Raw genomic sequence first — 115,343 nt, 5'->3', positions numbered from 1 at the left:
CAGCAGGTCCTGCTGGGGCTCCGATGGAGTTCTGACGCTTTTCGTTTGCAATTCCGCCTGCACTTTTTGCAAAACGGACTCCATCTCATCTATGGACATTTTTAACTTGAGAATATAATCGGAAACGCCGAACCGGATCGCCTTATGGACCACATCGAATTCTTCATAAGCGGTCAGGATGATAATCTTAGTCTGCGCATCGTTCTCCCTGATGCGGGAGATCAGCTCCATGCCGTCCATATTCGGCATTCTGATATCGGTTAGAATGAGATCGGGTTTTTCTTGTTGATAGAAATCCCACGCAAGCTGCCCATTCGAGAAATCCGCTATAACTTCCATCCCTAATTTTGCCCAATCGATCGAGTTTTTCAGGCCAATTCGCACCAACATCTCATCTTCTACGATGATGACCTTAATCATGACTCACACCTCATTATTCAAATTCAAATTCAAATTCCTTCGTTTTCATAAGCCTTTGACTTATTATAACGGTTTTCATGAGATGCAATTGAATGTAAATAGAAAGAGCCAAATCGAATAAAGGATCGGCTCTTTCTTTATAGATATTAGATTTAAGCCTCGTTGAAGTCTGCTCTTACAAGATCTGACCAATACGCGGCTGGAATTGCGGGTCCTGCGGATCGTAGAACACCATTTCACGTTCGAAATCCGAGCCGAAATGATTCAGCTTCGTAATGTCCAGATCGATGCCGAAGCCGGGGCGGTCGGGAACCGCGATTTTCCCATCGTTGAACACCAGCTCATCGCGTAGCAAATCGCCTTTCATGAACTTCAGATGGGTATCGTTCGCAAACGGGAAGTTCCGCGAAGAAGCGATCATGTGTACGTTGCCCAAAGTGCCGATTCCGGTTTCGGCCCAGCTTCCGGTGACGCACCAAATACCTGCATGATTGGCCAAATCTACAATCTGCTTGGCTTTCAAGATGCCGCCCGCTTCGGATGGATAGACGAGAAAACAGGCGCAAGCTCTCTTGTCGATCAGACGCAGCGCATCCTCGTAGGTCGCACAGCCTTCGTCAGCGATAATCGGTACATCCACCGCGCGGGCAACGGCAGCCATTCCGTCCACGTCGTCGTAACGCGTTGGCTGCTCTACCATTTGCAGGTCGTATTTCTCCATTTGGCGGATCGCTTTAATCGCTGTCGGAACGCTCCAGTTCTGGTTGGCGTCAATGCGGATCTTCATCGCCGGTCCGACTGCCTCGCGAACGGCTTTGACCCGCTTCGTATCCAGATCGATGTCCCGCCCGACTTTCAGCTTCAATTCCGTATATCCGGCGGCGGCGAACTTGCGCGCTTCTTCGGCGTTAACCTCCGGTTTGTCGATGAAGATGTAGCCGGCGAACGCCACCTCCTGCTTCACCTTTCCGCCGAGCAGGTTGTAGGCGGGGGTGTTCAGGATTTTGCCGCGCAAGTCGAGTAGCGCCATCTCGATGCCAGCCATGCCGTAATAGCCGATCTGTTTCCAGTTCACGCAATATTCTTCGAGCCGGTGGAGGATCGACTCCATCTCCATGGGATCGCGACCGACGACGAACGGAGCGAATTCCTTGTCCACCACCGTCTGAATAACCGGAATCGTCGGGCCGACGGATTCGCCGACGCCGATCAAGCCTTCGTCCGTCTCGATTTGGATGATGAGCGAAGGCGCGCTGTACCTAGTGCCTCCCGACCATTTTTCGCCCTTATGAAAAGGGATCTTGATTGCTTTTGTGCGGACTGCTGTAATTTTCATCGTGATTCCTCCCGAGGTTCGTCGTTGTTGACGATAATCTTGACCGCTTCGCCTGAGGAGTCCCTCGCGAACGCGATCGCTTGGTCCAACTGGTCAAACCGATAACGCTGCGTAATAAGCGGCTGCACTTGCACTCTGCCTGATGCCATCATGTCGAGGACCCGCGGCCATACATGCGGCGCGTTCGTCGAGCCAAGCAAACGTAATTCTTTCAGCACCGCCGTCTGCACGTCGACCTTGATCCGTTCGCCCGGCAGCCCGAACAAAAGAAGCTCCCCGCCTCTCTTCAGCAGCTCGATGCCGAGCTGGATCGACGCTTCGTTGCCCGCCGCGTCGATAACGATGTCTTGCGTTTCCGCCTCCGGCAATCGGTCGCCGGCTTCGGCTTGGCGGAGGTTGACCGCGGCGTCCGCTCCCAACCGGCGACCCAGCGCCAGACGGCTGTCCTGCATGCCGATCAGAGTGACCCGACTTACGCCTGCTGCCTTCAACAGTTGAACGTAATAGAGGCCGGTCGGACCATCTCCCAGCACTACGGCATGCTGCCCCAAGCGGATGTCCAGCTTATCGATGCCGCCTAAGCAGCAGTGCAGCGTCTCCGCCTGCGTCGCCTCATCGAAGCCGATCGAATCGGGCAGGCGGTACAAGTTCGCGGCCGGTACGACGAGATACTCCTGCCAGCCTCCGGGGAACTGAAGTCCGATTTCTCCGGCTGCAGAGCAGCGATGCTTGTTGCCTGCGCGGCATTCCGCGCATGTCCCGCAACCGATCAGCGGATCGATGCAGACGCGGTCTCCGATCTGCCAGCCGCTCACTCCCGCTCCGAGCCGTTCCACGACGCCGGAGAGTTCGTGGCCAAGCGGCAGCGGCGGTTCGCCGAAGCCTGCATGGCCGCTCATGATATGAAGATCTGTGCCGCAGATGCCGATGGATCGAATGCGAATCTCGACCTGTCCCGCACCCGGCGCCTCGCGCTCAGCCTCTCGGGAGGCGATCGTGTCGATGCCAGTCCACTCCCAAATCCTCTTCATGACTGATCAGCTCCCGTCTCGATTCCTGCTTCTTTCATGTATGCGTCCAACGCGTCTCTCGTGGACAGATCCAGCAAGGGTTCGTGGGCCATGCTGTAGTTCAGCTTCATCTCTTACGCGCCTCCTTTACCGTGCTATCCGACCGTTCCGGGTACACCCTTCTCGCGACGGCCTGCGTCGTCTGGATCGCTTCCGGCAGCTTTTTCTTGTCCATGACTCCCACTCCCTCTTACATCAGCTTGACTTTCAGCAGACGGTCACCGTGCGTGTACCAGCCTTTGGCCTCGCCGACCTTCGCGCCGTTGCCTTGTCGAACTGCCCGGCCAGACGAGTCCAGTTCGACCGGCTCGTTCTCGGCCAGTTCCGCATCCGGATGAGCGCTTATGAACACGATTCCGCGATCCTGCACGATCCCGTAGTCGCCGGGTGGAATCGCGTCCATCGCCGTCCCGTATAGCAGGTCTCCGGGAGTCCACCTCTTCACGCCGTCCCCGTCCTGCGACACCAGGCTCCCTTTGCCGATGTCCGCCTTACCGTTATTTCGAACGAACCGATGGATCGAAGGATCGCTGATGGACCACTTTCCCTCGCAAAGCTCATCGAATGCGGTGGGAATCGACGTATAGCCCAAATCCGATGTCGTAACGGCTTCGACGTAATCGATCGAATTGCCCCGCAGTTCAAAGGAAAAGCTGGATTGGACATACGACCTTAGCCGCTGAACGGCCACACCTTTGATATAGAGATAACGAAGGAATTCCGCCCGGCAGCCCTCGACGATCACGGTATCATTGCCGTAGGTGATCAGTTCGCCAATTACGATGAACGGACTGATGCAGTTGTAAAGCTCGAACCGGCAGCCTTCGCCGGCGTAACTGTCGAAGCCGTTATGCATCCAAAGCATGCCGTTGGAATGGACGCCTCTGGCGACGACCCGTTGGTCTTGCCGCAGCCCGCAAGCGAGGCCGTTCCGATAATTGCCCATATCCGGCGTGTTTTCGTTGATCAGCGTGCAGTCGACGAGCTCGATCGTGCCCTGCAGGTACTCGTCGTCGATGTGCACGGGAGCCTTCAAGTTATAGCTGACGATCGTCAAGTTCCGGAGCGCCGCGTATTCGATCCGTTGTCCGTAATAGGCCGTGTCGAACACGTTCTTCGCGTCGCTGTAGTCATCGTCCCGTTTCACGATCCGCACGCCGCCCCGGGATTGTCCGACGAGCTCCACGTAATTTTTTAAGCCCAAATACAGGTTTCCGTCATTAGAGACATCGTAGGTACCGTTCAGAATCCGCAGCACGTACCGCTTCTGGGCAGAGTTGTCCGTGATGTCGTCGAGCGCAGTCTTTAAATCCGTATAATCGCAGTCCTCGCCGACGATGCCGCCGGCTTTCACGACTTTCTCCACGAAAATGCCCATGCTGGATAAGTTCTCCTTCCGCGCGCAATTAGGGAAGCAGCTTGAAGTTCGGCATATAGCCGTGAATTCGGAACGCCCGGAATCCTTCGGCATACTCGCATCCGGCCTGCAAGCCTCTGAACTTGTCGTTGATCTCCATAATATTGAGCAAGTTGTGCGATTGATAGACGTCCATCCAGTTGAACTGGCTTGTGTGCTTGGCGAGGGCTTCCTTCTTCAACGGAAACACGTCCGTGGTGTCGACGTATACGTCCGGCAGAAACCCGACTCCGGCGGCCGACGTGTAATAGAAAAGCGAAGGGTTCTTGGAAATAGGCGGCTCGTCTGCCGGGATCAGCTTGCCCGGAATCGAAAGCATGACCTCGCTGACGATTCGACCCGTAACCGCGTGGTCCGTGCTCGGATCCTCGGGATAATGGGCCAGAATAACGTCCGGATTCGCCCAGCGGATCGCGTTGATGACGGCCCGCCGAGTCTCTGGCGTGTCTTGCAAGCCTTGATCGTCAAAGCGGAGGAAGCGAACTTCCGCGCCCAATACTTTTGCCGCTTCCAACTGCTCCTGCTCCCGCTGCGCGGCGATCGCCTCTCTGTTCTCGTACTCGTTCGATCCGATATTGCCGCTCGTCGTGAGTGCGATAAAAATGTTGTGGCCCTGTTGTTTGTACTTGAGCAAAGTTCCTGCGCAGTACACCTCGATGTCGTCCGGATGCGCGCCGATGGCCAATACGTTCATTGAGATCTTCTCGCTTTCGATGGGTTAAATTTTTGTCAAGCGAATCACGTTCCAGGAAAGCTTCGGCAGTCTCGCTCGCAAGCAGCCGTCCCGAAGCTCGGAATCGCCCCCGGCATGCGGCGTTACGTTCAATGGCTGAGTCGCCGTATTCTTTGCTTTCGGATCCGGATTTTCCAACACCAGATGTTCGACGATCCGATAACCGGCGAAATGCCGCAGATCCGATTCGACCACCAAATCCGCCGCCAAGTCCCGATTGACCGCGAAAATCGTGAGCAGCTCCGACGCTTCGTCATAGACGACGGCCGACTCCAAACAAGGAACGTCCGTAAACTCCTTGCAGTCGTACTTAGGGCTACGGATGATCGGCTTCAGCGAAACGCCTCTTCCGTACAACGATGCGTGCAGGTACGGGTAAAAAATCGTCTGCCGCCATGCGATTCCGTTGTTCGCGGTCATGATGGGGCCAATCACGTTCACCAACTGGGCGATGCAAGCAACCCGGACGCGATCCGCGTGTTTCAACAGGGTGATGATCATGCAACCTACAACGATCGCGTCTTCCAGCGTATAAATATCCTCGATCTGCGGAGGCGCGATCGTCCATCGCTCAAGCTGCCGATCGGCGGCCGCGCTGTGATACCAGACATTCCATTCGTCGAAGGAAAGCATCATCTGCTTTTTGCTTCGTTTCTTGGCTTTGACGAAATCGCAGACGGCGATGACGGAATGGATGTAATCGTCCATCTCGAGCGACTTCGCCACGAAACTCGCCGTATCGTCTTTGCGGTTCCCGTAGTACGTATGAAGCGACAAGTAGTCGACGTGGTCGTACGTATGGTCCAGTACGGTCGCTTCCCAAGAACCGAACGTCGGCATATCGCGCATGGAACTGCCGCAGACGACCAGTTCGATCGAAGGGTCGACCCATTTCATGAGTTTGGCTGTTTCAAGCGCCGTGCGCCCGTATTCGTCGGCCGTCTTGTGCCCGATCTGCCAAGGACCGTCCATTTCGTTGCCCAAACACCAAGTCTTGAACTTGTGAGGCGCTTCGTACCCGTGAGATCTGCGCAGATCGCTCCAGTATGTGCCGCCGGGATGGTTGCAGTATTCGATCAAATTCCGCGCATCCGCCGGTCCGCGCGTGCCTAGGTTAACGGCCATCATGACCTCCGCGCCGACTTTTCGCGCCCATTCCGCGAATTCGTTCGTCCCGACTTCATTCGTCTCGAGAGCCGCCCACGCCAAATCGAGTCTTCGCTTACGCCCGTCTACGGGGCCAACTCCGTCCTCCCACTCGTAACCGGACACGAAATTGCCGCCGGGATACCGGACGATCGGAACGCCCAACTCTCTGACCATTGCCATTACGTCTTTGCGGAAGCCTTGTTCGTCGGCCTCCGGATGTCCCGGCTCATAGATGCCTCCGTAGACGGCCCGGCCGACGTGCTCGATAAACGAGCCGTACAGCCTAGAATCTACGGAACCGATGACGAACGCTTTGTCTACGACCAATTCGGCTTTATTCATAGGCGACGGATTCTCCATGTCGATACATGTTCCAGCCCATGTATTTGCCGAGCGCTTCCTCGATCGAATCGGCAACCCGCGACATGTTGGAAGAAACGTGATGCTCGAAGCCGTTCTCGCAAATATAGCGAAGCAGCTTCTGGAACTTCGGCACCTGCACGACGCCGTAGCCTCCGAACGTCAGGAGCGGATCGCGGGTGAAAATCCCTTCGCCCGTATAAGCCGCGATGCCGCCGTTCAAGTCGTCCGTCGCGATGCCGCAGTAGGTGAATTGGCTCGCCTTAATTCTACCTTGGATCGTGCCGAGCGTATTTTCCCGTCCGACCGTACCCGACAGAATCTCGTGGTAGTCCATACGAATCTCTTCGAAAACTTCCTTCGGCAAGTTGCTGCAGTGGAAAACAACGCCCTTGTCCGGATCGTCACCGTAATTGTTGTTCCAGTCCAGCAGCGCGCTAGGCCTGCCCGAAGCTTCCTGAAGCGCGTACATGCCTACGAGTCCCGTAATATCGACTTCGCAGGCGCTCGGAATGAGACTGCTGCTCAGCATGCTCATAATCGTGCAAGGAACGATGCCGAAGTACTCTTCCATCGACGTCCAACATTGCAGCGCCGCGCCCGCAAGATCGTTGTCGTCCATCCATTGCTCGACGACGACGCCGAGAGACGCCATGCGGACCAGATTATCCCGCGGGAATCCCTTCACGTCGACGTAAGCCGCGATCTCTTCCAGCTTGCGCATAACTTCCGGATCGTTCTCTTTGCGCTTGTTCGCGCGTCCGAACACTTCGGACAGATCCAGCGTCTCGATCGTAATCCCCGATCGTTCCAGCAGCTTCTCGCTGTAGCGCACCGTATTGAAGGAAGCCGGGCGAGCGCCTATCGAACCGAGACGGGCGCCCCGCAGCGATTTGACGACGCGGCAAGTGGCCGCGAAACGCTGCAGGTCCGCGCGGAAGCTTGCGCTGTCGGGCTTCACCGTATGCAGCGTCGTTAAGGTGAACGGGATCCCGTATTGCTTAAGGTTGTTGCAGACGGACATCTTGCCGCAGAAGCTGTCTCGCCTGTCCTGAATGCCCATCGCGGTAAGATCGTCGGCGAAAGCATGCACGAGCACGGGCACGTCCAGGCCGGAGTACCGAATCGTATTCGCGATAGCCTTCTCGTCGCCGAAATTAGGCAGCGTGATCAGAATGCCGTCGATCCGGTCGCGGTTCGCCTTGAACAGATTGCCGCAAAGCTTTGCCTCGTCCAGCGTCATGACCGCGCCGTACTTGGTCGCGCCGACGTCCAGAAGGATGGCGTCTATGCCTTCCTCCTCCAGAACTCTGACGATTTCAGCGCGTCCCGATTCGCTCAGATGACCCGGGAAAAAGCCGCGATTCCCGACAATGACGCCCAGCGTCGTTCGTCCTCTTATTTTTCGTGCCATTCGTTTGTCTCCCCCTTATTCGCACTCGCGATCGCGTCGGCCGGTCCGGCCCATATTTCCTCTCGTTCCAGCCAGCGCCAATGTTGGAGCGGCCTGTTCATCGGGAGCCGAGCCCACCCCGATTCGATTCTGGCTTGCACCGTTTCCCAAGACCGGATTCCGCCCGTCGCGCTGAGATGCTCAACGCTGAACGCTCCGACCGCCACCGCTCCGGTCATCGTTTCCTCGGGTCCGAGCTCCAGCAGGAAGCCCTTTAAGAACCCGGCGATCGTGCAGTCGCCCGCTCCGGTCGTTCCCTCGACGCGGGTGCGGAAGCAAGATGACCACAATTCCCGGTTCCGCCACTCTTCCCCGCGTCTTGCGAACCGTTCCGAACTGCGCATATAAAGCCCTGAAGCTCCGAGCTTCAACACGACCATGCCGCAACCCATCGAGAGAAGCTGCTCGGCGAGTTCCCGGATCGTCTCCTCGGAGAGAGTCTCGCAAAGGCTATCTCCGTGGCTGTCGAGCTGCGCGTACCGATCTCGCCCGATCATCATCAGTATCTCTTCCAAGCTGGGCATGAAGATATCGACGTAGGGAAGCGACCGGCTCAAAATCCCGACCCAATCGGCCGAATACGCGGCCGTTCCTTTGCCGGGCATCGCCATGTCCAGCGAAACGCTCATTCCTTGTTGCTGCGCAGTTCGCAAAATGCCGGACAGCTGCTCGCCGCCGTCGGTATACATCCCTTTCATCAGCGGCGGATAGCCGAAGTGGAAGTGACGCGTGCCGGCGCTCCTCTCCCAATCGATATCCCCCTCGGAGAACGTGTCGTTCGTCCCGGGGCAATGAAGGAAAATGCGGTCCGTTCCCGGAGGATTAACGACGATCGTGTAGGAGCTTGTTTCTCCCTCTGCCTGGGCGATACCCTCCGCGAGCGTAGGGTGAACGTCTCTCAGCAACCGTAGCGTTAAGCTGCCGAAAAAGTCGTCGCTCACTTTTCCGACGAGACGCACCTTCGCCCCGAGCCGGTGTAGCGCGATGCCGGTGTTCGACACGGAGCCGCCGGTGCAGAACTCCGCCGCGTCCGTCTCGATCAAGCTGCCTGGCGCCAACGGAATGCCCCCGGGTTCTTCCGAACGGAATCTCGGTATGACGTCGACGGAAATATGCCCGCATACCATCACATCATCCGCCGCCGCTTCCTTGCCGGTTGGCGTCATGTGCACAGTCCCCTTCCCCAATGACCTCTTATTGCTTCACGTATTGCCGCCAATAATCGACCGATTCCCGATGGTCCGGAATGATGCTGAACTCCGACGACCACGCCTCGCGGTGGTAGATTTCGAAGATCAGCTCCGCCTCGGTCGCGCCGGAAGCCTCGAGGGCTTCGATGACTTTGTCCGCATGAATGATGCCGATGTCGTTGTACGGCTTCGTGAACGGCCAGTGCCGGCTATGTCCGGCTTCCGTCTGCTGAAGATGGATGATCGGCGATTCGCTGCCCAGTTCGCGAATCCAGCGGTAAGGATCGCGATCGTTCGGATGCGGGGCATGGCCCGGGTCCAAACACAGCTTAAAGGGAATGCCCGATCCGTCGTTTAATCTGGCGAGCAGTTCTCTCGTTTCCTCGACCGTGTTGGCGTATTCCCGGGGAATGGACATCGGCTCGAAAATCATGCAGGTCATACCGAGATCCCGGCAGAACCAACTGAGCTCCTGCCAATACCGAATGCCATCGGCCGTCCTTTCTTCCCGGCGGACCGGATCGTCGTAGTCTGCGAAGGTCAGAATACCGGGATGGCCTCCGGTCATCTTGGCCCCCATCCTCGAAGAGACGACCGCGAACTTCTTGAACCAATTCAACCAAGCTTTCCGCTGTTTCTCGTCCGGATGCATAAAGTGATTGACCCGGGTATATGAGCTGAGGAAGCTGCTCGTGATCGACAGTTTATATTGATCCGCGTATTTGATAATTTCCTCCGTCTGCTCCTCGACGATGTCGTCGGGCAGATAGACGTTCAGCAGGTCCGCGACGAACTGCACGTACTTAAGCCCCATCTCTTCCGCGACGATGCGGGTCCAGACTTTGGGCTCGGGATATTTGTTATTCGCGAACCCCATGTTAATGCCAAGCTTCAGATTCGGCGCCATGGCACGATTTCCCCTCGATTCGATGTTTTTTCTTAATGATCGATACCATAACGCCCGCGACGATCAGCGCGCCGCCCGCGAGTTGCGCGAGCCGGATCGGATCGCCGAGGACGACATGCGCGACTAGAATCGCGACGAACGGCGGAATGTTCATGTACATTGCGCTCGTCGAGGCGCCGACCTTGGAAATGCCGTTATTCCACCATAGGCCGGCCATTCCCTGAGCGAACAACGCCATGACGATCAGAAGCAACCAAGGAAGCGGATGGCCGCTGAAGTGCAGATGGCCTTGTAACTGTTCAACTCCGACCGCGGGAGCCATCAGTAAGGTGCCGATGATCGTGGAATAGATCGTGACGTCCCGTGACTTCAGAGTCATCGTCGCTTTGCGGATCATCAGGACGCTCGTCGCCAACGTCAGCATGGCCAGCAGGATGAAAAAGTCTCCGCTCGACACGCCCGACACTTTGCCGCCGTTCAATACGATAATCGCGACGCCGACCAGCGCAGCCAACGCGCCGATCAGCTTGTATCCCGTCATTCTTTCCTTAAGGACCGCGCGCGCCAGGAAAGCCGTGGCGATGGGAGACAGCGCGATAATGAGCGCCGCATTGCCCGCGCTCGTGTTCTCCAGCCCGACGAAGTAGAAAATTTGGTACATAAGCGAACTGGTAATGCCGATCAGAAAAAGCAGAACCCATTCTTGCCGGGTGGGCTTAGCAATCTTCTTGCTCATGAAGCCCACCCCGATCAGCAGAAGACAAGTGATCACTAACCTAGAGAAAGCCAGAAGAATTGGCGAGAACTCCGTCAGCAAATAAGCGCTGGCCACGTAATTGCCGCCCCATAACAAAGTAACGCCAAGCAACTGGAAAATAACCGTTCTGTCCGACATGACGCTCCGCTAGACCGACAACTCGAATCGATACGTTCCCGATCCCGCTTCGATTTTCCAATAGTCGGGTTCGTCCGCGATCGAGAAGATGCCCTCCGCCAGCTCGGCCGGTCGTTCGCTCTCCCTTAAAGAGCCGCTTCCGGCCTTCGGAACGTAGATCGTTGCGTTCGTGTTCGCCGGAATGGCAACCGTGTGGGTAAAGCCGTCTTCCGTCTTCTCCCATGCCGATCCGATTAGGCCCCGGACGGTGTCGATCGTTCCGCTGACGTGGGTCAGGTCGCCCAGAATATACGGCTTGATGACGCTCGTTCGGTACCCGTTCGTCCCTGTCTTGATTCCCGCCAAATGCTTATAGAACCAATCGTCGATCGTGCCTAGAAAATAGTGGGCGTAGGATCGTGTTTCCGCTTCCCACGCTTCCCAGAAAGTCGTGCCGCCGACGGCCAAGCAATAGCCCCAGCTCGGGTATGTCGTCTGGTTCGCGATCTGATAGGCGATTTCGCCTTGCCCGTGCTCCGTCAACACCGGCGCCAAAAACTTCGTACCGAAGCAGCCCGTGTCCAAGTGCCCGTTCGTCCGCGTCTGAATGTCCTGCGTCAAATTCTCGATGATGCGAGGGATGTTGGCTGCGGGCACGGCGCCGAACGCAACCGGGAGCACGTTGGAAGTCTGGCGGTACCCGGCTTCGATTGACGTGTGATAGACATCGTTCTCGGCATCATAAAACTTCTCGTTTAACGCCGCTTTCAGCCGCTCTTCCGCTATCAAGAACTCCTCGCGATCCGCTTCCTCTCCCAGCACTTCGGCGATTCTTGCCATCAAGTTGCAGGAATGGAGTACGTATGCGGTCGCCAGCAAATCCCCGCCTTCCGGACCGATAAAAGGACCCGGCACCGCCCAGTCCGCATAGCTCTCATCCGTACTCGTACCGTCGACCAGCCGATCCAGTTCATATTGCAAATACCGCTTCATGCCCGCGTAATGCTTGCGCATCGTCTCCCGATCCCCGTAATATTCGTACAAGGTCCACGGGATGATGACGAATGCCGACATCCACGCCGGCGTAGGCGTCATGTAAAGGAACGGACCCGGCGCCGTATGGCAGACTGCTCCATGCTCATCCTGCGAATCCGCGATATCCTGAAGCCATTTGCTGAAAAACGCCGTCAGATCGAAATTCATCGCCGCACACTCGGCAATCGCTTGCGCATCGCCCAACCAGCCACGCTTCTCGTGGAAAGGCGTATCGGTCGGAATGCTGTGAAAATTAATCCGCATCGTATCCACCATCGCCCGATGAATGCGGTCGAATAAAGCGTTCGAGCTTGCGAAGCTGCCAATTGCCCCTACGTCATTGTGGAAGACCTTTGCTTCCAACCGAACATCGCTTATCTCGCAAGCGCTCTCGATCTGGATATAACGAAAGCCTTTATAGCTGAATTTCGGCTCCCAGCTTTCCTCGCCGCCGCCCTTGCAGACATAAACATCCTCTTGCGCATTCTCCCAGAATTGATGGTCATAGCCCGCCTTCCATGTATCCAACCGGCCATCCGCTCGTGGCATTTCTCCGTAAATCAGCTTCACGCTGACCCCTGGTCGAGCAGTTAGCGTCAATCTCGCCCAGCCGGTCGTCACCTTACCGCAATCGAACACGTAAACATTCGGTTTCGGGTTCGCGACGAGGGCGAACGGGATCGTTTCGACAACGCGGATCGGCGGGACGAAAACAGCTTCAATCGCGCCTTCGGCCGGCGTCATAACATTTACGGGAACCCACTCTTTGCTCTGAAATCCGGCCTTGTTCCAGTCGTTCTGCTCAAAGCGCGCATCATACTTATCGCCATACCAGATGTTATCGTCCCGGGTTGGACCGTCCGCCGTTAACCACGAGCGATCGCTGACTACCGTACTGCTCGTTCCATCCGTATAATCTATCTGTAATTGCAGCATGAATTTCGGTTCAATCGTTCCTGTGCTTGGCTCGGGCTTGCTTAAATTGTCGCCGATCCAGTCTTTACCGTACGCGTAATGCCCGCGCCCCAATTCAACGCCGATACAGTTATTGCCGATTTCCAAAAGCTGCTCGCCTTCGAATGTCAGATAATACACGCGTTTAGGAAACTGCGTATAATCAGGCTGCAGCAACCCGTCGCCCAGCCGCTGTCCGTTTAAGCTGAGTTCAAAATAACCGAGGCAGCACATATACAGCCTGGCTCGTTTAGCCTTCTTCTCGACCGTGAACTCCTTGCGGATCAGCGGAGCCGGACCTCTTCGTTTGATCCGTCCCCACGGCTGATCGCCGAACTCCGCGATCGCCTTCGCATGCTGCCAACCGCTAGCCGCATAATCGGCAAGCTTCCAGCCATCTCCGTCCGCAATAGAGGTAACCCATGTGGAATCGGTCGAGATCCTTTCGATGGAGCCATCCTCATAATGCAACTCGAAGCTGGCAATAAAACCCGCATGGACCGAGTCCGTGTTCACGACCTCGCATACGAGGCTGTTATCCCCTTCGATCAGCTTGGCGGTGAAATCGATATAATAGAAGGGCGAGGACCAATCCTGCTTCCATCTCTTATTCTGCTTAGCGATCGTGCTTCCGTTGACGAATAAAGTGAACAGACTCCCGCAAGTACCGTGGAAGATCGCTTGCCGTAACGCTTTATGCGAAGGCAATCGAATGATTTTGCGGAATACAACTCTAGCTTCATCTTCTGCCTCCGCCAGAGGATTTAACGTATGCCAGATCCACCGGCAGCCGTCCAACGGATTGTAGCTCGAATTGCCGCCGATCCACTCTCCTCGCCACTCCCCGGAATGCAACAAACCCGTTTCGAACCAGGCGGTGAAGCTCCATTCCGAAGCGGCGCCTTCTCCGTCCCACACCATGACCTTCCAATAGTAACGTTGGCCGGATAACAGCCGACTTCCCGCATATCGAATTTGCAGCGTCTCATCCGAAGCCACTTTACCGCTATCCCAGGTTCCCCCGATCGAACGATCCACTTGCGTCTCGTCCGTATCGACGATAATACGGTAGCCCGTTTGCCGCTGAGCCCGCTTGGAAGCACCCAGCTTCCAACTGAACAAGGGCAGCATCGTGCTGATCCCCAGGGGATTGACGGTATTCTCCGTTTTCAATTCGAAAGCGGATACTGCAGCATGATTACTTATATTTGCGCTCATCTTTGCTCAAGCCCCCCGTGCCGAATCATCAACGTCGCTTGCCCGGAAAGTCCGGAAGGCTGCGGCGACTGAACACGTTTCCTTTCGTTATGGGCGTTCAGTCGCTTGTCGCGAATTTGTTTTATTTTCTCCGTAAAATACGGCCAATTGTTCGACACGGGACTTTCCGGCTGCGGTTCGTGCAAATCCGGAGACAGCATATGATTAATCCACAAGTTCACGACTTTAATGGACAGCTCGTTCTCTCCTTCAGTTAACCAATCCGTCAGATCAAGACGTCTTGGCGCTTTCCAGAGTACTCCCGCGCTGCTGCCGTTCACGAATACTTCAGCCACTTCGTGAACGCCTTCCAGATTCAGCCAAACGCTCTCCCCCGGATGGATTGCAGATATCGTCACTTTTTTGTCGTAGAACGCACTTCCGCAGTAATATTTCACATCCGCGAACTGCTCCCAGGTTTGCAATTTCTCCAGCTTGCGCTCAAAGTTCGCTTCAGGAATGCGCAGCGTCCAGCTATCCGTAATGTCTATTGAGCGGTCAACCCGTGGCACTGCCGGCAGTGTCCCGTCTTCCCCAACTTCCGCCGCTTCCGCGAGCTGGTCATCGAAGACAACGACGAAAGACTGAAACGGCTCGAATGCAAATTCAATGCTAGCTTCGTCGCTGCCCGGAGGAAGCTGGACGTGCCGAACAGTCTGGCGGGTCATCGGATCAAGCACGGCCGCTGTCCGACTACCGTATTTAAACCGCATGCGCGCTTTCCGTTCTTCACCGCACACGTTCGCCACAAAGTAAATATGACCGCCCTCATGAATCCGATGCACGTAACCGATCGACTGCGCTGCTACGTTCGAGCCTGCCGCCTCATCTATCGATTCGATCGCCACATCGGGAGCCTCCGACTCTTTTAACCGCGCGATCAACTGAACTTCATCCTCGACAAGGATCGTTTTGCCTTTTCCGACTGTCTTCCAACTGCCAGCTTCGCTATCCATCAATTGTTCCATGATCTGATCGAGACGTCGATTGTTTGCCTCTCTGTCGATATATCCGGGCACGGTGCACGGTCGATCCGATACGGCAATGAGAATGCCCCCCGCTCGCACGTATTCCAACAGTTGGTTGGCCGTATTCAGAGGCAGTCGGGTCACCTTCGGCAAAATTATCGTTTTGTATCGATTGGCGCCGATTTCCAATCCGGAGTCTGTCAGACGAGACAAATCGGTAATGGCTTCATCATTCAGAAAATCGAAATAATAGCCCGACTTGTGCACCAGATTGACCAAGCTTTTGCCCATATGCTCCTCTAGTTTCATCCCCAGATGCAGTTCGGCTATCGGCATCGTGGACCAAATATCGGACTGCGGCAAATAGATCGCAACTTCCGCGTAGCTGTCACCCGTTTGCAAGAATGCAGAAACCGTATGAATATAGGAAGAAAGGATCGGGTAGTACTCCCACCATGTATTGTTATGAGAAATAAAGGATGAGGCATAGAAAGCCCATCCCGGCTTGCCTGCCGATTCCGGCGAGTAGGAATAGCCGTGATTGACGATTTGATTAATACCGTCCAGGAACACCGCATCGACCGCCGCTTTCATCATTTCCAGCGTTTCCATAAAACGCGGCACGCGCAGCCAAGTGAAAGTCTCGTTCGAAATGACCTTGCGCCCGTATACGTGACCGGCCGAGGTAGCCAATCTGCGATGTACCGTGTTCACCTCGTACTTGTCATTCGGACCAAAAGTTTCGCCTTCCGGATAATCAGCCGCCGCATAGGCCTGTAGGATATCGCCCCAGGTCCCATGCGCCTGTATTCTGGTTTTTACTCCCTTAGAGTGGCTCCATGCGGTAAAATTGCGGAAAAAGTTCTCGATCGTTAACTCCGAAAACGTTTTGTAGAAGTCATAGCGGATATCCGCCGTAATGTCGCCGACGTCCGCCCATAGGGCCGGCATAAACGGCGTCAACTCATATCCTCTGCGAGCGAGAAATTGCTCCGGCATAATCTGCGTCCAGTTGTTGCCACCCAGCTCGATTGAATCGCAGAAGAAAGCGCGGATGCGACCTTGCCCCAGCTTCTCCACCAGCGGGTCGCCAAATTGCGCGAAGTAAAAGTCGGACACATCCTTCCGGCAATGGTCGATCGCGTAACCTTCCATTCCCGGCGCTGGTATGCCCACCTGCTGCTTATACAGGCTTGTGATAAAGATGTAAATTTTCCAATGGCCTTCCGGGATGCTGATCTTGTTCAGGCAATGTCCCCATTCCCAACCGTGCAGCCAAGTAACGTCCAAATGATCCGAGATATCCACTAACGTATCCGCAAGGATGACGCCATTCTCGAATTTACCCATCACGGCCCTGCAAGGCGTGCCTGGCAGCATCGTCGTAAAATCCCGCTCAAATTCAGTTGGACCTATAAGATCAATTTGGTAGGGAATCAAGATTTCCGGCGCCATGTCGTAAGGGACAAACGGGCCTCCGAACGGCCAGCCGGAGCCGAGCGTCAAATCCACGAACATTCCCATTTCCTCGGCTACCGTCAGCGTATAGTCCATAATCTCGATAAATTCCGGCGAGTGATACATCCGATTTTTAATGCCTTGCGCCTCGGTGTCCTCCTGAAGCGGGTAAGTGACTTGAATTTCAACCCCGGCCAGACCAGCTTCTTTCATATAGGCAAGCTCCCGGCGAACTTCCTCTTTCGTTACGGCCGCTCCATACCACCACCAACGCGTAAAACTTCTCGCTTCTTCCGACGGATTTTGCAATAATTTCTGATAGTCTATATGGGATCTGCTCATCTCGATACCTGCCGTTCTTCAAGTTTTATGAGAATTAAGCGCTTTCCAAAGCCGATTGCAAATCCTCCATTAAATCAACCGGATCTTCAAGTCCGACGGAAATCCGGATCAGATGCTCCATCCGAGGATCATATTCCGTCCCCGTAAATTGTTCGTTCTCCCCGCTCATGCCCGGAGAATAAACCAGGCTTTCGAAGCCTCCCCAGCTCACGCCGATCTTGAAATATTTCAATCGGTTGATTACCCGCGCTGCGGCAGCTCTACCGCCATGAAGCTCGAAGCTTAACAATCCCGAAGGCTCGTCGAATTGCTTCTTGGCTAACGCATACTGCTCGTGGCTAGGCAGGAAAGGAAAATTCACTCTCGCCACTTTGCCGTTCTCCTCTAGCATCTTAGCGATCTGCAAAGCCGAGTCGGCATGCTGCTTCATCCTTAATCCGAACGTTTTTAATCCGCGTGTAACAAGCCAAGCCTCGAAGGGACCCAACGCGCCGCCAAATAATACATACTCGGTCTGTTCGATGCTCTCAATTATCGCTTTGGACGAGATCACTGCTCCGGCAATTACATCGCTGTGTCCTCCCAAATACTTGGACGCGGAGTGGATGACGACATCGATCCCCCACTCGATCGGGCGAAAATTCGCAGGGGAAGCGCACGTATTGTCGATAACGGTACGCAGTCCATGTTCCTTGGCGATGCTTACGATGGCTGCGACATCAAAGACTTCCATAAAAAACGTCGAGTACGATTCGCAGACGATTAATTTGGTATTCGGTTTAATCGCGGCGCGTACGCGTTCCGTTTCCCGAAAATCGATAAAATCAACCGATATACCGAACTTTTTCATATAGGGACCTAGAATCGCAAAGGTTCCGCCATAGGCCGGCATACTGCAAATCACATGGTCGCCTTGCTGCAAGAAGTTAAACAAAACAGTGGAAATTGCGGCCATTCCGGAGGCGAACACTTTAGCGGCTTCACCGCCTTCTAGTGCGGACAGCTTCTTCTCAAGCACTTCCAATGTCGGATTGCTGTGCCTGGAGTAGTAATAGCCTTTCCCCGCTTGGAATGCTTCGTAAGAATCATGGACAAACGTAGAGTTTAGAAAAATAGGCGGAATAACCGCACCATGGATATTCTCTTCGCCATAGTGGGCCAGCATCGTCTGCAGACCTGTCTTCATGATTGGAACAACCTTTCGTCGATGGTGTAAATGTCGTTTCTTAGGATTTCGAAATGTTTGCGCATAATTCGTTTTGCGGTTTTCACATCCGACGCTTTCATCGCGTCTAGAATTTGCCGATGTAGCGGTTCCGTTCCTCTGCCGAATACCGGGACGTTAACGGAATCAAGGACGCGGTCCGCCCACATACTTTCGAGATCCTCGATCGACTGAAATAAATTCATCAGCAATCGATTGTTAGCACCTTCATACAAGGTTTTGTGGAACAAAAAGTCTTCCTGCCGAGGAATTTCGCCTTTGCTTCGTTTCCGCTCGTATTCCTCGATAATTGTCTCCAATTGCGTCAGACAAGCGCTTTGGCCTTGATTGACAATCTGCTCGATGGCATACTGCTCCATCATTTCCCGAAGATCCAATATTTCCAGCAACGACCTTTTCTCCAGCGAAATGCGCAGCTTCAAATCCGTGACTTCCCCAAGAATGGTTTTCTCGGCCCGAAGATACATTCCGCTCCCCGGTCTGATTTCAATCATTCCATAGCCTTCGAGTTTCTTCATCGCTTCCCGGAAAGAAGCTCTGCTGATTTGAAAATGTTCGCAGAAAAACCGTTCGGGTGGTAGGCGATCCCCCTGGCTAAGTCCTTTATCAACAATAAAGTTAAGCACTTCCTCGGAGATCGACTCATGCAGCTTTTGCCTTTTTAACGATTTAAGCATTTGAATAATCACAACCTTTTCAACAAATAGGTAAGTTGTCTGACCAATTTATTGATAATATAAGTGATTTCAAATGCGGCGTCAACATCTTCGAAGGAGTTTCATGTTAACTCCGTTCCTCCGCTTCCGTGCGTAAGCTCAGTAAAATTTTGGCAACCTTTCCCGGATCCTCGATCAACTTGTCGAAGCACGAAGCGCCTTGGGACAGAGGAGCCGTCTCCGTCCACTCCATCATCCGGACTCGCCCTTCTGAGAGCCACTGAAGCGCGGTCTCGAAGTCGTCTTGCGAATATGCGAACGCTCCCTTGACCGAGATCTCGCTGCGAATCATGAGGTTCACGGGCAAATTGCTGTCTGCTTCATGCAGTCCCGTGAAGACAACCCTCCCGTTCGACCGCACGGCTTCTACGCATCCGGTTCGAGTCGATTGTGCTCCCACCGCGTCGATTGCGGCATCGAAGCCTACATCCGCGCTGTCCAGCCCTTTGGCGGCTTTACCGCCCAATGCTTCTGCGATTTCCAACCGATGATCGTTCCGATCAATTACGACCACGTCCCGAATTCCGAAAGCCTGTGCCGCTTGCAATGCGAATAATCCAATCGGCCCCGCCCCATAGATGAGCAGCCGATCGATCGGCTTTAATTCAAGCAACCTGCATACGTGAACAGCACAGGCAAACGGTTCCGCGAACGCCCCTTGTTCGAATGTGACGTGTTCGGGAAGCAAATACGCGTTCCTCTCCGGTACCGCGACGTATTCCGCAAATGCCCCGGGAAGATGCGCGCCTAGCAAAGCCCGCTCGGCGCACAGCTGCGAAAGGCCGTTGCGGCAATAGAAACAGGATCCGCAGGTCACGAGCGGATTGACGGTCACCCGGTCACCCTGCCTAAATCGCAACGTGTTTGAGCCTGTGCGTTCGATTACGCCGGTGAATTCGTGCCCCATGATGAGCGGCGGTTTCCTCAAGGAATTGTGCCCCAGGTAACCTCCAAGCTCCGACCCGCATATTCCCGCATGCTCAACTCGTATCAACACTTCGTTTGGGCCCGGCTCCGGGATCGGAACCTGTCGAATGTTCATGGTGCGCGGCCCTTCATAGACCAAAGCATTCATCATGATTTTTCGCTCCCCTTATCCGACTCGATATCGGTTCAATACCGTTTCATTGATTTCAATGCCCAAACCCGGACGACTTAGCGGAACGTTAACGTATCCGTCTTTGAATTCTACTTCCCGGCTGACCAAATCCCTCGCGAGCGGCGAAGTCGATACGGTGTGTTCGATCATAAAGCCGTTCGGAATCGCGGCGGCGAAGTGCGTGCTGGCCGCAACCAGAATTCCCGTCTTGAATGCGTGAGGCACGATTTTTTTGTGCCTGTCGTACGCGAGATATGCGATTCGTTTCCCTTCCGTTAATCCTCCGACTCTGGCCAAATCCGGTTGGATAATATCCAAGCCCCCTTCATCCAGAAGTCGCTGGAACGCAAGCCTGCCGCTTTCTTGTTCACCGCCGGCAATAGAAATGCTCGTGCGCCTCGAAAGCTCGTGATAACCCTTAATATCATTGGAATGAACGGGCTCTTCCAGCCAGTAGACTTTATACTTCTCGTACACTTCCGCCATCCGCAAGGCTCCCTTTAAGTCCCACGCAAGACCGGCATCGATCATGATGTCGATCTCATCTCCAACCGCGTTGCGAATCGCTTTGATTTGTTCCTCGTCGAACTTCGGATCCTTACCGATCGGGCCCCAACCGAATTTCATCGCGCGATACCCTAGTTTGGCGTATCGCTCAGCCATATGAGCCGCTTCGTCGACCGTATCCGGCATTAACGCGCTCGCATAGGCTTTCAATTTGGAATTGAATACGCCTCCCATCATCTCGCAGACAGGACGATTCATTGCTTTGCCGAAAATATCCCAAAGGGCAATATCCACGCCGCTCATCGCATGCAAGGCTGGGCCGGACCTTCCGAAATAGATCGTACCGCGATACATTTTGTCCCAAAGGCGTTCGATTTCGATGGGATTCTCCCCGATCAATAAGCTGCGCAGCCCGACTGCGATCGAGTGGGATGCCGGCGCATCCACTACTGCTTTGGCTACGAGTGGGGAAGAATCCACCTCCCCCACGCCTGTTATCCCCTCATCGGTATGAATCCGAATGACCAAGGTGTCTTGTGTCCCATCGCATTGAGCAGCGTCAAGATCCGGGATTCGCAAATAGATCGCTTCGACTTCAGTAATTTTCATGCGTTCATCTCCCTGTTTGATAATCGGCAATCGACTCCAATAAATCTTCGCGCAACGGTGTAAATGTCTCTAATAAGAGAGAGTCTTCCAGTGCAATAATTGAGTGCGGGGTATTACTCGGAACCCATATTTGATCCCCTGTGACAGCCACGAGTACTTGCTCGTTTAAGGTCAATTGTATTTTACCTGTTACGATATAACTGAGTTGTTCGTGCGGATGAGCATGTTCGGGACCGATTCCACCCTGTTCAAACTCGACCAGCATACTCATTAATTGTTTGCCGGGCGGCAATACTTTTCGTTTCACAAGCTCCGACACTTGCTTCCATTCTCCTACCGACATTCTTTCTGCATTCCTTTCAATCAGGGAAGTAATGAACCTACAATATTCCGAGGATAGGCTTTGGCTCTAATGAATCCTTCCGCATAACGAACCCCGCATTGAATCCCTCGGAACCGGGAAGTGACCTCGATCATTTCCATTGCATTCGAGCCATATTGATCTTGCAGCCAGTCGCCGATTTGGCTCTTATGTTGGGCAAGCATCTCTCTTTTCAATTCGAACGTTTCCGTAATGTCAACGTACTCCTCCGGTTGAAAACCCAGACCTGCAACGCTCTCCATAAAATAAACGATCGGAATTTTATCCAGAGGCGGGCTGGCGGTCTTAATGTTGGGAACGGTTGTCATGATCGCAACGTCGTTGGCAATTCTGCCGGTAATCGTATGATCCGGATTGTAGAGATCATCGGGCCAATGTGTCAGCACGACGTCAGAATGGCTTGAACGCATTGCCTCGATAAAAGTAAGCCTCGTGTTTTCCGAATCGAATAAAAACTCGTCGGGGTAACCCATCCAAATGACTTCCGCACCGATCACCTGAGCCGCCGCGAAGGTCTCTTTTTTGCGAATATCCGCGATTTCCTCTTTTGTATGCGTAGCAGAGCCGACTTCCCCGTTGGTTGCAATCGCTATGGTTACCTTATCCCCGCGCATTGCGTATTTCGCCAACGTACCGCCGCACCAGATCTCAGCGTCATCAGGATGAGCGCAAATCGCCAATACGTTCATTGTGATCCTCCTTTTTACCGGTTTAATGTTATCATAATTACGGCTTTGTAAATTGTCAACAATCGATCATGAACAATCAATTGATTGCTTCTTTCTTTTTCTTTATAATGTCTATAGGTGGTTGAAAAAGAGGAGTTTGATGATGGAACCTTTTCAATTTAAAAGCCAAGAGAACCTTTCCCTACGGCAAAGAGTGATCAATGACATAAAAAACGCCATTCTCCACGGACATCTTAAGCCGGGAGATAAATTAAAAGAATTAGAAATCTCGCAACAGATGTCCGTCAGCAGAGGACCTATTCGCGAGGCGCTTCGCGATCTGGAAGCGATGGGACTTATCGTAAGTTCCCCCTATCGGGAAACGATGGTCGCCGATGTAAGAAAAGATGAGGTTGTCGATTTATTGATCCCCGTTCGTTTGCAACTGGAAATGTTCGCAATCAAACAAAACCAGCTCAAAATGGATGATACTTTCTTCGACAAAATGAAAATAATCGTAGATCACATGAAGATCGCAGCCGATCAAGGCGACCTATACGAACTTGTTGAAGATGATATCCGGTTTCACGAACACGTACTTGCGCTTGAAAACTCATCTTACACGACGCAAATTTGGTCTGGGATCGTAAACAGGCTCCGGTTGCATTTTATTAAGAACACAAGCCGATTAACGGATTTGCAAAAAGTGGTTAACGACCATATTGCATTGATGGAAGTTCTTCGCACAGGAACGATTGATCGAATCGAAACGATTTGGGCAACGCATATCCAAGATGAAGACTGTTTACTCTGTTTTGAATAACAAAATGCCGCATCGATGATCGTATTCGGATCAAGGATGCGGCATTTATTTATGGATCAGACTCCACTTCGAGGCCTTATCTCTTCTCGATCAACATCGCGATACCTTGTCCTCCGCCGATACAGAGACCGGCAATGCCTGTCCGTCCGTTCCTTCGTTCCAGCTCATGCAGAAGCGTAACCAAAATTCGTGCTCCGCTGGCGCCGATCGGGTGTCCGAGCGCGATCGCCCCTCCGTTAACGTTCAGCCGTTCTTCATCGAGCCCGAGCTGTCTCGCGACGGCGATCGCCTGCGCGGCGAACGCCTCGTTCAACTCGAAGAGGTCGATTTCTTCCGACGAAGCGATGCCAACCGCGGAAAATAGTCGGCTCATGGCCGCATATGCGCCCATCCCCATGATCGAAGGGTCGATGGCACTGCTCGCGTAACCGCGAATGGCTGCGAGCGGCCGAATCCCGAGTTCGTTCGCTTTATCGGCGGACATCAGGACGAGCGCCGCGGCACCGTCGTTGATGCCGGACGCGTTTCCGGGAGTCACGGTTCCGTCCTTCTGAAAAGCAGGACGCAGCTTGCTGAGCGTCTCGTTCGTCGTGCCGAAGCGCGGATATTCGTCCTTATCGAATACGAGCGGCTCGCCCTTCTTCTGTGGAACGCGAACCGGCACGATTTCCCGTTGGTACGCTCCTGCCGCGAAAGCCCGTTCTGCCTTCCGCTGGCTCATCGCCGCGAATACATCCTGTTCCTCGCGCGAGATGCGATAGCGTGCGGCTACATTTTCCGCCGTAATGCCCATATGCACGTCGCTCATCGCGCACCATAGGCCGTCACGGATCATCGAATCGACTAGGGCGGCATCACCCATTCGAAGACCCGAACGCGCCTCGTTCAGCAAATACGGCGCCCGGCTCATGTTCTCCATTCCGCCGGCGACGACAATATCCGCATCGCCCGTCCGGATCGCCTGCGCTCCGAGCACGACCGCCTTTAAGCCGGATCCGCACACTTTATTGATCGTCATGGCCGGAACTTCGTTCGAGAATCCGGCTTGCAGCCATGCTTGCCTTGCCGGATTCTGTCCGAGTCCCGCCTGAAGCACGTTACCCATGATGACTTCGTCGACCTGCTCGTCGCGCAATCCGGCGCGCACGAGCGCTTCCTGAATGACGATTGCTCCCAATTCAGTCGCGGGCACGGAAGCAAGGCTGCCTTGAAAACTTCCGATCGCCGTGCGAACGCCGCTGACGATAACGACTTCTCTCATGACCTCCCCTCCTTTTCGGTCCCGAGAAGACCTGTGCTTACCTGATAATAAGCCTCAGTCTTCTCCCGAACCTCTTCCAGCGTTGCATCGGGCTGCAGCTCGACGAGCGTCATCTCCCCGCCATGGAAATCGAACACCGCAAGCTCGGTGATGAGCCGATGCACGACCCGCTGACCTGTCAACGGAAGCTCGCAGAATCGCTTCACCTTCGACTCTCCTTGCTTGTTGACATGTTCCATAATGACGACGATCCGTTTCGCGCCATGGACCAAATCCATCGCTCCGCCCATTCCCTTAACCATCTTGCCCGGAATCATCCAGTTGGCCAAGTCTCCGTTCTCCGCGACTTCCATGCCTCCTAGAATCGCAAGGTCGACATGCCCGCCCCGGATCATCGCGAACGACTCCGCGCTGTCGAAACAAGAAGCGCCGGACACGGCGGTTACCGTCTCCTTGCCCGCGTTGATGAGATCGGCGTCCTCGAGCCCATCCTCGGGATAGGGGCCGATCCCGAGCAGGCCGTTCTCGGACTGCAGCATCACGCCGCGTTCGGCGGGAATTTCATTCGCGATCAAGGTCGGCATCCCGATTCCGAGGTTGATATACATGCCCGACTTGATCTCCTCAAGCGCTCGCGACACGATTTTCGAACGGCTGCTTTTCATTCGTTCTCCCCCTTCGGACTCCGCGTAGTTCGGCGCTCGACCCGTTTCTCGTAATGCCGGCCAAGCACGACGTGCTGCACGAAGATACCCGGCGTATGAATCTCGTCCGGATCCAGTGCGCCGATGTCAACGATCTCCTCCGCTTCCGCGATTGTCACCTTGCCTGCGGCCGCGGCGAGCGGGTTAAAGTTGCGGGAAGTGCGGCGATAGACGAGATTGCCGCAAGTGTCCGCCTTCCAAGCCTTCACCAACGCGTAGTCGGTCTTGATCCCTCGTTCCAGCAAATAAGCGCGGTCGTCGAACGTTCTCGTCTCCTTACCTTCCGCCACCGGCGTGCCTACCCCTGCCGGGGTATAAAAACCCGGAATACCGGCGCCGCCGGCGCGCAGCCGTTCGGCCAGCGTCCCTTGCGGGACGAGTTCAACTTCCAGTTCACCGTTCAGGAATTGCTGCTCGAACGTCTTGTTCTCTCCGACATACGAAGAGACCATCTTCTTGATCTGCCGATTCGCCAGCAGCAGTCCGAGGCCCCAATCGTCCACGCCGCAATTATTGCTAACGATCGTTAATCCGCTTGTTCCCCGATCCCGCAGCGCCGCGATCAAATTTTCCGGAATTCCGCACAAGCCGAATCCGCCGACCGCGATCGTCGCTCCATCCGGAATGTTCCGAATTGCCTCTTCGGCCGAACGCGCTAATTTGTCCATGATGCCGATCCCTCCTATTGAGCCGTGTAACCGCCGTCGATCATAAGCGTTGCTCCGGTAACCCCTCGCAGCTTGTCGCTAGCGACCATGACCGCGTAATCCGCGATCTCTTCCACGTCCAGCAGCCTTTGCTGGGGAACCAGAGGGTAAATGACTTCTTCCAGAACGTTGTTTAACGGCACGCCGCGCTCGAGCGCCAGATCTCCGAGTTGCCCTCTTACCAGCGGCGTATCCACATAACCTGGACAGAGCGCGTTGACGGTGATGCCGTGCTCGGCTCCTTCAAGCGCCGCGACTTTCGTTAAGCCGATCAAGCCGTGTTTCGCGCTGTTGTAAGCCGCCTTGCCGGCGAAACCGATCACTCCGTTGATCGAAGCCATATTGAGGATGCGGCCCCAGCGTTGCTGCTTCATGATCGGGAAAGCGTGTTTGATGCCGATGAAGGCGCCGGTGACCATCACCTTGAGCATGTATTCGAATTGTTCCGTCGGAAAATGTTCGATCGGCGACACATACTGCAAGCCTGCGTTATTCACCAAAATGTCCAACCGTCCGTACTTCCGTTCCACGCATGCAATTGCATCCGCGAACTGCGATTCGTGCGTCACGTCCAACTCAAGTCCCAACGCCAACGCGCCGCTTTCTTCCAGACTGCGCGCAGCGGTGATCGCGGCTTCGCCTCTTCGGTCGGCGATGGCGACGATCGCCCCTTCGTCCGCGAACTTCCGCGCGATCGCCAGACCGATTCCGCTCGCAGCTCCCGTAATCAACGCGACTTTCTTTTCCAATAACATCGAGAATAGCCTCCTAACCGAATATCGGAACTTTCAAACCGGATGCTATCCAGAGTTTACAAACACTCTATCAATAAGTGAAATACATATGTAGAATAAGATTAATTCCGAATTGGAATATATGAGAAAGCGGGGATTGTATGGAGGTCCGTCATCTTGTTTATTTCCTGGAGATCGCGAAGTTCGCTAACTTCACGAGAGCCAGCGAAAGCTTGCACGTCTCTCAACCGAATTTGAGCAAAGCGATCAAGCTCCTAGAGAACGAACTAGGCGTTACGCTGTTCAACCGGACGACCCGGACCGCGCGGCTCACCGAAGCCGGCGAGCTGCTGCGTTTGCATGCGCAAGGGGTCGCGAATTCGCTGTCCGGACTTCAATCCGCAATCTCTGACTTGACGGAGCTGCGAAGAGGCAGCATCAAGATCGGCATTCCGCCGCTAATCGGCGCCCGACTGTTCCCTGGATTGATCGCGAAATTCATCGAGCGGCACCCTGCCATCTCCCTTTCGTTCATGGAGCACGGGAGCAAAGTTCTGGAGCAATCGGTTCAGGAAGGCACGCTCGAGATGGCCGTCGTCATGCTGCCCGTAGACGAGAGCAAATTTCATATCGAGCCGATCATTAACCGCGTCATTACGCTCGGCGTACACCCTAGCCATCCTCTTGCCCGCCGCGAGGAAGTTCGAATCCGGGATTTACGAAATGAGAAATTCATCCTGTTCGGCAATACTTTCAAAGTAAACATCAGCGTCCGGGAAGCTTGCATTCGGGAAGGCTTCGAGCCGAATATCATTTTCGAGAGCTCGCATTGGGATTTCATTTTCGAGATGGTTGCGGCGAATCTGGGCATCACACTGATGCCGGAAGTCATCTTCGACCGGATCGAGCCGGATCGAATTCGGGTCATTCGCAGTCTGAACCCGCCAATCCCCTGGAACGTCGCGATCATCTGGCGCAAGGATGATTACTTGTCGCATGCTGCGCGCAGCTTCATCGATTTCGCGAGGCAAGCTTTTCACCCGTGAGATTGCTTCACCTTTCTATTGTCCGGTCTAATGCCAAAGCGATAACCCCATATAGAAAGCCAGACCCCAAATCATGATCGCCGAAACCTTATTTAATTTGGATATGAACTTACCTCTGGAATCGAGTTTCACTACCTGGCGACCCACGAATGCCAATCCAAAAAACCAAATCCAGGAAACCAGAATAATGCTGAGCGTGAATATCCATTTCTCTGAACCGCTATAATTCAAAGAGTTAATCCCAATGACCCCGATCGTATCCATAATAGCGTGAGGATTTAATAAGGACACGGAAGCAGCAATAAGAATTTGTTGTTTCGGTTCACTTTTTCGTTGCGATGCACCCCCGTGTGGTTCACTCTTCCAGATTACCCACCCCATATACATCAAAAAGAGAAATCCGAACCCATAGAGGGCTGTCTGCAGCCAAGAGAAAGATAAGACGACGAAGGACACGCCTATAACCGCCGTGAAGATAAGTATCGTATCGCAAATGGATGCCGTGAGGATTGCAGGCAGTGCTCTAATAAAAGAAGGTTGATTTGCACCTTGATTAAATACGAACAAATTTTGTACCCCTAAAGGCAGAATAAGCCCGAAACCCAAAAGTAGTCCGTGTAATACTATTTCCAGCATGATCATATTCTCCTATCCTCGTAACGAATACTCTCTAGTATAGGTCGATCCTGCGATTCGTCTCCATCCAAATGGATGACTTGGGTACCAACCAAATGTTATACTGCAGGCATTAAGGAGAGGATTTTCATATGGACTGGAAACCGGACTTCTCATCCGAAACTCCTTTGTATATTCAGATTAAAGAGGTTATTAAAAATAAAATAGCGCTTGGCGAGTGGGTTGTGGGGACCAAAATCCCTTCGCAGCGTGCGCTGGCCGAGCATTTTAACGTGAATCGAAGTACGGTTGTAAGCGCGCTGAGCGATTTAATGGCGGAGGGGTTACTTGAGGGTAACACCAAAGGCGGAACTAAAGTCGTCAATAACACATGGAATTTACTCGCGGCATCTCCTCCTCCGGACTGGAGTTCTTATGTGCAATCAGGCAATCATTATCCGAATCAGCCTGCCATCCAGCACATTAACCGCGCAGAATTTCAAGAAGGAATTATCCGGCTTGGGACTGGCGAGCTTTCTCCAGACTTGCTTCCCTCCGCTCAGATGAAGAAAATATTTGATAAATTTTCTGCGAATTCATTTACATTGGGCTATGAAGAACCAAAGGGGAACCGGTATTTGCGGGAACAAGTCGTGGAATACTTACGCGGACTCGGAATCCAGTCTTCCCCTTCCAATATACTGATCGTATCCGGCGCGCTCCAAGGTTTACAACTCATCTCTATGGGATTGCTTCAAAGGGGTTCATCCATTCTTTTGGAGAAGCCTTCTTACCTCTATTCCGTTCACGTCTTTCAATCAAACGCGATTAAATTGATCGGTCTACCACTGGACGCAGAGGGCATCCAAACCAATCAGATAAGTCGTTACATGAAGGGCTATAACGCTTCGCTGCTGTATACCATCCCTTCTTTCCACAATCCAACAGGTTGCATGATGTCCGAGTCTAGACGTCAAGAACTGATGAAGGTATGTGCGGACGAGGGACTCCCGATTATTGAAGATGATGTATACAGGGAGCTTTGGTTCGATGAACCTCCTCCTTTGCCTCTCAAGGCAAGGGATCCGAATGCATTGGTTCTATACTTGGGAAGCTTGTCCAAATCTTTAAGCCCGGGACTAAGAATTGGTTGGGTTGTCGCACCGGAAGCCGTTATCGATCGGTTAGCTGATATCAAAATGCAGTTTGATTACGGTTCAAGCTCGATCTCCCAGTGGGCCGCTGCTGAATGGATAGGAAGTGGCTTATACCAAGAACATGCGGCCCATATTAGAGATCATTTGAAGAGAAGACGAGATCTGACGCTTCAATTGTTGGAAACTCATTTCTTGGGGATTGCAACGTGGTCGGTACCTTCAGGTGGATTTTACATTTGGATACGATTCACGGTCGATGTACCGATGCAGATGCTGTTTGATCACGCATTGAAAGCAGGGATATTGTTAAATCCGGGATCCATCTATGATAGGAGTGCGGGAAACTTCTTGCGCATTTCTTACGCCTACGCCAAGCCGAATGAACTGGAGCGGGGATTATCCAAATTGGCTGATCTGGTCAAGGAAATCAGCAAACCTTCTGTTTAGTCATTCGATTTGGCGGCATTAAATCGTCGATATTCATTGATGATTCGGCACAACCCGATAAACGTTTTTCTTCCCAATATTTTGCAGAATACGGGTTGGCACACATGACATTTTCAACACATCCGTTATCCCTTTTGCATTCTTTGTTAGGGTTAACCTCAAGATTGTTCCTCGCAGTCTAGCGGTATGCCGTGGAAGTTCGGTGGATACGAAATTTCCTAGAGAAGACGCCATTACTCGATTTCTAATGAATCCATCTTTGTCCTTCGACTTATACATTTTTATCGGATGCAACACGTGGGGATGCGCTCCCAACACTACATTCACGCCATTATTAAACAACAGCCGAATGAGCCGAATTTGGTTACGGTCGGGATAAGTACGAAATTCTTTCCCGAAATGCAGGCAGGCGATGATAAAATCTGTTCTGCTCTTCAAGCTAAGTACGTCCGCGATTATTTTTTCCCGGTTTATCCGGTTGACTAACCGCGGCTCCGGCACGGGGATCCCGTTCGTTCCTTTCGTATAAGCCAATATTCCGATTTTTATTCCCTTTACGTCAACAATCAGTTTCCGGCGGGCTTCCCGGGCGGAGCGATACGTGCCCGTATGTCGCAGACCGTGTCGATCGAGGACGTTTAATGTCCGCTTCAAACCGGATAGTTTCCCGTCCATACAATGGTTATTGGCCGTGCCTAATACATCGAAGCCCAAGTTCCGGAGCGTAGCAGCAAATTTGTCCGGGGAACTGAACAACAATTTGCCGGACTCTTCGCGAAAATTGTTGCCGGAGAAGGTCGTCTCCAGATTGCCTATCGTTAAATCGGATTTCCGCAAATAGGGTTTCACTTTGGAAAAAATAGGGTCGAACCGGCCTTCCCGCGTGGCCGAGACGATCATCCGCTTTTTCATCAACAAATCCCCGACTGCAGCGATTGTGATTGTCGTCAATCCACCCACTCCTTTCCTGCTTACACCTTATGCGTTAGAAAATTAAAATGCTTGCAAGTTGGGCCCTTAGTTAGCTTATATAGTAGATTCTTTCACCTGATCCATATGTGGCGTATCGAAAATACCCTGACTGATCCGTTGATCTATAACAGAAAGCGAGCCTCCTATTTAGAAGAAGGCTCGCTAATAGTAAATGCGACTTAGGATCGCTCCATCAAACTTTTGATCACTGAAGGACAAGACCGGGCAACGTATTGACAAGCGAACTATCGAATTCGATCTTAGACGATTTGCGCATCCCATCTGCGGAAACGGCGTAAATCCGGCCCGTCTTGTTGGCTTGCATCGGGATGTAATAACGGCCGTTGCCGTCCGAAGTCACCGTAACCGTGCGAACAACCGAATCCCCATTCGTGAATTCAACGGTGACGCTAGCTCCTACTTCCGTCCTCCCGTCTTTCGAGTTGACGATTCCGCTTATCGACTTATCACCGAAAATGGTTGTAAACGTATGCTCGCCGAGCCCAGGCTCGTACACGAAGGTATAATAGGCCGGGCTGGATTTAATCGTACTCATGAAATTAATGCCATTTATCGGATAGAAATTGACGCTCAAAGCCTTCCACGTATACGTATTCCCTTCCATCATTCCGCCAGCGGCAACATATCCGTCAAAGAGAAGGTCGGTTTGGCCGGCATTGCTGCCATTTGCGTCTTGCAGCAAAGAAAATCCGTTCAGCGGATTGCCTTCCCCGTCTACAATCCTGGCGATCATCTGGATGCGATTCATCTTGAGGTTTCCCAAATCAAGCGATGTCCCGTCGTACGTAATTACCTTTGATAAAGACATCAAGTTGCCGATGGCTGGTTTTTCGAAGACAGTTTTCCCTGAAGCATGGCTAGCCCGCCGTGGAGCTTTTACTTCAAGCATGTACGATTGGCCGGGGATAAGCCCCCTAATTGCGAATCTTCCATCCGTTTTCGTATAGACGTCGGGAACCACCGATGTTCCGGAATCCGGAGAGATTTTCACGGTGAACCCGCCGAGTGGATTGCCTGTCTCGTCCGTCAGCTGTCCCGATACTTGCACAGGCGACAATTTAAGTTGCGACATCATGAATTGATGCCTAATTACATCTCCGTCATGATAAGTAAAGGTGTACGGCTCGGGAGGAGTGTATCGTTCGGACCAATCCAAAGGATTATTGACTGTGACCGTGTACGTATGCCCGTCCTGCAATTGATCGGCTACATACTCAAGCACCGGACGATCTAAGAGGTCGATCACACTACCGTTTTCGGCAATGGATAGAGGCTTCAACTGATTGAATAACGGAATGCCGTCCGGCGACAGGATTTGAAAGGAAGCCTGATGAGCAGGAGCCGTCGTCAGCCGCGCACAGTTGCCATATGCGCGAAACTGGAACCAGCATGTTCCGATATCCGCATCATCTGGCCATTTTCCTTGGACGAAGTAATCGGTGCCAGCCGCCAGGTTTTCGAAGTGAAATTCGCCGTTCCTGGAGGTCTGCACTTCTCCGGCACGAACCAATTCTTCGCCGTCCATCTTGAATAGACGCACATGCTTGCCGCTTCCGACCGTGCTGCCGTCAATATTGAAAACCTGACCTTTCAAAGTGTTTCCAGCTCGAATATCGATCCGCCGGGCTGCCGCGTCCCACTTGACGACGTTGCCTGTCGCTTCACCGACAAACCGTAGCGGCACGTAAATCGATCCATTTTTGATTTCGGCCGGCGTCTGCAAAGCCATATCGATCCCGTTCACCTTGGCAGATCCACTTCCGACAGAAAGCTTAATCCGGGTCCAACTATTCAAGCCTTCAACGGTCTGCGTCGACTTGTCCCAGGCGACGGTTAAGCGCAGCGCGTCAAAAATCGCCCTAAACGGCACCATCGTCACACCCTTGTCTATATAAGGCTTCGCCGGCATCGTCACAGCCGAGCCGTTAATATAAACGGAGATGTTTTGCGCAGCCCCGTCCGCCTGCGCAACCGGTGCGGCGGCAAGCGCCAGCATGACGACTCCTAACAGGTTTGCAATTAATTTAAGACGCATAATGATACATGGTGCCCCTTTGTGAATAATATCGTTCTGCTAGCATTCCATATTCTATTATCTACCATTTCCTATAAGTGATCAACCATTCCGCAAATTGTAATTCGCATTAACAATTTCATTTGCTTGATCGATTGTGCGTTCGACTATTGTAGCCGCTGATTGGCTACTGGCTAACCTAAGACCTTGACCCGCCCAGAGTGACATATATTCGGGGTTATTCGCTTTTGCAGCTGCTTGACGAATATCTCTCGTCATGGCGTTCTGAATCGGGTAGGCCGGGATATTTCCGGGATACTGATGCATGTCATTCATAAATTTCGTTCGAATGCCTCTTGCCGGTTTTCCCGAGTATGCGCGTGTCAATTCAGTGGAGTCCTCATTGGCTGAAAGGATCTTCTGCTTATACGATTCATGGGCGCCGCTCTCGATGCATGCCAGAAAAGCAGTACCCATCTGTACAGCAGAGGCCCCTAACGCTAGGCTTGCTAAAAAACCACGGCCATCCATGATCCCGCCCGATGCGATGATCGGTATCGATACATGATCTGCAATTTGCGGAACTAGAGCCATGGTGCCTATTAATGGGTTGGAGACATTTTTCAAAAATGTGCCTCGATGCCCTCCTGCTTCGCTTCCCTGGGCCACAATAGCATTTACGCCAGCAGCCTCCAAATATTTAGCTTCTTCAACTGTTGTTGCAGTGCCAATTACAACTGTCCCCTGCTGCTTCATGGCTTGGATAATGTTATGAGGTGCTACACCAAAAGTGAAACTAAATACCGGAATTTTCTCATCAAGCAATACTTGTACTTGCTCTTCAAACGATTCCGAAGACTTCAGAATGGATGGGTTTACTTCAATTCCGAGTTCGACGCGATAATTATTGAGGTAATCATTCATTAGACTAACTTCTACTTCTGATTCTTCTTGTTTCTCAGGTACAAACAAATTGACTCCAAAAGGTTGGTCAGTTAATTGTCGGATCTTGTGAATCGCGTTACGGATTTGATCCGGCGCTAAATATCCGGCCCCCAGATTTCCCAAACCACCGGCGTTTGAAACGGCTGCTATCAGTTCGGGCGTCGTTGGTCCACCTGCCATCGGTGCCTGGAAGATCGGGTATTGAATGTTAAGGGTACGTGTTAACTCAGTTTCAAACATTGTAAGAATGCCTCCTGTTATTGTTTTATGGAATAAGGAACCTTATAAGTCCCGTTGAAATGTTGCAAAGTAGCAATTGAATCCGCAGTTGATAAGGTCTTCTCTTAAATTATTGTAACTCTATTATACCGACTCTATTCATCCGACGGAAAGATACATGCACGAGGGGGATAAAAAGAAAAACCCGCGATTTACGCGGATTCGAATCGGACTATATATTTAAAACGTATTATATACATTTTCACATTCTTCCCCAGTCGGTTCATAAAAACAGTGCTTCTTCCATCGTCCTGCAAGCGGCTGATTATACCAGGTTGGCGGACATGGTCCTGGATTTTCGAACGATCCCGGACGGAAGTACCATAAGGAGAATTTGCCTGGCCAATTCCGCTCCCCATTTACTGACCGTTGCGCCAGACGGCGTTCCCTATCTCTTGCGCTTTGATAGTACAAACCATGTTGCAACGCTTCGAACGCATGCGGCTGGTTGATCATTTGGGGAATTGTCCGGAGTCCTTTAAAATCGGAGCAATTCGCTCTTATTCGGTTAATGCCCACATTTCCAACAAGGAGCATGCCCATTTCGCCTTCGGTCTCAGCTTCAGCTCGAAGCAATCTTGCCAACATATCAATATCCTGTTGCCTAGCCTTTACGACTGCCATCGGCTCACCTCTTTAGATTTCTAGACTCATCATATTGCAGGCGAAGCGGATGTGTTACTCTGACAAAATAGAGAGTAATAAGACAACGGCAACCGATCAGGAGATCGGCTGCCGTTGTGTCTTTTGCGTTACTGCGAGGAAATCTCGAACTTCGAGCCGGCATCTCCGGCGAAAACAATGGATCCTCCCGCGGGCAGTTCGACCTGATCCTTGCCTCCGATGACACTGAAATAGTCGCACGTTCCCTCCGCATTATAAACGGCGAACGAGGCGTTCGAGGACATGCTCACCTTAACGATCTTACCCCCGTCTTTATCGCTTATCGTATACCATTGGGCGTATCCGCTCGACGGAATCTTAACGATTGACTTCTTAGCGACTTTGATGGGCTTCACGTCGACCTCGTTCACTAAGATGCTTTCGCCAATTTTCAGGTACTCAACGCCGTCCTGTTTAAAGAACGTATAACTGGAGAGATCCCTCCCGCTCATTCCCGGAATTTGCAATTCGGAGACGGCCGTATTCGGGCCCGTTATTCGTTTATCCAATACATACCCCGGCAATTGTTTCGACACATTCAATAGGACTGGCGGCATCGCCAAATACACGATCGACGTGTACTTCTCGCTCAGCAGATAAAACTTCTTGCCGTCACGCTGCATCCATGCTTTTTTTGTCTTTGTCGGTAGATCTTGAGGCTGGAGCTTCTCGACGTTGTACACGGACATAGCCATCTGCCCAAGACCCGGCAATGAAGCGTATTGACGTATCCATAAGTAGGTGCTTCCGTTCTCCTTCGTCACGAAGCTGATCATCACATTCCCATCTTCGCTCCTGAACGTACCGTCCGTCGAATACTTGTAGATCTGGGTAGGGTTTTCCGGCGACTGCTCCGAAGTGATGGACATGACGCCGCCTTCGGTTATATCGATATTTACCGTTGTACCGGATGCGCCATAGATTCCCGAATTCTGCAATACGGACTTCGGCATTTCAGCTTTTACCGGCGCACCGTACGACTTCTCAGGCTTGAAATCGGCAATGGCCCCTTTCTCTTTCAGCGCCTGAAGCAGGATTTCGTTCGCCAGAAGCTGATCGGTTGTGCTGGTCCCACCGGAAGTGACGACAGCTGCCGCCAGGTCCAGCTCGGGAAGCACGACGAGCGATGCATGATAGAGAACCGTGTCCCCGCCTTTGGTCAGCGCCTTTATTCCATACTCTTTGAAAGGATACAGATTGACGCTGTCCCAACCAAGACCGTATTCGATCGAGTTGTCCGCGTCGTCAGGCCAAAGAGGCGTCTTGTACTCTTCTTGCGCCATAGCCTTAGCCGATATGCCGGACAAGACTCCTTCCTCTTCGCCCGTGAAAATTTGCGAGAATCGAGCCAAATCTTCCGCCGTGGAATAAATGCCGCCTGCACCGATCACGTTGACCGACTCGTTGGGAAGTTGTCCATTATAGCTAGGATAATAGACTTCCGCCATCTTCGCTTCGTTCGGAGAATCGAGCGGCGTCTCCGTATTGGCCATACCCAGAGGTTCCGTTATATTTCGATGAATATAAGAAGTAAAGTCCATGCCGCTGACTCGCTCGATCAGAATCTCGGCCAGTGTGAATCCGTCGTTGCAGTAAACCGAGTAAGCACCCGGGTCCGCCTTCAAGGTCTGTCCGGCCAGTTGCTTCAGCAGCGTGTCGTGGGCGTAAGTATCGTTGTCTTCGAATAAAGCGGCATTCGTCATAGACGATCCATTTAGACCGGAAGAATGATTCAACAGCATGCGCGGCGTTATCTGCTTGAAGCGGTCATCCTTCATCGTAAACTCGGGGATATATTGAACGACCGGCGTATCGAGATCGATTTTCCCTTGGTCGACCAACTGCATGACGGCAACGGCGGTAAACATTTTGCTCGTCGAGCCGATCCCGTACATCGTGTCTTTCGTGAGTGACTTCAGTCCCTGCTCATCATTCTTGCTTGATTGGCCGGATACAACGATGTGGCCATGATCGATAAGTGCGTACTGTACGCTGTTCGTATCGTAAGTTGTCGTGAGGAGATCTGCACTCGCCTTTGCAGCTTTCTGGGTTACTTCGTAGGTGATCAAAGCCTCGTTCGAAGGTGAGTCCACTGCCGCCGATGGCACGGTTATCGGAACGGCGCTTGGCTCGATCACCTGGGATGTATTCAACGTCACTGCAAGGTTCTGCGTCTCTGCCGGTGTTTTGTTGTCGTCGCAGGAGGTTAATAGCAGACACGAAGAGAGCACGGCTCCCATGAACCATCGACTCTTCATCTTTTTAACTCTCCCTTCCGGAGATTGATTATCTAAAGTAGGTAAACACGAGAAAGGCGGTCACCAGAACAGCAATCGTTGCAGCGGCTATAATCTTGCCGACCGGATTAGCCAAATTGATCGTCCATCCGAATCCGTATCGATCCGGAACGAACAACGCCGGGTCTTCGGGATTCGCGTAAATGCTGCCGAGCCACTTCCAGTGCCTCTCCTCCTGCGACGGAACGTCCCCTTGCTGGTCAAGACCTCTGATTCGCTGATACAGCATGACGCCGATAAGCACCAAGAAGAACGCTGCCTGGAACGCGATGCCATAGCGGAACAGCAGATTAAACTTCCAACCGTGAAGCGTTACGGCTTGCGTCAACCCTAAGTTTGCAACCCTCAGCAGCGAAAGGCCCCAAGCCGTAATCGAATGGATTTTTTTGAGCTTCAATTGTTTTTGCAACGAACCTTCCGGGTTCTTGGGATCCAGCGATATTCTGGCGTGGCCGATCATCAGATTGAAGCCGGCGAATAACGAGATCATCAGGACTTGCACAATGTTCAGCATGAACACGGTACGTACGGATTTGTAGGTGTAATGATCCGCAAAGCCGTTCGGCCCCATATGCGTACCGAACCATTGCGGAATTTCATCCCACCTCGCAATAGCAAAGAAGATGCATAGCAACATCACGGCAACATGCGCCGAAAACCACCAAGTGCTCAGCACCGAGCTATGCTTACGGTCGATCGCGAGGCTTGCTGCACGCCTCGTCTGCACGACGACCTGCCAGCCTCTTGCCGCCTTCAAACGTTGCGCGGACATCCGGCTGATCCGAATGGCGATGACAGACACAATCATTAAAAGCAAGATGGCTGTCGTCCAGTACTGGACATTCTGCCCCGCCGTTTGATGACGCGTCAAGAAAAAGCAAACTCCTCCGACGACGACCGCAAAACCGCCGATGAGTAAGACATATTTCCGTCGAATGCCTCGGACGGCCGCATCTTGAAGCGCCTCCGCCGGCAACGTGATGCCGAACATCAGCGTTCGCAAGCCCATATAGACCAGCAAGCTGAGCATCGACGCGATAATCAAATAAAAACTGGACATCATGATCATCGTTTCCTGTGCCATTAACGTTGTTCCCCTCCGCGATTCGTAATGGTATCCCGGTACAACGACGTGCTCATCTGTGTGAATGCCGCTTCCGTCATGCCTCGAACAGCAGCTTCCGCAGCAAGAGACCGCAGCTGTCGCCGGAGCTTCTCCTCGAATGCGTCAGTGACGCCGGGCATTCCATCGGGCTGAACGATAACGCCCTTTTTCCGGTGTACTTGAAGAAAGCCCTCTTGCTTGAGCAAATTGTAGGACTTGTTGACGGTATGGAGATTGATCCCCAAGTCCTCCCCTAAGCTCCGGACCGACGGAAGCGGATCCCCCGGCTGCAAGGCACCGGAGGCAATCCCTTCTACGATTTGGTCAACCAGTTGTGCGTAAATCGGGGTTTCCGATTGCAGATCGAGTTCTATGAACATATATGTCTCTCCTTAAGGAAGCTGCGGAAAATCGTACCACCTGCCCCGTTTTTTATTTGTTATATTACATATATAACACATATAAAAATAACACGCAAGCCGTTCAAATAGGATAATAAGGAAACATCCAGTATGAACGGTTAAGAAAAAACCCAAATTCGACTTGAAGTCGAATTTGGGTTTATTAGTGATTTATTTATTGATATCGTCAAGGACTTGGTTCAACTCAGTGACGGATTTCGTAAGAGTATCCTTGTCCAGCGGCTCGATTTCAGATCCTGCTTCAATGACGTGCAGCGGAGTTTCCGCTTTTTCGTACAGATCTTTGGACTTCTCTTTGACGTCGTCCTCGAACTTAGCCCATGCGTTCTCCAGGTTAGCGGCTTCGGCTTTTGCCTTTGCAGCATCGCCCGAGTCTACCGCCGATTGGACTTCCGTTAATACGGCCTTCATGCTGGATACGCCGTCGGAAATTTTGTTGCCGCCTTTATTTCCGCATGCCGATAATACGATCGCAGCCGAAAGTATCATTACGATTCCCAACTTCATTTTCAATCTCGACATAGATGAATCCCCTTTATTATGCTTTTTCTATTTTGAGTTGCTTTTGTAAACGTAGATCCTTAATTCGATTCCAGATGATGATTCCTGTGGCAGCGATAATGAGAAACAGCTGCGGCACGATTCCTTCCCAAGTCGGGTATACGGCGAGGAAGTCGATCGTCGTTAGACCTGTTACTTCCGTTGCGGGAAGCAGACCGGAGAGCTGCAGGCCATGTACGCCCATGCCCGCGAACTTAAAGCAAAGATAAAATACCAGTAAGCTTGAGATGAGGAAAAATGGCCTGATCGGGATTTTCACTCCGAACTTCAACATTACGTAAGCGACGGCAAGCAAGATAAATACCGCGATTCCGATGCCCACGAGCAGATTGAGGAGCGAGATCGACGATGCCATACCGATCAAGAACAATACCGTCTCGGTGCCTTCGCGAAACACCGCCAAGAACGCTAGTATCGCGAGTGACCACAAGCTTCCCTTGGCTAATGCGCTAGAGCTCTTTGACTTGATGTAATGATTCCAATAAGAGATGTTGGCGTTACTATGCAGCCAATACGTCATGTAAAGCAGCATGACAGCGGCGAATAGGCCGGTAAACCCTGCGATCATAAAATTATTCGAGCCGAACACGCCCGAGGAAAATAGCACTTGTACGACGATACCGAGGGCTAGACTTAAACCGATGCCTGTACCGACGCCGGACCAAATCCATTTACGTTTATCCTCGTGTCCCGATTTCTTCAAGTACGCGAGCAGCGCGACAATGACGAGAAGCGCTTCAAGCCCTTCGCGCAGCAGGATCGTGACGGCGTCTAGCATGTTGTAGGCGGTTTTAGCAGCGAGCGGTTGCAAATACCCGACCATTTCTTCTATCGAGTGCTTGGCTTCTTCCGTCTTCGGAGGATCGTTCGTTAGATACGCATAGGTAAGTACCATATCCCTTTCGGCATTGCCGTACGCGGACGCGGATTGGGATAAGACGATTCCTTCTATATCGAGCCATGATTCGCGAAATTGTGCGATTACGTCCTTGGCTTTAGCGACGTTACCTTGATCTAATGCTTGCTTGGCTTCATTAAGCAGGCCGATCAAGGATGCGAGGGTCCCCTTCGTTTTCGACGTTGCCGGAACGTCTACGGGGAAATCGCCAGCAATAAAACGCTTATTAACTTCGGATAGTTCGTTCAAAGCGTTGACCGCATTAGCCGTTTGGACGGGATCTTGCAGGAATGCGAATTCGATTTTGCCCATGGCATCCTCGACGGCTTTATAAGTCGAACGGGATTTCTCCTTCACGCCATCTTCGATATCGAACCATTGGGTTTTAAACTCTTTGAATGTGTTCTTCGCGCCGTCAACGTCTTGAGCGTTCGCAAGCGTGATTGCCTGTTCCACCATCGCGTTCGCTTGTTTCACGTTCTCTTCGGCAGACTTCGCTTCACCGAATACGGGAGTTACGTTGAATCCTAGAAACAACGCAAACGCGAGTATTAACCCTCTTCCTAATTTCACTATTGCTACACCTCTAGTTTGTAATCGTTCTAATGTGCTGAGAATGATTATCACAAGCAATTCAAACGAATTATAAAGGGTGCGAATGGCGTTGTCAATGACAAACCGTAGTGTATTGGCGGATTCATGAAGGATCTGTACAAGTGCACTGACGGTATTCTTAAACACACATATGCTAACAGTGTGACGAGCAATCACAATACACATTCGGTGGTGAATTCTTATGCAAGCTGCTGCATTCGTATTAGTTCTCTTCATTTTATTGGTAATCATTCTGCGTGCGGGCATTAGCTGTTAATCTCGTTTCTTCAATCTTTCTCTAAATAGGATCAGTTAGACGGAGGTGAACATATGGAAGTTGCGAAAAATAAAAATCAGAAGAAAGTCCATACGAGCGCGAGAAAACTTAAAACCGCGAAACCACTACGTACAAAAGCCTTTTTCCCGTTTGGTTTCGATCGTTTTGATCGTTTTGAACGTTTCGAGCCATTTGAACGTTTTGAGGAACCCTTTTTCCCATTTTTCTTCTTCTAACAGACACGCAAATATCACAATCCCCGCCCAGCCTCACGGCAAAGCGGGGATTTTTCACATTATTAAATCAACACATCATAAACAGCCGCGTAAAAGGATATATTTTCGAATGATGTAAGTTGACAGTTACAAGGAGGCGTTTCTTTTTAAAAATAAATTAAATGGGTTCGATGAAATACAGAGTGAACTAGTATTCATTCCTTCATTTATGAAGAAGTTCACAGTCTTTAAATCCTTTATGGAAATGTTAAACGCCGGGGGATTTGAAGTCAGCTGTCAGGAAGACTTTCAAAACATCCCCGCAGACTTGTTTGACGAACACATAGCAAATCATACTTTCTTCGACGATTGGCAAGAGATGTTGGACACGGCCAAGCTGGAGTATGTCGCCCGGACATTTAATTTCTAATTATTTAGTTGCTGTCATCCTATTGATTAACTTTATGAGCAACAAGACGAATTGGAATTATTTTGTCCTCCAACACTACATACGCCCGTTTCCGGCAAATCTAACTCTACCTTGGCTGCTGACTCCCAATCTCCAGTCAGCGCGGCTACAACGGAGCGTACCTGCTCATAACCTGTTGCCATCAGGAAGGTCGGAGCCCTGCCATAGCTTTTAGCGCCTACGATATATAGATTGTGCTCGGGTTGACGTAACTCTCTCTCCCCATGTGGCCGAACAGTTCCGCAGCTGTGAACGTTGGGATCTATTAACGGCGCAAGCGCGTCTACGCTTTCGATGCTTGAATCCATCATCGTTCTTACTTCACGAAGTAACGCCATGTTAGGACGGGATCCCGTATTGCTGATGACTTCTTCGATTCCCGTAATGTGAACGAGCACGCCGTCCTGGTAACCAGTAACTGTGATTGCATCATGTTCTTCGCTAAAACGTTTCAGATTAAACGAAGTATACACTTTCGCATGTCCCTTCTCGACGAGCTGTTGGAGACGAATACCCAGAGCTCCGCGCTCCTGCAGACTATCGTTCTCTTGTCCTCCGTATACTTCGACTAAACTCGATTTACGTATTACCCAGACGATCTCCGTAGATGGCTCTTCCGCTTTTAATTTATCCAATTCAAGCAAGGCATTGATCGCGGAATGACCACTGCCGACGACAAGAACCTTTTTGCCCTTATACTGGTCCCGTAGGCTTCCCAGAACATCTGGAATACCATAGACAATGCGCTGTCCAAGGGATGTTTCGTCACCTGTCCACACGCCTTCGGAATTAGCGGGATTGGGATTAGACCAAGTTCCCGAAGCGTCGATTACGGCTTTCGCTTCGAATGTTTGATGACCTCCATCTGTTTCAACATGAATAACAAATGGCAACTTCTCTCGTCCAGCGGTTTTGATTTTGCTTAGTCCCTTCCGACTAATCGCATCGACTCTGGCACCCAAATGGATATGGGGTTGAATGCTGGGGAGTTGAGTTAGCGGCTTCAAATATTTTTCCACGAGTTCTCCACCGGTCGGCAACTCTTCATCTTTAGGGGCAACCCATCCGCTATCCTCGAGCAATTTCTTTGCCGCTTTGTTGATGTTATATTGCCAAGGTGAGAACAAACGGACATGACTCCATTTTTCGATATTGCCGGCAATATGTTTCGCAGCTTCGAATAGAATAAAGCTTTCTCCGCGTTCAACCAAATGAGCGGCTGCGGCTAATCCAATCGGGCCTCCGCCGATAATGGCCACCGGCAACTTCAAATTGTTTGCTGATGTCACATTAACTTTCTTGAAGCTCTTATTCATGGCAATCTTTTCTGCATTTATGGAACAACATTCACTCATACTAAAAACCTCCTGGGTTTTATAAATCAAATTATTTTGATTTATACTTCATGAAAAGCCAATGTCCTCACATTCTTATTTGCGGAACAGGCAACATAACTGAGGCGACAAAAGGTTGTTCACTTCTTCATGGTTCAGTTCATAATAACTCCAAGTCCCTCTTGTCTCACGAAGAATGAGCCCCGCATCCAGCAAGATCTTCAAATGGTAAGAAAGCTTAGACTGCTGCATCCCCAGAATATCCTCTAGATCGCAAACGCATGTATTTCCTCTTTGCGTGAGTTCAAACATGATTTGCAGCCTTTTTTGATCGGCTAGTGCCTTGAATTTCTGCTCGTAGGGTGCGAAATCAGTACGTTCCGGAATAGACTGGATAATCGGTGGTTGTTTAATCACATATTTCACTCCTTAAAATTCAACTTACTCTTTAGAGTCCCTCCATTAATCAAAAATACTTGATGTAGTAATCTTAGCATATAAATCTAAGTGGTTTCAATATTTAATCAAAATAATTTGATTAATCTTCTATACGGAAAGGTACACTAATCATTGACTTAATTTGAGCAAAAGAATAATATATGAGCAAGTATTCATTTGTATTAGGAGGATGACCATATTGACCGAATATCGAGTTAAAGGACTCTCCTGCGGGAATTGCGCTCGAGTGTTAGAGCATGAAATTCGTCAATTAGAACACGGGGAATCAGCTACTCTTAGCTACAATAGCGGAAAGTTAATTCTTGATGAGCGTGTTCCATTAGATAAAGTGAAGAGTATTCTCAAGTCAGATCGAGCTTATATTGAGCAACCAGTGCAAGATTCCCATGAAGGTCATGATCATAATAGCGGAGCTTATGATCATGAGCATAGTCAAGGGAATAAAAAAATAATTGGAACGCTCGTAGCTTCAACTGTCATTTATTTAGCTGCAATATTCATGGACGGTCATTCGGCAACATCCACTGTAATTTTGCTGTACCTTACTGCGACTGCATTAAGCGGATACTCCACTTTCTTAAAGGGACTAAAGAACCTCGTTCGTCTTCGATTTAACATTGATACTTTAATGACAATCGCCCTTGTAGGAGCGGTCTCGATTGGCCAATGGAAAGAAGCGACTTTGGTCGCCATCCTATTCGGGATAAACGAGTTGCTCGAAGGGCTTGGAATGGAAAAGGCTCGACGTTCAATGGAAACATTGCTTAAAGTCGCACCTAAAGAAGCGACTAAATTAGAGAACGGTACAGAAACGGTTGTACCTATTGGAACGTTAATCGCTGGCGATCTCGTACTTGTGAAGCCGGGAGAAAAGATTCCATCCGATGGAACTGTAATTTCAGGCAAAAGCTCTGTCAATGAAGCGGCGATTACGGGTGAATCTCTACCTGTTGAAAAGGCTGAGGGTGAACTTGTATTCGGCGGAAGCATTAATAATGAAGGTGTTCTGCAAATTCGGATTGAAAAAGCTTATCAGGATTCTTCCTTAGCCAAGATCCTTCATTTAGTGGAAGAAGCGCAAGAAACCAAGACGCCTACAGAGTTATTCATCAACAGGTTCGCAAAGTATTACACACCGCTAATCATGATCATAGCTGGTCTAGTCATCGTAATCCCTCCTCTTCTATTTGGAGGAGATTGGTCGGACTGGTTATATCAAGGTCTCGCCGTCCTTATAGTTGGATGCCCTTGCGCATTAATCTTATCTTCGCCGATTGCGATCGTAGCCGGCATTACGCGTAACGCACGTAATGGAATATTGGTCAAAGGCGGCGTATTCCTCGAACAATTAGGAAAACTCGATACTTTAGCTTTTGATAAAACCGGCACCTTAACGAAAGGCGCACCGTACGTTGAGAAATCTGTTATCTACGATGAATCGATGTTTTTGGCTGTAGCCGGAGCGATTGAAAAATCTTCAACTCACCCTCTTGCTAAAGCGATTATGAAACATATAGCAACTTCAGGTACTAGTTTAAAGGATGCTGACGAAATTGAAGCTATTTCAGGTCGAGGGATCATAGCCACTTACGAGGGGAATAAATATTGGCTCGGTAACGAAAAAAGCATGGAGCACCTTACGATCCCGAGAAGTGTTCAAGACACCATTGATCAGTTAAAGGAAAGCGGCCTTACGTTGGTTTTAGTGGCTGATGAGGAAAAAGTTCTAGGAATGTTTGGAATCTCGGACGAGATTCGCGAAGAAAGCAAATCAGTTATCGCAACCTTGCATAAGAACGGAATCCGCCATACTGTTATGCTTACGGGCGACCACCAAAAAACGGCGGAGAAAGTGGCTAACGCCGTTGGGGTTACTGAATATTTCGGCAATCTACTCCCTGAAGAAAAAGTTGAAAAAGTTAAGGAATTAGCAACTAAAGGTGTTGTGGGGATGATCGGCGATGGTATTAATGATGCCCCTGCTCTAGCCTCCGCTCAAATTGGCATTGCTATGGGAAAGGGAACGGATAGCGCAATTGAAACTGCGGATGTCGTACTCATGCAAGATCATTTAGGCAAGTTACCAGATGCGATAAAAGTAGCCCGTAGAGTAAACCGTATCATTCGTTTTAATATCGGCGTATCCATGGGATTAAAGCTTATTGCATTACTTCTCACCATTCCCGGCTGGCTGACATTATGGGTAGCTATCCTGTCAGACATGGGAGCAACTATCTTTGTTACCCTGGTTAGTCTTACGATCTTAATTCAAAAGCGGTCGGAATCGTCCCCGACCGCTTAATATCCAATTTTTTATTTTGTCCAATTGTCTCTTATAAACTGATCGCGACCGGACTTCTCACGATCTTCCTTATAATATTTAGGATTCTTTTTATGATAGTCTTGATGATAATCTTCGGCCGTATAGAAGGTTGTAGCCGGTAATATTTTCGTTACGATAGGTTTTTCAAACCGACCGCTTAATTCCAATGCTTGTTTAGATTGAAGTGCCGACTCTAATTGCTGTTCGTTGTGGTAGAATATCGCGGTTGAATATTGTGTTCCTCGATCATGGAATTGCCCAAACTCATCCGTCGGGTCAATTTGTTGCCAATAAAGTTCTAATAACCTTTCATAGGGGAAAAGTTCCGGATCAAACCTTATTTGTACGACTTCAACATGACCCGTATTTCCGGATTTAACCTCTTCATACGTAGGGTTTTCCTTCGAACCGCCGGTGTAACCTGATACGATATCTATAATCCCCGGGAGTTCTTCGAACGGTGTAACCATACACCAGAAACACCCGCCGGCAAAGGTTGCTTTTTGCATTTACATAATCCTCCTAGATGGATGCGGAATTAATGCCATTAACTTTCTTCATTAGCTCAGCTAGTTGTTTTGAGTTATCGTCACCCCGAAGCTCTAGTGCCCTAATGACGTTATTTTTGGTTTCTAGGCTGTAATCCTGATGAAGCTTCCAAGCTGCCTCCCAATGCGTTACTCGGATTCTGAATCCGACAATACGTTTCAGAAGTTGATTGATGTACTCCTCACTGACTTCGTTCATCTTCCACGCATTTGAAGATTCCGCTTCGTAATTGTTTATCGTTCTATTAAGAATATCCAATATCTCGTCAGTGTCTGGGACCAGTTGAAATTCCCCATATAGATGCGCGGTTACGTAATCCCACGTCGGTACCTCTTTTTCAGCATACCAAGTCGGAGTTATGTAACTTTGAGGTCCGTTAAAGATGATGAGCGCTTCACCGCTCAATTCTTTCCACTGCGGGTTCGCTTTTGCCATGTGACTGTAAAGATAAATTTCGTTTCCATTCGTCTTGACCAGAAAAGGAAGATGGGTCGCCGTTAACGTATTTGAATTCGAGATCAGAATACCGAAGCTGTTTTGTTCAATAAATTCCAGGATCATTTCCCAATCTTTCATTTGGTAAGCTTTCGGGACGTACATGATTACCGCCTCTTTCCCGGAAAAATGGTTGACCCGCGTTGCTCCGGATCTATATCCCGCCAACTCGGATGTTCAAGATCGCCCGAAAAGCATAGGGTAATCCTGCATGTTTTGTCAAGGATGTAACCCGACAAAAAGAAAAACCCGCGATTTACGCGGGTTCAAAAATAACGGAGTATCACTTCGTTCATTGGGCTTTATCGTCGGCAGAGGGTCCGTATAAGCCCGGCACCGGAATATCGAGAAGCCGCAAATATACGCCAAGCTGTGCTCTGTGGTGGACCATATGGCTTAATCCGAAGGTACGTAGCGCGATCGCACGCGGCTGGCGGAGGATGATATGGTCGCCATTGCGCAGCGTCCATTCCTCGCCGAGTGTGTTCTCGTCGCATTCGGCGAGCAGCTTTTCAAACTTGCCGACGTTCGCGTCGAACTCCTCCAGGACGTCTGCGCGTTTGTCCAGAGCCTCCCGCCGTTGCGGCACGGTCGAAAGATCGAACTCCGAGTATTGAAAAATCGCGATTTGCCAATTCAGCAGGTTGATCAAATGCGTGGCTAGTCCACCGAGCGTCATCGATTTCTCGTGCGGTTTCCATGTTAAATGCTCCTCGGGCAAGCGTTCCAGAATTCGGCGTGTATTGGCCAGTTCATGCAGTGCGTCGCCGACGATCAGTTGTTTAACCATAGATCCATCTCCTTTCGGTTCATCCGTTTAATTGCTTAAATATAATGATAACCATCTTTTTTATCAAATCAAGCATAGGCAACTCTTCACTCCCCCTCCGGCTTGAACCAACCTATATAAGACCGCTGGATGGTGTAAGATTGATCGATGAGGACACAAGCCATGAGACAGTAATTCGCTCTTTCCAGGTAACGAAGATCCAACCATCTGATTTTGATTCCGTCGGGATGGGTTATTTTCTGAACCGCCAAATACGGGCTGAAATTCTTCAATAGCTTTACGGCATCTGTTTGCTCCGAGCATTTGACGTAGCGGTCGCCGGCTTCTCCTAAGTTGATCGGAGACTGCCAAATGATGTTCCCGTAACGCCATACTCCTGCTTGAACGGCATCATGTCCAACAAGTACAATCGACCAATTGAATAGGGAAAATGTCGGAAAAATCAGTACCTGACTCGACGAATGCTTCGATTCCAACTGTTTCTTGATCTTTGTCCTGTAATAAAACCGAATCCCAATGTAAGCTACGCTTCCTGCATAAAGCAACGTAAAAGGAAACCCGGTTCCCAACCCTTGCTGTAACCAAATTACTGCAAACACGGCATGAGCCGACCACAGAACGAGATCGAACAACGGTAACACATGATATCCCTTCCTATCCGTTCGAAAAGGGTAAGCGATCTGTGTACCATAACTATTCAACAGGTCAAGCACGATGTGTAATAAATAGCCCGCGGATACCGAAAACCATAATAAGAGAAAGGGGATATTTAACCAACACGCACTAAGTAAACCGGCTACGAGCAGACTCCAAAAAGGAAAAAGAAAAAACGAATGGCTTGCTCCTCTATGGTAGCGCAAATAAAGTTCCGGCTTAAGTCTTGATATCACATCCAAATCCGGCGCCAGAGATCCGATGATGCATGATATCATAATAGGCAACATGAATTCATGATGATTTGAAATTACCGGTATAGCGGTTAAAAGCCCGGCTAATGTGCTTCCTATCGTCAAATGACTGATGCTGTCCAATTCTCCACCTCTGGCCATATGATTTTGATTTCGTACATCATATTAGCGAAGTGTTCTTGGTGTATGGACAATTTAAGCATTATTATGTGCAGTTCTGTTATGCTAATAGGATAAAGTAAACGACAACAACCCCCAGAATGGAGTAGCACGAATGGCTGAAACGAAAACGAATGCGATGCGGATGCTGGACAAGTCAAACATTCCGTATAATATCATGATCTATGATAATGAAGACGGTAAAATTCACGGAGTTGCCGTAGCGGAGAAAATCGGCAAACCGCCGGAAATCGTATTCAAGACGCTCGTCGCCCATCAGGGGGCGAATTTGTTTGTCTTCCTTATCCCTGTAGCGGAAGAGCTAGATCTGAAGCTTGCGGCCAAAGCAGCGGGAGCGAAAAAAATCGAGATGCTCCCTGTCAAGGAGCTGCAACAAAGGACCGGGTATATACGCGGAGGCTGTTCGCCTGTAGGGATGAAGAAACTGTATCCGACTTTCATCGATACGAGCGCCAAAGACTTGCCAACGATGCTTGTCAGCGCGGGCAGGATTGGCCTGCAAATGGAGATCGAACCCGCACGTCTTGCCGAACAAGTATCGGCACGCTTTGTGGCGATCACACTCTAGTAAAACTACGCAAAGTAGGGACATCCACTATGGATGTCCCTACTTTTATTTCACATTGTTAGGTTAAGGAACACGACATTCCATATACAAATACGACAACCAAAGCGGCTGCAATCAATGTGATCACTAAGGCAGGTATCGCTTGTCCGACAGGATGCTTGACTCTAAGATGCGAAAGGAATGCTACCAGCATCGTGATGCCAATCCAAATGCCTGCCCATGCGGCTACTGCCGGATACCAGTATCCGACGACAAGTCCGGCTGCCCCGGTAAGTTGAACGAACCCCGTAACGACTCGAAACCATTGCGGCAGTTTAAGCGAATCGAACATCTCAACGAAGTTTTTCGAGCCAGTAAGCTTGGTTACGCCGCCAAAGGTCATGGAGACGATCAGAAAACTTTGTAAAATAACAAAAATGATAGTCATGAGGTTCTCCTTCCTCTTAAAGAGGATTAGATGGATTACTTCAAGTATTTTCCCGTGATCGATTGCTCAGTATCGATAATCTGCGAAGGCGTGCCCTCGAACACCACCTGACCGCCTTTGCTGCCTCCGTCCGGTCCCATGTCGATGATCCAGTCCGCTTGACTGATCACTTCGAGGTTGTGCTCGATGACGATTACCGTATTACCGGTATCGACGAGGCGGTTCATGATTTCCACAAGGTGGCCGATATCCGACATATGCAGCCCGGTAGTCGGCTCGTCCATTACGTAGATACTGCCCTTCTTATGCAGTTCGCTTGCCAGCTTGATGCGTTGGCATTCCCCGCCTGACAACGTGCTGAGCGGCTGGCCAAGCGTAATATAGTTCAGTCCCACGTCGCTCATCGACTGAAGCTTGCGAACGACTTCCTTGAGTTGGAAAAAATCCAATGCCTGTTCCACGGTCATCTCCAGCACATCCGCGATGGATTTGTCGTTCAGCTTGTAGGCGAGCACCTCTTCCTTGAACCGTCTGCCTCCGCAGACTTCGCACGGTAACTCCACGCTGTCTAAGAAGGAAAGGTCGATAGAGATAACGCCTTGCCCTTGGCAGTTCTCGCAAGCTCCTTTGGAGTTGAAGCTGAACAAGCCTTGGTTGACCTTGTTCGCGGAAGCGAACGCCTTGCGCACGTCGTCCATAATGCCCGTGTAGGTCGCGGGATTCGAACGCGTGGACACGCCGATCGCCGATTGGTCGATGACGATCGCATCCGGATGTTGCCCGAGGAATACGTCGTTAATCAGCGTACTCTTGCCCGAGCCGGCAACACCCGTCACGACCGTAAGTACGCCGGTTGGAACATCTACGCTCACGTTCCGGAGGTTATGGAGCGAGGCATCCTGGATGGATAACTTGCCGGTTGGCTTCCTGAAATCGTGCTTCAGCTGGAGCGGCCGCTTCATATGGTTTCCTGTCAGCGTACCTGACTCCAGCAAACCCTGGAAACTTCCTTCGTATACGATTGTGCCGCCGTGACTACCGGCGTGAGGCCCGACGTCAACGATATGATCCGCCAACTTGATCACGTCAGGATCATGCTCAACGACGATCACGGTATTCCCCTTATCGCACAGCTTCCGAAGCAGTTCATTCAACCGGTGTACATCGCGGGGATGCAAGCCGATGCTGGGCTCATCGAAGATGTACGTGACATCTACCAGACTGCCGCTCAGGTGCTTCACCATTTTGACGCGCTGCGACTCGCCGCCGGATAAAGTATCCGTCTCGCGGTCAAGCGTCAGGTAGTCCAGTCCGATGTCCACCAAATGCTGCAACCGCTCCGTCAGTGATTTGACGACCGGGGCAGCGACGGGATCGTCGATCTCCCGAACGACGCGAATGAGCTGTCCGACCTCCATGGAAGAGAGCTCCGCGATGTTGCGTCCGTTGATCTTGCAGCCCAGCGCGGCTTGACTGAGTCTTGCGCCGCGGCAACTGGTACAGGGACCCTCGGTCATGTAAGGCGCAACGGTTTGTTGCGTGCGGTCGGATTTCGCCTTCACATCTTGTTTGATGTACTTGTTGGTGAACTTCTCGATGACGCCTTCCACCGTAATATTCATGGCCTTCCCGGCGAAATCCATTTCGACTTTCCTCGCCTTGGCGTACAATAACTGCTCGATTTCCTCGTTCGAATAATCGCTCAGCTTCTTATCAAGATCGAAGGAACCCGACTGCACGACCATATTCCACTCCCAGCCGTTCGGCGTATAACCGGGCAGTAAAATAGCCCCTTCGTTTAGGGACTTCGACATGTCCACCGCCTTGCCCATATCGACGCCTAGCCTGCGGCCGAGTCCGTTACACTCGGGACACATGCCTTGCGGATCGTTGAACGAGAATAGGTTCACCGGTCCGACATGGGGATGACCTACTCTGGAAAAAAGAAGCCGGAGAATCGGAGAAATATCGGTAATCGTACCCATCGTGGAATGGGAACCGCCGCCCAGACGTTTCTGATCCACGATAACGGCCATGCTCAGGTTCTCGATCGCGTCCGCAGCCGGCTGCGGAATGCGAGGCAAGAAATTGCGCACGAACATGCTGAAGTTCTCATTCAACAATCGCGTCGACTCCGCGGCGATCGTATCGAAGACGATCGAGGATTTGCCGGACCCGGATACCCCGGTAAAAATGGTGATTTTGCGCTTGGGAATGCGCAAGGATACATCTTTAAGGTTATTTTCCCGGGCGCCGCGGATTTCTATATATTCCTGGGTCATTAGATACCTTCCTTTACATGTATTAAGATCCTCATCGGTAATCAGATAAAGCCGACTTTCGTGTAAAAACAGATCACTAGATGGACAATAAATGCCATTAAGTAATCTGTTTAATGATGTTGGGCTTTTCCAATATCGTGCCGAATGCGGTTACTGATCCAATACCTTATTCAACTGGCCGCACATATTTGTCCAGCCATATTTAGCGCCGCCAAGAGCCTGCGGATTCGTGATTCCGGCTTGCTCGAGATGAAGATTAACCTTGCCGTCCCCTTGATCCTGCAGCGTCCAAGTGACCGTATTATTCTCCCCTAAGCTGCCCCAAGTATAGGACAACTTGTTTGGTTCATCCACGATTAGCACTTCGCAGTCAATAACTCCGCTCCACCCTTCGGTCGGCTGCATACGAAACTGAAAACGGTGCCCAACGACGGGCTTAAAATCATTTTCCATGGTCCACTTGGCAAGCTTGCTTGGATCGGTTAATGCGGACCAAAGCTTCTCGATCGAAGTCGTGTACTGAAAATCCAAAGTTAATGTTGAACTCATTCATCTTCCTCCTCTAATAGTTGGTTTAAGCGCAACATGTTCGTACCCCAAAACTTGCTGTAGAAAGCCACCCAATCTTGAATTTCTCTAAGTGGAGAGGCGTTTAGGCTATATCGTGTTTCTCTTCCGACTTTTCGGTCAAGTACCAATCCTGCTTCTTTCAGGATCGTCAAATGCTTGGATACCGCCGTACGGCCCATTTGAAACTGCGACGTCAACTCATGAAGCGGTATCTCCTCCGCCTCTGCTAACAGTCGAATCAGCCGGCGTCTAGTTGGATCTGCAATCGCGTCATATACATCTCGCAACTGGTTGTTCTCGCTCACAACACCCTCTCCTAATTAGGATTAGGACACCATTTAGTGACGCTTTGATTATAGGCCACCATTTGGTGTCGTGTCAACGCCTAATTCTGGCTTCGCTGCTTCTCCTGTATCTCCAAATAATCGCGCATCCGGCGCATATTTTCGGGTGCGTCCATGGGATCCGCGGCGATCATTTCAATGATACAGAGTCTATTTACACGTTCCTTCTCAGCTTGGGATATCGCCTGATCAAGTTCTCCATAAGTCCGAACAGTTACAGCAAACGCGTCGCCCCCAAAAGCTTCGGCCAGCTTGGCGTATGACCAGCGCGGTATTTTGTTATATTGCTGATCCTCTGTTTTGACATTTAAATATTTCTCGATCGTATACCCATCATTGTTCAAAATGAAGATAATGGGCTTGCATCCATAATAGAGCATGGAACTGATTTCTTGGGCCGTGAGCTGCAAAGAGCCGTCCCCCGTAAATAAGAGCACCCGCCGATCCGGCGCGGCGATACACGCACCGAATGCAGAAGGCGTGGCATAGCCGATGGCCTCCCAGCCGCCCTGCGCAATATAAGTTACATTCAGCGGCATTCTCACCTGTGCCATCCCGTTGTAGAACGTACCGGTCTCGGCGATGACGATATCCCCCTCCTTCAGCATCTGCTGAAAACGAGGATAGTAAATGGTCGCAGTTAACGGTTTTTCGGTACTGCCGGTTATTTGGTCGTACGGAAATGTCGCTTTTTCCGCCAAGCCTTGGCCTTTGTATCCAACCTTCTGCACCGCAAGCAGCATGTCTGCTGCGAACACATTCGGATAATCCGCTTCCGCGACCTTGACCATCTCCGGTTGAATATCGATTGTCACTAGCGGATTCAACTTCGCGGTGAAGTTGCCGGTGTTATTATCCGCCCATATCATGCCGACAGCAATGACGCAGTCTGCATTTCCTACTAGGGTTTGGACTTTAGAACTTCCGAAAGAACCCTCGTACATCCCGATATAATTCGGATGGGTTTCGTCGAATGCACCCTTACCGAACATCATTGTCGCGACTGGTACGTTCAGAGCATCGGCCAACTGCCGAACAGCTGCCTCGAGGCCGAAGCGCATCGTTTTGACATCAACTAGAATGACCGGCCGGTGGGCACGCTCTAATAACTTTCGGACATGATCCGTCGCTGCTTGCAGGGTTTTCAGATTGGACGATGGACGCTGCGGTACCGGCTCAATCCGAGAAAGGATCGGCTTAATCACTAAGTCATCGGCCACAACCAGATATACCGGCTTTTTCTTTTCCTTTGCCATGCGAATTGCCGTTGGAATTTCAATCTTGGCGTTTTCCGGCGTAAGCACGGCTGTATAAGCCGTAATCAGCTTATATACTTCGTGAAAGACTTCGAAATTTCCATTCATCAGAGTGTGATGCATCAATTTATGATTCTTTTGATCCATCTCGGGAGGCGCACCTACAATGTGGATCAGCGGCACATGCTCGCTGTTAGCACCTGCTATCGCATTACAAGCGCTGAGCTCCCCAACCCCGAAAGTCGTAATAAGAGCAGACATTTTTCTGATTCTTGCGTAGCCATCGGCCGCATATCCCGAATTCAATTCGTTCCGTCCACTGATAAACCGGACGCCATTATACCGCTCCAACGTATCCAGCAGCGTGAAATTATAGTCTCCGGCAACGCCGAAAATCTCGGTAATGCCTTCTAACTTCAGGCAATCGAACAAGAACTGACCAAGCGTTTTTTGAGTTACTCCTGCTTGCGGGTTAGAATTGTCCTCCGCCGTCATAATTCCCATCGCTCACTCACTCCATATCCACTCTCAGTTTTTTCAGTATGATAATACCCTTTTAGTGGACAGGATACTCGGAATGGGATAAGCAAACAATCGGGCAGCAAAAATCCCGGCAAGGATATCCTGCCGGGATTTATTAATCAATCATTTGTTAGCTTCGTTAATGACATTAAGCGAATCGTTCAAGACAGATTGGCATTTGCTCGCATTCGGACTTTTTGCGCGAGTTGCCGCTAATACGTCGTCGATCGTTCCATCGATTTGGGTCCATGTTTTTGAATCGATTTTTCTAAACTTTGGCGCTGTTACGTCCCAATTATGCTCCAATTGGTCAGCGCTAGTTTTCAACGAAGTAAAGTCCTTTGAGTTTACGGCATTCAACATATCGGTTTCAATCTGAATAAAATCCGTTAACTGTCCGCTCAATGTCGTTTGCGAAGAATCGATTTGCGGAACGATATTATGATTACAATATTGATACCCGCCTATCCCGACGGCTAAGAAAATGCACAGCGCAGCAATGGTTTGAATCAAAACGTTCTTCCGGCTCCCGTTCGTTTGATTCGGCGATATCTCTTCATTTTTCGGAAGGATATCGAATCGGGTTACGACAAGGAAAACGATGACCGCCAATATCGCGATAAGAAAAATGATACTCGTTACGGTTGCTCCCAATGCTAAACCGCCGTTTATTTTGGACTGGGACAGGTAATCCCCTAGCGATGCTCCAAGCGGGCGAGTGAGAATATAGACAATCCAAAACGCCAATATCTCATTGAGCTTCAATTTCCATGCCGCAAATACGACAGCAATAATAATAACGACAGTAATTCCGGTCTTCAGATACCCAAGCCCGAGCTGTTCGGAAAACAAATCGCCGACGGCAGTGCCAAGCGCGAACGTGAACAGTATCGTTAGCCAATAGTAAGCTTCTCTCCTTCTGGTGAATATCGAGTGTATGGAGAGCGTTTTTTCACTCAAATACCAGAAAAGAAAAGTTAAACCTAATAATGCGCTGAAGACGATCGTGCTGGTCTCAAGTGGAACACCGAGTCCGTCCGTCAAATTATCCGTTACGAGCGTTCCGAATACGCTGATGAGCACGACGGTTAGCCAATAAAGGCCCGGAAAGTATTTCGTTGCTCTGAATTGAAGAAACAAAACGATAATAAATACGATTCCCATAATAACCGTAGTGAGAGATAAACCTAATCCAAGGTTGACGTTCAAGAAATCCGAAAAGGTTTCTCCTACCGTGGTGCATAAAACCTTGATGATCCAGAAGAAAATCGTAACTTCCGGAACTTTGCTAAGCAAAATTTTTAATTTGTTTGGATTTGCCGACATCGTTGACATAGCCATTCCCCTCTCCTACTGTTACTTCTTTTCTACTACGGAATTTTGTATTTTTGCGGGCACGAATAGAATATTAAACTACAAATATAAAATATTTCTTAACCCGCTTCCGGAATCGGATCAAATTTTTGACATCGACAAATGATAAGATCATCATCAACAAAAAAAGCCCGCGATATACGCGGACTTCATTAACCCGAATGTGAACCGAAAAGATCAGCCTTTTACGCTGCCTGCGGTTAAACCTTCGATAATTTGTTTTTGCAAAACGCCGTAAATAATCATGACCGGAACGATGCTGTATACGATCCCCGCCGACATTTGCGCATAATTCGTATTATAGATATCGCGGAAACCGACCATTCCGACAGGCAGAGTCCTTAATTCATCCGTGGAGATGAAGTAATTCGCCATCAGAAACTCGTTCCAGTTCCCGATGAAGTTAACAATAAAGACGGTAACCAATGCCGGAACCGTAATAGGTAAAATAATTTTGGCGAAAATCCCCTCCGCGCTCAAACCATCCATGACGGATGCTTCTTCAAGCTCGCCTGGAATTGAACGCATAAACGCCGACAATATAATAACCGTAAATGGAATGGCCCCGGCCGTATAAGGGATAATTAGCGCAAGATGGGTGCCTAGAATAGAGGTGTCTTTCAGCAATATGTAAATCGGCAGCAGTAAGGCATTTCCCGGAATGAGCATGCCGATCAATATAAATTGGAACATTCCTTTGCTTAATTTCCAATAACGCATCCGCGTAATCGCAAATGCCGCCAGGGACGCAATGAGGATGGTAGCGATCGAGCAAAGGGTTGCGATATACAAACTATTAAAAAAGTACACGCTTATTTTCGCATTTACCCATGCTTCGCGATAATTTTCAAAATGAAACGAGGACGGCAGACCGAAAGGATTGCTCGCAATCTCCTGATTATCCGACTTAATTGACGAAAAGAGAACGAACAGGAACGGGTAAAGGATCGCGATCAAGTAGACAAGTAAAATAATGTGACTGACACTTTTTTTCATCGATCTTATCGTCATTAGTATTCGACCCTTTCGCTTCTTCTAGCAATCAATAACTGATACAACGCCGTAAGAATGAGAGTGAACACGAAAATTAACACGGCGATCGCGTTGCCGTATCCATATTTCACGTTCGTGATCCCGTATTTGATCATATAGGTTGCCATAACGTCCGTTGCTCCACCCGGACCGCCCTTGGTCATGACGATAACGATATCGGCCGCCTTCATTGCGCCAGCGATAGAGAGCATGATTACTACGGAAATAATGGGCATGATGAGAGGCATCGTAATTCGGATGGCTCGTTGAAAGCCGTTAGCTCCATCGATTACGGCAGCTTCATCGATTTCCCGCGGAATCGATAAGATCGCGGCCAGAACCATGACAATGTAGAACCCCGTCCACTGCCAAGCATTCGTAATCAAGATTGAAATCATGGCCGATTTGGGTTCGGATAACCACATAACCGGATTAAGTCCGATTTTCGTCAAAATTACATTAAATAAGCCGATATCTGGCTCGTAGATGAAACTCCACAAAATACCGACTACCGCGGTCGACATGACAGAGGGGATAAATACGGCCGTTTTGTATAGTCCCTTAAGTTTTTTTACATTGCTGATCAATAAGGAGAGAAATACGATGATCGGAACTTGCACGAAAACCGAGAATAAGATGAAATAACAGTTGTTTTTGACGGAATGCCAAAAATTATCGTCCGAAAGCGCTTTATCGAAGTTTTTCAACCCATTAAACGTAGGCGTTCCGATGCCGTTCCATTTCGTAAAACCTTTGGCGAAAGCATCGATCATCGGATAAATGAAAAACAAGACATAGAGCACGAGGACGGGCAACATAAAGAACGCATAAGTCATAGGGTTTCTTAAGGCTTTATTCATTGTTACCTCCGTGAAGTCTGACTTGTACTCTTCTTATCGTTCTTATAAAAAGTACCACCCCCTCTTAGGCGGGTGGTACTCTTCAACTCTTCTTGCCGTTCGTTAATTACTCGTCGTTATCGTTAGCTTCTTGTTGCACTTTTTGAACGGCGTCCAACATCTTCTTAGCCGTGGTTTGACCGCCGATTAACTTTTGAATGCCTTCGCTGATCGCCGTGTTCACGTCTGCTTGAACCATGGAATCGAACGCCGGGAATGCACCGCTCGCTTTGTTGCCTACGGCAATAATATCTTTCACGAGGTCGGAAACTTTTGCTTTGGCAAGCTTTCCGCTGTCCACTTTCATTGAAGGCAATACGCCGTCTGCTTCAAGTCCGCGAATTTGCATTTCGTCGTTATACATGTTTTTGATGAAGGATTTAACGGCTGCTAATTGTTTCGCATCCTTCTTCACTTTGGCCGAGAAACCATAACCGTTAGAGAAGCCGCCGTTTACTGCCGTTTGGCTGCCTTTCCCGTTGGATGCTTTAGGCATTGCGAAGTATCCTACTTGGTTGGTCATTTTACCGGCTTGTTTAGGATCCGCGAAAACGCTTGAAGCCCAAGATCCGTCGTACATCATGATTGCTTCGCCGCGAATGAGTTGGTTGCGTTGTTCGGCGTATTCTAAACCAAGTTCGCCTTTTTTGAAGTAACCTTTATTCACCCAATCCTGGTACTTCGTGAACGCCGCGACCATCTCCGGGCTATTCCATTTGGTTTTGCCGGTCGCAAATCCCGAGGTGATATCCGGGCCCGCATAACGGGACCACAATGTATTCGCTGTCATTAGCGGTACCCAAGCTTGTTTGGAGGCTTGCGCAAAAGGAGTTTTTCCACTCTTCTTAATGACGTCGGCCAATTTTTCAAGTTCGTCTAAGGTTTGAGGAACTTTAAGCTTTTTTTGTTCGAAGTAAGGCTTGTTGTAGAAATAACCTTCTTGGTAACCGCCGATTGGAAGGCCGTACACTTTACCGCCTACCGTAAACTCGCCTAATGATATGAATTTATCTTGCAAGCCAAGCTCTTTAAGAATCGGCGTCAAATCCAGTAGCTTTCCTTCGGAAGCATACAGCTGCGTATCGGCTCCGCCGAATAGATCGAAAATGGCAGGAGCGGAATTGGTGGCCATTTCCGAGCGCAGCTTCTCTTTGCGGTTTACGTCGGAATCTACGCCGTCAAGCTTGAAATTAACTCCGGAGACATCCTTTGAAACCCTTTTCAAAACATCGTTTAGAATGTTGAGACGTTGTTGTTTCGCCTCGCCCAATTGCGTATGTCTGACAACCAAGGTTACACTTTTGTCTGCCGCGCCAACCGAACTAATGGCTGTCGTCGCTACAAGGACCATACTGAGCGGGATGAGCAGATAACTTTTCTTCATGAATAGTGGACCTCCTAGAGTGGTTGAGTCATAACAACTAAAGTATATAATGATAGTAAATAATGGTAAGAGGAATTTCCAATCATAGAGGGATAATTTTGTCTCATGACTAAGGTCACAAATCTCTCGAATTGCTTGCTTTGGAGTCGTTAAATCCCGATTTTCTCAGTCCGATCGTCCCTTGTAATTCCATAATTTGCTGCGTATTTAAGAACTATCCCAAATAACAGATGAACATACTAGGAGGTGGAGTCATTAGGAACGGATAAGATGAAGGTGGAGAGAATAAAGTGGCGAAGGCGAATAAAATGATTGATTTTATCAAATATAAAGGGGAAGTATGGAAAATCCCCTTAGCTTCGGCATTGTCCTGGGAACTTGCGGAGCTCGCGGGGTCCAAACATCCATATTTGGCTCCTCTGACGGCCATTTTGAGTATCCAAGCTACCGTCGACAAATCCATACAGTTTGCCTGGCAGCGTGTTTTGGCTACCCTTGCCGGCGTTCTATTCACCGTATTCCTAGCACCGTACGTCGGCACTAATGGTTGGAGTATCGGTCTTCTCCTTCTCGTTGGGATGCTGATCGTAACGTGGATGAAGTTGGATCGCGCCATAATGGTACAAGCTGCTCTCAGCATCTTGTTGGTCATGTACTTTCAAAGCAAGATGCCAAGTTATCCTCTTGATCGGATACGCGATACGTTTATCGGTGCAGTTATTGCCATCGCGATCCATATCATGATTTTCCCTCCCGATACCGTTAGCAAAACCCGAAAAAAGATGACGCATTTCGCGGATCATCTTTCCAACCATTTTATAAGCACTGCATTTTGGGTTATTGAGGGCTGCCCCTCAAGTAAAACTCAAATCTTGCAATCAAAATTGCAAACGTTATTCCAGGAGCTTCATCAAGCGACAACCGAGTTGGACAATGCAGAGCAAAGTTTGCGTTACAATCCGTTTGGTACCCAAAAGCGTGCAAGCTTGCAGGAACTAACCCGGCAAATGAAATATCTTCGTTCCGGATATGCCAATCTGTCCGACATGATACGAGTTTTAGTAAAATGGTCGGAACGCGGTCAATTTGCAAAAGAAAATCAACGAATATGGGCCGATCATTTAAACCTGTTAGCGACCCTTATTAAGGAATGGGAAAAAGCTTTAGATGATTCGAAAGCAGTTAGTCCAGTCTCCAATGTATCAGCTCTCCAAATTAAGGCGCCTGCAGATCTAGAGAAATACCAATACCCGCTTGCGTTATATATGAATGCAGAACAAGTTGTCCAAGATTTCCAAAGCCTGAATTTTTCCAATAAACTCGTGTAATCTTCAGGCATACGGAAGGTGTGGAGCCCCATCATTTTTCCAGCGAAAAAACGTCTTTCACTGCATTGCGTATTTCTTCATATGACGTACACCTGCAAATGTTGGATTCCAACCATACCCTGATGGTTTCTTTATCTGCATGCGGGAGCTTATTCCGTAAACCTTCACAGTTCACGATAAAGCCAGGAGTACAGTAACCGCATTGGAACGCCTGATTTTTAACAAAGGCATTTTGTACCGGTGAGTTTCTCAAACCCTCGATCGTAGTCATTTGCTTTCCGTCGACTTCCACGGTGAGCATTAGGCACGATTTTATGGGGAAGCCTTCTACCAATATCGTACACGCACCGCAGTCCCCATTATCGCAACCGGACTTACTCCCCGTCAGCCCGAGATTGTCTCTTAGCGTGTATAAGAGTATATCCGCAGCCCTTACTCGAATCGTCTGCTTCTCGCCGTTTACTTCGAACTCAACCGGATACTTAGCGGAATCGAGTGATGACATGCTTCACCTGCTTTCCAATGTATGTACCGCGTCAGCCATCGTTTGCTTAAGCACAAATTTCCTATAAGGCGCGGAGCCTTCCGCATTATTTAATAAGGGAGCGGGTAAATAGTCGATCGCCTGTACGATTCTGTCACTCAACGGTATCGAGGAGTCATTCAATTCCCGGTCGATTTGGGCGGATCGAAACGGGAACGAGCAGACGCCGCTATACGCGGTATGAATTTGACTATCTTTCTTGAAAGCAGCTACGGTTACGAGCGGATAGCCTACGTTGCCGATCTGCCGTTTTTTGTAATGAACGAACGGGAGTGAAAGATAACTTCGGTCCGTTATTGTCTTCACAAGAAATTCTCCGTTTCCCAATCTCAAATGACGTAAGAAAATATCGCGAATCGAAGCTTCTCTTATCCCATTCATTCCTGCTATAACTATTCGACTATTTGCTAATAGAAGCGGGAGCACAGACTCGCGATAATAAATATTGCCGCAAATGTTTCCCCCAAGCGTGATTTGATTCCGGGCGGTTTGGTCGGCGATTCCCTGCGCCGTTTCACTTAGCAGCGGGAACGAATTCGCCGCGGATAATGCCGATAACGTGACGCAAGCTCCGATAATCAGCTTATCGTTTCGCATTTCCATTGCATTGCACTCCGGAATGGATTTCAAATCAACAACAGCACCTGGATGAATGGAATTTTGTCGTGCCCATGTGATGATTTCCGTCCCTCCGGCGAAATACAGCGGATTCTTTCCTTTCTTTTGCAGAAAATGAAACCATTTCACGGCCAGCTGAACGGAAGTCGGTTTGTAATATTCGAAGTCAAACGGAATCATGGATCGTCCTCCAGATCATTTCGGGCGTCAAAGGCAAATGATTCAACTCTACCCCGGCGGCGAGGGTCAGGCTATTCGCCAGTGCTGCAGGCATGCCAATCAAGCCATGCTCTCCGATTCCGCGCAATCCGTAAGGCGCTTCCAAATGGGGCGTCTCGACGAAATCGACGAAGTACTGTGGCTGCTCTCCATAACGAATTAATTTGTAGGTTCGAAATTGCGGATTTATGATGGCGCCTTGATCATTGAATAAAAAAGCTTCCCGGCTAGCCAAGCTTAAGCCCATGCTCATACCGCCCGTAACTTGACTGCGGGCAAACTCCGGATTAATCACCTTTCCGGCATCGATAACCGTTGCCGCCTTAACGATTTTGTACGTGTATTCTTTCGTATTCAATTCCACTTCTACCGCTTGAGCGCCTACGGTCCATTCCGGACCGGGATTCCCTTTACCTGTTTCAGGGTCTAACGAAGTTAAATTCCGCATCGCATAGCTCCCGCGTCCGATAACTTGACCGCCGATCGTATTCCCGTTCGGGAATTTGTAGCCGTTAGCGATCTTATCGATCGAAATCCCCTTAGCGGGACGATCTTTAAAGAAAACTTTGCCCGCTCCGACATCCAAGTCTGTCGGTAAGCATTGCATAACGATAGCGGCTATGCTTTTTAATTGCACGATGGCATCGTCGGCCGCATTCAGAATCGCATTGCCGACTAAAAAGGTACTGCGGCTCGCTACCGTTTTCCAATGTTGGGGATCGGTTTCGGTGTTCACTCCCGTGGAGATATGTATCATCTGGTCATCCATACGCAACTTTTCGGCCAACAGTTGAGTCAGCGCCGTCCTCGTGCCTTGACCGATTTCTACGGCTCCGCACAGCAAATTAATGCTTCCGTCGGGATTAAATACGATAACGGCTCCCGCTCCGGCATCCGTCGGCGTATCCGAAGTTTTCCAAAAACAGCACACCCCTCTCGCCTTGATGAGATGGCCATCGATTTTGCGATGAGGAAGGTCGTCCCAATCGATTAATGATTTCAACTTTGCAATGCACATGGGCAAATCGCCCAGATTACTTCTATCCAGCAAAGTTTGCGTCGGGGTCGTATCCCCCGGTCCAATCGCATTATTAAAACGAAATTCCAAAGGGTCCATGTTCACTAGATTCGCTAATAAATCCACTGCTCTTTCCATCGCGAACGTCAGTTCCGGATGACCGAAACCTCGATAGGAGGTGGAATAAGGGTGATTGGTATACATGCATAAAGAATCGCAATGAACGTTGTCGATGCGATAAGGCCCCGTGCAATCAATGGCCCCGGATCGGCTCATGACCGCTCCCCGATCGGAATAGGCTCCGCCATCATACAAATGCAATATTTCGGTAGCCATCAATTTCCCTTCACGGGTGCAGCCAAGCTTGACTGTGGCATCCAATCCGATATGGACCGGAGAAGAGATCATGTCCACCTCCCGGGAATTAACCAATTTTACAGCTCTCCCTCCAACCGCACGGGATGCCATATAAGCAAGAAATTCCATCTGAATCGCGGATTTTCCGCCGAAACTGCCTCCGACCAAAGGCGTGTGAACGATCACTTTATGTATCGGAATATGAAACGATTGGCTGATTGCTCTTCGGATAACAAAAGGCGATTGCGACGCGGAGTGGAAAATCACTTTGCCGTCCGGCATAATCTCCGCCGTACAACATCGCATTTCCATTGCAGCGTGATCCGATTGCGGTAAAGTGACCTCGACTTCGACGGTATGGTGGCTTTTTCTCCACCCTTCCTCCATATTCCCTTTGCGAATTTTCGTCCGGTTCGCGACATTGGTTCCCGGCTCCGGGTAAACCTCCTCATGCTGCTTGTATTCGGCTAGACGTTCATGTACTAGCGGAGCATTTTTCTGCAAAGCTTCCCTTGGAGATAGGACGGCAGGTAAAAGCTCGTAAACTACTTTGATGCGGTTTGCCGCCATCTCTGCAATATAATCCTGATCCGCGACAACAAGAGCGACGGGCTCGCCATAATATCTCACTTTATCTATTGCGATTGGCGGTCGGTCTGCCAATGGCGACCCGGTCAGAATCGGGAAGTCTCGCCCTGTTATCACTTCCTTAACACCCGGGATTTTCATCGCTTCGGACGAATCGATCGTTATTATTTTAGCGTGAGCATGCGGGCTGATCGCTATTTTGACATGGAATAACCCCGGTGTCGAAATATCATTTACATATCGGGTTATGCCTGTTACTTTCTCCCATGTTTCCTTTCTGGGAATGCTTTTCCCAAGCGAGCTACTGATTTTGACCCCTCCTTTTTCATCATAGCCTAGCAACGTTCAACTTCTTGTTAGCCTATGTATATACAAATTTTGTTGTCCGTATTATTTAAAAATCCCGGCGGGAAAGTTCCCGCCGGGATTTACTTTGAAAGGTTATTACGTGATTTCCAAATAATCAAGATAAGCATCCCATGTCCCGTTATCGGTTGTTACAACGAGCTGAATCTCTTGATTTCCGGTTCCATGGCTGACATTGTTTAGGGTGTAGACCGCAGGACTGCTTCCGCCGAAGTAGAAGGACCCCTTCGTCACTCCGCCGATTTTCAAGTCGACTCTGGCCATGTTGGAGTTATTCGAAGCACCTCGGAGCGAAAAATTATGGGTGCCGCTCGTGAAATTCTGAGTGAACTTCACCAAATCATTGTTCGCGTATAAAGCGACTCCGTTGAACGGCGAGCTGATATTCCCGGTATACTGACCGCCTTTGGTCATATTCTCGGCTTCCACTCTCGTAGACGTGCCTGGAGGAGTCGTACCCCCGCCACCGCTTCCTCCGTCAGGAGCAACCGCCCGGCCGGTGCTCGTCGAGATCATGCCGGAGCAAAGGCCGCGGTTCTTAAGGTTCTGCGCGATCTGCGGGATCGCTTGAAGCGTTGTCTGGTACTGGTCATGCATCAGGATCACGTCGCCGTTCTGCATCGTGCCCGCGGCGGCTACGATCTGAGCCGTACTAGCGCCGTTCCAGTCCTGGGAGTCAACGTTCCATATGACTTCGGTGAGACCGTTCTGGGACTCGATGGACTTTAAGGTAGAATTCGTCTCGCCGTAAGGCGGACGGAACAGCTTCGGTGCGGTTCCTGTAGCCGACTGGATCGCCTGCTGTGTCCGCGTGATTTCCGACGACATCTGCGAACTGCTCAAAGTCGTCATGTGCGGATGAGTATAGGAATGGTTCCCGACCCACATGCCCGCGCTCACTTGAGCCTGCACCAGAGACGGGTTATTTTGCGCGTTCTGGCCGATGTTGAACATCGTTGCGCGTAAGCCAGCCTGCTTCAGCGCATTGAGCAGATTGGTCGTGTTACTGGGATTCGGACCATCGTCGTACGTCAGGCCTACGTAACCGTTCGGGCAGTTAGCGTCGGCAGCGCTGGCCATAGGCATCATAGGAATGGATATTAACGTACATAAGAGCGCCATAACCGTGGCCCCTTTTACTAGTTTTGCTTTGAACATAGTCGTATCTCCTCCGCTTCGGTTTTTTTTTACGAAATCTCCAAATAATCAAGGTAAGCATCCCATGTCCCGTTATCGGTTGTTACGACGAGCTGAATCTCTTGATTTCCGGTTCCATGGCTGACATTGTTTAGGGTGTAGACCGCAGGACTGCTTCCGCCGAAGTAGAAGGATCCCTTCGTCACTCCGCCGATTTTCAAGTCGACTCTGGCCATGTTGGAGTTATTCGAAGCGCCGCGGAGCGCAAAATTATGGGTTCCGCTCGTAAAATTCTGCGTGAATTTCACCAAATCGTTGTTCGCGTATAAAGCGACTCCGTTAAACGGCGAGCTGATATTCCCGGTATACTGACCGCCTTTGGTCATACTCTCGGCTTCCACTCTCGTAGTCCCGCCACCTGGGGGCGGAGTAGGAGTTGGCGAAGGTGTTGGGGTTGGGGTTGGATTCGATCCGCCGCCGATTGTAAGAACATTAGTAGTCACATCGGCATTTCCGCTACTTTGATAGCCCTCTACCGTAAGGGCTACTTCATACAGCTTACCCATTGGCATTCCTAAGCTTTCCCACTTTTTGAAGTGTTCGCTAACCGATATGGTTCCGCTCGAGCGTTTGGACTGCCGAACGCTCCAATACTGCTTAAAGGTTGCAGTTCCTTCAATGGAAGGTTGGTTGGTACGAGTGGTCTCATAGATGTCATACGTACCCCCGTCAACGGTAAGGGTGCCTTTTTGCGTCCCGGTCGGACGATAAGTGCCCCAGTTATCGACGATGTAAAATTCTACTAGCGGGCTCTTCGTCCACCCATATACAGTCAAATAGGAATTCCCTCCAGGATTAAAGGTTGCACTGTAGTTAATCGAGATGTTTCCTACCTGCTGGTGTGTTTGGGTCGCGTTGAATTTCTTGCCTTTACGGAACAACGCATTATTGATGTTACTCCACGTGGCACTGAACGCGCCTCCGCTATTGAGAGTCATGCTTGTGGTCCCGGAATCCTTCCAGAGTTCATAGTCGTAGCCGTCTTGAGTGCCCGTTTGATTGGAAGTGATCGTAGTTGCCGCATGTGCGATTACTGTAGGTAAAGTTAGCGCAAAACAAATTAACACCGCTAGAAATAACCTCATTCTTGTTTGTTTCATTTCGCATTCCTCCAATTTGATTGAAATGCATGACACTCTACTATGATTCTGTGCAACCCTTAACAGGCAGCGGCTCCCACTCCCTTCCACTTTTTAACTTTGTAAGCGATTACAACATGTATTTTATCAAAGCAATCCTTAAAATTTCACCAGAAGGAATTTAGTATATACTGTAAAAAGCATAGATATTTGGAGTTGGAACTGTAAGTAGCTAGTGCCAAGCTAAGTTGCGAACGTAAAAAAGGTCCGCCATATTGACGGACCTTCCTTTTGTGTATTTGGTGATTCTAGAACAGGCGATAGACCTAATTACCTTCTTGAAGGTTCCCAGAGTAGCCATCTCTAGGTCATCCGCCCCCTGGCATGCCACCTTCAGGCATTCCGCCTCCAGGCATTCCACCTCTAGGCATTCCACCTCCAGGCATTCCTCCTCCAGGCATTCCACCTCCAGGCATTCCGCCTCCAGGCATTCCACCTCCTGGGAAGCCACCTCCAGGCATTCCTCCTCCTGGGAAGCCACCTCCAGGCATTCCTCCTCCTGGGAAGCCACCTCCAGGCATTCCTCCTCCAGGCATTCCTCCTCCTGGGAAGCCGCCTCCAGGCATTCCTCCTCCAGGCATTCCTCCTCCTGGGAACCCTCCTCCAGGCATTTCGCCACCTGGGAAACCTCCTCCAGGAAAGCCGCCACCTGGGAAACCTCCCCCTGGGAAGCCGCCACCTGGGAAACCTCCCCCTGGGAAGCCGCCACCTGGGAAACCTCCCCCTGGGAAACCTCCCCCTGGGAAGCCGCCACCTGGGAAACCTCCCCCTGGGAAGCCGCCACCTGGGAAGCCGCCACCTGGGAAAGCTCCTCCTGGGAAACCTCCTCCTGGGAAGCCGCCACCTGGGAAGCCACCCCCAGGCATTCCTCCTCCTGGGAAGCCACCCCCAGGCATTCCTCCTCCTGGGAAGCCACCCCCAGGCATTCCTCCTCCTGGGAAGCCACCCCCAGGCATTCCTCCTCCTGGGAAGCCGCCTCCAGGCATTCCGCCACCAGGCATGCCCACTCCCGGTATCCCCAATCCAGGGAAGGCGCGTTGCTGTTCAAGTTGTTGATATGAATTAAAATACATGAATTTTCTCCTCCAATAGCAGCATTTACATCGAGATATCCTATGCCCGCCTAACAAACCGCGACACTGGCCTATTCAAATTAATAATGAAATGAGATGAATTTTTACCGATTTTCTCTGTATTACCATCAAGAAAAAACCGCTACCGATCAAATGATTGATCAATAGCGGTTATTCTGCTTCTTATTCCTGTATGGCTTCAGTTGATCATTTTACTTGGTACAGGTATATTTTCCAGGCGGAATCAGGGTTGTCGAAGCTTTTCAAGAATAGGAGTCCGTCTTCATCGGCATTTAAGATCGGCACGGACGATATTAGATAACGGCCTCCCATCGCCTTAAAAGCATCTATATTCAGCTCTAGATGGTGGATCTGCTTAGCAGAGTTCTTTTTAAACCCGTAATTCTCTCCTAGTTCGCTTACAAATAGATAACAACGGCCTCCCCATTGATCAAAATAGGTTTTCAGGTCAGGGCTTTTGTCCAATTCCTTAGCAATGATTTTTCTAAATTCGTGCTTGTACGTAAGCGGATAGTAATTATTGTAGGTGTCCAATGTATAGAATCCATTGTACTGCGCGATAGCGGGGTGAAGTCCAATGCTGCCTAAGCGATAGGATTGTTGAGGCTTCCCGATATATTCCTTGATCTGTTGAAACTGATCGACCGCATAGAACTGTTTAACCGATGGCTCGCCGTACACTCTATAGATGATTTCATCGTTGCAAACGCAAAGTAAAAGAACCTGTAATACAAGCAAAACGCGAACTCTCTTATGCCACAGTTTGCCCATCTTCCAAAGGATATGTAGTCCGAGCGCAAAACCAAGATAGATCACTAAAGGACGTAGAAAATGGAACCGAGCAAAATTAAACGTATTCAATATCGAAAATTGTTCCTTTAATGGCTCCCACCCTTTGTAAAACCAAAAGGCGTACCACAGAGACAGAAGGAAATTCAGCCCAAGCAAAAAAACAAACCTATGATTTGTTTGCAGGCTTTTGCGGCTAATCACAATTCCAAGCGCAACGAAGAGGATAGGCAAGATGATTGCTGTGTGTATGGTTAATACCGCGTTATGACCAAATATAAAATTCAAAAAAGCAAGACAAATAGTATGCCCGAGACCAAGCGTTGAATTGACAAATTCCGAGCGGCTGGTCGGGGCTTCCGCAAAAACGAGCCCAAACACAAGTCTATATTCGATGGCCAAATAAATCAGGGTCATAAACGCGATACTCCCAATAAATACGGGATTCCAATCGCGCTTCTTGATCAAGTCCCGCAACCACAGCAAGCCCATCGCCGTCAAGAAAAAGAAAAATCCGAGGACAAAGCTGGAGTACAAGGGCAGGAGAATGAGAACCGCCCATTCTTTCCAAGAAATCTCTCTGTTGCGGATATTCAAAAATGCCCATAGAGCCAACGGCTGTCCCAATGTGCTTAACATGCCCGACGGCCAAAACGGCGTCAATGCGAAGGCTAGAGAAACTCCGACGCGAATGAGGCTAACGTCCTGCTCTTTAATAAAATGCTTTTTTAGCAACCAGAACATCCCAAGAAAAGCCATGACCCTCGTTATGGTTTGGCTTATCGCATAAGCTGTCATGGTAGGAAAAAGCGCATGCAGCCATATAATACCGCTATATTCAGATTCATAGGCGCCTCGCGGCAAACCGTTAATCACCTGGGGAATGACCGCATTCAGCGACCCAAACAGCTCGTTGCTTCGTACTAGCACCTTATACCAAGCGATATTGGAGTCCAAATTGTCGTGAACTCGGATATGAGCGTTTTCTCCCAGAAGAAACAGTGGTAAAACATAAATAAGTAAAATAAATAAGGCGGCGAAAACAGTAAGTCTCTCTGTGGTCCATTTCTTAGTGAAATATTGCATAATCATCCTGCCTGTCAGTGTAATCTGGTGGAAATATAAGAAGTGCTCGACAATCCATACATCCGCTATCTTGCCATGCATTTACAAGAATTTCAAGTCCTTCGAAGTTACACCAAACCGAACACAATCAAAAGTCCCCGCATTTTCGCGGAGACCTATCGTTTATTACTCCTTTGCCAGTTCATCAAAGTCGTCATAATAAGGATATACGTAGGGGTCATTCGGGGCTTTAATAACGGTTATTTTTTTCGCTTCCAATTGAATAATATCGTTCCCCCTATAATTAACGGTCGATAGCTTCCCGGTCATCGTAATCCACGTGTCTTTCTTCAAAGTTGCACCGTTAGCCGATTTAACCAAAAATCCATAGGGCATCGCATCGGCCGAGCAACATTGCATGGCCATGCGGGATACGACGAACTGGTCTTTCTTCATGTCGTTTTCACGGTATACGAACCCGCTGATAACAATTTCTTTTCCGATGAAATTTTCTTTGAACAGATCAAGCATCGTCAGCATTTCGAGGAAACCGACGGTCTTAATAGGAATCACGTCCCGCTTATACAGCTTCTTGCCTAACTCGGCATAGTCGATGCTGAACTCGTCCGCGGGGAACAGCTTATCCAGTTCGTCGTGAGCGGATGGCTGCGCCTCGACAACGTCCTTCGGATCTGATGCTGTTGTATCAAGGTTATTGTTCGGCATCTCGCCTAAAGGCTCCGAAGTGGTTACAGGTTCGATCGCGTCGACGGGTTGTACGGGAATGGAAGGTCGTTGGGTTACTGTAGCTACGTTCAAATTCATGCCCTTAACCGCTACGACTTCGCTTCCCATAATTCGATCCGGCAACATGAATCCCAGCAGCAGCGGAATGGCAAATAATCCATAAATCATACCGTTCCGTAAAATAGACCTCGGCGGTTCGTGCCCGCAATCGCAATCCTCCTCCGCACCGCTTCCGCCCCTTTGTACCGCAATAAACAGATAGAAACCAGCTAGCAGGAATAAGGCCATAGCCCCGTATTTGACGTAAGGAATCATCCTGGGCACGATATAATATTGCAGCTTGTCGGCTTTAACGAGATGTACGATATACAGGGAGAAACAACCCAGTAGGGTCGCGCGAATTAAATAATGCGGCAACAAATTACGCCGTTCTTCCATCAAGAGTCCTCCCTTCGATTCCCGCCTAATTCAAATAATGATTCCCGAGCATCCATGCTCCGATGAATACGGTTATGGCGATCAATCCTGCAAGAAATAATACGAATTTAATCTTAAACAACGAAAGTAACATTAGCGTGCTCTTGAAATCCAGCATAGGTCCGAAGACAAGAAACGTAAGCAGTGATCCCGCGGAGAACGTGCTTGCGAACGAGGAAGCCACGAAGGCATCAGAAGTCGAGCAAAGCGAGAGAATGAACGCAAATCCCATCATGAAGAAATGCGAACCGAACTCGCCTTGACCGATATTGACGAGATCGGAGCGCGGCACGAACGCTTGTATGGCTGCAGTAATTAGCGAACCAAAGATTAAGAACTTCCCCATATCGAAAAATTCTCCGCCGGCATGCTCAAGCATTTCAACGAATCGACTACACGAATGCGAATGCGTATGCGTTGACGCATTATTAATTGATTCTCTCGAGATACGTATCGGATTGATCTTCACGAAATAATAGATGATCAAGCCTATAACCGCCCCGACCGCGATAGCAAGTCCCATCCGGGCGTATACCATCTCCGGCTTTGTTCTGAACGCGTTGAATGTCGCCGAGAATACGATCGGGTTCACGATCGGTCCGACCAATATAAATACGACGCCCGCGTATAGCGGCATTCCCTTGGATACCAGTCTCCTAACGATCGGGATGAGCCCGCACTCGCATATCGGGAAAACGATGCCCAATAAACAAGCAACAAGAACTCCTAAATACGGATTCCTTGGAATCATTTTGCGAAACCAGGCTTCGGGTATGAATACATGCATAAACGATGAGACAAACACGCCCAGCAACAAAAACGGAAGCGCTTCAAGCACGATGCTGATTAACATCGTCTTAAACGTATGTACCTCTGGTCCTACCGTAAAGGATAAGTTGCTAATCAGGGACGGATTTAAGGAAAATAGAACGATGAACGCGATAACGATGCCGAAAGTCGCGTTCATCTTCCACGTGCCTGCAATAGAAGATAATTTCAGCCTGACCACCTGCACTCAATTGTAATAATTACGATATGAAACGAGAATAACAGGAAGACTGTTATTTTGTCAATTCGGCTGATTATTGTTGGCAATCTTCGCATAAACCGTAGATTTCAAATCGATGATTCACGATCTTATAGTTTCCGGGAAGCTCGACTCCATTATCCATAGGACAATAATCGAACGTAAGCGTCTTCTCGCAATTGATGCAAATCAAATGATGATGATGATGGTCCAAGCAATTCGCTCTAAATTTCAAGCCTCCATCCATAAAATAAAACTGCTCCAATACGCCCATGTCATTCATCATTCGCAGGTTGCGATAGACCGTATCGAAGCTGACGCTTGGGTATTTCTCGCTCATATGATCGTACACGTCTTTAGGCGAAAGGTATCCTGGATGGTCAGAGAAGATCTGTGCCAACGATTTTCGTTGGTCCGTAATTCTCCAGCCGTTCTTGGACATGATATTGAGCATTTCATGTACGTTGTTTGATTTTGACATTCTTTTGTACCTTCTCCTTGATTTCTATATTGTCTTATATTGTAACAGGTTGGGGTGGTCTTTGCCATGAAAGTCATGTTTCCAAAAGCTATTAATCGTAAATTTTACAACAGAATAATCGAGGTGGTATGATCGTAGTGAATTTCATATTGCTTCATTGGCTAAAGGATATATCCTAGCGGACAATGCCGCATGGCATTTTCATATGTTGTGCTGATCGGTATTGAGATCGATGAAGAACAAACCCGTCAAGAATGGAATAAAGCCTGCGGATCTTAATCCGCAGGCTTTTTCCGAGTTTATCCTAAATTATCATCTATGCGGATTATATTCCAGAATCGAACTTTCGATTTGATACAGCTGTAAAGGCGTATTGGCGATAATCGCTTTGCGTTTCGCTTTAAGGATGATCTGTTCGATCTCCGCAAAACTACATCCAGCGGTGAGGACGGTCGCGCGCTCGATCAGTGAGGCATTTTCCAATACGAAGTCATCGCTTTGCAATCGAAGGTACTCATTGCGGCGATCGTCATCCGGTATTCCGTAATGCATTTTAGTGTCGAATCTCCGCCAAACAGCATGATCGAGTTGGTCTTCCAAATTGGTCGCTGCCATAAAGATGCTTTCGTCGCCAAAATCATCAAGGCACTGCAACAGCGTGTTGACGACGCGCGACATCTCCTTTACCTCGTCGTTGTTGTCCCTCGTTCGCGCGATAGCGTCGAATTCGTCAAGAAACAACACGCACGGATTGCTTTTCGCGTAATCGAATATTTTGCGCACGTTGCTTCCCGTTTCTCCCAAGTAACTTTGAATAATCGTATCCAAACGTACTAGGATCAGAGGTAGACGAAGGCGCTCTGCCATATAGAAGGCCGTTAAAGTCTTGCCGGTTCCAGGTGGTCCGAACAAAATCATTTTGTTCGGGACGGGAACGTTAAACGATTCGAATTTCTCTTTCATCACAGCGATGTGAATAAACTCTTCTATGACTTGGACATTAGCGGGATTCAACACGATGCGTTTTGCTTTTGCCGCGCATTCTTTGTACGTATAATAGTTGGCCATATCCAAGCCTTTGGCTCGAGGCAATCTGGTATTGTTGTTTGTTTTTGACATCGGTTAGGCATTCCCTCGCAAAGGCTATTATTAATAAGCTCCAGGCTTAATCTGCTTCGTTACGACATTAGCGGGTCTCACGGTGTAACGTTACTCTTTTTAACCTGGGACAGTACTTTTTCAATTCCAACCGCGTCGGATGCGTTCGTTTGTTTTTCGACGTCGTATAGTTGCGATCCCCTGTCTCGGTACAAGCAAGCGTAATTATGACTCGCATGCGGGTTCACCTCCTTTGCTTTCGATAACGTAATCCAATCAATGAATTTCCATCGTTTGAATCGCGTTGGGAAGAGGATCTTGGTATTCGCGCCAATCCTGCGACAGCTCCTCGTTAGTCAACAGGCAGTCATCCAAAGTTCGCGAGATTCCCTCTTGGTCCATCTCGATACCGATTAGCACGAGTTTCGTGATCCGGTCGCCATACTCATGGTGCCATTGTTCCCTGAGATCCTGCTCTTCTTGAAGGTACATCTCCCTTTCCGATGCAGGCAGAGCGGCGACCCAATATCCGGAAGGTCCGAATTGAATCGAAGGGCCGGCTTGGCTTAAGCTTTGACCCATGTCATTCCTCGAAGCTACCCAGGCGATTCCTTTCGCGCGTACGACCTCCTCCGGCCAGTCCATTAGCCATTCCATTAACCTTTGCGGATGAAACGGGATACGGCGTTCGTATACGAACGAGGATATTCCGTACTCCTCCGTCTCCGGAACGTGTTCGGACTTATCCATCTCGAGCATCCATCCGGCGGACTGGCTTGCCGTATCGAAATCGAAGAGACCGGTGTTCAGGATCTCGGCGGGGTCGATCTTTCCGTGAGAGGTACGAATGATTTTCGCGCGAGGTTGGAGCTTGCGAAGCACGCCTTCCAACTGAGCGAGTTCCTCCGCTTCGATTAAATCCGTCTTATTCAGAATGAGCACGTCGCAAAATTCGATCTGGTCGATCAACAAATCCACCACTTCGCGCGTATCGTCTTCCCCTACGGCTTGCCTTCTGTCGAGCAATGTTTCTCCGGAAGAGAAGTCATGCCAGAATCGACAGGCGTCCACTACGGTTACCATGCAGTCGAGGCGACATAAACGCGTCAGATCGATCCCTTGCTCTTCGTCGATATAACTGAAAGTCTGTGCGACCGGGATCGGCTCCCCGACACCGGTAGATTCGATCAGGATATAGTCGAATCTTCCCTCTAACGCAAGACGTTCGACTTCACGGAGTAAATCCTCGCGTAGCGTGCAGCAGATGCAGCCATTGGACATTTCCACGAGCTTCTCGTCTGTTCGGGATAAACCTCCGCCTTGCTTTATCAGATCCGCATCAATATTAACTTCGCTCAAATCGTTGACGATGACAGCTACTCTTAAGCCTTGCCGATTATTGAGTACGTGGTTCAAAACCGTTGTTTTTCCGGCTCCAAGATAACCGTTCAACACGGTTACGGGTATTTTTTTCATTATCATATCTCCACTCTCTTCGTAATAATTACGATACAATCTGATTTGATAAGCCGACTTAAAGTCGACTTGCGTGCGGCCATCTATTCGTTAAGCGCCTTTTTTAATGCCTCTAAGTTTTTCTTCATGATGCCGATATAATCCAAACCGTTCTTTTTATCATCGTCAGTCAATCCTTCGAGTGGATTTAAGACGTCCGTCTTGGCTCCGATTTCTTGGGCGACGACTTGAGCGACTTTCGGTTCGACCAACGTCTCGAAAAAGATCGTCTTAACTTCATGCTGTTTCGCGAACGTAACGATAACCGCTATTCTAGCGGGAGACGGCTCTTGCTCCGGCGATAATCCGGATATAGGAACTTGAGTTAATCCGTATTCTTTAGCCAAATATCCGAACGCCGCATGTTGAGTTACGAAGTCCTTTTGTTTCGTTCCGGTTAAGCTTTCTCTATAGTTGGCATCCAAGTCTTTGAGCTTCGCGATATAAGCCTCGGCATTTTTGCGGTATTCCTCCTTATTGGCAGGGTCCGCCTTCTCGAATGCCGCTTGGATGGCAGATACTTCTTTCTGCACCAGAACAGGATTTAACCAAACGTGCGGATCTAGAATCGGTCCTTCTTCTATATGCTCGTGATCTCCTCCTCCGTCCTCTTCCTCGGGCAACCCTTCCAACGAAGCGATGCCGTCGCTCGCTTCAACCACTATTCTATTGTCATTTGCCGCACTGGAAAGAGCATCCTTGGCCCAGCCCTCGACGATGCCGTTGTAGACGAAGACGTCGGCTTCCTTCAAAGTCGCCATATCCTTCGCGCTCGGTTCCCAATCATGGGGTTCTACGCCCGGAGGTATAAGCGCTACGACATTAGCGTGATCGCCTCCGACTTGTTTGCTGAATTCGTACATCGGATAGAACGTCGTAACAACGTTCAGCTTGTGGGGAGAGTTCGCTTTCGTGGATTCGTCGTTTTTACCGCACCCGGACAATACGAGTGCAAGGCTTGCTGTTAGCAGTATAGATTTGATAGGCATGGATTTCATGTTTTAGAAACCTCCAATAAAGTATAATAATTGTCAATCTTCAGACAGTGATACCCGTTGCAGAGAACCCGCAGCCGGCACGACTTGTCGATCGGCAGAGCTCCTTTTTCCCCATGCCCTCCAGGCTTTCTTCAGTCCCAAACCCCCAAGTAAGATTAGCAATAATACGAAAGAAATCGTTGCTCCCGGTGGCGTGCTGAACGAATAAGAAGCCGTGATTCCTGTAAAGACGCCAGTTATGCCTATGATCATTGCAATAAAGATAGCGGCTGTGAAACTTGGCGCAATTCGGATGGCTAGCGATCCAGGCAGTACGATTAACGCGGATACGAGCAACACGCCTACGATCGGCATAGCGGCTGCCACGATCATTCCGGTAACGACACTGAAGCCTAGCGATATCCAACCAACGGGCAATCCGTTCGTGCGGGCGGTCTCTTCGTCGAACGACATCTGATAGAGGGGTCTTCTTAAGAGATATAGAAACAGTCCCCCGATGGCAGCAGCTACGATCATTAATCGGAGTTCCGTGCCGTTCACCGCGACAACGGAACCGAATAAATAGGAAGATAAGCTTTTATTGATGCCTTTGTTTAAGCTCATAACGATCATCGATACCGACAACCCGCCGACCATAATAATCGCGACCGATATTTCGCTGAACGTCTTATAGGATCTCCGGACATATTCAACGGCGACAGCTCCCAGAACGGCAACTGCAAAACCCGCTAATGTCGGATTCCAATGAAAATACGCTCCGCCTGCCACGCCTGCCAACGAAACGTGGGAGAGCATGTCTGCCATTAAGGCTTGTCTTCTTAACAGCAAGTAGACGCCGAGAGCCGAAGCCAGAAGAGCGATTATCCCGCCGGCACAAAATGCCCGCTGCATGAAGTCGTAGTGCAGCATTTCCAACCGCCCTCCTCTTTCCGTTCGAGAGTAATTAATCGGTCCAAATCCCCTTCCACTTCGGCAAGATGGTGAGTAACCATCATGACAGTTCTGCCATGAAGTCTCACCTGATCTTTCAGCAAGCGGTAAAATTGTTGTCTGCTTTCCGCGTCCATACCGGTCGTCGGTTCGTCCAATACCAGAAGATCGGGTTCCATTGCGAACGCCCTGGCCAATATGATTTTTTGCTTCTGTCCTCCGGACAGCTCTCCGATTTTCCGCTTGCGGAATTCCCACATCCCCACTTGACGAAGCGCTTGCTCAGTTGCTTCCCGATCGACGTCATTCAATCTTCTTAACCAAGCGCCTTGGCGAAAACGTCCGCTTTGCACGAATTCCCAAACGGTACTCGGAAATCCCGCGTTAAACGCCGAAATTTGCTGCGGAACGTAACCGATGACCAGCTTCCCGCCGCTAACGTTGCGCATCGATAAGGTTACGTCTCCCTGCCACGGTCTTAGTAGCTTAAGCGCAAGCTTCAATAAGGTTGACTTCGCGGCGCCGTTTGGTCCGGTGACGGCGATAAATTCGCCTGCGTGAATCTCTAATGAAGCATCCTGCAAACAAGGCACGTCGCCATATCCGAAGGTAACGTTTCTAAGAGAAACCAACTCCATTTCTTTTACCTTCCTTCCGTCTGCTTTTTGGCTAACTTATGTCTGAAGCCAATCTTTAATGCGTAATTATTACGATTATGATTCAAATAATTACGCTCAAACCGGGGCTTGAACGTAATTATTACGCTTAAACAATGCTATCAGAAGTCATTTCCTTCGTCAAGCGGCATCTATTAATTTTTCATCCCGTAGCAAATTAAATATGTTCAGTCGAAAAATAAAACTGGGTTAACCAATTGTGTTGGCTAACCCAGCTTACTACTGAAAGCCTATTATCGGATGAGGCACATATGGCTCTTCCAGCGATGCGATTTCTTCAGACGTTAACTTAATCGAAAGAGCATTTACCGCGTCTTCGAGATGGGTCATTTTAGTTGCACCGATAATGGGAGCAGTTACCGGTTCTTTCTGCAGCAACCAGGCAAGTGCGATTTGTACTCGGCTAACTCCGCGTTTTTCTGCGATTGCCGCAACCCGTTCAACCACCAACCGATCGGTATCGGCAGTCGCATCGTATTTCTGTTTCGCGATTTGGTCGGTTTCGGAACGATGTGTCGTTTGCTGCCAATCACGCGTCAATCTTCCTCCGGCAAGCGGACTATAAGGAATTACGCCGATTTTTTCTTCCTTACACAGCGGCAGCATCTCCCTCTCTTCTTCGCGGTATATGAGATTTAAATGATTCTGCATCGATACAAACCGAGTCCATCCCTGTTTCTCGGCGACATATAACGCCTTTTGAAACTGCCAAGCGTACATGGCGGAAGCGCCAATGTATCTTGCTTTTCCGGCCTTCACGACATCATGCAAAGCCTCCATCGTTTCTTCGATCGGAGTATTGTAATCCCAGCGGTGAATTTGGTATAGATCCACATAATCGGTTTCTAGTCTCTTAAGGCTCTTATCGATTTCGCTCATGATCGCTTTTCGAGAAAGTCCGGCACCGTTTGGACCTTCATGCATGCGATTATAAACCTTTGTCGCGATAACAACCTCATCTCGATTGGCATAGTCCTTTAGAGCTCGACCAACGAATTCCTCGCTTGTTCCATCTGAATAAACATTCGCCGTATCGAAAAAATTGATCCCAAGTTCCAAGGCTTTTTTTATGATAAGACGACTTTGCTCTTCATCAAGCACCCATTGATGAATCCATCGCTCAGCTTCGCCAAAGCTCATACAACCCAGACAAATCCGGGACACATCTAATCCGGTATTACCTAGTTTCACATAATCCATTAGATTAATCCCTCGATTCCCATTGGTATTTGTTACATCATTTATTCCCCTTACTGTTCATCAACAGTTAATTTAAATTATTGCACTTGGAGTTAACTCCAAGTCAAGCGGTTTTGTAATTTCCGCAATTACTTCAAATAAGGAGCGGGATCGACCGGTTCGGTATTTTTGCGGACTTCAAAGTGCAAATGATTACCTGTAGAAATACCGGTCGAGCCAACCAAACCTATTTTTTCCCCTCTTTTGACGGTCTCGCCATCCTTGACTAAGATCCCGCCCATCATAATATGTCCGTAGACTGTCCATAAATCTCCGCCATGGTCGATAATGATGCAGTTACCGTATCCGCTCGAGGACTGGGCGAAGATCACAACGCCGGTTTCCGCGGCGTAAATCGGTGTTCCTTTGGGTGCGGCCATATCCATCCCCGTATGCAGCTTTCTCTTGCCCGTCACTGGATGGTTACGATACCCGAAAGACGACGACTCGTGCCATTCCGATTTTAAAGGCATACCAAGCTTTCCGCCCTTGTAATAGTTCTTGATCCGATTTTTCTTCGCTTCCAATTCTGAGGCCTTCTTTGCGAGTTCGGTAAGTTGTTTCTCTGATTCCTCGCTGATTTCCTCCATGTCTTGGATCTGCTTGGATAGCTTGGACATCATCGCTTCTTTGTCCTGCTCGTTCTGCTCCAGCTCCGCCTTGTTGGCTGTCATCTCGGCGTAGAGCACTTTAACGTCTTTCAACTCCTGCTCGACTTCCGCCTTCTTCTTGGTTACTTCCTCGGAATAAGCTTGTTTTTGATCCGCGATGTTGCGATCCTGTGTCAGGATGGCCTCAACCGCATCTATGCGTTCCAGAAAATCGCTGAAGCTCGTCGAACTGAACAGAACATCCAGATAAGAAGCCGCCCCATTCGTATAGGCTAACCGAACACGTGAGTCCATAAGTTGTTTTCGATCATTTAACTGCTGAATTGAAGCCTCAAGCTCTTGGCTTGTATTGAATAGCTTATCTTCGGCCTCAGTTATCTTGATTTGAGTCTTCTCAAGCTTCATCTGCACCTGTTCGATGCGGCCAAGGAGTGCTTGAATGTCTTCCTTAGTCGCTTCCTTCTGTCCGGTAAGAACCTTTACGGATTTCTGCGCTTTTTTCTGATTTTGGGCTTCACGATTCATTTCTTCCTTAAGGTTTTTCAATTCCTGATCTATCTTCTCGATCTGGGAAAGAGCTTGACCGTCATAGGGCTTCACGACAATTGCAAGTATCAAAAGCAAGACCAAGAGTAGTAACGATTTCCTATTCACGAATGTCCTCCTTCAAACACGTTCATCCAAATACCTCGTGCGACGACGAATCATTCTGCGTAAATCTTGATGCCCTGCATTTTCATAACGGAACCAATTATTGTTAAATGAGCACTTTTGTTATTTCGACATAATGCCTGAAATTCCTTTCTTGTCGATCCTATACGTGATTGATAATGTCGATTCTATATTCTAAAGTCAAAAAAAGGCCAACCAGAGAACTCTGGTTGACCAGTTAATACTAAGGAGCTTCCTTCTGCACGGATACTTTAATCTAAGTTTCTGACAACCAAATAAGCGATAAAACCGATTGGACCCAGAATCAACACAACCAACGCCCATAGACATCCAATGTTTGAGCCTCGCTTATCCGAAGCATCTTGCCATACCCAAATTAGACCGATTAAGGAGAGAATCCATAAAATCACAATAATGGCCAAGAACCAAACACCATCCTTGTCGTAATAATGAACAACGCAGCAGTATTAGTTTCCGATGATGAAATCCTGCAAAATGTCCGAAACACTGTTCACGAAGTTATCGGCCGCACCCCAGTCAAAATTAAAAAACATGCCTTCCGAGCTCCCTGTCGCAATGGATCGAACATCTGTTACACCTTGCAGGTTGTCGATTAGAACAATTAGAGCTGCCCGATTTTTCGTTCTCATGTAATATTTCTCGAAAATCAGCGTGCCCAAATATTTACCTTCTCCTAGTTCATGTAACTCTTCGTGTACCAAGTCCGCTTTTTGTTGATCTCTAACCAAAGCAAATGCCTCGGACGGAGAAATTCGAACTTGAAAATTGGATTTACTCAACATTTCACCCCATTTTTTACTGATTACTTTAGATACGTTAAAATACGTAAACAGTTCTTCACGTGACTAATTATTTTTTTATTACTCGTCCACCATGGCCGAGCTCCTCAAGCAACAGCCAAAAAAAAACAGCGGCGGTCTTGGACGAGAAAACAAGTCCTAGACTACCGCTGTTAATATTGAACTATCGTTTCATACCGGCTTAGCGAGCTAACTGCAATTCCTTTTCGCCTAGACCAAGCGTCCGCGCCGTTGAAGCATGAATTTCGCGGATAAGCTCCGGTTTTTTCAGAAGCGACACGCCATAAGAAGGAATCATTTCTTTTATTTTAGGCTCCCACTCTTTCATATATTGCGGGAAGCACCTGTTCATGACCTCAAGCATGACGGAAACGGCGGTAGAAGCGCCAGGAGAAGCGCCGAGCAATGCGGCTATCGATCCATCGGCGGCGCTAATTACTTCCGTACCGAATTGAAGCGTTCCTTTGCCGGCAGGAGTATCTTTGATCACCTGCACGCGTTGGCCGGCAACCAATAGATCCCAATCCTCGCTTTTGGCGTTCGGGACGAACTCTCGTAATTCTTCCATGCGCTTTTCTTTCGATAACATCACTTGCTGGATCAAGTATTTCGTCAAAGGAACGTTTTTGGCGCCCGATGCCAACATCGTTACTAGATTATTAGGTTTGACGGAAGTTATCAAATCGAATACGGAACCGGTTTTTAAGAACTTTGGCGAGAAGCCGGCAAACGGCCCGAAGAGCAACGATTTCTTGTTGTCGATAAATCTTGTATCCAGATGCGGAACGGACATCGGAGGAGCGCCTACCGGAGCTTTGCCGTATACTTTAGCATGATGCTGAGCTACGATATCCGGATTATTGCACACCATAAATAGCCCGCTTACCGGAAATCCTCCGATATGTTTCCCTTCGGGAATACCGGATTTTTGCAGTAAATGCAGACTTCCTCCCCCGCCGCCGATAAAGACGAATTTCGCGGTATGGCGTTCAACGGTGCCGCTATCGAGATTTTGCACTTTTAATTCCCAAGAGCCGTCGCGAGTACGTTTCATATTATTAACGCTATGTTTATATTTGATCTCGACGTTTTTACTCTTTAAGTGGTCAAACATCATGCGCGTTAAAGCGCCAAAGTTGACGTCCGTTCCGGAATCGATTTTTGTTGCCGCAATAGGTTCATTTGATGTCCGTTCTTGCATAATAAGCGGAATCCATTCCATCAGTTTTTCCGGATTATCGGAAAATTCCATCCCTTGGAACAGAGGATTGTTCGACATCGCTTCATAACGTCTCTTTAAGAACGATACGTTTTGTTCCCCTTGCACTAGACTCATATGAGGCAATGGCATAATAAAATCTTGCGGATTACGGATCAGATTGCTGTCTACGAGATACGACCAAAACTGCCTTGAAACCTGAAACTGCTCATTAACGTTAATAGCTTTGCTAATATCTATAGAACCGTCCGGTTTTTCGACGGTGTAGTTAAGCTCGCATAGCGCGGCATGTCCCGTTCCCGCATTATTCCATTCGTTAGAGCTTTCCTCTCCTGCATTTGCGAGCTTCTCGAACACTGTGATTTCCCAGTCCGGCACTAATTCTTTAAGCAGCGACCCCAAAGTCGCGCTCATGATTCCGGCACCAATTAAGATAACGTCTGTTTTAGTTTGTCTGTTGCTCATTTTAACCTTCCTTATTCCCTACTATTTTGCAGAAAGGATGCAGGCAACTTGCTTCGGAGCCATAGGTTAGCCAAGGCTAGACCTAGTCACGCATCTTTTCTGGATCAACTATAACCTTATTATAGTGTATCACTATTGTTAATAGATTAAAATCATTGTAAATGTTCTATTCCTTTTTTTACTTCTTCAATTCGCCAATATTCGATCATTCCGCTTGGTAAATGGGGGTTCGAGATGCGAGTGAATCTTTAATCCAAAAATTCCAACCCTGTATTCCTAAGAATGATATGGAACTTATAGCTGATTTTTGCAGACTTGAACATCTCGGGCCAATCTCCGTGTTGCGACGGTTGCAGCCGATTCCGGAAACGGTTGCCGAAGCCGAAGACGTCGGCTCCTTCCCGCTGAGTCTTCTCGAACATGGATTTGGCATGCGCGTTCAAACTGGATTCCAGCTCGGCGATAATTTGCGATTCATTCTGTTTCCGCGTACGAGAACTGTCGATTAACGTCGTGACAAGCGAGCAATCGAGTCCGATGATCGGTATTCCTCTCTCAAGTTTAGTCTTTATACGAGTATGGTTATGAACGATTCTTACATCCGATCTGTTCATCAATTCGACTTCCGAATCGTGAAACCGGTGAGTGAATATTTCGAAGAGAAGCGATTCGTCCTTGTTCAATTCTCCCACGATTTTGCCGTTGAGGAAAATCGCGTTTCCGGTAAATTCGAACGAATTTTGTACTCCTTCCGTTACTAGAGGTATCAGATTGGCATGGAACGGATTATACAATTTGGCGTAGATCTCCCATAGCCTGGTTTTGTTTTTTCTGGGAATCCCTCCGGCATAAGGTTCAAAAAAGAGCTTCGTGTAAATACCCGCGAGTTCCCCCGTCGGGTTAGGACTCGTGAAAATTCTTTCCATATTGCCCCTGACAACGGCAACTACGGCATCCAGGGGAACGGATCGCTCCCTGATCGCAAATTCCAAATAGGGGTTAATCCCCGTCTTGGCCAACGATTCGTCCAGTAACAGAGCTCGCGTGGAAGAAGCATCCAAGGCTTTGGGAAGCTTGTATTTTATTTTGTTCATCGCATCGGGGACGGTAAACCCGATCTGGCTCATCGTAAAAAAATCCTTTTTCGACAATCCCTGTATTGCCTTTGGGACAGGGAATCGAAACCAAACGCGTAATGAAGTCTCAGTCGACTTCTCAAGACCTAGCGCGCCGACCATTAGACGATTGTCGACGTCTCTGGAGTCCCAGCAACCGGTTACTGCGATCATAGTAAGGCTGCAAACGATGACCATTTTCAATGAAGCGCAAATTCTCCTCATGATTCCCTCCCCTTTCCGCCGCGTCTCTGAGCAACGATCAATGCGGCCATGCCGAGTAAGGGGAAAATGAACATAATATATAGACGAATACCGACCGTAAGTATAATGACATGTTCCAACTCTCTCCAAGAAGGCAAGAACGTGGCTGCGGCATAAACGACGATGAAGAGACCTAGATAGATGAAGCCGTTTTTCGCTTTCGGCATTAAAGTTTTGACCGTATCACCCAAGGCATGCAGCTTCAGAGCCATAATAAGCAAGACATAGAGCATCGTCACGGAGACGAATATAGCCGTTAAATTGTCGAATATGATCCAATAATGATAAATGGTATCCATCTTAGTCACGAAAGGAAAAGTCAAACGTTGGCTCAAGTCTCTTCCGAATGTCAAAACGGGCAAATAAACATAGCCTGCAATCATTGGAAGTGCGCAGATGAGCGCAAGGGCATAACTTCTCCATGCGCCCCTAGCGGACTGCATCGTATAAGGTCCGATCAACGACGTAATCGCAAATCCCATCCATAAAAACGATCCGGCATAGAAACGATTATCGAGGAGGAAATCTCCGTTAGTCCGAAACCAGGGCGTACCAAGCGTCCAGTTCACATCGCTGAAACCAATGATCAGAAGCGCCAAGGTGAAAAGTGAAGCCATCAGGAAAAATACTCTCGCTGCCCGTATAATAGGCATGATTCCAGCTAAGGCGAGCGCGGCGGAAGATAGGAGCATTCCGTTTAGAAACGAAATCGGGGTGGTGGGCAGCATCGTCATCGTAATAATTTCCGAGTAGGCCCTCAACATAACGATAAGCGCTCCGATTAAAAACAGGATTACGGGCAAGAATAGAACGCTCGTCCATACTAGGCCGACCGACGAACGTATCGCGGAGACGAGTTTTCTGCCTTCAAGCCTGGCTAGCATCCGACTGTAAAGCCATGAACTGAGCAGAGCGCCCGCAGTCCATACGGCAATAGGAATCCAATAGGCTCCTTCGGTACTGCGAATCAAAAAACTGGGATAGATAAAACCGGCTGCCGCACCTGAAAAAAGCATTTGAATCGCAAGCATTTCATAGCCGGTAAAGGCCGATGGGTTTTTCATGATAACGCTCCCTGCTTTAAACTCTTCAACTTCGTCTCTTCTTAGACCACAGCGAGGTAAGATACGGAGCCCCGAACGATTCCAGGCAACTAAGGTAGAAAATCAGGCACGCAAAGCAGAACACAATACCCAGAACTCCGGCAATCGTAGCCCCCATCACCATAAAATACTTCAAAATTCGTTGGACAAGTCCCATTTGATAATCAATCACGATAAAATTCGTAATGGCCGTGGCAGCCACGATAATAACAAGCAGGTTACTAACGATATTAGCTTGGATAATCGCTTGCCCTAGGACAACGCCTCCGACCATGGTTACCGTCGAACTAATCGACTTAGGCAACCGTAAGCCGGCCTCGGTTATGAAATCGATCACGATAAGCATCAAAAGCGTTTCTACGTATACCGGATAGGGGACGCCCTCCCTACTAGCCGCCGCGGCGAGACTGATCTCCAGACGATTAACATCAATGTTTACCGACGTGAGCGCAACATACATAGCCGGAAGAAACAAATTAATGAACATCGCCAGAAACCGAAGCGTAAGCAGAAAGTAGGTAACGTAGGGATTGATGTATTTATCTTCCGGGGAATGCCAAAAATCCGTGTATACGGTAGGCACGATCAAGGCGAACGGGGTCCCGTCTACCATAATGATCGCTTTTCCTGCCAGCAAGTCGGCCGAAACGCGATCGGGTCGCTCAGTGGAGACGGAAACCGGGAACAAATTCATCCAATTTTTGGTGGTGAGCAGTCGTAGAAGTTGTCCGCTGTCTTGAACTCCCGCCGTCTGAACCTTCTTTAGTCTTTCTTTAAGCTTCGACAACAGATCGGGATCTATGGCACCTGAATAAGAAAACACGGCAACTCGGGTAATGCTTTCTGTACCTATAAAGGTTTCCCATAGTTTTAATTTCGATGATCGGATTTGCTGCCTTATCAATGCCGTGTTCACGTCGAGACTTTCGTTAAAAGCATTCATCGGGCCTTGAAGAACATTTTCCGTTATCGGCGACACAATAGATCTTTGACGGCTTTCCGATATGTTCAGCATGAGTCCGGTTGATGACGTTCGCTTGCAGATTACGGCATAACCGTTGCAAATCGCTTGTTCGCAGCTTTTAGAATTACCTTCTACCAAGTCGGTCCCGTAATAACGCTCAAGCTGCGCGGACATATCCCCTTCGATGTTTGTACCGAGCAGATAGTCCAGCTTCTGGGAAGAACATAGCGACTTAATAAAGCACAGATGATATTCGGTAGCATCCGTTTTTCCGATTAATGCGGTCGTGTAGTCGGCCGAATCCGCAAAAGCTTCGCTTAACTGATCAAATAACGACAACGTATCGGGATTTTCGCTCAAACGATAGAAGGAAGCAAGAATATCGGACATGGTCATGATCTCCCCGGATTGCCCTGAATATGGTAATTCGGAATTATTCTGCCCCGTCCGCCGTTTTCTCATGTAAATTTATACTGCAAATGTTTACTTAGCCTCAAGCATGTAAAAACTTTCTCTAAACCCTAAGGATTGAGGACGCGCAACATGAGATGGAAAAAACGGAAAGCTCGGCACTCCCTGCTCTTTATCATTGCTCTCCTGACGCTATCTATCGTTTCGTTAATGCCGATGTTGCCAACCGATCATGCTTCGGCGGCCAAGAAGAAACTCGTGATGGGAACTTCCCCCGATTATCCGCCCTACGAAAGCGTAGATGCGAAAGGCAGCGGCGAAATCGTCGGAATAGACATCGATATCGCCAAATATATCGCGAACCACCTCGGTTACGAACTGCAAATCGCAAGCATGGATTTTAGCGGCCTGATTGCCGCTCTTCAGACGGGACGCGTCGACTTCGTAATGTCCGGCATGTCGGTAACCGAAGAACGCAAGAAAAGCGTAGCGTTCTCCGAAAGTTACTACACGGCAAGAAATACGATCGTTTCTCGCAAGGACAAGGCATACGAAACCGTGGAACAGCTGTCCGGCAAGGTCGTCGGAGCTCAGCTTGGCTCGATTCAGGATACTTTCGCGCAGACGATCCCGGGCGCCAAACAGAAGAAGCTCAACAAAATCGCGGATTTGATTCAGGAAATGAACGCCAAACGCCTGGACGCCGCCATCGTCGAGGATGCCGTCGCGATCGAGATGGTCCAAGCGAACCCCAATCTCGTACTGAGTTTCTTGCCGAGTTCCGAGGAAGATACCGGTTATGCGATTGCTTTTCCTAAGCAGACTAAGCTGGTCGACGCATTTAATCTCGAACTCGCGAATATGAAGGCAAACGGCGAACTGCAAAAAATAATAGACAAATGGTTCGAAGGCAAAAAGACCGCCGTTAATGGATCAACAGGCGGTTTGAATATTGATTTTGGCGTATTGAACGGATATGTGCCTTATATCCTCAAAGGCGTCTACGTGACGCTGCTATTCACGCTCGTCTCTGCTTTGTTGGGCTTATGCTGGGGGACGGTTCTCTCCCTCTTCAAAATATCCGGAGTTCTGCCGTTGCAATGGTTCGCAACCGCCTACACCTCGGTGTTCCGCGGAACGCCCCTGCTCGTCCAATTAACGATTATCTATTATGCGACTCCGCAGCTGTTCAACTTCGACATCCCCGCCTTGCTCGCAGCCGGACTTGCATTCGGATTGAACTCCGCGGCGTACTTGTCCGAGACGATTCGCGGAGGCATTATGGCTGTGGACAAGGGCCAGCGCGAAGCGTCGATCGCTCTCGGCATTCCTTATCGCAAGATGATGGCGCGCATCATTTTCCCGCAAGCACTACGCCATATCTTACCAGCATTAGTGAACGAATTCGTCGCTTTGCTGAAAGAATCCTCGCTCGTATCCGTCATCGGGGTATCCGAATTGATGCGCAGAGCGGATGTTGTAAGGGCAAGCACGTTTCGTGCATTCGAAGCGCTCTTGTTCGTAGCCGCGATCTACTACGTCCTCGTGCTCGTCCTCACCTCCCTTGCTCGCATGTTGGAAAGGAGACTGCGCCGCAGTGATTAAAGTTACGGATTTAACAAAAGCCTACGGCAAAAATCAGGTGCTCAAAGGCATCTCCACGCATGTGGAAAAAGGCGAAGTCGTCGCCTTGATCGGACCTTCCGGCTCAGGAAAGTCTACGTTCCTGCGTTGTCTGAATCTGCTCGAGACTCCGACCTCCGGCACGATATCCATTGAAGGGATAGAATTGACGAATCCGAAAACCGATGCTTCCCGCGTCCGTCAGCGAATCGGAATGGTGTTCCAGCACTTTCACCTGTTCCCGCATATGAGCGTACTGGACAACATTACTTTCGCTCCCATCGAAGTAAAAGGCATGACCACCGACGCGGCTCGAGCCAAAGCGCTTGAGCTGCTTGCCCGGGTCGGGCTGTCCGATAAGGCGGATAGTTATCCTTCCCGTTTATCCGGCGGACAGAAACAACGCGTGGCGATTGCCCGCAGTCTGGCGATGGAGCCGGACATTATGCTCTTCGACGAACCGACTTCGGCGCTCGATCCGGAGATGGTCAAGGAAGTTCTTAACGTGATTCGGGGCCTTGCGGATAGCGGGATGACGATGCTCATCGTCACCCACGAGATGAAATTCGCACGAGAAGCCGCAGATACGATCTATTTCCTCGATCAGGGGATTCTCGTCGAACGGGCGGCGCCGGATCAATTTTTCAACAGGCCGCAAAGCGAACGTGCCGCAAGGTTCCTGGAGCAGGTATTATGACGAACGGATAGTTAGATGTAAAAAATTCCACCAATCGAGGAGTCTGCATGAACAAGATTCGGAAGCTGCTGCAATTCATCATCCCGGCGGCCGTCATTGCATTCGTATACTGGGAGGGCCGCGGGGAATTCCGAAGGATCGATTGGGGGGGAACCTTTCATATCCTTCGCCATATGAAATCCACGACCTTGCTCCTTATGATCGGGCTCTCCCTTCTTTCCGTGGCATCTATCAGCCTATACGATTTTATTCTGCGGCGTCATTTCCGGTTTCCGATTAACGCCGGAGATACCTTTCGTTTTGCATGGATAGCCAACTCGACGAATAGCGTGATCGGATTTGCCGGAATTGCGGGTGCCGCATTGCGGACTTACTTGTACCGGAACCGCGATATCCCGCTTCCCACGATCACGGCTTCGATCGCTTACCTCTCGACGATTACGATAACCGGCCTTTCCTTGCTCGCTTGGTCGGGAATTTTCGGTGTAATTCCCATGGATTCCATCCTTAACGCCCACCCTTGGACTCTGTATGCGGTCTGGGCGATCGCCTTGTATTTGCCCGGTTATTTAGTACTCCAGGGTTCTCCCTTCTATACGAAGTGGTTGAATCGGAATCAAACACGAATGAACGGGGCTACGATCGCCGCTTCCGTTGCCGCTTCATTATTGGAATGGTTATGCGCCGCCATTACTTTCTGGTTCATCGGAACTTGTTTTCTTCCCGATCTTTCTCTTGCGGCAGCGCTAGGCATCTTTACGGTCTCTGCGATTACCGGATTGATTAGCATGGCCCCCGGCGGTATCGGCGGTTTCGACCTAACGGCAATGATCGGGCTTCAATTGCTGGGATACCCCCCGGACAGAACCGCAGCCGTGCTTGTCCTTTACCGGTTGCTCTACTACCTTGTACCTTGGATGATCGGCCTTATTATGGCGATCTTCGAATTTTTAGCCGTCCGAAGATCGGCTACCGAGCGTAATGTCGGCCCCCTCGATCAGGTCTTGAACGGCTGGCAACGAATATGGTACTTGCCTAATCAAATCGAAGTAATCGGGGAAGTCGGAGCATGGTCGCTTGGCAAACTCGTATTTGCCAGCGGAGCTGTGTTGCTTTTCTCGGCGGCTACGCCGGGTTTGCTTTCCAGGCTGCGTTTTGCGGACGAGTTGTTATCCGCTCCGCTCATGAGGTTATCCCATCTCATGAGCGTCATCATCGCATTAATGCTGATCGTGCTTTCATGGGGAATATCTCATCGGCTTAGACGAGCTTACAAGTGGACATTATCTCTGCTATGCGCGGGTGCTCTTTTCACTTTCGCTAAGGCGTTTGATTATGAAGAAGCCATATTCCTTCTGATCGTAGCTCTGCTTCTTTGGATGTCCAAGAACCGTTTCTACAGGGTCTCCGCGCCTTTCAACAGGAACAATGCAGCCATATGGGGGCTTATAACGCTAATACTTGCTTACGCCTACTCTCTCGTTGCTTCGCGCACGCACCCTGCTTTTTTTAAACATCTGCCTCCAAACGCCAGGATTTCATGGCTAATAAATCCGACTCAGCAATTAGTTGCAATTTTAACAGGGCTTGTTATCGCGTGGCTCCTAATTTCTCTCGGTTTGATTCTCAGGTCAAACCGACTGTCTAACAATGGTGCAACCGATGCCGAACGACAACAACTGCGAATGTTTCTGGAGCAGGAGCATGGCAACTTTCTTACCCATATGTTGTTTTCCGGGGACAAAAGCTTTTTCTGGGCTTGCGAAGGTCAAGTTTTGATTCCCTATGCTGTCATAAGAAACAAATTCGTCGTTCTAGGCGACCCGATCGGAAAGCTGGAAAAGCTCGGCGAAGCCATTGGTGAGTGCCAACGTTATGCGGATCTATACGATTTATTAGTTGTGTTCTATCAAGTCACCCCGCAGTACCTTCCCATCTACCACGATAATGGGTACCGCTTTTTCAAATTAGGCGAAGAGGCTTTAGTTCCATTAGCTTCCTATACGCTTAACGGCAAACGAAACGCCGGCATGCGTAACGCGAAAAATCGATTCGATCGAGAGGGCTACGAATTCAAGGTATCTGCGCAGCCTCATGACGATCGCTTAATGGAAACGCTTCGCCATATATCCCGGATGTGGCTGAAGGGCAAAAAGGAAAAAGGATTCTCGCTCGGTTGGTTCGATGAAGATTACTTGCAGACATCTCCGATCGCTCATCTGGTCGATCCTGAGGGCAAAGTAATCGCTTTTGCCTCCTTGGCCCCCGGTTATGATAACGGCGCTACCCTTTCTATCGATCTCATGCGCCATCTCCCGGACACGCCAAACGGAACTATGGACTTTTTATTCACCAGTCTATTAGAATGGGCGCAAGCGCAAGGATACTCAACTTTTAACTTGGGCATGGCTCCCCTATCCAATGTCGGACAAGCACAAGCGGCGATCAGAGAAGAGAAACTTGCAAACATGGTTTTTAGGCATGGAGGGTATTGGTACGGATTCGAAGGGCTTCGAAAGTTCAAAGAAAAGTTTACTCCGGCTTGGGAGCCTCGTTATTTGGCCTACCCGCGACAAGTCTCGTTACCGGTGCTATTGATGGAGCTTATTAGACTAATTGCTCGTCGGCCCCGACAGGGTGACCCGAATCATAAATAGATCGGAGAATGCATAAAAAGAGTCCCCAAAGTCCAAGCTACTTGTTAGCGCACTAGAGCGCTTTAACGACCAGGAGGCGATAAATGATGGCAAAACCGGATAATCGAGCGGATAATGTGGAGCACTTACAGCAAAGTATTCAGAATACAGAGGAAAACATGCACGAAGCAGAAGATTACTTAAACGAATTCTCCTCCGAAATTAGCGATACGGAACGCAATCAAATCGAAGAAAAAAACGAACGTCGCAAAGAAAGTTTAAATAGCTTCCGCGAGGAAGTCCAGGACGAAGCGGCTTATTCGCAAGATTAGGGTAAACTCTTCGGGCTCTAACTATTTAATAAACACAGCTACTTTGAAGTAGCTGTGTTTATTTATCTTTCCGATTAATTAATTGCATTCAGGTTAGAATTCAATGATCTTTGTAGCTATATTTTTGCAAAATTCGCTGTCATGCTCCACGAAAAGAAGAGTTGGCGAGTATTCAAGCAGCAGCTCTTCAATCTGCATGCGGGAAATAACGTCAATAAAATTAAGCGGTTCATCCCAAATATGCAAATGAACTTTCTCGCAAAGACTTTTTGCAATCAACACTTTCTTCTTTTGACCGCCGCTAAAAGTCGAAATATCCTTTTCGAATTGAACCCTGGAGAAATCAAGCTTTCGTAAAATCGCTTTAAATAGACTTTCATCAATCCCGTTGTCGCTTGCGTAATTCGATAAATTGCCTTGAAGATGCGAGGTGTCCTGCGAAACATAAGATATTTTAAGCTGACTTCCCTTTCTGAAAGTGCCCGTATAGTTCATATCTTCACCGCAAATGAGCTTAATAATGCTCGATTTTCCGGAGCCGTTTTTACCGGATAGCGCAATCCGATCTCCCTGCTCGATCGTAAAACTGATATCCGCGCAAGCCTTCTTCTCGCCATAATAAATCGAAACGTTTTCGAGCTCGACAAGTTGATTTTTATGAAAAGCAAGCTGCGAAATTTTTAAGCTTTCGGAGCTTTCAATATTTACGAGGAGCTTTGACCTTTCTTCGATTGCGGAATGCTGTCTTTGTTCGATTCCTTTAGAATGTTTCATCATTTTAGCTGCCTTGTGGCCGACATACCCCTTGTCTACTTTGGAACCGGAATTTCTTGTGCCGTTTTTCGTTTTTTCCACTTCGTCCGACCAATTGCTCGTTCGCCTGGCGGCATCCGACAACCGTTTAATGTCTTTTCTTAGCTTATCGTTCTCCGCCAGCTCGAAGTTGTCTTGTCTCTTTTTGTTTTCCCACCAATCGGAGAAATTACCTTTTTGAATTTCTATGTTGGTCTTATTAATGGAAAGAATGTGATCGACGCAGTTATCCAAAAACGATCTGTCGTGAGACACGAGAATAAATCCGCTTTTCGTATTGAGATAATCACTAACGAGTTTTCTTGCCTTCCGATCAAGATGATTGGTCGGTTCATCGATTAATAGGAAATTGTTTTCTTTCAGAAATAATGCGGCTAACAACACCTTCGTCTGCTCTCCGTTCGACAACGATTCAAAGGGCCGATATAAGACATCCTCGGAAACCTTAAGCAAGGAAAGTTCGCGCATTAATTCCCAATGTTGATAGTCTGGATGGATGTCGTTAATGACATCAAGGGTATTGTATTCCTTATTCTCGACATGAAAAGGGAAATAATCAAAGCCGACTTTAGCGGAGATTTTTCCGCTGTATTCATATTTATCAAGCAACAAGCCCAGAAAGGTTGTCTTACCTCTACCGTTTCTTCCCGTAAATCCTAATTTCCAATCGGTATCGATTTGAAAATTAACGTTTTCGAATATGTTATCGTAGCTGCCCTCATACGCAAACGTCAGGTTCGTAACATTAATTAATGACATAAAATAATCCTCCTGTAGGGAAATAAATAAAAGCTACAAGAAAGTTACTTTCTTGTAGCTCAAATAAATACAGTTAATCCAACCCGCAAGCGAGTTAGATAAGGATATATTGTTTGAGTGAAAAGAAAAAGTAACTTTCTTGCCCATAAAAAATAAAACATGCGAAAAATCGCGATATTGTTTTATTATTATTAGCAAGAAAAATCACATCGTTCTCTTCAACTCCATTCATTAATTAAAACGAATTTTATCATACTCCATTTTTAATTTCAAGAACTACGAGGTTCCGTTAATTCAGTCTTTCTCTATCCTTTGTTTTTCGCAAATGGCATCCACCAATTCCATTTCCCGAATAATTTCATTAAGGAAGGTACCAATAACATACGGACAATCGTCGCATCTAGGAATAAGGCGGTCGCGATGCCAATTCCAAGTTGCTTGACTCCCGCAATGTCGGCAAGAGCAAATGGTGCGGTTACGGCGATCATGATCGCTGCGGCGGAAGTGATGATTTTACCCGAAACCGTCAGTCCTTCCCGGATCGCATGGTCGTTATCCTCCGTATCCCTGTAACACTCTTGAATTCTTGACAGGAGGAATATGCCGTAATCCATACTGATCCCGAAGGTTAAACCAAAGATAAACACGGGAATCATGATCGCAATATCGGTAGGCTCCAATCCAAATCTACCCTCTTGAAATATCCACGTTAAAATACCGAACGATGCTCCTATGCTGACAAGATTCATAGTAATGGCTTTTAACGGTATTAAGATCGAACGGAATGCTACGGACAAGACGATCAAGTTGGATAGGATCACGAACAGAAGAACATATTTCATCCGGGAGAAAATTTCGTCATGTATTTCCTGGTGATATTTCGGCTCTCCTCCTATTAAGACGTTCGATTCGGCAAACTGATTTGTACGGTCGCGAACCCACTGCATCACTTCTTTCGACGTTTCGTTCCCATGCAGCCACACGGTTATGAAGTATAGTCCCCCTTTTACAGATGACTTAATAGTATCCAATTTAATAACTCTAGGATCTTGTCCAATTTCGCGACTTATTAGAGTTACGGTTCGCCGGCTTTGGAGACCCGCTCCGCCCTCTCCATTTTTGTCCTTCACGATTATCGACACCTGCGAAACATAAGGAGGTTGGAGCCGTTCCAATAGAGCCTCTGCAGTCATTCGAGACTCCGTATTTTTAGGCAGAGACTCAGGGCCTGGAACACTGACTTGCATAGTGTGGATAGGAAACAAACACACGGATAGTACAACAATCGCCATCGCTGCCGAGGCCAGAGGTCGTTTCATCACGGTAGAAATGAATGAAAGCCACGGACTTCTTCTCCGAATATTTCTAGGAGGACGATTAGAATAAATGCGTCTGCGAAGCGTATAGAGCAGGGCTGGAACTAAAGTAAGGTTGATCAGCAGCGATACCGCGAGGACGACGAGAGTCCCTAAAGTAACCGAATTGAATATAGGCATACGAATATAAAACGTTGAGATAAGAGCCAGGATAACGCAACCGACAGAAACCACTACAGCTCTCCCTGAGGTTGCCATTGTTCTCAATAGCGCTTCGTTAACGGATAGATGAACTCTTTCTTCCCGAAAACGGCTGACCATCAACAGGGCAAAGTCGATACATACGGCCATCCCAACCATTGGAATCACATTGTACACAAAGACCGACAAAGTCATTCCGCCGTAAACACCGATCCCGTACATGATTCCCATTGCGATGATCACGGTCATGGCGCCGGCAATAATGGGAATGACCGCCGGTAACAGCCCACCCAAAGTAAAGACCAACAATATGAAAGCAACAGGAACGCCGATTCTTTCCGCTTCCTTCAAGTCATGTTTACTTGAGCGGTTCACGTCCTCCTGAATGACCGGTTTTCCAGTCAAGGTGACACTAAAGCTGTGATCACCCGATATCTCTTCACGGATCCGATCTATAGCACGACTCTTGTCATGAGCGGAACCCGGAAGAACGGATAGGAGAGCGTATGCAACCTTCCCCTTCTCCATTCCTTGCCGTTCAAGCGGGGATGATGCAACATTCACTCCTCTAATTCTCTGGATATGCTCCAAAGTTCGCGAAATAAAGGAATGAAAGGCTCGTTTAGACTTACCCGTTTGATTCTCGAAGAGAACAATGACAGGCTCTTCCGGCAGATGAAATTCGCGGGACATTATCTCTTGAACTTGCGCATATTGTCCCTCGGTCACCAGTCCGTGATCGCCTAGCGCATTAGGCAGTTGTACGGCGAGCGAAGCAAAGAAGACCGTCAGAACAATCCAAAAGCCAAGCACTAAAGAAGAATACCGAATCGCAAAGGAAGTCATTTTTCGATATATCATATCAAGAGTCGCTTGGTGGGGATCTCATGTGGGTTTTTGCTGAATATCAATACGGCATTATGGCCGCCGAATGCAAACGTATTGGACATGACCGCGTCTAATTTCTTGCGTCTGGCTATATTAGGTGTGTAATCGAGATCCATCTCCTCATCCTGCTCCTCGTAATTGATGGTCGGGGGTATGATCTCCTTATTCAATGCAAGGACGGACAAAACCGCTTCCACCGCGCCCGAAGCCCCTAAGAGATGTCCTGTCATGGATTTCGTCGAGCTGATACAAACGTCGTATGCATGAGGGCCATACACTTCTTTAATGGCTCTTGTTTCCGTTAAGTCATTAAGCAACGTGCTTGTCCCATGGGCATTAATATATTGGATCCTGTCCGGAGTTAACTCGGCATCATCCAAAGCTAAGAACATTGCCCTCGCCCAATCGCTGCCGTCAAGACGAGGAGCCGCGATATGAAAGCCCTCCCCGCAAGATCCATATCCGAGCAATTCGGCATGTATTTCCGCTCCGCGAGCTTGGGCATGATCCCAAGATTCCAATACGAGCATGCCAGCACCCTCCCCCATTACGAATCCGTCACGTCTCTTATCGAAGGGACGGCTCCCTTGAGATGGATCGGTTTGTAACGACAGAGCTCTCATTGCGGAGAAAGTGGCCAATCCGATAGGGCAAATGGGTGCTTCCGCGCCACCGGAAATCATAACCTCAGCTTCGCCTCTTTGGATGACTCGGAATGCTTCGCCGATCGATTGCGATCCCGATGCGCATGCGGTTACCGTACAGCCCGTAAACCCTCTGGCGCCCAATCGAATCGCGACGCGGCTTGCGGCCATGTTAGGTAGGAACATTGGCAGCGCAAAAGGCGAAACCCGTCCATAGCCTTTCTGAACAACTTCGCGCATTCCCGTCTCGAATGTCGTGATTCCTCCGACTCCGCTTCCGATCCACACCCCTGTGCGATGCGGATCCGCGTTATGACCCATAATTAGCCCACTGTCCCGCACGGCTTCGTCGGCTGCCGCAATGGCAAGCTGGATGAATCGGTCCGTTCTTCTGGCTTCTTTGACATCCATATATTCAAGAGGATCGAAGCCTTTGAGTTCCGCGGCCAGCTTTACCGATAAATCCTTCGTTAGCTCGTCCGAAAGGCAATTAATACCGGAAACGCCTTTAATCGCATTCTGCCAAGTGGACTCCTTGTCCGGTCCGATCGGGGTGACGCAGCCCATCCCCGAAACGACAACCCTTTTTTTCAACTCCATCACCCCTTTCTGAATCATCCTCGCAGCCTTGTCGCCCGAACCAACTTCTCCGCCGTCGCCGGCGCAATCGAACCCAATCGCAGTAACCATGAAGATAACATGGAATTCGACAGCAAGCGTTCAAGCAAGCTTCCCCATCTTAGCGTACTGGAAAACTGTTGCCTGATCAGCCCGGTATAGACTTCTCTCCATTTCGTATACGCGCAATCTCCCAGCAGATAGGAGTTAGCCAACGGAGCGCAAAGTTCCACCGAGCGCAAAGCCATCGCCATACCGTCTCCGCAGAACGGAGGAATAACCGCAACCGCATCGCCAATACAAGGAATCCCGCTCCATCCATTCGGCTTTGGTTGAATCTTTACCGGAAATGTAGCCGATTGACTTCCGGATACCACGATCTCATGCTCTATTCTTCTTTGCAAAGCGGGTATCCGTTCAATAGCTCTCTTCAGAATCGTAGGAATAGCATCAGTTCCTCCGAGCTTCTTGAAAGCGGTATTAGAGAGTAGGGCTGCAACGTTCAAACGTCCTCCTTCAATGGGAGAAATCCCGATATACCCGCCTTGAAAAAAATAAAGATCGACTGCAGGGTCTGAGTCGGATCTGGAGTAATGCGATTTTATTCCCACGAATGCCCTATTGTTAGCTTTCTGCCTAGACGCTTGAAAACCGTGCAAAGGTCGTCTGCCCCAAGCCGCTATAACGGTTCGGGCGTAAAGTTGCGACTTACCGTCTTTGGAGGAAAGTTCAACATGATGTCCATTCGAATTGTTCGTAACATTCGTCGCCGTTCTTCCGATGTACACGCTAACCCCTTTACGTTGCGCCGCTTGTTGTATGCCGGCATCCAATACATGACGGCTTAACCCCATTGCCGGACCGGCTAAGGGAATTGCCAACGAAACGCCGCGTTCCGTGTGAAGACGCACCGTTGTAATGAGAGAGGGCTCATAGGAAGCTACGACCCCATCCAATTCTAGAGCTCTCAACGTTCCTAACGATTCTGGCGATAGAAACTCCCCGCAAGCCTTATGACGAGGAAACATTTCCTTATCGATAAGAGCCACCTGCCAACCCTGCTTGGCCATAGAATAGGCCATACTGCTTCCGGCAACGCCCGCGCCGATCACTATTGCATCAAATTCCGTTTTCATTCGTCTCGGCCTCCCGTTGCTTGGGAACAATAACGGCATAACGGAATAACGGTCTCCAGCTGTACGTCATGCCCGAACTCTCAATCCTTCGGGCGAGAGAACGGAAATCCGAGCCGCGAAAGCCTTTGGCCACGGATAGAGGGCCGTCATGCCGGATATACCTATTGCCGGAGATGCAGCGGGTTACGAACCACACGGCTACCCATGGAATCCAATGCCGGTGAATGTCGTTTATGACTACTCCCATACGCGAGACCTTCAGCATCTGCTCTACAATCGACGGCATATGCTCCTTTGAAAAATGATGGGCGAATTGGGATGCGGTCACGATATCCGCTTGCTCAGATACTAGGTCAAATAAATCTTGTTTGACAAATAAAACTCGAGAGTCGTTTCGGAATAAACGTTCCGCCTCTGCTCGAGCTTCCTCGGTGACGTCAGCCAGAATAACCCTCATCTTTACGCCTTGTTTATCCGCCCATTTCAGTATCCGGCGATTAATGTCGCCAGAGCCGGAACCGACATCAAGAATAGTTAACCTGTCCGGTCTACCGGACCTATTCCATAGACGTTTAACTCCGTATAGTGCCGGACCATTGGCTCTCAGAATCCGGTTTAACCGTCGCAAATGCCGCAACGCTTCCTGAAGCTTGTCTCCGCCCTGCGTAAAATCGTCCATCAATTCTGGCTCTGAAGAGCGATGTCGAAATCCGCGACCTGATGTCATGGTTGGTACGAAATGCGCATCAGTTCGACAGTCATTCCGGGGCCGAATGCTAGTGCGACTCCATCCTTGAACCCTTCATTTGTCCGGAATTGATCTTCTCTCAATTGTGCCAGCACGAACAAAATGGTTGCCGAAGACATATTGCCATATTGACGCAGGATGGAGCGGCTAGCTCCCGTTTGCGAATCCGAGAGATGGAATGCGGATTGCAGAGAATCGATGATTCCTCTGCCCCCGGGGTGGATCGCCCAAAATGCCGGCAAAGAATCGTCTCCCCAGAATGATTTGAAAACTTCAGGAACTTCTTTGGCAATCAGCCCGGGAATTTCCGGGGAAAGATGCAATTGAAATCCGTAATTCCCAACCGTCCATTTCATTTTATCCAAGGTGTTCGGCAACATGACCGAATTAGACTTGCGTATGGCAAACCCTACACTATGCTCTCGATCCGTCATTCCAACAACGCACGCCGATGCGCCGTCACCGAAGAAAGCGGCGGTAAAGAGGTGTTCTTTATCAAAAGAAGGTTGAATATGAAGGGTGCACAATTCCACGGTGACAACCAGCACTCTGGCTTCCGGTTCCCTTCGCACGATCTCTTCCGATTGTCGAAGAGCCGTTAGACCGGCGGCACAACCCATGAATGTCAACGGGACTCGATGTACGTCTCCGCGAAGATCAAGGCGCCAAATAAGCTCCGCATCCAACCCAGGAAGGAATAAACCGGTGCAACTCACCATAATCAGATGGGTAATATCTTGTGGCCGATTCCGGCTGTCGGCAAGCGCCTTCTGGGCTGCTTCCACCGCTAATAAAATAGATTCCTTCTGATAGAGGGTCATGCGTTCTTCCGTCGTGGGGATAGTTAATTCGGGTGTCGAGGGGACATATCGGCATCGATTCGCAGGTTCCAATAGGTTAGGTTCGCATGTATATCGTGTATCCACTCCGCAATGAGTAAAAATGCGCTGCGCCCACCTCGCGACTTCCGGCCGTTCTTTCAATGCTTCCCTCAATCGGCGCAATGCGTCTTCTTGATCTAGACAATAAGCCGGAACGGAAGTACCTATGCCCATAATGCTTATAAGTTCCAACGGATAAAGCCTCCTAACGGCATTTCGAAGATGGGCCAACAAGCGAACGTTTGGACAAGAAGCTGTAATTCCAACATATGAATACCTCTTGTTTCTCATTCCTATATTTTCTATAATCCTTATAGTATTCCGTTCCAATTGCCCATCATTGTGACGAGGTGAATTTCTCGTGTCGCATGCTTACCTAAAGAATTGTATTGACGTGCATGGCCATAAAGTCTGTGGAGTCGAAGTCGATAACCAAACACGTTGCAAACACTATAACTCCGATGTCGATATCATAGCGATTCGCTCTCCTTGCTGTAACACCTATTTTCCTTGTTATCAATGTCATAATGAAGTAACTGACCATCCCTTGACCAGATGGAATAAAAACCGATTCGACGAGAAGGCTATTCTTTGCGGTGCGTGCGGTCAACAATTAACCATTCATGAATATATGACCGGTAATTCTAAGTGCCCTGCCTGCAATGCAAGTTTCAATGAAGGTTGCAAGACCCATTATCACATCTACTTTGAATGATAATGAGATCGCCGGGTATGTTAGAATATTGATAGAACAACTAAGGAGTCGAATACATGTTTCATACTGAACAGTACAAAGGATCACGGGAAGAAAATTACGAATCGGTTATCCGCCAGTTGCAAGCGTTGTTGGAAGGCGAATCCGACGTCATTTCCAACCTGTCCAATACGTCTGCATTGCTTAATCAGTTTTTGGATAACGTCAATTGGGTCGGTTTTTACGTATTACGGGAAGGCGAACTCGTACTCGGCCCCTTCCAAGGCCTGCCCGCATGCGTTCGTATCCCGTTATCCCGAGGCGTCTGCGGTAAAGCGGCCAGCCAAAGGGCGACCATAAAAGTGGACAACGTGCATGAGTTTCCTGGGCATATCGCCTGCGATTCGGCATCGCAATCGGAAATCGTCATACCGATCATCCTAAACGGCGAGTTGTTCGGCGTTCTGGATATCGATAGCCCCGTTCTGAATCGGTTTGACGAGATAGACCAGCTTTACTTGGAGAAATTCGTCGAACAGTTAAGCAAGCATTTATAAGACAAAACAAGCAGTCCAATTAACTTGGGCTGCTTGTTTGTTTATTCGATCAATGATTTCCTGGGGCTCATCCTCTTCTCTATCTATCTGCGGCAATGTTGCTTGAGCGTACATTGAATTTCCCCACAGCCGATTTATTGAATCCTTTAACGATAAGCCATACGGCCAAAATCATTTCATTAGCTGCTATCGGCATCGCCAAAATAGCACCCCAAGCAGAAATTTGTTCAATTACTCCGAACATTACCAGTAGGGCGCAAATAAAAGCAAGAGCTGCCCCTGTCATACCCAAGATAGGTATAAATCTGGGTAAGAGCTTGGATTTATAAAAAATATAACTGTACATCATCGTGTTGATACCCAGCATGAAAAGCGGCCCAAGCAAAAACGTCCAGTCATGTATTGCTTTTAATACGGTACCTGAAGTTTGAAAAGAGGCGATATCCGGGGCTCCGGCTGCTACGAATTCCCGGCTTAATGTCACCAGGGATAGTACGCTGATTACGCCGATCGTAATGATAATAGCTTCAAGAAACCTGAAGCAAACATGCCAAAGCGCTATCGTTTCATCATACTTTCTTAAAATCGGAAACATTGTCGTTGCGGTGCCAACCGCTGTAACGACAAGAATTAACTCCATAATCGCTCCCAGTATCACCTGGTTGGCATGTTCGGAACCTTGAATCAAGTAATCGGAATCCTTTAGGATCGGAGCATATAAAATAAGACCGCCTATTACCGCCGTAACGGCTGCGAGGATAAAAAACACCCCCACGATGATTTCGCTTTTTCTGATTGAGATCATTTGATTTCTCTCCTTTTAATAGATGATTTGAAACTCATTAGACATACGTCTTCTTCATCCACTCCGTAATGCCAAGTCCCTCCGATTCGTGCAATTCCTCGACTTCGGACATTCTGATCAATGATCCGTCTTGAAGCGCGATAAAACGATCCAGTATCGATTCGATTTCCGTGATTTCATGGCTCGTCATGATCAATGTCTGATTGTCCAGATCGACATAAGAAATCATTCCCTTCACGATCGATTGCCGCACCATCGGATCAAGTCCGGATAACGGTTCATCCATAACAATGTAGGGTACTTCTCTGGCTAGAGCGAGCACGATCTTTAATCGACCGCGTTGTCCTAAAGAAAGGTCTTTGATTCTCTTATTCGTCTCGATTTTCATAAACTTGCCGATCTCTTCGGCCTTCGCGATATTAAAGTCGGTATATTGCGATGCCTGAAAAGCCAGTGCTTCTCTAACCGTGTAAAAGGGATAAAACGGCTCCTGCTCCGATAAGTAAGAAACGAACTTGCTGATTTTACGATTCGCGGTTACTCCGTTGACGGTTACCGTTCCTCTCGTCGGTTGCGCAAGTCCCGCGATCAGCTTCAGTAACGTTGACTTTCCGCTTCCATTCTCGCCTACGATGCCTATGATCTTCCCCACGGGTATCGTTAACGAAATATCCTTAACGGCGGCGCTATTCCTGTACGTTTTAGAAACTTGTGTCAGTTGGATCACATTAAGCATCTCCTTTGTTCATTTGGCCGAAGTGTTCTTGCAGACCCGAGATGATTTCATGGGAGCTATAGCCCATTTCCTGCATGACTTTAACAAACGATTGAATCTGTTCGTCTTTCAAATTACCGCGTAATCGAATCAGTCGGTCCTCTTGTTCCGTAACGAATGTCCCTTGACCTCTTCTCGTTTCCAGAATGCCCTCACGCTCCAATTCGCTGTAAGTACGCTGAATGGTATTCGGGTTGACGTTGTAGGATACCGCCATATCGCGGACGGATTGAAGCTTCTCCCCCGCTTGTAACTCTTTGCTGACAATCATTCGATTGATCCGGTCTGCCAATTGCAGATAGATCGGTTTAGAAGCATTAAATTCATCCATGATTAAACCTCGACTTTCCGATCCAGGATCCACGCACTCCAACAAAATAGTCCGATCATTACAACAAAGTGAAACAGATATTCACCCGCGTACGTCGGAATAGGGTCGATCTTGAATGTCGGGAATCTCGCTTCCATGCTTCCCCACTGAATTAATTGCTTATAAAGGTTAGACGAATCGAATAAGGAGGCAATCCAGTAAAGCAGGATAACAGCTGCAAGAAGCGTAGCCGTGGTCCAACGACCCATTTTATATTTAAGCGCGTGGTACAGGGACCATAAGAGGATCACCCAAACCCCCAACATGATCGAAACCAGAATGATGTGAGGGAATATCAGCAATGCCGCTTTACGGGTATCCGCCCAATACGCCTCGATTAAACCGAACCTCGAGCGAATCAGCATTCCCGCCATCGAATAAAGCACAACCAAGGATACCACCGCCATAATAAGTCCGTTCAAGACTTTGCTTAATAGTAAAGCGGCGGCCGACCGTGGATTATGCATCCAAAGGTGCAACCGCTCCGCCTCTTTTCTCAAGCTGATAAACAATAGGATCGGCAAATAGATAACATGAAGCACGACAGCGACTATCAAGGGAATGAACAAGAATAAGTTATTCCCCGTGTTCCGATCCACGAGCATCGTTAACAAGAAAATCAAGAAGTCGAAGACGAGCCCAACGATAAAAGCAGTTCTCGTTAACCGAAAATCCTTCTTGAATAATGCGGTCCAAGCGGTCATATTAATTCCCCTTTTGCTTTGAAATCAATCAGTGAGTTATTGTATTAGTGCAATAGTACACTATAACCATATTTTGGTCAATAGGCATAAAAAAACAGCCCGGAATAAGATCCAGGCCGTCTCTTGAACTCGTTTATTTAGGTATTGCGACTTGCGGCACGATGATCGTGGTCATGGCATTGCGTTTTTGTTCGTCATTGATATGGGTATAAATCATCGTCGTTTCAATGGAGGCATGACCTAGCAGCTCTTTAACGACTCGGATGTCCACGTTATTGTTCAGAAGCATCGTTGCGAAGGAATGCCTTAGTTTATGACAGGATAACTTCATATCCATCAAATGAGGGTTGTTCTTTTTAAGCTCGTCAAAAATCTGAGTTGCGATTTTTTGTATTTGTCGAATGGAAAGCCTTCTCCCCTTCTGGGAAACGAAAAATGCCTCTTCCCTTTGGCTGTTTGGCTTGATTCTTTCCTTTTCAACTTTGGAGAGGCATTGTACCAAGAGTTCAGGAAGCGGAATCTCATTCCATTTCCTCCCTTTCCCTAACACTTCTAATGTCCCTTTCGCCTTCTTGAAATGAGGTAGGTTTATTCGGTGCACTTCGCCTACACGCAGTCCGCAATAACCCATTAAGAGAAATAAAGATAAGTTTCGATCGCGATAACGACCTTCGATATAGCTAAGCGCTTTTTCCAGATCATTTTCTTCCAGGTAGACCGGAATTTTGTTTTTCTCCGTTTTCGACTTTTTCACTTCTAATGCAGGGTTCCTCGTTGCCAGTTCAAAATCGATTAAAGCCGCGTAAAACGACCTGATCGCGGAGAGCGTTCGATTCCTCGTTTTGTCTCCCGCCGTTCCCTGCTTTGACACTAGGAATCCTACAACTTGCAATTTACCCGCCTCTTGTACCGGTCTTTCATTCAAGGTGTGCAGATAATCAAGAACTTCCCTCAAATACTCTTTTTTCGTTGCGTTCGTATATCCGGATTGTTTCATCCATATCGTAAAGGCTTCCAACGGGGTTGCATAAATTTCTTCCAAGTCGTAATTTCTAGTCATTGCGTGCACTTAAATCATTCATGTATGTATCTCTCTTCTGGATGTAATTTAATGTCATTAAACATCGTAAAACCCTTTTTTTCAGCATTAAACTTGTAGGATTATGTCCGTTCTGCGCATATTAAATCGCTTGTAAACGAAAGTGCGCAAAATACGTGTTTGGCGCACTTATTATAGCACATATGTTCCCCATAAGCTAAAAAAAAGCCGCGATGCGTTGATCGACCACATGCGGCATTAGGGCGTGGTTCGATCAGGCAAGCGGCTTGCTTCATTTATTCCACCACAGGTATCAAGTATCCGTAGTTTTCTTTGTCCATCTGCGCGATCGGGATGAATCGAATAGATGCGCTATTGATGCAATAGCGTTTCCCTCCGCGATCTTCGGGACCGTCGTCGAACACATGGCCGAGATGAATGTCGCCTGCCCGGCTACGCACCTCTGTTCGAACCAGCCCGAAGCTAGTATCATCACGATAGGTAACGACGTCCGGGGTGATCGGCTTCGTGAAGCTCGGCCACCCGCAACCGGAATCATACTTATCCCTGCTGGAGAATAAAGGTTCTCCGGTCGCGATATCCACATAAATGCCCGGTTCATTATTATCCCAGTAATCGTTGGTGAACGCGTGTTCCGTATCATTGTTGACGGCAACCGCATACTGGGCTTTCGTTAGCCTTTGCTTTAATTCTTCATCGGTCGGTCTCGGATATTGCGAGGGATCGATCACGATTTCCTGTTCATTCAGAATGCTTAGATCGATGTGGCAATACCCATTCGGATTTTTCTCCAAATAATGTTGATGATACTCCTCTGCCAGATAATAGTTCCGCAGAGGTAATACCTCGGTGACGATCGGTTTGGTGTACTTATCTTGCTCCTGTGACACAACTTGTTGAATGACTTCTGCTTCCTCGGCATGGGTATAGTATATTCCCGTTCGATACTGAATACCTTGGTCATTCCCTTGCTTATTCTCGCTAGTGGGGTCGATTACCCGGAAGTAATCGGCAAGCAGCTTCTGCAGGGTGACTTGCTTCGGGTCGTATTTCACATGAACGGTTTCGGCGAAACCGCGATCACCCCGGATCACATCTTTATAAGTCGGGTTCTCGCCCTCACCGTTGGCATAACCTGAAGTTACGTCATAAACACCTTTGATGCGAGACATATATGCTTCCACGCCCCAGAAGCAGCCGCCAGCCAAGTACAAGTCGCGCAATTCGGATTCGGGTATCTGAGCTGTCTTGTCGGACCGAGTCGTCGTAGTCCCCACTGCATCCTGCCTAGCATGCTCGGCACTGATGCGCCCGCAAGCGGACAGCATCAGGACTATGGCGGCCAGAAATAAGCCTAACGTAACGTTTCTAATAACCATCCCGTCCTTCCTCACCTTATTTCCTTGAATGTCTTCGTGATCATGTCGTTGAAGGCATGACCGGGGGATGATTTGACCAAAATGCCGTCAGAGCCGATATAATAGGAACTCGGATACCCTCGTAATCCGAATTTCTTCGCCCACACCCCGTCCTCGTCCAACAACACGGTAATATTGTGATAGGGCTGCTTGGTGAACCATTCGCTAAAATCCTTAGCGGATTTCTCTCCTTTATATTTCGGCGTGACGATCGTAACCACTTGGAATCCATTTTCTTGACCGGCCAACGTATTCAAGTCCTCTAACCCCGCCAGACAGATCGAGCACCAAGATGCCCAATATTTCAAGTAAACCTTCTTTCCCTTGAAGTCCGCAAGCCGGATTTGTTTGCCGTTCAGATCGCTTAAGGAGAATGAGGGTGCGGCCTCTCCCTTATTCATCATCCCGACGCTTGTCATGGATGCTTCTCCATTTGCGGAACTTTGTATCGTTTCCTTGGTTCCGCATGCGGATAGAAAAACAATCAGAACTCCGGCTGTCAGCAAATATTTCGTCAGTTGCTTTGAGATCTTCACCCTTCATACCCCCAGCCATTTACTGAAACCACACGACAATCGTGTTGAGTCGATCTGTCATAAGCACAATTCCCATCAGGATGAGAATGCAGCCGGATATAACCTTGATAATACCCATGAATTTATACAACCGTCTGATCCGCGAGAGAATAAAATCTGAAAATACAGACATCAACAAAAAGGGAATCGCCAATCCCAGCGTATAGATAAGCATCAAGAAGCCACCGTAAGCTGGAGAGCCTTCACCGGCTGCGATACTGAGAATGGCCGCCAGCACCGGACCGATGCAAGGCGTCCAACCAAAGCTGAAGGTCAGCCCGAGCAGAAAAGCGCCGATATATCCCCCCTTGTCGATGCGATCTGCGGAAACCTTCCTTTCTCGTTCTAACAAAGAAAGCTTGATCCATCCCGTCTGATATAGGCCGAACAGTACGACGATGGCTCCACTGACAGCGATGAATCGAGAGCTTGTAATCATGGTACCGATCGTCCCGGAGCCAAAACCGAGGAAAATGAACACCGTAGATAATCCAAGGACAAACAACAGTGTCCTTAATAGGAGAACAGGCCGGAGTCGAAGGGAAACGGAATTGATCGTCCCTGAGTTCACGCCGTTCGCGCCGGATCCCGATAAGTAGGCAATATACACGGGAAGCAGCGGCAAAATACATGGGGCAAAAAACGATAACAGCCCTGCGGCAAATACGCCGAAGAGGAATAAATGATCGCCTGCTATTTCAATCACCGCCTGGTATTTATAGCTTTGTATTGCGGTAGATCGGCAGCGTAAACCAGAAGCAGCTTCCTGCTCCTAAGGAGCTTCGCACGCCGATTTCGCCTCCGTGGAGCTGAACGATGGATTTAGCTATGGCAAGCCCCAGCCCGGCTCCTCCGCTGCTTTTACTTCGAGATTTATCCACCCGGTAAAACCGTTCAAAAATGCGGGAAGCGTCCGCTGCTTCAATTCCTTCGCCTTCATCGGCGACGGAAATCCTCAAGAAGGAATCGTACTGATCCTCGGCGGTTAACACGATCTTCCCTCCGATAGGGGAATATTGAATGGCATTTTGCAGCAGATTGGATAGGACCCTCTTGATTTGAGCGGGCATCATTATGGCGGCAGGCAGTCTATCCGGCATCTTAATCTCAACCTTAAGTTGCTTTTCCGCCAGATGCAGCGAGAAGCTTTCCAAGGTGCTGATCAGGAGCTCATCCATATGATAAGGCTGCGGGTCGAATATTTCCCCCTGTGCTTCCATGCTAGAGAGCTCGAACAAGTCATGAATGAGTCCGCCCAACCGTCTAGTTTCCAACCGAATCGTGTGTAGATAACGCTGGAAGGTTTCCTTATCCTTGATGATGTCGTCTTCCAACGCTTCTACGAATGATTGAATGGATGCCAAGGGCGTCCGCAAATCATGAGAAACATTCGCGATCAATTCCCGCCGCGCCGATTCGGAGCTGTACAGATTGTCGAAGCTTTCCTTCAATTTATGGCTCATCTCGTTGAACTGTTGTGCTAAGATCTTAAATTCCAGCGGGCCAATTGATGGGACTTCCGTATGGAAATCTCCTTCGGCAATTTTCTTGGTCTGTTGAGTGATCCGAGCAATCGATTTCTCCAAAGGACGTGTTAGTAAATGCTGCAGGACGAAAGAGAGCAGGCCTATACCGGCCGTTACACTGGATAGCCAGTAAAGCTGTTCGATTGAAAGCAGCATTTTGGAATAGCTGACAAATAAACAGATTAATAAAACGCCGATACCTGTAAGGTTGGCCAGCAATAAGTTCGTTCTTAACTTCATGGGTTGGCTTCACCCGCAAACTTATAGCCAATGCCCCAGACCGTCTTGATATATTTAGGTTCCGAGGGATTCGGCTCGATTTTTTCTCTCAATCTGCGAATATGCACGGTCACTGTGGTCGTATCTCCCTCATAGCTGAAATCCCACAGCTTGCTCAGAATCTGACTTCGGGAGAATACTTGATCCGGATGGCTCGCTAGCAAATGCAGCATTTCGAATTCCGTAACCGTTAAGTCAATCGCCTGCCCACGTACTTCAACTCTACGTTTGCCAACGTGAATGGTAATATCCTCGTATTTGATCGTGAGTTCGGAAGCAGCGCTAGGGGCAGGTTGAATGTGCCGTACCCTGCGCAAAATGGCCCTTACGCGAAGAACGAGCTCCCTTGGACTGAAGGGCTTCGTCAGATAATCATCCGCGCCCAATGTCAGCCCCATCAACCGATCCTGTTCTTCTCCGCGCGCGGTCAGCATGATGATCGGTATATCTTCTGCTTGACGGATCTCCTTGCACACTTGCCAACCGTCTTTATGGGGCATCATGAGGTCGAGCACGATCAAGTCCGGCTTTTCGTTGGACCATAGTTCCAGCGCTTCCAAGCCGTCACTTGCGGTCATAACGAGATATCCTTCTCGTTCCAGATATCTGCGGCATACATCCGTAATATTCGTATCGTCATCAGCGACCAGTACGCGCTCGTTCAATCCGCCCCACTCCTAACATCCGATAAGATCAAGTAACTTGATCATACCATAATAAGATCGCTCGGCTCGGCGGTATCTTCATTCCATCATCGAAGCCGGCTTCAAATATTTCGTTACCAATGCCGCGGTAACGTAGGTATTATTGCGATAAAGCACAGGAGCTGAATCCAGTTTAACCTGATTGCCATCCACCGTGATCTTTTTTGACCCGATCCATAATTTAATGGTTTTTCCACCTTGCTTCATACTATTGTCCATCATCTTGTTGTCCGTCATCTTGTTGTCCGTCATCTTGTTATCCGTCATCTTGTTGTCCATCATCTTGTCATCCGTCATCTTGTCATCCGTCATCTTGTTGTCCGTCATCTTGTTGTCCGTCATCTTGTTGTCCATCATCTTGTTGTCCATCATCTTGTCATCCATCATTTTGCCCGAGTAAATCAATGTTACAGACTTTTCCTTGGCATCCCATTTCACGCTGTAGCCATACATATCTGCGGCTTGTCTCAGGTGAACAAGTTCCATGCCATCTTTCTTGATCGTCTTGGGCGTGGCCGCGCTCGCCAATCCGGCGAAGGTTAACGATAGTACAAGTGCTGCCAGCAGAATGAACATCTTGCCTTTTGTTCCTCTAATCATCGTTATCACACTCCATATTATTTATCTTGCAAATGCAGAGTAAGCTAAACTGCTTACGATTCTCTAAGCAAATTATTACGATTGTATTAAGATTAGAGTTCAAGTTCTTATCTTGAGCGAACAACAAGAACTCACATCCACAAACTAAAAAAATCCGCGCTCCACGCGGACCTGAATGCATGTATGTTGTTTTTGTCCTCCACATGCTCCTTTTTAGTGTATGATTTCAAGACTCTAGCGGTTTTCTATTATCGCCGAGCAATTTACGTGACATATTGTCGGTTACAGACCAAACTTTCCCTTTATCCGCCGATTCTTCCGTATATATTTTTCCGCCGAATTCAACTAAATCATTATATTCAAATACCTTTTCCTCCTTTTCATTCCTAAATTGAATTTCATATCTGTTTCCTCCGCGCTCCGGATCATTAAAGTTGGTCTTGGTTAATTTATTTAGTTCGGAAACAATCCCATTGATTGCGTTGGGATCGGAAATGGTTAAAATATAAGTCTTTTCTCGATCTACCGATAGAGAATAAACTTCAATATTACTTACTTCCATTTTTAACGGGAGTTCCTCGGAAGCACATCCTGATAACAGGAATATCGTAAGAAAACTCAGAAGCGAATACTTTTTCATACAAACCCCTCGCCGCCACAATATGTTAAATTATAGCAATCATATCACAATTTCAGAGTGATGATCGAAGGGTAAAATACGCCCCTCACTTAGGGATGAGTAAATAATTCCCCTGACGAAGCGCATGATACATATCGCGGTAATTGTTTGCATCATCTTGTGCTTTTATTAATTCAAAACTCAAATCGTTGAGTTTGCCATTTAATCGGTGGATCTCATCAAGCAATTTTTGGTTCTCAGCTATTCTCATTTGATATGCAGCCATTATGTTAAAGTCTTCGTTCTCGTTTATGTAATGAATTTTTTTCACAGCATTATTCATAATTTCCCTACCTCTCTAGCATTCCAGCTCACATTATATATTTATAATATTCGATGTGATTTCGTATTTTGAGGGGGTACTTCGTCGGGAAAATTTCGGACGATTGATTTAAACGAAAAGAAGGAGCCCATGACAGGCTCCTTCTCTCGACGGTGGTTGATTGTTGAGTCTTAGACATCACACTTCGCTATAATGGATCACTTGGGTACTCTTGTGTTCAGAGATACTCTGCGGCACAACCCCTCGCTTCCTAGGCTAAGTGATTAGACAAGTTCCTCCAGCAGCCCTTGCACCAATTGGTCCAATGGAACCACACCTCTCTTACACCGTCCAAACTATTGTGCGTAATCCGCTCCGAAATTATTCATGATGATCCGTGAAGCGTCGTCAAAATTGGAGCAGTAGAACCAAAATTGCTTACTTGGCTTGGATGTAACCTTCCGCTTTCAGCAATTCGGCGATGAGGACGGCACCGCCCGCCGCTCCGCGCAACGTATTATGCGAAAGTCCGACGAATTTGAAATCGTAAATCGTATCTTCGCGTAATCGTCCGGCCGACACGCCCATGCCACGCTCGATATCGCGATCCAGCCTGGTCTGAGGTCTGTTTTCTTCCTCGAAATAGGTGATGAATTGCTTTGGCGCGCTAGGCAAGCCAAGCTCTTGCGGACGGCCTTTGAATTGGCGCCAGCGATCGAGAATTTCATCTTTCGAAGGTTTGTTCTCGAACGAAGCGAAGACGGTTGCCAGATGTCCATCCAGGACCGGAACGCGAATGCATTGCGTCGTAATGAGCGGCGCGCTGGTTTTCACGATTTGATCGTTCACGATGCTGCCCCAGATTCGTAACGGCTCCTGTTCGCTCTTCTCTTCTTCCCCGCCGATGTATGGAATGACGTTATCGAGCATTTCGGGCCAATCGGAGAAATTTTTGCCGGCTCCGGAAATCGCCTGATACGTCGAAGCGACTACTTTGGTCGGTTTGTAATCGAGCAAGGCGTTAAGCATCGGCACGTAGCTTTGGATAGAACAGTTAGGTTTAACCGCGATGAAACCGGTCGAGGTTCCAAGACGTTTTCTTTGGGCGGCGATAACATCGATATGCCCCGGATTTACTTCAGGAATGACCATCGGGACATCGGGCGTCCAACGATGAGCCGAGTTGTTCGAGATCACGGGCGTACCGGTCTTGGCGTAGGCTTCTTCCAACGCTTGAATCTCGTTCTTCTTCATATCGACCGCGCAGAAAATAAAATCGACGGAAGCGGCGACTTCTTCAACCTTCGACGCGTCTTGAACGACGATCTTTTTTACGTTTTCCGGGATCGGGCTAGTCAATTTCCATCTGCCTTGCACCGATTCCTCGTAGGTTTTCCCTGCCGATCCGGCGCTGGCCGCGATAGCCGTCACCTCAAACCAAGGATGTCCATCGAGTAACTCGACAAAGCGCTGCCCGACCATTCCCGTTCCACCAACGATTCCTGCCTTCAATTTTTCCGTCATCCGTATTCAAATCCTTTCGAATTGTAATGGTTTAATGTAGTGTATTCCTCTATTACATGCAAGCTTCGGTAACAAAAAAATCCCACCCCCAAGACGATTGTCTTAGGGACGAGATTGTTGGCTCGCGGTACCACCCCAGTTTGCGAACAGGTCTCCCTTTTCGCCTCTTCGAGTACGGCATAACCTAGCCATGCTTATACTCTAGCTCTGTAACAGGAGCTCCTGTCGCGCCACCCCCTCGTATAGAGGTTCCGACGCGCTGCTCGGAGTCTTTGTTCAATAAAGAATTCTTTGCTCCTTTTCAGCCGTCGGAGCTCTCTGTGAAAGAATGACCTTTATTTACTCGTCTCTTCGTCGCATTTCATCATTGCGATAATATTATCAAATCGCGACAGCGCGGTAAAGCATTTTATTTAAATAATTAGCGAATCTTGAGTGTAACTTCGATTGTCGTCGTTGTCGCGCTATTTTTCGCTATACTATGAAGAAGTAAATGAATTTGTTATTTCAATCGGAGGTAACCATGTTGATTTGCGTATTGGGCGCTACCGGCCGCATCGGACAGGAATGGCTTAAGCTTGCGTTAGCCGACGATCATCGGATGCGTGCCCTTGTTCGGGATCCTAACAAAATTAATGCCGTTAACGATAGATTTACATGGCTCAAGGGAGACGCGACCGACCTTCGGCATCTCGTTCAAGCTTCCGAAGGCGCGGAAGCCGTAATAAGCGCCCTGAGCACGGACGGGGGAAACGTTTTGTCGGTAACTGCGCCGTTACTCGTGAAGGCGATGAAAGTTAATGGCATTAAAAGATTGATTTCGATCGGAACGGCCGGCATTCTCGACAGCCGCGCGGAGCCTGGTCGACTTCGTTATGAATCGTCCGAATCTCGCCGCAAGATGACGAGATCGGCAATGGAACATCATCGGTTTTACGAGGAGATCGCGCAATCCGGCTTGGACTGGACGATCGTATGTCCGACATACTTGCCGGATGGTCCCTATACGGGCAATTACCGGATCGAACGCGATCGCTTACCTGTCGGCGGGGAGAGCATCTCCGTTGCGGATACGGCGGAATTCGCCTTTCATCAGTTACGCAACAAGGAATTCATAAGCGCTCGCGTCGGGATCAGCTACTAGGTTCTGCCTCGCACATCCGTACGTATTAACAAAGCACGCCGCCCATGAGGGCAGCGTGCTTATACTTATTTAAGTAAGGAATTTATTCCATCCACTGAAAGTGGAAGCTTCCCTTCCGATCCAACCGCTCGAACGTATGCGCTCCGAAATAATCTCTCTGCGCTTGCAGCAAGTTCGCAGGCAGACGTTCCGTGCGATAGCTGTCGTAGTATGCCAATGCGGAAGCGAACGCGGGAACGGGAATTCCCCGGGTTACGGCGATCGCGATGACTTTTCTCCAAGCTTCCTGATAATTGCCGACGACTTCGCTGAAGTAATCGTCCATCAGCAGGTTCGTAAGAGCCGGATCGCGGTCGTAAGCATCCTTGATATTTTGCAGGAATCTTGCGCGAATGATACAGCCTCCGCGGAAGATCATCGCGATACCGCCGTAATTGAGATCCCAGCCGTACGCGTCGGACGCAGCTCTCATCTGAGCGAAGCCTTGGGCGTAAGAAGCGATCTTGCTGGCATACAAGGCTTTGCGAACGGCCTCAACGAATTCGCGGGCATCTCCGTCATAGCCGGATGCCTCAGGACCGGACAGCTTCTTGCTTGCGGCCACGCGCTCCTCTTTCATCGCGGAAATAAACCGAGCGAATACCGATTCGGTAATAATGGACAAAGGAACTCCCAAATCGAGCGCGCTTTGACTCGTCCATTTCCCTGTTCCTTTTTGCCCGGCCGAATCCAGAATGACATCCACCATCGGTTTGCCCGTCTCCGGATCGGTCTTCGCGAAAATATCCGCCGTAATCTCGATCAGATAGCTGTCCAGCTCGCCGTTGTTCCATTCGGTGAAAATCTCATGCAAGTCGTCGGTGTTTAAGCGCAAAACATCCTTTAACAAGTGATAGGCTTCGCCGATAAGCTGCATATCGCCGTATTCGATACCGTTGTGCACCATTTTGACGTAATGGCCGGCGCCGTCTTCTCCGATATAGGTTGAGCACGGATCTCCGTTTACCTTGGCCGAGATCGCGGTCAAGATAGGCTCCACCAATTCATACGCGCTCTTCTGTCCGCCTGGCATGATCGCGGGACCGTTAAGAGCTCCCTCTTCTCCGCCCGACACGCCCGCTCCGATAAAGCGGAAGCCTTGAGCTTGCAAGTCTTTGTTTCTTCTTTGCGTGTCGGGGAAATACGCGTTGCCGCCGTCGATCAGAATATCCCCTTGATCTAGGTACGGTACGAGCTGATTAATCGTATCGTCCGTCGGTTGTCCCGCTTTGACCATAATCAATATTTTACGCGGAGTTTCGAGCGATTGGACGAATTGTTCGACGCTGTAAGCGCCAACGAAGTTTTTTCCTTTCGCTTCCTCCAACAGTTCATTCGTTTTTTCCGGCGAACGATTGTATACGGCAACCGAGAATCCTTTGCTCTCGATGTTCAATGCAAGGTTCTTCCCCATGACGGCCAAGCCGACCACGCCGATTTGTTGTTTGCTCATAGTAGGTTCCACCCTATCCTCTCCGGCTTATCTCTTTATTGTACCGCTTTTTTCCAATCTGCCGCGAATTTCTCCATGCCTTGATCCGTCAGGGGATGCTTGGAGATTTGCTCGATGACCGAGAAAGGAATCGTGGCGATATGCGCGCCTGCCATCGCTACGCGAGTCACGTGATCCGGATGACGGACCGAAGCTGCGATGATCTGCGCTTCGAGGTTATGCGTACGGAAAAGCTCGGCGATTTTGGAAACCAACAAAACTCCGTCTTCGGAAATGTCGTCCAAGCGGCCGAGGAACGGAGACACATAGGTAGCGCCTGCGCGTGCGGCCAACAGCGCTTGGTTAACCGTGAAAATCAACGTTACGTTTGTTTTTACGCCTTTTTTAGACAAATAACGGCAAGCTTCCAAACCGGCCAGCGTCATCGGTAGCTTGATCGTAATGTTTTTATCGAAATTGTTAATCTTGATTAGTTCGTTCGCTTGCGCGATCATTTCTTCAGCCGTCAACGCATCGGGAGTAACTTCGGCGGAAACCGATTCGACTTCGGGCACTTCGCGCAAAATCTCCGCGATTCTGTCTTCGAATTTGACGCCTTCTTTGGCAACCAAGGAAGGATTCGTCGTGACGCCGGACAAGACGCCGATTTGATAAGCTTTTTTGATGTCTACCAGGT

The 115,343-nt window shown here is 49.0% G+C and carries 106 protein-coding genes and 1 other annotated feature (2 of these 107 only partly in view); of the genes, 14 read left to right on the top strand and 92 right to left on the bottom strand.

All coding sequences use genetic code 11. The annotated features are described in order from the left end of the window. The 18 genes from D7Z26_RS01930 to D7Z26_RS01845 all read right to left on the bottom strand — a co-directional run. Positions 1 to 420, bottom strand: the start of a protein-coding gene (locus D7Z26_RS01930; protein ID WP_120974228.1) for a response regulator transcription factor. 1,266 nt of this gene lie to the left of the window's left edge; the window shows 420 of its 1,686 coding nt (coding positions 1-420); the start codon lies at positions 418 to 420; the stop codon falls past the left edge of the window. Between the two features lie 175 nt (positions 421 to 595). Beyond that, positions 596 to 1,756, bottom strand: a complete 1,161-nt coding sequence (locus D7Z26_RS01925; protein ID WP_120974226.1) for a mandelate racemase/muconate lactonizing enzyme family protein — start codon at positions 1,754 to 1,756, stop codon at positions 596 to 598. Then, positions 1,753 to 2,787 carry a zinc-dependent alcohol dehydrogenase gene (locus tag D7Z26_RS01920; RefSeq protein ID WP_120974224.1) on the bottom strand — a complete coding sequence of 345 codons (1,035 nt, stop codon included), beginning with the start codon at positions 2,785 to 2,787 and terminating at the stop codon, positions 1,753 to 1,755. Before D7Z26_RS01920 ends, D7Z26_RS01925 begins: the two co-directional genes overlap by 4 nt. A gap of 229 nt (positions 2,788 to 3,016) precedes the next feature. Beyond that, positions 3,017 to 4,204: a hypothetical protein gene (locus D7Z26_RS01915; RefSeq protein ID WP_120974222.1), complete on the bottom strand. Its 1,188-nt coding sequence runs from the start codon at positions 4,202 to 4,204 to the stop codon at positions 3,017 to 3,019. A 28-nt stretch (positions 4,205 to 4,232) separates the two neighbouring features. After that, positions 4,233 to 4,937 carry a PIG-L deacetylase family protein gene (locus D7Z26_RS01910; protein ID WP_120974220.1) on the bottom strand — a complete coding sequence of 235 codons (705 nt, stop codon included), beginning with the start codon at positions 4,935 to 4,937 and terminating at the stop codon, positions 4,233 to 4,235. Positions 4,938 to 4,961: 24 nt separating this feature from the next. Continuing rightward, positions 4,962 to 6,467, bottom strand: coding sequence for an arabinosylfuranosidase ArfA (arfA, locus tag D7Z26_RS01905; protein ID WP_120974218.1), 1,506 nt, complete (start codon positions 6,465 to 6,467; stop codon positions 4,962 to 4,964). Further along, positions 6,460 to 7,899, bottom strand: coding sequence for an L-fucose/L-arabinose isomerase family protein (locus tag D7Z26_RS01900; protein WP_120974217.1), 1,440 nt, complete (start codon positions 7,897 to 7,899; stop codon positions 6,460 to 6,462). The genes arfA and D7Z26_RS01900 overlap by 8 nt, the downstream gene beginning before the upstream one ends. Next, positions 7,884 to 9,104: a carbohydrate kinase family protein gene (locus D7Z26_RS01895; RefSeq protein ID WP_120974215.1), complete on the bottom strand. Its 1,221-nt coding sequence runs from the start codon at positions 9,102 to 9,104 to the stop codon at positions 7,884 to 7,886. Before D7Z26_RS01895 ends, D7Z26_RS01900 begins: the two co-directional genes overlap by 16 nt. 28 nt (positions 9,105 to 9,132) lie before the next feature. After that, complete coding sequence (locus D7Z26_RS01890) at positions 9,133 to 10,035, bottom strand: sugar phosphate isomerase/epimerase family protein (protein WP_120974213.1); 903 nt, start codon at positions 10,033 to 10,035, stop codon at positions 9,133 to 9,135. After that, complete coding sequence (locus tag D7Z26_RS01885) at positions 10,007 to 10,930, bottom strand: DMT family transporter (protein WP_120974210.1); 924 nt, start codon at positions 10,928 to 10,930, stop codon at positions 10,007 to 10,009. Before D7Z26_RS01885 ends, D7Z26_RS01890 begins: the two co-directional genes overlap by 29 nt. A gap of 9 nt (positions 10,931 to 10,939) precedes the next feature. Further along, on the bottom strand, positions 10,940 to 14,116 hold the full coding sequence (locus D7Z26_RS01880; protein ID WP_120974209.1) for an alpha-L-rhamnosidase: 3,177 nt from the start codon (positions 14,114 to 14,116) through the stop codon (positions 10,940 to 10,942). Continuing rightward, complete coding sequence (locus tag D7Z26_RS01875; protein WP_120974207.1) at positions 14,113 to 16,923, bottom strand: glycosyl hydrolase; 2,811 nt, start codon at positions 16,921 to 16,923, stop codon at positions 14,113 to 14,115. Before D7Z26_RS01875 ends, D7Z26_RS01880 begins: the two co-directional genes overlap by 4 nt. Before the next feature lie 34 nt (positions 16,924 to 16,957). Continuing rightward, positions 16,958 to 18,109 carry a trans-sulfuration enzyme family protein gene (locus D7Z26_RS01870; RefSeq protein ID WP_120974205.1) on the bottom strand — a complete coding sequence of 384 codons (1,152 nt, stop codon included), beginning with the start codon at positions 18,107 to 18,109 and terminating at the stop codon, positions 16,958 to 16,960. Next, positions 18,106 to 18,825, bottom strand: a complete 720-nt coding sequence (locus tag D7Z26_RS01865) for a FadR/GntR family transcriptional regulator (protein ID WP_120974204.1) — start codon at positions 18,823 to 18,825, stop codon at positions 18,106 to 18,108. The genes D7Z26_RS01870 and D7Z26_RS01865 overlap by 4 nt, the downstream gene beginning before the upstream one ends. A gap of 106 nt (positions 18,826 to 18,931) precedes the next feature. Beyond that, positions 18,932 to 19,942, bottom strand: coding sequence for a zinc-dependent alcohol dehydrogenase (locus D7Z26_RS01860; RefSeq protein WP_233566554.1), 1,011 nt, complete (start codon positions 19,940 to 19,942; stop codon positions 18,932 to 18,934). Between the two features lie 15 nt (positions 19,943 to 19,957). Next, the gene (locus D7Z26_RS01855) at positions 19,958 to 21,079 is read right to left on the bottom strand and encodes a mandelate racemase/muconate lactonizing enzyme family protein (RefSeq protein ID WP_120974202.1); all 1,122 of its coding nucleotides are present in this window, start codon (positions 21,077 to 21,079) and stop codon (positions 19,958 to 19,960) included. 4 nt (positions 21,080 to 21,083) lie between these two features. After that, positions 21,084 to 21,398, bottom strand: coding sequence for a cupin domain-containing protein (locus D7Z26_RS01850; RefSeq protein WP_233566553.1), 315 nt, complete (start codon positions 21,396 to 21,398; stop codon positions 21,084 to 21,086). A gap of 44 nt (positions 21,399 to 21,442) precedes the next feature. Next, a complete protein-coding gene (locus D7Z26_RS01845; RefSeq protein WP_120974198.1) occupies positions 21,443 to 22,150 on the bottom strand; it encodes a PIG-L deacetylase family protein in 708 nt (235 codons plus the stop codon). A 142-nt stretch (positions 22,151 to 22,292) separates the two neighbouring features. Between D7Z26_RS01845 and D7Z26_RS01840 the strand changes: the two genes are divergently transcribed. Beyond that, positions 22,293 to 22,952 carry a GntR family transcriptional regulator gene (locus D7Z26_RS01840; protein ID WP_158602148.1) on the top strand — a complete coding sequence of 220 codons (660 nt, stop codon included), beginning with the start codon at positions 22,293 to 22,295 and terminating at the stop codon, positions 22,950 to 22,952. Between the two features lie 76 nt (positions 22,953 to 23,028). Here the strand turns inward: D7Z26_RS01840 and D7Z26_RS01835 are convergent, their stop codons facing one another. Genes D7Z26_RS01835 through D7Z26_RS01820 form a run of 4 tightly spaced genes read right to left on the bottom strand, consistent with a single transcriptional unit; the run spans position 23,029 to position 26,379 of the window. Continuing rightward, positions 23,029 to 24,213: an acetyl-CoA C-acetyltransferase gene (locus tag D7Z26_RS01835; protein ID WP_120974194.1), complete on the bottom strand. Its 1,185-nt coding sequence runs from the start codon at positions 24,211 to 24,213 to the stop codon at positions 23,029 to 23,031. Then, positions 24,210 to 24,878 (bottom strand): 3-oxoacid CoA-transferase subunit B, encoded by a 669-nt coding sequence (locus tag D7Z26_RS01830; protein WP_120974192.1) that lies wholly within the window; start codon positions 24,876 to 24,878, stop codon positions 24,210 to 24,212. Before D7Z26_RS01830 ends, D7Z26_RS01835 begins: the two co-directional genes overlap by 4 nt. Continuing rightward, complete coding sequence (locus D7Z26_RS01825) at positions 24,875 to 25,585, bottom strand: CoA transferase subunit A (protein WP_120974190.1); 711 nt, start codon at positions 25,583 to 25,585, stop codon at positions 24,875 to 24,877. Before D7Z26_RS01825 ends, D7Z26_RS01830 begins: the two co-directional genes overlap by 4 nt. Before the next feature lie 14 nt (positions 25,586 to 25,599). Then, positions 25,600 to 26,379, bottom strand: a complete 780-nt coding sequence (locus D7Z26_RS01820; protein WP_120974188.1) for a 3-hydroxybutyrate dehydrogenase — start codon at positions 26,377 to 26,379, stop codon at positions 25,600 to 25,602. A gap of 140 nt (positions 26,380 to 26,519) precedes the next feature. Between D7Z26_RS01820 and D7Z26_RS01815 the strand changes: the two genes are divergently transcribed. Next, on the top strand, positions 26,520 to 27,404 hold the full coding sequence (locus D7Z26_RS01815; RefSeq protein WP_120974186.1) for a LysR family transcriptional regulator: 885 nt from the start codon (positions 26,520 to 26,522) through the stop codon (positions 27,402 to 27,404). A 27-nt stretch (positions 27,405 to 27,431) separates the two neighbouring features. Here D7Z26_RS01815 and D7Z26_RS01810 read toward each other — a convergent pair whose 3' ends face one another. Beyond that, the gene (locus tag D7Z26_RS01810) at positions 27,432 to 28,040 is read right to left on the bottom strand and encodes a LysE/ArgO family amino acid transporter (protein WP_120974184.1); all 609 of its coding nucleotides are present in this window, start codon (positions 28,038 to 28,040) and stop codon (positions 27,432 to 27,434) included. Between the two features lie 131 nt (positions 28,041 to 28,171). On the opposite strand from D7Z26_RS01810, the gene pdxR reads away from it, so the two are divergent. Continuing rightward, positions 28,172 to 29,623: a MocR-like pyridoxine biosynthesis transcription factor PdxR gene (pdxR, locus tag D7Z26_RS01805; protein WP_120974182.1), complete on the top strand. Its 1,452-nt coding sequence runs from the start codon at positions 28,172 to 28,174 to the stop codon at positions 29,621 to 29,623. A 33-nt stretch (positions 29,624 to 29,656) separates the two neighbouring features. Here pdxR and D7Z26_RS01800 read toward each other — a convergent pair whose 3' ends face one another. From D7Z26_RS01800 to D7Z26_RS01760, 9 genes are all read right to left on the bottom strand, one after another. Further along, complete coding sequence (locus tag D7Z26_RS01800; RefSeq protein WP_407643471.1) at positions 29,657 to 30,583, bottom strand: CapA family protein; 927 nt, start codon at positions 30,581 to 30,583, stop codon at positions 29,657 to 29,659. Positions 30,584 to 30,800: 217 nt separating this feature from the next. Beyond that, positions 30,801 to 32,651: a stalk domain-containing protein gene (locus tag D7Z26_RS01795; RefSeq protein WP_120974178.1), complete on the bottom strand. Its 1,851-nt coding sequence runs from the start codon at positions 32,649 to 32,651 to the stop codon at positions 30,801 to 30,803. Positions 32,652 to 32,732: 81 nt separating this feature from the next. After that, complete coding sequence (locus D7Z26_RS01790; RefSeq protein ID WP_120974176.1) at positions 32,733 to 33,815, bottom strand: NAD(P)H-dependent flavin oxidoreductase; 1,083 nt, start codon at positions 33,813 to 33,815, stop codon at positions 32,733 to 32,735. Between the two features lie 219 nt (positions 33,816 to 34,034). Further along, entirely contained in the window at positions 34,035 to 34,478 is a 444-nt protein-coding gene (locus D7Z26_RS01785) for a cell wall hydrolase (RefSeq protein WP_120974174.1), read from the bottom strand. 128 nt (positions 34,479 to 34,606) lie between these two features. Then, positions 34,607 to 36,775, bottom strand: coding sequence for a serine hydrolase domain-containing protein (locus D7Z26_RS01780; protein ID WP_233566552.1), 2,169 nt, complete (start codon positions 36,773 to 36,775; stop codon positions 34,607 to 34,609). Positions 36,776 to 36,803: 28 nt separating this feature from the next. Beyond that, positions 36,804 to 37,898, bottom strand: a complete 1,095-nt coding sequence (locus D7Z26_RS01775; RefSeq protein WP_120974172.1) for a DUF5808 domain-containing protein — start codon at positions 37,896 to 37,898, stop codon at positions 36,804 to 36,806. Further along, positions 37,898 to 38,299: a GntR family transcriptional regulator gene (locus D7Z26_RS01770; RefSeq protein ID WP_120974170.1), complete on the bottom strand. Its 402-nt coding sequence runs from the start codon at positions 38,297 to 38,299 to the stop codon at positions 37,898 to 37,900. The genes D7Z26_RS01775 and D7Z26_RS01770 overlap by 1 nt, the downstream gene beginning before the upstream one ends. A gap of 192 nt (positions 38,300 to 38,491) precedes the next feature. Continuing rightward, a complete protein-coding gene (locus tag D7Z26_RS01765) occupies positions 38,492 to 38,863 on the bottom strand; it encodes a hypothetical protein (protein WP_120974168.1) in 372 nt (123 codons plus the stop codon). A gap of 16 nt (positions 38,864 to 38,879) precedes the next feature. Then, positions 38,880 to 40,373, bottom strand: coding sequence for an FTR1 family iron permease (locus D7Z26_RS01760; protein ID WP_120974166.1), 1,494 nt, complete (start codon positions 40,371 to 40,373; stop codon positions 38,880 to 38,882). A gap of 351 nt (positions 40,374 to 40,724) precedes the next feature. Between D7Z26_RS01760 and D7Z26_RS01755 the strand changes: the two genes are divergently transcribed. Next, positions 40,725 to 40,907, top strand: coding sequence for a hypothetical protein (locus D7Z26_RS01755; protein WP_120974164.1), 183 nt, complete (start codon positions 40,725 to 40,727; stop codon positions 40,905 to 40,907). Positions 40,908 to 41,348: 441 nt separating this feature from the next. Here the strand turns inward: D7Z26_RS01755 and D7Z26_RS01745 are convergent, their stop codons facing one another. Then, entirely contained in the window at positions 41,349 to 42,710 is a 1,362-nt protein-coding gene (locus D7Z26_RS01745; protein ID WP_120974160.1) for an NAD(P)-binding domain-containing protein, read from the bottom strand. A gap of 75 nt (positions 42,711 to 42,785) precedes the next feature. Then, positions 42,786 to 43,076: an ArsR/SmtB family transcription factor gene (locus tag D7Z26_RS01740; protein WP_120974359.1), complete on the bottom strand. Its 291-nt coding sequence runs from the start codon at positions 43,074 to 43,076 to the stop codon at positions 42,786 to 42,788. Positions 43,077 to 43,326: 250 nt separating this feature from the next. Here D7Z26_RS01740 and D7Z26_RS01735 point away from each other — a divergent pair, with 250 nt between their 5' ends. After that, positions 43,327 to 45,450 carry a heavy metal translocating P-type ATPase gene (locus tag D7Z26_RS01735; RefSeq protein ID WP_120974158.1) on the top strand — a complete coding sequence of 708 codons (2,124 nt, stop codon included), beginning with the start codon at positions 43,327 to 43,329 and terminating at the stop codon, positions 45,448 to 45,450. 11 nt (positions 45,451 to 45,461) lie between these two features. On the opposite strand, the gene msrA is transcribed toward D7Z26_RS01735, so the two are convergent. The 4 genes from msrA to D7Z26_RS01715 all read right to left on the bottom strand — a co-directional run bounded on the left by msrA (position 45,462) and on the right by D7Z26_RS01715 (position 48,354). Then, positions 45,462 to 45,980 (bottom strand): peptide-methionine (S)-S-oxide reductase MsrA, encoded by a 519-nt coding sequence (gene msrA, locus D7Z26_RS01730; protein WP_120974156.1) that lies wholly within the window; start codon positions 45,978 to 45,980, stop codon positions 45,462 to 45,464. Between the two features lie 13 nt (positions 45,981 to 45,993). Beyond that, positions 45,994 to 46,620 (bottom strand): FMN-binding negative transcriptional regulator, encoded by a 627-nt coding sequence (locus tag D7Z26_RS01725; RefSeq protein WP_120974154.1) that lies wholly within the window; start codon positions 46,618 to 46,620, stop codon positions 45,994 to 45,996. Between the two features lie 187 nt (positions 46,621 to 46,807). Next, the gene (locus D7Z26_RS01720; RefSeq protein WP_120974152.1) at positions 46,808 to 47,305 is read right to left on the bottom strand and encodes a DinB family protein; all 498 of its coding nucleotides are present in this window, start codon (positions 47,303 to 47,305) and stop codon (positions 46,808 to 46,810) included. 86 nt (positions 47,306 to 47,391) lie between these two features. Further along, positions 47,392 to 48,354: a metal-dependent hydrolase gene (locus tag D7Z26_RS01715; protein WP_120974150.1), complete on the bottom strand. Its 963-nt coding sequence runs from the start codon at positions 48,352 to 48,354 to the stop codon at positions 47,392 to 47,394. Between the two features lie 133 nt (positions 48,355 to 48,487). Here D7Z26_RS01715 and ybaK point away from each other — a divergent pair, with 133 nt between their 5' ends. Further along, complete coding sequence (gene ybaK, locus D7Z26_RS01710) at positions 48,488 to 48,961, top strand: Cys-tRNA(Pro) deacylase (RefSeq protein WP_120974148.1); 474 nt, start codon at positions 48,488 to 48,490, stop codon at positions 48,959 to 48,961. A 58-nt stretch (positions 48,962 to 49,019) separates the two neighbouring features. Here the strand turns inward: ybaK and D7Z26_RS01705 are convergent, their stop codons facing one another. The 9 genes from D7Z26_RS01705 to D7Z26_RS01665 form a co-directional block, all read right to left on the bottom strand. After that, positions 49,020 to 49,388, bottom strand: a complete 369-nt coding sequence (locus D7Z26_RS01705) for a DoxX family protein (RefSeq protein ID WP_120974146.1) — start codon at positions 49,386 to 49,388, stop codon at positions 49,020 to 49,022. A 35-nt stretch (positions 49,389 to 49,423) separates the two neighbouring features. Beyond that, positions 49,424 to 51,670: an ATP-binding cassette domain-containing protein gene (locus D7Z26_RS01700; RefSeq protein ID WP_120974144.1), complete on the bottom strand. Its 2,247-nt coding sequence runs from the start codon at positions 51,668 to 51,670 to the stop codon at positions 49,424 to 49,426. A gap of 150 nt (positions 51,671 to 51,820) precedes the next feature. Further along, complete coding sequence (locus D7Z26_RS01695; protein WP_120974142.1) at positions 51,821 to 52,219, bottom strand: SRPBCC family protein; 399 nt, start codon at positions 52,217 to 52,219, stop codon at positions 51,821 to 51,823. Further along, positions 52,216 to 52,545, bottom strand: coding sequence for an ArsR/SmtB family transcription factor (locus tag D7Z26_RS01690; RefSeq protein WP_120974140.1), 330 nt, complete (start codon positions 52,543 to 52,545; stop codon positions 52,216 to 52,218). Before D7Z26_RS01690 ends, D7Z26_RS01695 begins: the two co-directional genes overlap by 4 nt. 80 nt (positions 52,546 to 52,625) lie before the next feature. Beyond that, positions 52,626 to 54,344: an alpha-keto acid decarboxylase family protein gene (locus tag D7Z26_RS01685; protein ID WP_120974138.1), complete on the bottom strand. Its 1,719-nt coding sequence runs from the start codon at positions 54,342 to 54,344 to the stop codon at positions 52,626 to 52,628. A gap of 141 nt (positions 54,345 to 54,485) precedes the next feature. After that, positions 54,486 to 55,703 carry a COG4705 family protein gene (locus D7Z26_RS01680; RefSeq protein ID WP_233566551.1) on the bottom strand — a complete coding sequence of 406 codons (1,218 nt, stop codon included), beginning with the start codon at positions 55,701 to 55,703 and terminating at the stop codon, positions 54,486 to 54,488. A gap of 210 nt (positions 55,704 to 55,913) precedes the next feature. Further along, a complete protein-coding gene (locus D7Z26_RS01675) occupies positions 55,914 to 56,747 on the bottom strand; it encodes a carbohydrate ABC transporter permease (protein WP_407643469.1) in 834 nt (277 codons plus the stop codon). Continuing rightward, positions 56,747 to 57,628, bottom strand: a complete 882-nt coding sequence (locus tag D7Z26_RS01670) for a carbohydrate ABC transporter permease (protein WP_120974137.1) — start codon at positions 57,626 to 57,628, stop codon at positions 56,747 to 56,749. Before D7Z26_RS01670 ends, D7Z26_RS01675 begins: the two co-directional genes overlap by 1 nt. Before the next feature lie 106 nt (positions 57,629 to 57,734). After that, a complete protein-coding gene (locus D7Z26_RS01665) occupies positions 57,735 to 59,051 on the bottom strand; it encodes an ABC transporter substrate-binding protein (protein ID WP_120974135.1) in 1,317 nt (438 codons plus the stop codon). 290 nt (positions 59,052 to 59,341) lie between these two features. On the opposite strand from D7Z26_RS01665, the gene D7Z26_RS01660 reads away from it, so the two are divergent. Further along, positions 59,342 to 60,379: an FUSC family protein gene (locus tag D7Z26_RS01660; RefSeq protein WP_233566550.1), complete on the top strand. Its 1,038-nt coding sequence runs from the start codon at positions 59,342 to 59,344 to the stop codon at positions 60,377 to 60,379. A 31-nt stretch (positions 60,380 to 60,410) separates the two neighbouring features. On the opposite strand, the gene D7Z26_RS01655 is transcribed toward D7Z26_RS01660, so the two are convergent. From D7Z26_RS01655 to D7Z26_RS01545, 23 genes are all read right to left on the bottom strand, one after another. Further along, positions 60,411 to 60,884 (bottom strand): (2Fe-2S)-binding protein, encoded by a 474-nt coding sequence (locus D7Z26_RS01655; RefSeq protein WP_120974133.1) that lies wholly within the window; start codon positions 60,882 to 60,884, stop codon positions 60,411 to 60,413. A gap of 3 nt (positions 60,885 to 60,887) precedes the next feature. After that, positions 60,888 to 61,721 carry an FAD binding domain-containing protein gene (locus D7Z26_RS01650; RefSeq protein ID WP_120974131.1) on the bottom strand — a complete coding sequence of 278 codons (834 nt, stop codon included), beginning with the start codon at positions 61,719 to 61,721 and terminating at the stop codon, positions 60,888 to 60,890. Continuing rightward, on the bottom strand, positions 61,708 to 64,065 hold the full coding sequence (locus tag D7Z26_RS01645; protein ID WP_120974129.1) for a xanthine dehydrogenase family protein molybdopterin-binding subunit: 2,358 nt from the start codon (positions 64,063 to 64,065) through the stop codon (positions 61,708 to 61,710). The genes D7Z26_RS01650 and D7Z26_RS01645 overlap by 14 nt, the downstream gene beginning before the upstream one ends. 102 nt (positions 64,066 to 64,167) lie before the next feature. Further along, positions 64,168 to 65,247, bottom strand: a complete 1,080-nt coding sequence (locus tag D7Z26_RS01640; RefSeq protein WP_120974127.1) for a polysaccharide deacetylase family protein — start codon at positions 65,245 to 65,247, stop codon at positions 64,168 to 64,170. A 29-nt stretch (positions 65,248 to 65,276) separates the two neighbouring features. Further along, positions 65,277 to 66,386 carry a glycoside hydrolase family 11 protein gene (locus D7Z26_RS01635; RefSeq protein WP_120974125.1) on the bottom strand — a complete coding sequence of 370 codons (1,110 nt, stop codon included), beginning with the start codon at positions 66,384 to 66,386 and terminating at the stop codon, positions 65,277 to 65,279. A 211-nt stretch (positions 66,387 to 66,597) separates the two neighbouring features. Beyond that, a complete protein-coding gene (locus D7Z26_RS01630) occupies positions 66,598 to 67,371 on the bottom strand; it encodes a hypothetical protein (protein WP_147423816.1) in 774 nt (257 codons plus the stop codon). A gap of 334 nt (positions 67,372 to 67,705) precedes the next feature. Then, the gene (locus D7Z26_RS01625; RefSeq protein ID WP_407643475.1) at positions 67,706 to 69,400 is read right to left on the bottom strand and encodes a DUF6044 family protein; all 1,695 of its coding nucleotides are present in this window, start codon (positions 69,398 to 69,400) and stop codon (positions 67,706 to 67,708) included. 159 nt (positions 69,401 to 69,559) lie between these two features. After that, a complete protein-coding gene (locus D7Z26_RS01620; protein ID WP_120974121.1) occupies positions 69,560 to 70,558 on the bottom strand; it encodes a TIGR03943 family putative permease subunit in 999 nt (332 codons plus the stop codon). 25 nt (positions 70,559 to 70,583) lie between these two features. After that, positions 70,584 to 71,564 carry a permease gene (locus tag D7Z26_RS01615; protein WP_120974119.1) on the bottom strand — a complete coding sequence of 327 codons (981 nt, stop codon included), beginning with the start codon at positions 71,562 to 71,564 and terminating at the stop codon, positions 70,584 to 70,586. Positions 71,565 to 71,679: 115 nt separating this feature from the next. Next, on the bottom strand, positions 71,680 to 72,105 hold the full coding sequence (locus D7Z26_RS01610) for a Fur family transcriptional regulator (RefSeq protein WP_120974117.1): 426 nt from the start codon (positions 72,103 to 72,105) through the stop codon (positions 71,680 to 71,682). A gap of 312 nt (positions 72,106 to 72,417) precedes the next feature. Beyond that, positions 72,418 to 73,224 carry an AAA family ATPase gene (locus D7Z26_RS01605; protein ID WP_120974115.1) on the bottom strand — a complete coding sequence of 269 codons (807 nt, stop codon included), beginning with the start codon at positions 73,222 to 73,224 and terminating at the stop codon, positions 72,418 to 72,420. Positions 73,225 to 73,291: 67 nt separating this feature from the next. Further along, positions 73,292 to 73,441: a 50S ribosomal protein L33 gene (gene rpmG, locus D7Z26_RS01600; protein ID WP_120974113.1), complete on the bottom strand. Its 150-nt coding sequence runs from the start codon at positions 73,439 to 73,441 to the stop codon at positions 73,292 to 73,294. Between the two features lie 38 nt (positions 73,442 to 73,479). Next, positions 73,480 to 74,685, bottom strand: coding sequence for a GTP-binding protein (locus D7Z26_RS01595; protein ID WP_120974111.1), 1,206 nt, complete (start codon positions 74,683 to 74,685; stop codon positions 73,480 to 73,482). A 77-nt stretch (positions 74,686 to 74,762) separates the two neighbouring features. Next, the gene (locus D7Z26_RS01590) at positions 74,763 to 75,716 is read right to left on the bottom strand and encodes a metal ABC transporter substrate-binding protein (RefSeq protein ID WP_120974110.1); all 954 of its coding nucleotides are present in this window, start codon (positions 75,714 to 75,716) and stop codon (positions 74,763 to 74,765) included. Positions 75,717 to 75,749: 33 nt separating this feature from the next. Then, complete coding sequence (locus D7Z26_RS01585; RefSeq protein WP_120974108.1) at positions 75,750 to 76,631, bottom strand: metal ABC transporter permease; 882 nt, start codon at positions 76,629 to 76,631, stop codon at positions 75,750 to 75,752. Next, positions 76,577 to 77,284 (bottom strand): metal ABC transporter ATP-binding protein, encoded by a 708-nt coding sequence (locus D7Z26_RS01580; RefSeq protein ID WP_120974106.1) that lies wholly within the window; start codon positions 77,282 to 77,284, stop codon positions 76,577 to 76,579. The genes D7Z26_RS01585 and D7Z26_RS01580 overlap by 55 nt, the downstream gene beginning before the upstream one ends. Positions 77,285 to 77,542: 258 nt before the next feature. Beyond that, positions 77,543 to 78,523, bottom strand: a complete 981-nt coding sequence (locus tag D7Z26_RS01575; protein WP_120974104.1) for an aldo/keto reductase — start codon at positions 78,521 to 78,523, stop codon at positions 77,543 to 77,545. A gap of 128 nt (positions 78,524 to 78,651) precedes the next feature. Continuing rightward, entirely contained in the window at positions 78,652 to 79,827 is a 1,176-nt protein-coding gene (locus D7Z26_RS01570) for a murein hydrolase activator EnvC family protein (RefSeq protein ID WP_120974102.1), read from the bottom strand. Positions 79,828 to 80,312: 485 nt separating this feature from the next. Continuing rightward, positions 80,313 to 80,645 carry a DUF6054 family protein gene (locus D7Z26_RS01565; protein WP_120974350.1) on the bottom strand — a complete coding sequence of 111 codons (333 nt, stop codon included), beginning with the start codon at positions 80,643 to 80,645 and terminating at the stop codon, positions 80,313 to 80,315. Between the two features lie 202 nt (positions 80,646 to 80,847). Then, on the bottom strand, positions 80,848 to 82,350 hold the full coding sequence (locus D7Z26_RS01560) for a malate:quinone oxidoreductase (protein WP_120974100.1): 1,503 nt from the start codon (positions 82,348 to 82,350) through the stop codon (positions 80,848 to 80,850). A 248-nt stretch (positions 82,351 to 82,598) separates the two neighbouring features. Next, the gene (locus D7Z26_RS01555) at positions 82,599 to 83,690 is read right to left on the bottom strand and encodes a Ger(x)C family spore germination protein (RefSeq protein ID WP_120974098.1); all 1,092 of its coding nucleotides are present in this window, start codon (positions 83,688 to 83,690) and stop codon (positions 82,599 to 82,601) included. Continuing rightward, entirely contained in the window at positions 83,687 to 84,793 is a 1,107-nt protein-coding gene (locus D7Z26_RS01550) for a GerAB/ArcD/ProY family transporter (RefSeq protein ID WP_120974096.1), read from the bottom strand. The genes D7Z26_RS01555 and D7Z26_RS01550 overlap by 4 nt, the downstream gene beginning before the upstream one ends. Before the next feature lie 25 nt (positions 84,794 to 84,818). Further along, the gene (locus D7Z26_RS01545) at positions 84,819 to 86,186 is read right to left on the bottom strand and encodes a spore germination protein (protein WP_158602146.1); all 1,368 of its coding nucleotides are present in this window, start codon (positions 86,184 to 86,186) and stop codon (positions 84,819 to 84,821) included. Positions 86,187 to 86,339: 153 nt separating this feature from the next. Between D7Z26_RS01545 and D7Z26_RS01540 the strand changes: the two genes are divergently transcribed. From D7Z26_RS01540 to tlp, 4 genes are all read left to right on the top strand, one after another. Then, the gene (locus D7Z26_RS01540) at positions 86,340 to 87,812 is read left to right on the top strand and encodes an ABC transporter permease subunit (RefSeq protein ID WP_120974092.1); all 1,473 of its coding nucleotides are present in this window, start codon (positions 86,340 to 86,342) and stop codon (positions 87,810 to 87,812) included. Beyond that, complete coding sequence (locus D7Z26_RS01535; RefSeq protein WP_120974090.1) at positions 87,805 to 88,527, top strand: amino acid ABC transporter ATP-binding protein; 723 nt, start codon at positions 87,805 to 87,807, stop codon at positions 88,525 to 88,527. Before D7Z26_RS01540 ends, D7Z26_RS01535 begins: the two co-directional genes overlap by 8 nt. Positions 88,528 to 88,574: 47 nt before the next feature. Further along, positions 88,575 to 91,184 (top strand): bifunctional lysylphosphatidylglycerol flippase/synthetase MprF, encoded by a 2,610-nt coding sequence (gene mprF / locus D7Z26_RS01530; RefSeq protein ID WP_120974088.1) that lies wholly within the window; start codon positions 88,575 to 88,577, stop codon positions 91,182 to 91,184. A gap of 86 nt (positions 91,185 to 91,270) precedes the next feature. Then, positions 91,271 to 91,495 carry a small acid-soluble spore protein Tlp gene (tlp, locus tag D7Z26_RS01525; RefSeq protein ID WP_120974086.1) on the top strand — a complete coding sequence of 75 codons (225 nt, stop codon included), beginning with the start codon at positions 91,271 to 91,273 and terminating at the stop codon, positions 91,493 to 91,495. Between the two features lie 93 nt (positions 91,496 to 91,588). Here the strand turns inward: tlp and D7Z26_RS01520 are convergent, their stop codons facing one another. From D7Z26_RS01520 to D7Z26_RS01495, 6 genes are all read right to left on the bottom strand, one after another. Then, the gene (locus D7Z26_RS01520) at positions 91,589 to 93,067 is read right to left on the bottom strand and encodes an Lsa family ABC-F type ribosomal protection protein (protein ID WP_120974084.1); all 1,479 of its coding nucleotides are present in this window, start codon (positions 93,065 to 93,067) and stop codon (positions 91,589 to 91,591) included. A 305-nt stretch (positions 93,068 to 93,372) separates the two neighbouring features. Then, a complete protein-coding gene (locus tag D7Z26_RS01515; protein ID WP_120974082.1) occupies positions 93,373 to 95,445 on the bottom strand; it encodes an MMPL family transporter in 2,073 nt (690 codons plus the stop codon). Continuing rightward, positions 95,442 to 96,710: a beta-ketoacyl-ACP synthase II gene (gene fabF, locus D7Z26_RS01510; RefSeq protein ID WP_407643468.1), complete on the bottom strand. Its 1,269-nt coding sequence runs from the start codon at positions 96,708 to 96,710 to the stop codon at positions 95,442 to 95,444. Before fabF ends, D7Z26_RS01515 begins: the two co-directional genes overlap by 4 nt. A gap of 20 nt (positions 96,711 to 96,730) precedes the next feature. Beyond that, positions 96,731 to 97,870: an NAD(P)/FAD-dependent oxidoreductase gene (locus tag D7Z26_RS01505; RefSeq protein WP_158602145.1), complete on the bottom strand. Its 1,140-nt coding sequence runs from the start codon at positions 97,868 to 97,870 to the stop codon at positions 96,731 to 96,733. Next, complete coding sequence (locus D7Z26_RS01500; RefSeq protein ID WP_233566549.1) at positions 97,854 to 98,549, bottom strand: methyltransferase domain-containing protein; 696 nt, start codon at positions 98,547 to 98,549, stop codon at positions 97,854 to 97,856. Before D7Z26_RS01500 ends, D7Z26_RS01505 begins: the two co-directional genes overlap by 17 nt. Before the next feature lie 44 nt (positions 98,550 to 98,593). Continuing rightward, positions 98,594 to 99,691, bottom strand: a complete 1,098-nt coding sequence (locus D7Z26_RS01495) for a type III polyketide synthase (RefSeq protein ID WP_233566548.1) — start codon at positions 99,689 to 99,691, stop codon at positions 98,594 to 98,596. A 169-nt stretch (positions 99,692 to 99,860) separates the two neighbouring features. On the opposite strand from D7Z26_RS01495, the gene D7Z26_RS01490 reads away from it, so the two are divergent. Then, the gene (locus D7Z26_RS01490) at positions 99,861 to 100,214 is read left to right on the top strand and encodes a CHY zinc finger protein (RefSeq protein WP_325050419.1); all 354 of its coding nucleotides are present in this window, start codon (positions 99,861 to 99,863) and stop codon (positions 100,212 to 100,214) included. Between the two features lie 56 nt (positions 100,215 to 100,270). After that, entirely contained in the window at positions 100,271 to 100,750 is a 480-nt protein-coding gene (locus tag D7Z26_RS01485) for a GAF domain-containing protein (protein ID WP_120974074.1), read from the top strand. Positions 100,751 to 100,829: 79 nt separating this feature from the next. Here the strand turns inward: D7Z26_RS01485 and D7Z26_RS01480 are convergent, their stop codons facing one another. The 14 genes from D7Z26_RS01480 to asd form a co-directional block, all read right to left on the bottom strand. Continuing rightward, the gene (locus D7Z26_RS01480; protein WP_120974072.1) at positions 100,830 to 101,555 is read right to left on the bottom strand and encodes a DUF4386 domain-containing protein; all 726 of its coding nucleotides are present in this window, start codon (positions 101,553 to 101,555) and stop codon (positions 100,830 to 100,832) included. Positions 101,556 to 101,592: 37 nt separating this feature from the next. Continuing rightward, positions 101,593 to 102,291 carry an ABC transporter ATP-binding protein gene (locus tag D7Z26_RS01475; RefSeq protein ID WP_120974071.1) on the bottom strand — a complete coding sequence of 233 codons (699 nt, stop codon included), beginning with the start codon at positions 102,289 to 102,291 and terminating at the stop codon, positions 101,593 to 101,595. Next, complete coding sequence (locus D7Z26_RS01470) at positions 102,284 to 102,664, bottom strand: GntR family transcriptional regulator (RefSeq protein WP_120974345.1); 381 nt, start codon at positions 102,662 to 102,664, stop codon at positions 102,284 to 102,286. The genes D7Z26_RS01475 and D7Z26_RS01470 overlap by 8 nt, the downstream gene beginning before the upstream one ends. After that, complete coding sequence (locus D7Z26_RS01465) at positions 102,664 to 103,404, bottom strand: hypothetical protein (RefSeq protein ID WP_120974069.1); 741 nt, start codon at positions 103,402 to 103,404, stop codon at positions 102,664 to 102,666. Before D7Z26_RS01465 ends, D7Z26_RS01470 begins: the two co-directional genes overlap by 1 nt. Positions 103,405 to 103,537: 133 nt before the next feature. Beyond that, entirely contained in the window at positions 103,538 to 104,446 is a 909-nt protein-coding gene (locus D7Z26_RS01460) for a tyrosine-type recombinase/integrase (protein WP_325050418.1), read from the bottom strand. 293 nt (positions 104,447 to 104,739) lie between these two features. Beyond that, complete coding sequence (gene msrB / locus D7Z26_RS01455; protein ID WP_199731635.1) at positions 104,740 to 105,843, bottom strand: peptide-methionine (R)-S-oxide reductase MsrB; 1,104 nt, start codon at positions 105,841 to 105,843, stop codon at positions 104,740 to 104,742. A gap of 11 nt (positions 105,844 to 105,854) precedes the next feature. Next, a complete protein-coding gene (locus D7Z26_RS01450) occupies positions 105,855 to 106,418 on the bottom strand; it encodes a TlpA family protein disulfide reductase (protein WP_233566547.1) in 564 nt (187 codons plus the stop codon). Positions 106,419 to 106,437: 19 nt separating this feature from the next. After that, the gene (locus D7Z26_RS01445; protein WP_233566546.1) at positions 106,438 to 107,163 is read right to left on the bottom strand and encodes a cytochrome c biogenesis CcdA family protein; all 726 of its coding nucleotides are present in this window, start codon (positions 107,161 to 107,163) and stop codon (positions 106,438 to 106,440) included. Positions 107,164 to 107,173: 10 nt separating this feature from the next. Beyond that, positions 107,174 to 108,139: a HAMP domain-containing sensor histidine kinase gene (locus tag D7Z26_RS01440; RefSeq protein WP_407643474.1), complete on the bottom strand. Its 966-nt coding sequence runs from the start codon at positions 108,137 to 108,139 to the stop codon at positions 107,174 to 107,176. An 80-nt stretch (positions 108,140 to 108,219) separates the two neighbouring features. Beyond that, positions 108,220 to 108,927, bottom strand: a complete 708-nt coding sequence (locus D7Z26_RS01435; RefSeq protein WP_120974063.1) for a response regulator transcription factor — start codon at positions 108,925 to 108,927, stop codon at positions 108,220 to 108,222. Positions 108,928 to 109,005: 78 nt separating this feature from the next. Beyond that, a complete protein-coding gene (locus D7Z26_RS01430) occupies positions 109,006 to 109,566 on the bottom strand; it encodes a stalk domain-containing protein (RefSeq protein WP_120974061.1) in 561 nt (186 codons plus the stop codon). 226 nt (positions 109,567 to 109,792) lie between these two features. Continuing rightward, positions 109,793 to 110,206, bottom strand: coding sequence for a hypothetical protein (locus D7Z26_RS01425; protein ID WP_120974059.1), 414 nt, complete (start codon positions 110,204 to 110,206; stop codon positions 109,793 to 109,795). 85 nt (positions 110,207 to 110,291) lie between these two features. Then, positions 110,292 to 110,528, bottom strand: a complete 237-nt coding sequence (locus tag D7Z26_RS01420; RefSeq protein WP_120974057.1) for a hypothetical protein — start codon at positions 110,526 to 110,528, stop codon at positions 110,292 to 110,294. A 417-nt stretch (positions 110,529 to 110,945) separates the two neighbouring features. Continuing rightward, positions 110,946 to 112,031: an aspartate-semialdehyde dehydrogenase gene (gene asd, locus D7Z26_RS01415; RefSeq protein ID WP_120974055.1), complete on the bottom strand. Its 1,086-nt coding sequence runs from the start codon at positions 112,029 to 112,031 to the stop codon at positions 110,946 to 110,948. Positions 112,032 to 112,132: 101 nt separating this feature from the next. Beyond that, positions 112,133 to 112,395: a binding site (T-box leader), on the bottom strand. 159 nt (positions 112,396 to 112,554) lie between these two features. Here asd and D7Z26_RS01410 point away from each other — a divergent pair. After that, positions 112,555 to 113,175 carry an NAD(P)-dependent oxidoreductase gene (locus tag D7Z26_RS01410; protein ID WP_120974053.1) on the top strand — a complete coding sequence of 207 codons (621 nt, stop codon included), beginning with the start codon at positions 112,555 to 112,557 and terminating at the stop codon, positions 113,173 to 113,175. Between the two features lie 82 nt (positions 113,176 to 113,257). Here the strand turns inward: D7Z26_RS01410 and gndA are convergent, their stop codons facing one another. Both gndA and fsa read right to left on the bottom strand, forming a co-directional pair. Next, positions 113,258 to 114,667, bottom strand: a complete 1,410-nt coding sequence (gene gndA, locus D7Z26_RS01405; protein WP_120974051.1) for an NADP-dependent phosphogluconate dehydrogenase — start codon at positions 114,665 to 114,667, stop codon at positions 113,258 to 113,260. Positions 114,668 to 114,702: 35 nt separating this feature from the next. Beyond that, positions 114,703 to 115,343, bottom strand: partial view of a fructose-6-phosphate aldolase gene (gene fsa / locus D7Z26_RS01400; RefSeq protein ID WP_120974049.1) — the 3' portion only. It continues 25 nt past the right edge of the window; 641 of the gene's 666 nt are visible here — the last part of the coding sequence; its start codon lies beyond the right edge, outside the window — the gene reads right to left on this strand; it ends in the stop codon at positions 114,703 to 114,705.

Source organism: Cohnella endophytica, from assembly GCF_003628305.1.
GTDB lineage: Bacteria > Bacillota > Bacilli > Paenibacillales > Paenibacillaceae > Cohnella > Cohnella endophytica.
The sequence above is the reverse complement of the archived record's forward strand: the minus strand, read 5'-3'. Positions and strand labels throughout refer to the sequence as shown.

Excerpts from the sequence above, each read along its gene's own strand:
- D7Z26_RS01555 (WP_120974098.1), bottom strand. The coding sequence starts at position 83,690 with ATGAGGAGAATTTGCGCTTCATTGAAAATGGTCATCGTTTGCAGCCTT.
- ybaK (WP_120974148.1), top strand. The coding sequence starts at position 48,488 with ATGGCTGAAACGAAAACGAATGCGATGCGGATGCTGGACAAGTCAAAC.
- D7Z26_RS01475 (WP_120974071.1), bottom strand. The coding sequence starts at position 102,291 with ATGCTTAATGTGATCCAACTGACACAAGTTTCTAAAACGTACAGGAAT.
- D7Z26_RS01855 (WP_120974202.1), bottom strand. The coding sequence starts at position 21,079 with ATGAAAATTACTGAAGTCGAAGCGATCTATTTGCGAATCCCGGATCTT.
- D7Z26_RS01560 (WP_120974100.1), bottom strand. The coding sequence starts at position 82,350 with ATGAGCAACAGACAAACTAAAACAGACGTTATCTTAATTGGTGCCGGA.
- D7Z26_RS01680 (WP_233566551.1), bottom strand. The coding sequence starts at position 55,703 with ATGGCTATGTCAACGATGTCGGCAAATCCAAACAAATTAAAAATTTTG.
- D7Z26_RS01895 (WP_120974215.1), bottom strand. The coding sequence starts at position 9,104 with ATGACGCCAACCGGCAAGGAAGCGGCGGCGGATGATGTGATGGTATGC.
- D7Z26_RS01860 (WP_233566554.1), bottom strand. The coding sequence starts at position 19,942 with ATGATGAATGCTTTGGTCTATGAAGGGCCGCGCACCATGAACATTCGA.
- D7Z26_RS01520 (WP_120974084.1), bottom strand. The coding sequence starts at position 93,067 with ATGTCATTAATTAATGTTACGAACCTGACGTTTGCGTATGAGGGCAGC.
- D7Z26_RS01545 (WP_158602146.1), bottom strand. The coding sequence starts at position 86,186 with ATGTCCGATATTCTTGCTTCCTTCTATCGTTTGAGCGAAAATCCCGAT.
- D7Z26_RS01745 (WP_120974160.1), bottom strand. The coding sequence starts at position 42,710 with ATGAGTGAATGTTGTTCCATAAATGCAGAAAAGATTGCCATGAATAAG.
- D7Z26_RS01595 (WP_120974111.1), bottom strand. The coding sequence starts at position 74,685 with ATGATAATGAAAAAAATACCCGTAACCGTGTTGAACGGTTATCTTGGA.
- D7Z26_RS01540 (WP_120974092.1), top strand. The coding sequence starts at position 86,340 with ATGAGATGGAAAAAACGGAAAGCTCGGCACTCCCTGCTCTTTATCATT.
- D7Z26_RS01885 (WP_120974210.1), bottom strand. The coding sequence starts at position 10,930 with ATGTCGGACAGAACGGTTATTTTCCAGTTGCTTGGCGTTACTTTGTTA.
- D7Z26_RS01825 (WP_120974190.1), bottom strand. The coding sequence starts at position 25,585 with ATGGACAAATTAGCGCGTTCGGCCGAAGAGGCAATTCGGAACATTCCG.
- D7Z26_RS01770 (WP_120974170.1), bottom strand. The coding sequence starts at position 38,299 with ATGTTCATAGAACTCGATCTGCAATCGGAAACCCCGATTTACGCACAA.
- D7Z26_RS01705 (WP_120974146.1), bottom strand. The coding sequence starts at position 49,388 with ATGACTATCATTTTTGTTATTTTACAAAGTTTTCTGATCGTCTCCATG.
- rpmG (WP_120974113.1), bottom strand. The coding sequence starts at position 73,441 with ATGCGAGTCATAATTACGCTTGCTTGTACCGAGACAGGGGATCGCAAC.
- D7Z26_RS01665 (WP_120974135.1), bottom strand. The coding sequence starts at position 59,051 with ATGAAGAAAAGTTATCTGCTCATCCCGCTCAGTATGGTCCTTGTAGCG.
- D7Z26_RS01675 (WP_407643469.1), bottom strand. The coding sequence starts at position 56,747 with ATGACGATAAGATCGATGAAAAAAAGTGTCAGTCACATTATTTTACTT.
- D7Z26_RS01465 (WP_120974069.1), bottom strand. The coding sequence starts at position 103,404 with ATGACCGCTTGGACCGCATTATTCAAGAAGGATTTTCGGTTAACGAGA.
- D7Z26_RS01865 (WP_120974204.1), bottom strand. The coding sequence starts at position 18,825 with ATGCTTAAATCGTTAAAAAGGCAAAAGCTGCATGAGTCGATCTCCGAG.
- D7Z26_RS01640 (WP_120974127.1), bottom strand. The coding sequence starts at position 65,247 with ATGTTCAAAGCAAAACTAGTAAAAGGGGCCACGGTTATGGCGCTCTTA.
- D7Z26_RS01785 (WP_120974174.1), bottom strand. The coding sequence starts at position 34,478 with ATGGCAGTCGTAAAGGCTAGGCAACAGGATATTGATATGTTGGCAAGA.
- D7Z26_RS01500 (WP_233566549.1), bottom strand. The coding sequence starts at position 98,549 with ATGGACGATTTTACGCAGGGCGGAGACAAGCTTCAGGAAGCGTTGCGG.
- D7Z26_RS01775 (WP_120974172.1), bottom strand. The coding sequence starts at position 37,898 with ATGGCACAGGAAACGATGATCATGATGTCCAGTTTTTATTTGATTATC.
- D7Z26_RS01765 (WP_120974168.1), bottom strand. The coding sequence starts at position 38,863 with ATGTCGAGATTGAAAATGAAGTTGGGAATCGTAATGATACTTTCGGCT.
- D7Z26_RS01925 (WP_120974226.1), bottom strand. The coding sequence starts at position 1,756 with ATGAAAATTACAGCAGTCCGCACAAAAGCAATCAAGATCCCTTTTCAT.
- D7Z26_RS01820 (WP_120974188.1), bottom strand. The coding sequence starts at position 26,379 with ATGTTATTGGAAAAGAAAGTCGCGTTGATTACGGGAGCTGCGAGCGGA.
- D7Z26_RS01795 (WP_120974178.1), bottom strand. The coding sequence starts at position 32,651 with ATGCGTCTTAAATTAATTGCAAACCTGTTAGGAGTCGTCATGCTGGCG.
- D7Z26_RS01870 (WP_120974205.1), bottom strand. The coding sequence starts at position 18,109 with ATGAAGACAGGTCTGCAGACGATGCTGGCCCACTATGGCGAAGAGAAT.
- D7Z26_RS01430 (WP_120974061.1), bottom strand. The coding sequence starts at position 109,566 with ATGATTAGAGGAACAAAAGGCAAGATGTTCATTCTGCTGGCAGCACTT.
- D7Z26_RS01875 (WP_120974207.1), bottom strand. The coding sequence starts at position 16,923 with ATGAGCAGATCCCATATAGACTATCAGAAATTATTGCAAAATCCGTCG.
- asd (WP_120974055.1), bottom strand. The coding sequence starts at position 112,031 with ATGACGGAAAAATTGAAGGCAGGAATCGTTGGTGGAACGGGAATGGTC.
- pdxR (WP_120974182.1), top strand. The coding sequence starts at position 28,172 with ATGGACTGGAAACCGGACTTCTCATCCGAAACTCCTTTGTATATTCAG.
- D7Z26_RS01605 (WP_120974115.1), bottom strand. The coding sequence starts at position 73,224 with ATGTCAAAAACAAACAACAATACCAGATTGCCTCGAGCCAAAGGCTTG.
- D7Z26_RS01420 (WP_120974057.1), bottom strand. The coding sequence starts at position 110,528 with ATGAATAATGCTGTGAAAAAAATTCATTACATAAACGAGAACGAAGAC.
- D7Z26_RS01815 (WP_120974186.1), top strand. The coding sequence starts at position 26,520 with ATGGAGGTCCGTCATCTTGTTTATTTCCTGGAGATCGCGAAGTTCGCT.
- D7Z26_RS01650 (WP_120974131.1), bottom strand. The coding sequence starts at position 61,721 with ATGATTCCGTTTGACTTCGAATATTACAAACCGACTTCCGTTCAGCTG.
- D7Z26_RS01610 (WP_120974117.1), bottom strand. The coding sequence starts at position 72,105 with ATGTCAAAATCAAACAACGTACATGAAATGCTCAATATCATGTCCAAG.
- gndA (WP_120974051.1), bottom strand. The coding sequence starts at position 114,667 with ATGAGCAAACAACAAATCGGCGTGGTCGGCTTGGCCGTCATGGGGAAG.
- tlp (WP_120974086.1), top strand. The coding sequence starts at position 91,271 with ATGGCAAAACCGGATAATCGAGCGGATAATGTGGAGCACTTACAGCAA.
- D7Z26_RS01880 (WP_120974209.1), bottom strand. The coding sequence starts at position 14,116 with ATGAGCGCAAATATAAGTAATCATGCTGCAGTATCCGCTTTCGAATTG.
- D7Z26_RS01655 (WP_120974133.1), bottom strand. The coding sequence starts at position 60,884 with ATGTCATCACTCGATTCCGCTAAGTATCCGGTTGAGTTCGAAGTAAAC.
- D7Z26_RS01910 (WP_120974220.1), bottom strand. The coding sequence starts at position 4,937 with ATGAACGTATTGGCCATCGGCGCGCATCCGGACGACATCGAGGTGTAC.
- D7Z26_RS01695 (WP_120974142.1), bottom strand. The coding sequence starts at position 52,219 with ATGAGTTCAACATTAACTTTGGATTTTCAGTACACGACTTCGATCGAG.
- D7Z26_RS01440 (WP_407643474.1), bottom strand. The coding sequence starts at position 108,139 with ATGCTGCTTTCAATCGAACAGCTTTACTGGCTATCCAGTGTAACGGCC.
- D7Z26_RS01840 (WP_158602148.1), top strand. The coding sequence starts at position 22,293 with ATGGAACCTTTTCAATTTAAAAGCCAAGAGAACCTTTCCCTACGGCAA.
- D7Z26_RS01845 (WP_120974198.1), bottom strand. The coding sequence starts at position 22,150 with ATGAACGTATTGGCGATTTGCGCTCATCCTGATGACGCTGAGATCTGG.
- D7Z26_RS01515 (WP_120974082.1), bottom strand. The coding sequence starts at position 95,445 with ATGATATATCGAAAAATGACTTCCTTTGCGATTCGGTATTCTTCTTTA.
- D7Z26_RS01915 (WP_120974222.1), bottom strand. The coding sequence starts at position 4,204 with ATGGGCATTTTCGTGGAGAAAGTCGTGAAAGCCGGCGGCATCGTCGGC.
- D7Z26_RS01670 (WP_120974137.1), bottom strand. The coding sequence starts at position 57,628 with ATGAATAAAGCCTTAAGAAACCCTATGACTTATGCGTTCTTTATGTTG.
- D7Z26_RS01485 (WP_120974074.1), top strand. The coding sequence starts at position 100,271 with ATGTTTCATACTGAACAGTACAAAGGATCACGGGAAGAAAATTACGAA.
- D7Z26_RS01780 (WP_233566552.1), bottom strand. The coding sequence starts at position 36,775 with ATGAAGAGTCGATGGTTCATGGGAGCCGTGCTCTCTTCGTGTCTGCTA.
- D7Z26_RS01625 (WP_407643475.1), bottom strand. The coding sequence starts at position 69,400 with ATGATTATGCAATATTTCACTAAGAAATGGACCACAGAGAGACTTACT.
- D7Z26_RS01715 (WP_120974150.1), bottom strand. The coding sequence starts at position 48,354 with ATGGCCAGAGGTGGAGAATTGGACAGCATCAGTCATTTGACGATAGGA.
- msrB (WP_199731635.1), bottom strand. The coding sequence starts at position 105,843 with ATGGTTATTAGAAACGTTACGTTAGGCTTATTTCTGGCCGCCATAGTC.
- D7Z26_RS01575 (WP_120974104.1), bottom strand. The coding sequence starts at position 78,523 with ATGGATTATGTGAAACTAGGTAATACCGGATTAGATGTGTCCCGGATT.
- D7Z26_RS01790 (WP_120974176.1), bottom strand. The coding sequence starts at position 33,815 with ATGTTTGAAACTGAGTTAACACGTACCCTTAACATTCAATACCCGATC.
- D7Z26_RS01920 (WP_120974224.1), bottom strand. The coding sequence starts at position 2,787 with ATGAAGAGGATTTGGGAGTGGACTGGCATCGACACGATCGCCTCCCGA.
- D7Z26_RS01505 (WP_158602145.1), bottom strand. The coding sequence starts at position 97,870 with ATGAAAACGGAATTTGATGCAATAGTGATCGGCGCGGGCGTTGCCGGA.
- D7Z26_RS01425 (WP_120974059.1), bottom strand. The coding sequence starts at position 110,206 with ATGAAAAAGTATTCGCTTCTGAGTTTTCTTACGATATTCCTGTTATCA.
- D7Z26_RS01410 (WP_120974053.1), top strand. The coding sequence starts at position 112,555 with ATGTTGATTTGCGTATTGGGCGCTACCGGCCGCATCGGACAGGAATGG.
- mprF (WP_120974088.1), top strand. The coding sequence starts at position 88,575 with ATGAACAAGATTCGGAAGCTGCTGCAATTCATCATCCCGGCGGCCGTC.
- D7Z26_RS01580 (WP_120974106.1), bottom strand. The coding sequence starts at position 77,284 with ATGGAGTTGGTTTCTCTTAGAAACGTTACCTTCGGATATGGCGACGTG.
- D7Z26_RS01700 (WP_120974144.1), bottom strand. The coding sequence starts at position 51,670 with ATGACCCAGGAATATATAGAAATCCGCGGCGCCCGGGAAAATAACCTT.
- D7Z26_RS01550 (WP_120974096.1), bottom strand. The coding sequence starts at position 84,793 with ATGAAAAACCCATCGGCCTTTACCGGCTATGAAATGCTTGCGATTCAA.
- D7Z26_RS01590 (WP_120974110.1), bottom strand. The coding sequence starts at position 75,716 with ATGAAATCCATGCCTATCAAATCTATACTGCTAACAGCAAGCCTTGCA.
- D7Z26_RS01635 (WP_120974125.1), bottom strand. The coding sequence starts at position 66,386 with ATGAAACAAACAAGAATGAGGTTATTTCTAGCGGTGTTAATTTGTTTT.
- arfA (WP_120974218.1), bottom strand. The coding sequence starts at position 6,467 with ATGAATAAAGCCGAATTGGTCGTAGACAAAGCGTTCGTCATCGGTTCC.
- D7Z26_RS01755 (WP_120974164.1), top strand. The coding sequence starts at position 40,725 with ATGGAAGTTGCGAAAAATAAAAATCAGAAGAAAGTCCATACGAGCGCG.
- D7Z26_RS01810 (WP_120974184.1), bottom strand. The coding sequence starts at position 28,040 with ATGCTGGAAATAGTATTACACGGACTACTTTTGGGTTTCGGGCTTATT.
- D7Z26_RS01685 (WP_120974138.1), bottom strand. The coding sequence starts at position 54,344 with ATGGGAATTATGACGGCGGAGGACAATTCTAACCCGCAAGCAGGAGTA.
- D7Z26_RS01615 (WP_120974119.1), bottom strand. The coding sequence starts at position 71,564 with ATGAACGCGACTTTCGGCATCGTTATCGCGTTCATCGTTCTATTTTCC.
- D7Z26_RS01480 (WP_120974072.1), bottom strand. The coding sequence starts at position 101,555 with ATGATCTCAATCAGAAAAAGCGAAATCATCGTGGGGGTGTTTTTTATC.
- D7Z26_RS01900 (WP_120974217.1), bottom strand. The coding sequence starts at position 7,899 with ATGGCACGAAAAATAAGAGGACGAACGACGCTGGGCGTCATTGTCGGG.
- D7Z26_RS01830 (WP_120974192.1), bottom strand. The coding sequence starts at position 24,878 with ATGAAAAGCAGCCGTTCGAAAATCGTGTCGCGAGCGCTTGAGGAGATC.
- D7Z26_RS01725 (WP_120974154.1), bottom strand. The coding sequence starts at position 46,620 with ATGTACGTCCCGAAAGCTTACCAAATGAAAGATTGGGAAATGATCCTG.
- D7Z26_RS01835 (WP_120974194.1), bottom strand. The coding sequence starts at position 24,213 with ATGAGAGAAGTCGTTATCGTCAGCGGCGTTCGCACGGCGATCGGAAGT.
- msrA (WP_120974156.1), bottom strand. The coding sequence starts at position 45,980 with ATGCAAAAAGCAACCTTTGCCGGCGGGTGTTTCTGGTGTATGGTTACA.
- D7Z26_RS01720 (WP_120974152.1), bottom strand. The coding sequence starts at position 47,305 with ATGGTTAAACAACTGATCGTCGGCGACGCACTGCATGAACTGGCCAAT.
- D7Z26_RS01620 (WP_120974121.1), bottom strand. The coding sequence starts at position 70,558 with ATGGAAGAACGGCGTAATTTGTTGCCGCATTATTTAATTCGCGCGACC.
- D7Z26_RS01890 (WP_120974213.1), bottom strand. The coding sequence starts at position 10,035 with ATGGCGCCGAATCTGAAGCTTGGCATTAACATGGGGTTCGCGAATAAC.